General features: G+C 47.2%; 102 protein-coding genes, 2 tRNA genes and 1 other RNA gene (1 of these 105 running past the window's edge). 64 read left to right on the top strand and 41 right to left on the bottom strand.

Annotated features, from left to right (window positions below):
- A protein-coding gene (gene rraA / locus MHM93_RS06385) for a ribonuclease E activity regulator RraA (RefSeq protein ID WP_022946645.1) crosses the window boundary here: on the bottom strand, positions 1 to 410 show its 5' portion. Its footprint begins 112 nt before the window's first position; only the first 410 of its 522 coding nucleotides appear in the window; it begins with the start codon at positions 408 to 410; its stop codon lies beyond the left edge, outside the window.
- Between the two features lie 167 nt (positions 411 to 577).
- Here rraA and MHM93_RS06380 point away from each other — a divergent pair, with 167 nt between their 5' ends.
- From MHM93_RS06380 to MHM93_RS06370, 3 genes are all read left to right on the top strand, one after another.
- Positions 578 to 1102 (top strand): phosphatase PAP2 family protein, encoded by a 525-nt coding sequence (locus MHM93_RS06380; protein ID WP_022946646.1) that lies wholly within the window; start codon positions 578 to 580, stop codon positions 1100 to 1102.
- Positions 1099 to 2127, top strand: coding sequence for an MJ1255/VC2487 family glycosyltransferase (locus MHM93_RS06375; RefSeq protein WP_239448412.1), 1029 nt, complete (start codon positions 1099 to 1101; stop codon positions 2125 to 2127). Before MHM93_RS06380 ends, MHM93_RS06375 begins: the two co-directional genes overlap by 4 nt.
- A 139-nt stretch (positions 2128 to 2266) precedes the next feature.
- Positions 2267 to 4147, top strand: a complete 1881-nt coding sequence (locus MHM93_RS06370; protein ID WP_239448411.1) for a methyl-accepting chemotaxis protein — start codon at positions 2267 to 2269, stop codon at positions 4145 to 4147.
- A gap of 88 nt (positions 4148 to 4235) precedes the next feature.
- Here MHM93_RS06370 and MHM93_RS06365 read toward each other — a convergent pair whose 3' ends face one another.
- The 5 genes from MHM93_RS06365 to priA form a co-directional block, all read right to left on the bottom strand.
- The gene (locus MHM93_RS06365; protein WP_022946649.1) at positions 4236 to 4610 is read right to left on the bottom strand and encodes a DUF971 domain-containing protein; all 375 of its coding nucleotides are present in this window, start codon (positions 4608 to 4610) and stop codon (positions 4236 to 4238) included.
- Positions 4611 to 4661: 51 nt separating this feature from the next.
- The gene (hslU, locus tag MHM93_RS06360) at positions 4662 to 5990 is read right to left on the bottom strand and encodes an HslU--HslV peptidase ATPase subunit (protein WP_022946650.1); all 1329 of its coding nucleotides are present in this window, start codon (positions 5988 to 5990) and stop codon (positions 4662 to 4664) included.
- Between the two features lie 11 nt (positions 5991 to 6001).
- Entirely contained in the window at positions 6002 to 6520 is a 519-nt protein-coding gene (gene hslV, locus MHM93_RS06355) for an ATP-dependent protease subunit HslV (protein ID WP_022946651.1), read from the bottom strand.
- Between the two features lie 154 nt (positions 6521 to 6674).
- Positions 6675 to 7205: an SPOR domain-containing protein gene (locus MHM93_RS06350; protein ID WP_022946653.1), complete on the bottom strand. Its 531-nt coding sequence runs from the start codon at positions 7203 to 7205 to the stop codon at positions 6675 to 6677.
- A gap of 19 nt (positions 7206 to 7224) precedes the next feature.
- A complete protein-coding gene (gene priA / locus MHM93_RS06345) occupies positions 7225 to 9450 on the bottom strand; it encodes a primosomal protein N' (RefSeq protein ID WP_239448450.1) in 2226 nt (741 codons plus the stop codon).
- A gap of 224 nt (positions 9451 to 9674) precedes the next feature.
- Here priA and rpmE point away from each other — a divergent pair, with 224 nt between their 5' ends.
- Positions 9675 to 9890 carry a 50S ribosomal protein L31 gene (rpmE, locus tag MHM93_RS06340; RefSeq protein ID WP_081604468.1) on the top strand — a complete coding sequence of 72 codons (216 nt, stop codon included), beginning with the start codon at positions 9675 to 9677 and terminating at the stop codon, positions 9888 to 9890.
- A gap of 466 nt (positions 9891 to 10356) precedes the next feature.
- Positions 10357 to 11601 (top strand): malic enzyme-like NAD(P)-binding protein, encoded by a 1245-nt coding sequence (locus MHM93_RS06335; RefSeq protein ID WP_022946655.1) that lies wholly within the window; start codon positions 10357 to 10359, stop codon positions 11599 to 11601.
- A gap of 192 nt (positions 11602 to 11793) precedes the next feature.
- Here the strand turns inward: MHM93_RS06335 and metJ are convergent, their stop codons facing one another.
- Positions 11794 to 12114 carry a met regulon transcriptional regulator MetJ gene (metJ, locus tag MHM93_RS06330; protein ID WP_022946657.1) on the bottom strand — a complete coding sequence of 107 codons (321 nt, stop codon included), beginning with the start codon at positions 12112 to 12114 and terminating at the stop codon, positions 11794 to 11796.
- 179 nt (positions 12115 to 12293) lie between these two features.
- Here metJ and metB point away from each other — a divergent pair, with 179 nt between their 5' ends.
- Together metB and metL are read left to right on the top strand one after the other, a co-directional pair.
- Positions 12294 to 13454 (top strand): cystathionine gamma-synthase, encoded by a 1161-nt coding sequence (gene metB, locus MHM93_RS06325; protein WP_239448410.1) that lies wholly within the window; start codon positions 12294 to 12296, stop codon positions 13452 to 13454.
- Between the two features lie 9 nt (positions 13455 to 13463).
- The gene (gene metL / locus MHM93_RS06320; RefSeq protein WP_239448409.1) at positions 13464 to 15809 is read left to right on the top strand and encodes a bifunctional aspartate kinase/homoserine dehydrogenase II; all 2346 of its coding nucleotides are present in this window, start codon (positions 13464 to 13466) and stop codon (positions 15807 to 15809) included.
- Positions 15810 to 15861: 52 nt separating this feature from the next.
- Here metL and MHM93_RS06315 read toward each other — a convergent pair whose 3' ends face one another.
- Complete coding sequence (locus MHM93_RS06315) at positions 15862 to 18423, bottom strand: PBP1A family penicillin-binding protein (protein ID WP_239448408.1); 2562 nt, start codon at positions 18421 to 18423, stop codon at positions 15862 to 15864.
- 134 nt (positions 18424 to 18557) lie between these two features.
- Here MHM93_RS06315 and MHM93_RS06310 point away from each other — a divergent pair, with 134 nt between their 5' ends.
- The 5 genes from MHM93_RS06310 to MHM93_RS06290 are packed head-to-tail and all read left to right on the top strand — an operon-like array spanning position 18558 to position 23400.
- On the top strand, positions 18558 to 19637 hold the full coding sequence (locus tag MHM93_RS06310; RefSeq protein WP_022946666.1) for a pilus assembly protein PilM: 1080 nt from the start codon (positions 18558 to 18560) through the stop codon (positions 19635 to 19637).
- Positions 19625 to 20191: a PilN domain-containing protein gene (locus MHM93_RS06305; RefSeq protein ID WP_022946665.1), complete on the top strand. Its 567-nt coding sequence runs from the start codon at positions 19625 to 19627 to the stop codon at positions 20189 to 20191. Before MHM93_RS06310 ends, MHM93_RS06305 begins: the two co-directional genes overlap by 13 nt.
- Positions 20188 to 20787 carry a type 4a pilus biogenesis protein PilO gene (locus MHM93_RS06300; RefSeq protein WP_138549122.1) on the top strand — a complete coding sequence of 200 codons (600 nt, stop codon included), beginning with the start codon at positions 20188 to 20190 and terminating at the stop codon, positions 20785 to 20787. Before MHM93_RS06305 ends, MHM93_RS06300 begins: the two co-directional genes overlap by 4 nt.
- The gene (locus MHM93_RS06295) at positions 20787 to 21323 is read left to right on the top strand and encodes a pilus assembly protein PilP (RefSeq protein ID WP_022946663.1); all 537 of its coding nucleotides are present in this window, start codon (positions 20787 to 20789) and stop codon (positions 21321 to 21323) included. Before MHM93_RS06300 ends, MHM93_RS06295 begins: the two co-directional genes overlap by 1 nt.
- A complete protein-coding gene (locus MHM93_RS06290) occupies positions 21307 to 23400 on the top strand; it encodes a type IV pilus secretin PilQ family protein (protein ID WP_239448407.1) in 2094 nt (697 codons plus the stop codon). Before MHM93_RS06295 ends, MHM93_RS06290 begins: the two co-directional genes overlap by 17 nt.
- A 104-nt stretch (positions 23401 to 23504) precedes the next feature.
- Here the strand turns inward: MHM93_RS06290 and dolP are convergent, their stop codons facing one another.
- The 4 genes from dolP to MHM93_RS06270 are packed head-to-tail and all read right to left on the bottom strand — an operon-like array spanning position 23505 to position 26891.
- Positions 23505 to 24071, bottom strand: coding sequence for a division/outer membrane stress-associated lipid-binding lipoprotein (dolP, locus tag MHM93_RS06285; protein WP_045980429.1), 567 nt, complete (start codon positions 24069 to 24071; stop codon positions 23505 to 23507).
- Positions 24071 to 24661: an SIS domain-containing protein gene (locus tag MHM93_RS06280; protein WP_022946091.1), complete on the bottom strand. Its 591-nt coding sequence runs from the start codon at positions 24659 to 24661 to the stop codon at positions 24071 to 24073. Before MHM93_RS06280 ends, dolP begins: the two co-directional genes overlap by 1 nt.
- Positions 24662 to 25033 carry a YraN family protein gene (locus MHM93_RS06275; RefSeq protein WP_151173286.1) on the bottom strand — a complete coding sequence of 124 codons (372 nt, stop codon included), beginning with the start codon at positions 25031 to 25033 and terminating at the stop codon, positions 24662 to 24664.
- Entirely contained in the window at positions 25002 to 26891 is a 1890-nt protein-coding gene (locus MHM93_RS06270; protein ID WP_239448406.1) for a penicillin-binding protein activator, read from the bottom strand. The genes MHM93_RS06275 and MHM93_RS06270 overlap by 32 nt, the downstream gene beginning before the upstream one ends.
- A gap of 90 nt (positions 26892 to 26981) precedes the next feature.
- On the opposite strand from MHM93_RS06270, the gene rsmI reads away from it, so the two are divergent.
- Positions 26982 to 27848 carry a 16S rRNA (cytidine(1402)-2'-O)-methyltransferase gene (gene rsmI / locus MHM93_RS06265; protein WP_239448405.1) on the top strand — a complete coding sequence of 289 codons (867 nt, stop codon included), beginning with the start codon at positions 26982 to 26984 and terminating at the stop codon, positions 27846 to 27848.
- Between the two features lie 41 nt (positions 27849 to 27889).
- Positions 27890 to 28260: RNase P RNA component class A (gene rnpB / locus MHM93_RS06260), an RNA gene on the top strand.
- Positions 28261 to 28328: 68 nt separating this feature from the next.
- Here rnpB and MHM93_RS06255 read toward each other — a convergent pair.
- From MHM93_RS06255 to MHM93_RS06235, 5 genes are all read right to left on the bottom strand, one after another.
- Positions 28329 to 29309 carry a helix-turn-helix transcriptional regulator gene (locus MHM93_RS06255; RefSeq protein ID WP_239448404.1) on the bottom strand — a complete coding sequence of 327 codons (981 nt, stop codon included), beginning with the start codon at positions 29307 to 29309 and terminating at the stop codon, positions 28329 to 28331.
- A gap of 462 nt (positions 29310 to 29771) precedes the next feature.
- Positions 29772 to 31241 carry a DUF3526 domain-containing protein gene (locus MHM93_RS06250; protein WP_239448403.1) on the bottom strand — a complete coding sequence of 490 codons (1470 nt, stop codon included), beginning with the start codon at positions 31239 to 31241 and terminating at the stop codon, positions 29772 to 29774.
- Entirely contained in the window at positions 31238 to 32638 is a 1401-nt protein-coding gene (locus MHM93_RS06245) for a DUF3526 domain-containing protein (RefSeq protein WP_239448402.1), read from the bottom strand. Before MHM93_RS06245 ends, MHM93_RS06250 begins: the two co-directional genes overlap by 4 nt.
- Entirely contained in the window at positions 32638 to 33357 is a 720-nt protein-coding gene (locus MHM93_RS06240; RefSeq protein WP_239448401.1) for an ABC transporter ATP-binding protein, read from the bottom strand. Before MHM93_RS06240 ends, MHM93_RS06245 begins: the two co-directional genes overlap by 1 nt.
- A 9-nt stretch (positions 33358 to 33366) precedes the next feature.
- Positions 33367 to 35472 (bottom strand): TonB-dependent siderophore receptor, encoded by a 2106-nt coding sequence (locus tag MHM93_RS06235; protein WP_239448400.1) that lies wholly within the window; start codon positions 35470 to 35472, stop codon positions 33367 to 33369.
- Between the two features lie 423 nt (positions 35473 to 35895).
- On the opposite strand from MHM93_RS06235, the gene MHM93_RS06230 reads away from it, so the two are divergent.
- The gene (locus tag MHM93_RS06230) at positions 35896 to 36735 is read left to right on the top strand and encodes a pirin family protein (RefSeq protein WP_239448399.1); all 840 of its coding nucleotides are present in this window, start codon (positions 35896 to 35898) and stop codon (positions 36733 to 36735) included.
- Between the two features lie 12 nt (positions 36736 to 36747).
- The gene (locus tag MHM93_RS06225) at positions 36748 to 37728 is read left to right on the top strand and encodes a glutathione S-transferase family protein (RefSeq protein WP_239448398.1); all 981 of its coding nucleotides are present in this window, start codon (positions 36748 to 36750) and stop codon (positions 37726 to 37728) included.
- Here MHM93_RS06225 and MHM93_RS06220 read toward each other — a convergent pair.
- The 3 genes from MHM93_RS06220 to MHM93_RS06210 are packed head-to-tail and all read right to left on the bottom strand — an operon-like array spanning position 37725 to position 38717.
- A complete protein-coding gene (locus MHM93_RS06220) occupies positions 37725 to 37961 on the bottom strand; it encodes a hypothetical protein (protein ID WP_022946083.1) in 237 nt (78 codons plus the stop codon). The two genes, MHM93_RS06225 and MHM93_RS06220, sit on opposite strands and share 4 nt — an antisense overlap.
- Positions 37927 to 38388, bottom strand: coding sequence for a hypothetical protein (locus tag MHM93_RS06215; RefSeq protein WP_138508611.1), 462 nt, complete (start codon positions 38386 to 38388; stop codon positions 37927 to 37929). Before MHM93_RS06215 ends, MHM93_RS06220 begins: the two co-directional genes overlap by 35 nt.
- A gap of 2 nt (positions 38389 to 38390) precedes the next feature.
- Entirely contained in the window at positions 38391 to 38717 is a 327-nt protein-coding gene (locus MHM93_RS06210) for a hypothetical protein (protein ID WP_022946081.1), read from the bottom strand.
- A gap of 431 nt (positions 38718 to 39148) precedes the next feature.
- Between MHM93_RS06210 and mraZ the strand changes: the two genes are divergently transcribed.
- From mraZ to lpxC, 16 genes are all read left to right on the top strand, one after another.
- Complete coding sequence (mraZ, locus tag MHM93_RS06205; protein ID WP_045980475.1) at positions 39149 to 39607, top strand: division/cell wall cluster transcriptional repressor MraZ; 459 nt, start codon at positions 39149 to 39151, stop codon at positions 39605 to 39607.
- Positions 39608 to 39630: 23 nt separating this feature from the next.
- Positions 39631 to 40569 (top strand): 16S rRNA (cytosine(1402)-N(4))-methyltransferase RsmH, encoded by a 939-nt coding sequence (gene rsmH, locus MHM93_RS06200; protein WP_239448397.1) that lies wholly within the window; start codon positions 39631 to 39633, stop codon positions 40567 to 40569.
- The gene (gene ftsL / locus MHM93_RS06195) at positions 40566 to 40892 is read left to right on the top strand and encodes a cell division protein FtsL (protein WP_022946078.1); all 327 of its coding nucleotides are present in this window, start codon (positions 40566 to 40568) and stop codon (positions 40890 to 40892) included. Before rsmH ends, ftsL begins: the two co-directional genes overlap by 4 nt.
- Entirely contained in the window at positions 40889 to 42712 is a 1824-nt protein-coding gene (locus tag MHM93_RS06190) for a penicillin-binding transpeptidase domain-containing protein (RefSeq protein ID WP_239448396.1), read from the top strand. The genes ftsL and MHM93_RS06190 overlap by 4 nt, the downstream gene beginning before the upstream one ends.
- Positions 42705 to 44174 (top strand): UDP-N-acetylmuramoyl-L-alanyl-D-glutamate--2,6-diaminopimelate ligase, encoded by a 1470-nt coding sequence (gene murE, locus MHM93_RS06185; RefSeq protein ID WP_239448395.1) that lies wholly within the window; start codon positions 42705 to 42707, stop codon positions 44172 to 44174. Before MHM93_RS06190 ends, murE begins: the two co-directional genes overlap by 8 nt.
- Complete coding sequence (gene murF / locus MHM93_RS06180; RefSeq protein ID WP_239448394.1) at positions 44174 to 45559, top strand: UDP-N-acetylmuramoyl-tripeptide--D-alanyl-D-alanine ligase; 1386 nt, start codon at positions 44174 to 44176, stop codon at positions 45557 to 45559. Before murE ends, murF begins: the two co-directional genes overlap by 1 nt.
- Positions 45559 to 46641, top strand: coding sequence for a phospho-N-acetylmuramoyl-pentapeptide-transferase (gene mraY, locus MHM93_RS06175; protein ID WP_022946074.1), 1083 nt, complete (start codon positions 45559 to 45561; stop codon positions 46639 to 46641). Before murF ends, mraY begins: the two co-directional genes overlap by 1 nt.
- Positions 46641 to 47969: a UDP-N-acetylmuramoyl-L-alanine--D-glutamate ligase gene (gene murD, locus MHM93_RS06170; protein ID WP_239448393.1), complete on the top strand. Its 1329-nt coding sequence runs from the start codon at positions 46641 to 46643 to the stop codon at positions 47967 to 47969. Before mraY ends, murD begins: the two co-directional genes overlap by 1 nt.
- A complete protein-coding gene (gene ftsW / locus MHM93_RS06165) occupies positions 47963 to 49177 on the top strand; it encodes a cell division protein FtsW (protein ID WP_239448449.1) in 1215 nt (404 codons plus the stop codon). Before murD ends, ftsW begins: the two co-directional genes overlap by 7 nt.
- Complete coding sequence (gene murG, locus MHM93_RS06160) at positions 49174 to 50229, top strand: undecaprenyldiphospho-muramoylpentapeptide beta-N-acetylglucosaminyltransferase (protein ID WP_239448392.1); 1056 nt, start codon at positions 49174 to 49176, stop codon at positions 50227 to 50229. The genes ftsW and murG overlap by 4 nt, the downstream gene beginning before the upstream one ends.
- An 11-nt stretch (positions 50230 to 50240) precedes the next feature.
- Positions 50241 to 51704, top strand: a complete 1464-nt coding sequence (gene murC, locus MHM93_RS06155; RefSeq protein WP_040643288.1) for a UDP-N-acetylmuramate--L-alanine ligase — start codon at positions 50241 to 50243, stop codon at positions 51702 to 51704.
- Positions 51701 to 52612: a D-alanine--D-alanine ligase gene (locus MHM93_RS06150; protein WP_239448391.1), complete on the top strand. Its 912-nt coding sequence runs from the start codon at positions 51701 to 51703 to the stop codon at positions 52610 to 52612. Before murC ends, MHM93_RS06150 begins: the two co-directional genes overlap by 4 nt.
- Positions 52613 to 53392 carry a cell division protein FtsQ/DivIB gene (locus MHM93_RS06145; RefSeq protein WP_239448390.1) on the top strand — a complete coding sequence of 260 codons (780 nt, stop codon included), beginning with the start codon at positions 52613 to 52615 and terminating at the stop codon, positions 53390 to 53392.
- Positions 53389 to 54618, top strand: a complete 1230-nt coding sequence (ftsA, locus tag MHM93_RS06140; protein ID WP_022946067.1) for a cell division protein FtsA — start codon at positions 53389 to 53391, stop codon at positions 54616 to 54618. The genes MHM93_RS06145 and ftsA overlap by 4 nt, the downstream gene beginning before the upstream one ends.
- Before the next feature lie 21 nt (positions 54619 to 54639).
- Positions 54640 to 55911: a cell division protein FtsZ gene (ftsZ, locus tag MHM93_RS06135; RefSeq protein WP_022946066.1), complete on the top strand. Its 1272-nt coding sequence runs from the start codon at positions 54640 to 54642 to the stop codon at positions 55909 to 55911.
- A gap of 86 nt (positions 55912 to 55997) precedes the next feature.
- Complete coding sequence (gene lpxC, locus MHM93_RS06130; protein WP_239448389.1) at positions 55998 to 56909, top strand: UDP-3-O-acyl-N-acetylglucosamine deacetylase; 912 nt, start codon at positions 55998 to 56000, stop codon at positions 56907 to 56909.
- A 33-nt stretch (positions 56910 to 56942) separates the two neighbouring features.
- Here lpxC and MHM93_RS06125 read toward each other — a convergent pair whose 3' ends face one another.
- Positions 56943 to 57440, bottom strand: coding sequence for a DciA family protein (locus tag MHM93_RS06125; RefSeq protein ID WP_239448388.1), 498 nt, complete (start codon positions 57438 to 57440; stop codon positions 56943 to 56945).
- A 415-nt stretch (positions 57441 to 57855) separates the two neighbouring features.
- Here MHM93_RS06125 and secA point away from each other — a divergent pair, with 415 nt between their 5' ends.
- The 6 genes from secA (at position 57856) to MHM93_RS06095 (ending at position 69545) form a co-directional block, all read left to right on the top strand.
- On the top strand, positions 57856 to 60561 hold the full coding sequence (secA, locus tag MHM93_RS06120; RefSeq protein ID WP_239448387.1) for a preprotein translocase subunit SecA: 2706 nt from the start codon (positions 57856 to 57858) through the stop codon (positions 60559 to 60561).
- A gap of 66 nt (positions 60562 to 60627) precedes the next feature.
- Positions 60628 to 61017 (top strand): 8-oxo-dGTP diphosphatase MutT, encoded by a 390-nt coding sequence (gene mutT / locus MHM93_RS06115; RefSeq protein ID WP_239448386.1) that lies wholly within the window; start codon positions 60628 to 60630, stop codon positions 61015 to 61017.
- A gap of 92 nt (positions 61018 to 61109) precedes the next feature.
- Positions 61110 to 63200 (top strand): M13 family metallopeptidase, encoded by a 2091-nt coding sequence (locus MHM93_RS06110; RefSeq protein WP_239448385.1) that lies wholly within the window; start codon positions 61110 to 61112, stop codon positions 63198 to 63200.
- Positions 63201 to 63327: 127 nt separating this feature from the next.
- Positions 63328 to 65034 carry a gamma-glutamyltransferase gene (gene ggt, locus MHM93_RS06105; protein ID WP_138508604.1) on the top strand — a complete coding sequence of 569 codons (1707 nt, stop codon included), beginning with the start codon at positions 63328 to 63330 and terminating at the stop codon, positions 65032 to 65034.
- Positions 65035 to 65208: 174 nt separating this feature from the next.
- Positions 65209 to 67830, top strand: a complete 2622-nt coding sequence (locus MHM93_RS06100) for a family 20 glycosylhydrolase (protein WP_239448384.1) — start codon at positions 65209 to 65211, stop codon at positions 67828 to 67830.
- Between the two features lie 407 nt (positions 67831 to 68237).
- Complete coding sequence (locus tag MHM93_RS06095; protein WP_239448383.1) at positions 68238 to 69545, top strand: sugar MFS transporter; 1308 nt, start codon at positions 68238 to 68240, stop codon at positions 69543 to 69545.
- 81 nt (positions 69546 to 69626) lie between these two features.
- Here the strand turns inward: MHM93_RS06095 and yjjG are convergent, their stop codons facing one another.
- The 4 genes from yjjG to MHM93_RS06075 all read right to left on the bottom strand — a co-directional run bounded on the left by yjjG (position 69627) and on the right by MHM93_RS06075 (position 74152).
- Positions 69627 to 70298 (bottom strand): pyrimidine 5'-nucleotidase, encoded by a 672-nt coding sequence (gene yjjG / locus MHM93_RS06090; RefSeq protein WP_239448382.1) that lies wholly within the window; start codon positions 70296 to 70298, stop codon positions 69627 to 69629.
- 2 nt (positions 70299 to 70300) lie between these two features.
- The gene (yjjX, locus tag MHM93_RS06085) at positions 70301 to 70861 is read right to left on the bottom strand and encodes an inosine/xanthosine triphosphatase (RefSeq protein WP_239448381.1); all 561 of its coding nucleotides are present in this window, start codon (positions 70859 to 70861) and stop codon (positions 70301 to 70303) included.
- A gap of 41 nt (positions 70862 to 70902) precedes the next feature.
- Entirely contained in the window at positions 70903 to 71760 is an 858-nt protein-coding gene (locus tag MHM93_RS06080; protein ID WP_239448380.1) for an HDOD domain-containing protein, read from the bottom strand.
- 244 nt (positions 71761 to 72004) lie between these two features.
- A complete protein-coding gene (locus tag MHM93_RS06075; RefSeq protein WP_239448379.1) occupies positions 72005 to 74152 on the bottom strand; it encodes a TonB-dependent siderophore receptor in 2148 nt (715 codons plus the stop codon).
- A gap of 158 nt (positions 74153 to 74310) precedes the next feature.
- On the opposite strand from MHM93_RS06075, the gene MHM93_RS06070 reads away from it, so the two are divergent.
- The gene (locus MHM93_RS06070; protein WP_239448378.1) at positions 74311 to 74775 is read left to right on the top strand and encodes a thioredoxin domain-containing protein; all 465 of its coding nucleotides are present in this window, start codon (positions 74311 to 74313) and stop codon (positions 74773 to 74775) included.
- A 1-nt stretch (position 74776) separates the two neighbouring features.
- On the opposite strand, the gene MHM93_RS06065 is transcribed toward MHM93_RS06070, so the two are convergent.
- Entirely contained in the window at positions 74777 to 75433 is a 657-nt protein-coding gene (locus tag MHM93_RS06065; protein ID WP_239448377.1) for an NAD(P)H-dependent oxidoreductase, read from the bottom strand.
- Positions 75434 to 75587: 154 nt separating this feature from the next.
- Between MHM93_RS06065 and MHM93_RS06060 the strand changes: the two genes are divergently transcribed.
- Entirely contained in the window at positions 75588 to 76424 is an 837-nt protein-coding gene (locus tag MHM93_RS06060; RefSeq protein WP_239448376.1) for a LysR family transcriptional regulator, read from the top strand.
- 168 nt (positions 76425 to 76592) lie between these two features.
- Here the strand turns inward: MHM93_RS06060 and MHM93_RS06055 are convergent, their stop codons facing one another.
- The 4 genes from MHM93_RS06055 to MHM93_RS06040 all read right to left on the bottom strand — a co-directional run bounded on the left by MHM93_RS06055 (position 76593) and on the right by MHM93_RS06040 (position 78456).
- Positions 76593 to 77060 (bottom strand): DUF6795 domain-containing protein, encoded by a 468-nt coding sequence (locus tag MHM93_RS06055; protein ID WP_239448375.1) that lies wholly within the window; start codon positions 77058 to 77060, stop codon positions 76593 to 76595.
- Positions 77061 to 77096: 36 nt separating this feature from the next.
- A complete protein-coding gene (locus MHM93_RS06050) occupies positions 77097 to 77579 on the bottom strand; it encodes a DUF6795 domain-containing protein (RefSeq protein WP_239448374.1) in 483 nt (160 codons plus the stop codon).
- Between the two features lie 86 nt (positions 77580 to 77665).
- Positions 77666 to 78133 (bottom strand): DUF6795 domain-containing protein, encoded by a 468-nt coding sequence (locus MHM93_RS06045; protein WP_239448373.1) that lies wholly within the window; start codon positions 78131 to 78133, stop codon positions 77666 to 77668.
- Positions 78134 to 78379: 246 nt separating this feature from the next.
- A tRNA-Ile gene (locus MHM93_RS06040) sits at positions 78380 to 78456 on the bottom strand.
- A 391-nt stretch (positions 78457 to 78847) separates the two neighbouring features.
- Here MHM93_RS06040 and MHM93_RS06035 point away from each other — a divergent pair.
- The 5 genes from MHM93_RS06035 (at position 78848) to MHM93_RS06015 (ending at position 84622) form a co-directional block, all read left to right on the top strand.
- Entirely contained in the window at positions 78848 to 79516 is a 669-nt protein-coding gene (locus MHM93_RS06035) for a DUF1826 domain-containing protein (RefSeq protein WP_239448372.1), read from the top strand.
- Between the two features lie 9 nt (positions 79517 to 79525).
- Positions 79526 to 80857, top strand: a complete 1332-nt coding sequence (locus MHM93_RS06030; protein WP_239448371.1) for a dihydroorotase — start codon at positions 79526 to 79528, stop codon at positions 80855 to 80857.
- 16 nt (positions 80858 to 80873) lie between these two features.
- Complete coding sequence (folE2, locus tag MHM93_RS06025) at positions 80874 to 81776, top strand: GTP cyclohydrolase FolE2 (protein ID WP_239448370.1); 903 nt, start codon at positions 80874 to 80876, stop codon at positions 81774 to 81776.
- Between the two features lie 8 nt (positions 81777 to 81784).
- Entirely contained in the window at positions 81785 to 82345 is a 561-nt protein-coding gene (locus MHM93_RS06020; RefSeq protein WP_138508592.1) for a carbonate dehydratase, read from the top strand.
- A 99-nt stretch (positions 82346 to 82444) separates the two neighbouring features.
- Positions 82445 to 84622 (top strand): M3 family metallopeptidase, encoded by a 2178-nt coding sequence (locus MHM93_RS06015; protein ID WP_239448369.1) that lies wholly within the window; start codon positions 82445 to 82447, stop codon positions 84620 to 84622.
- Between the two features lie 106 nt (positions 84623 to 84728).
- On the opposite strand, the gene MHM93_RS06010 is transcribed toward MHM93_RS06015, so the two are convergent.
- The 6 genes from MHM93_RS06010 to cutA form a co-directional block, all read right to left on the bottom strand.
- The gene (locus MHM93_RS06010) at positions 84729 to 85304 is read right to left on the bottom strand and encodes a DUF3299 domain-containing protein (RefSeq protein WP_239448368.1); all 576 of its coding nucleotides are present in this window, start codon (positions 85302 to 85304) and stop codon (positions 84729 to 84731) included.
- A 160-nt stretch (positions 85305 to 85464) separates the two neighbouring features.
- Positions 85465 to 86805 carry an acetyl-CoA carboxylase biotin carboxylase subunit gene (gene accC, locus MHM93_RS06005; protein ID WP_022946050.1) on the bottom strand — a complete coding sequence of 447 codons (1341 nt, stop codon included), beginning with the start codon at positions 86803 to 86805 and terminating at the stop codon, positions 85465 to 85467.
- Positions 86806 to 86832: 27 nt separating this feature from the next.
- On the bottom strand, positions 86833 to 87297 hold the full coding sequence (gene accB / locus MHM93_RS06000) for an acetyl-CoA carboxylase biotin carboxyl carrier protein (protein WP_045980407.1): 465 nt from the start codon (positions 87295 to 87297) through the stop codon (positions 86833 to 86835).
- 25 nt (positions 87298 to 87322) lie between these two features.
- A complete protein-coding gene (gene aroQ, locus MHM93_RS05995) occupies positions 87323 to 87775 on the bottom strand; it encodes a type II 3-dehydroquinate dehydratase (protein WP_045980406.1) in 453 nt (150 codons plus the stop codon).
- A 250-nt stretch (positions 87776 to 88025) separates the two neighbouring features.
- Positions 88026 to 89810 (bottom strand): protein-disulfide reductase DsbD, encoded by a 1785-nt coding sequence (locus tag MHM93_RS05990; protein WP_239448367.1) that lies wholly within the window; start codon positions 89808 to 89810, stop codon positions 88026 to 88028.
- The gene (cutA, locus tag MHM93_RS05985; RefSeq protein WP_022945974.1) at positions 89810 to 90130 is read right to left on the bottom strand and encodes a divalent-cation tolerance protein CutA; all 321 of its coding nucleotides are present in this window, start codon (positions 90128 to 90130) and stop codon (positions 89810 to 89812) included. The genes MHM93_RS05990 and cutA overlap by 1 nt, the downstream gene beginning before the upstream one ends.
- Positions 90131 to 90270: 140 nt before the next feature.
- Between cutA and MHM93_RS05980 the strand changes: the two genes are divergently transcribed.
- The 12 genes from MHM93_RS05980 to MHM93_RS05925 all read left to right on the top strand — a co-directional run bounded on the left by MHM93_RS05980 (position 90271) and on the right by MHM93_RS05925 (position 103305).
- Positions 90271 to 90750, top strand: coding sequence for an FxsA family protein (locus MHM93_RS05980; protein ID WP_022945975.1), 480 nt, complete (start codon positions 90271 to 90273; stop codon positions 90748 to 90750).
- Between the two features lie 113 nt (positions 90751 to 90863).
- A complete protein-coding gene (locus MHM93_RS05975; RefSeq protein ID WP_022945976.1) occupies positions 90864 to 91151 on the top strand; it encodes a co-chaperone GroES in 288 nt (95 codons plus the stop codon).
- 55 nt (positions 91152 to 91206) lie between these two features.
- On the top strand, positions 91207 to 92856 hold the full coding sequence (gene groL / locus MHM93_RS05970) for a chaperonin GroEL (protein WP_239448366.1): 1650 nt from the start codon (positions 91207 to 91209) through the stop codon (positions 92854 to 92856).
- Between the two features lie 407 nt (positions 92857 to 93263).
- On the top strand, positions 93264 to 93776 hold the full coding sequence (locus tag MHM93_RS05965; protein ID WP_239448365.1) for a DUF3016 domain-containing protein: 513 nt from the start codon (positions 93264 to 93266) through the stop codon (positions 93774 to 93776).
- A 124-nt stretch (positions 93777 to 93900) separates the two neighbouring features.
- Positions 93901 to 94488 (top strand): TetR/AcrR family transcriptional regulator, encoded by a 588-nt coding sequence (locus tag MHM93_RS05960; RefSeq protein WP_022945979.1) that lies wholly within the window; start codon positions 93901 to 93903, stop codon positions 94486 to 94488.
- 90 nt (positions 94489 to 94578) lie between these two features.
- Complete coding sequence (locus MHM93_RS05955; RefSeq protein ID WP_026111263.1) at positions 94579 to 96948, top strand: MMPL family transporter; 2370 nt, start codon at positions 94579 to 94581, stop codon at positions 96946 to 96948.
- Positions 96929 to 97729, top strand: coding sequence for an outer membrane lipoprotein-sorting protein (locus tag MHM93_RS05950; protein ID WP_239385140.1), 801 nt, complete (start codon positions 96929 to 96931; stop codon positions 97727 to 97729). The genes MHM93_RS05955 and MHM93_RS05950 overlap by 20 nt, the downstream gene beginning before the upstream one ends.
- A 10-nt stretch (positions 97730 to 97739) precedes the next feature.
- Positions 97740 to 98915 (top strand): hypothetical protein, encoded by a 1176-nt coding sequence (locus tag MHM93_RS05945; protein WP_239448364.1) that lies wholly within the window; start codon positions 97740 to 97742, stop codon positions 98913 to 98915.
- A 9-nt stretch (positions 98916 to 98924) separates the two neighbouring features.
- Entirely contained in the window at positions 98925 to 100538 is a 1614-nt protein-coding gene (locus MHM93_RS05940) for an NAD(P)/FAD-dependent oxidoreductase (protein ID WP_239448363.1), read from the top strand.
- Between the two features lie 25 nt (positions 100539 to 100563).
- On the top strand, positions 100564 to 101547 hold the full coding sequence (locus tag MHM93_RS05935) for an isocyanide synthase family protein (protein ID WP_239448362.1): 984 nt from the start codon (positions 100564 to 100566) through the stop codon (positions 101545 to 101547).
- A complete protein-coding gene (locus MHM93_RS05930) occupies positions 101544 to 102335 on the top strand; it encodes a TauD/TfdA family dioxygenase (protein ID WP_022945983.1) in 792 nt (263 codons plus the stop codon). The genes MHM93_RS05935 and MHM93_RS05930 overlap by 4 nt, the downstream gene beginning before the upstream one ends.
- A 16-nt stretch (positions 102336 to 102351) precedes the next feature.
- Positions 102352 to 103305 carry a sulfite exporter TauE/SafE family protein gene (locus MHM93_RS05925; RefSeq protein ID WP_239448361.1) on the top strand — a complete coding sequence of 318 codons (954 nt, stop codon included), beginning with the start codon at positions 102352 to 102354 and terminating at the stop codon, positions 103303 to 103305.
- On the opposite strand, the gene MHM93_RS05920 is transcribed toward MHM93_RS05925, so the two are convergent.
- Positions 103302 to 103973 carry an HAD-IA family hydrolase gene (locus MHM93_RS05920; protein WP_239448360.1) on the bottom strand — a complete coding sequence of 224 codons (672 nt, stop codon included), beginning with the start codon at positions 103971 to 103973 and terminating at the stop codon, positions 103302 to 103304. The genes MHM93_RS05925 and MHM93_RS05920 overlap by 4 nt on opposite strands.
- Before the next feature lie 27 nt (positions 103974 to 104000).
- Complete coding sequence (locus tag MHM93_RS05915; RefSeq protein ID WP_045980396.1) at positions 104001 to 104300, bottom strand: hypothetical protein; 300 nt, start codon at positions 104298 to 104300, stop codon at positions 104001 to 104003.
- Between the two features lie 69 nt (positions 104301 to 104369).
- Between MHM93_RS05915 and MHM93_RS05910 the strand changes: the two genes are divergently transcribed.
- A complete protein-coding gene (locus MHM93_RS05910; protein WP_239448359.1) occupies positions 104370 to 104582 on the top strand; it encodes a hypothetical protein in 213 nt (70 codons plus the stop codon).
- Positions 104583 to 104640: 58 nt separating this feature from the next.
- Here MHM93_RS05910 and epmB read toward each other — a convergent pair whose 3' ends face one another.
- Complete coding sequence (gene epmB, locus MHM93_RS05905) at positions 104641 to 105657, bottom strand: EF-P beta-lysylation protein EpmB (protein ID WP_239448358.1); 1017 nt, start codon at positions 105655 to 105657, stop codon at positions 104641 to 104643.
- A gap of 41 nt (positions 105658 to 105698) precedes the next feature.
- Between epmB and efp the strand changes: the two genes are divergently transcribed.
- Together efp and epmA are read left to right on the top strand one after the other, a co-directional pair.
- Positions 105699 to 106265: an elongation factor P gene (efp, locus tag MHM93_RS05900; RefSeq protein ID WP_022945989.1), complete on the top strand. Its 567-nt coding sequence runs from the start codon at positions 105699 to 105701 to the stop codon at positions 106263 to 106265.
- Positions 106266 to 106331: 66 nt separating this feature from the next.
- On the top strand, positions 106332 to 107294 hold the full coding sequence (gene epmA / locus MHM93_RS05895; RefSeq protein ID WP_239448448.1) for an elongation factor P--(R)-beta-lysine ligase: 963 nt from the start codon (positions 106332 to 106334) through the stop codon (positions 107292 to 107294).
- A gap of 583 nt (positions 107295 to 107877) precedes the next feature.
- Here epmA and MHM93_RS05890 read toward each other — a convergent pair.
- Both MHM93_RS05890 and MHM93_RS05885 read right to left on the bottom strand, forming a co-directional pair.
- Positions 107878 to 108324: a transposase gene (locus MHM93_RS05890; protein ID WP_053910127.1), complete on the bottom strand. Its 447-nt coding sequence runs from the start codon at positions 108322 to 108324 to the stop codon at positions 107878 to 107880.
- Positions 108325 to 108999: 675 nt separating this feature from the next.
- A tRNA-His gene (locus MHM93_RS05885) sits at positions 109000 to 109075 on the bottom strand.
- 316 nt (positions 109076 to 109391) lie between these two features.
- Between MHM93_RS05885 and MHM93_RS05880 the strand changes: the two genes are divergently transcribed.
- The 4 genes from MHM93_RS05880 to MHM93_RS05865 form a co-directional block, all read left to right on the top strand.
- Positions 109392 to 110213 (top strand): mechanosensitive ion channel domain-containing protein, encoded by an 822-nt coding sequence (locus tag MHM93_RS05880; RefSeq protein WP_022945993.1) that lies wholly within the window; start codon positions 109392 to 109394, stop codon positions 110211 to 110213.
- A 20-nt stretch (positions 110214 to 110233) separates the two neighbouring features.
- Entirely contained in the window at positions 110234 to 111010 is a 777-nt protein-coding gene (locus tag MHM93_RS05875) for a DUF481 domain-containing protein (protein WP_239448357.1), read from the top strand.
- 117 nt (positions 111011 to 111127) lie between these two features.
- Positions 111128 to 113806, top strand: coding sequence for an SLBB domain-containing protein (locus tag MHM93_RS05870; protein WP_239448356.1), 2679 nt, complete (start codon positions 111128 to 111130; stop codon positions 113804 to 113806).
- A gap of 268 nt (positions 113807 to 114074) precedes the next feature.
- A partial coding sequence (locus MHM93_RS05865; RefSeq protein WP_239448355.1) for a hypothetical protein occupies positions 114075 to 115343 on the top strand: 1269 nt, incomplete at its 3' end.

The raw sequence follows: 115343 nt of genomic DNA, 5'->3' as shown, positions 1-115343 counted from the left end.
GAGACCCCGGCAAAGTTAACTGGAATTCCTTCCTCACCCGGAGCGAGGTTGTCTGCGCCCACAGGAATTGAGGCAATCGCTTGGATGCCTAGCTCCAGTTCTTCAAGCTCATCAACATGGCGTACCGCACCATATACGATGATTCCTTCCCAATTATTCTCGACGGCCAGTTCTGCAAGCTCGATGTCTACCAGCGCGCGGCGAGTCGACCCACCACCATCAACGAGCAGCACACAGTCAGTACCATCTTGTTGCAGTACCTCACGCAGCAGTTGGCTACTCTCAAAACATTTCACCGTTCTTATACGGCCGCAAAATGCACTTTGACCACCAAAATTAATAAACATGGGTTCAAGCACATCCACTACATCGGCAAAATGGTCGCAAAGTTCAGAAGTACTGTATTCCATTGGGCTCTCCTACGGGCACTTTTGCATCAAGTATACCTAGGTTATGGGGCTTAGCAAGCGAAGCGCAAGGTCATCGTGAGGCGACATATTAGTGTCTAAAAAACGTCATGTAATTGTTATTTTCGCTCACTATAGTCAAAGTAAGTCAGCTAGTTAGGTGAAAGCGAATGATCTTATCGCACATAGATCGCATAGACAGGGCACTGTTTAAGGTGATATTTCGCCCGCGTTACCGACGCTGGTTACATCACTGCATTCGCATGACTTCACGTTCAGGAGACGGCATTTTATATGGGGCCTTTGCTCTTTACCTAGTGGCATTTAGTACCGCGCAGCAACAGACGTTAGTGATGGTACTGTTGGTGGCTTACCTAATAGAGAGACCAGTGTACTACGCTACGAAAAACCTGTTTCAGCGTGTAAGGCCCTGTGATGGCGTGATAAGCCATGCGCATATTCGCCCAAGCGACAAATTTAGCTTGCCTTCAGGGCACAGCGCAGCGGCTTGGGTATTTGCGACTGTAGTCAGCCACTTCTATCCACCACTAGCTATATTTCTTTATGCGTGGGCAAGCTTGGTAGCGTTATCGCGGGTGTTGCTCGGGGTGCATTATCCCCTTGATGTAGTCATCGGCTCGTTGATGGGTTACGGCTGTGCACTTTTAGCACTTATTATTACAGGGACTTTATGAGAATTCTTTATGGCGTTCAGGGCACAGGGAATGGCCACACCACACGCGCTCGGGTTATGGCCAAGGCATTTGCCAAGGCGGGTATCGAAGTGGATTACTTATTTTCTGGGCGCAGCAAAGCTGATTATTTTGATATGCAGGAGTTTGCTGACTTTCAAACACGAACAGGGCTTACCTTTGTCACCGAGCGGGGGCGAGTCAATGGTTTTAAAACGATTAAACAAGCGAAAATACGAGAATTTATCAGTGATATTCGTGAACTCAACTTACGCCATTATGATTTAATCTTTAATGACTTTGAGCCTGTTACCGCGTGGGCTGGGCGTCGGCAAAAAATTCCTGTTATTGGCATGAGCCATCAAGCCGCATTTTTATCACCCCACGTACCAGTGACTGGCGATAACCTCTTTACCAAAGCGATGATCCGCAACTTCGCTCCAGCGGATGTTTATCTCGGAGTGCACTGGCAGCCTTTTGACGATTCTATTATTCCTCCGTTTATTGAGCATGGCACTGCGGTTGATAGTGAGTATGTTGATAACAAGGTATTGGTGTATCTGCCTTTTGAGGAGCTGGAGGAGGTCATACATTATCTCAAAGATTTTCCTGGCAAAGAGTTTTACTGTTATCACCCACACGCGCAAGACCAGTCACTTGCTCATATTCATTTGCGCCGCCCGTCTCGGGCAAACTTCCTGCGTGATTTGGCAAGTGCGAGCGGAGTTATAGCCAATGCCGGTTTTGAGCTCGCCAGTGAAGCGCTTACATTGGGTAAGAAGCTCTTGCTTAAACCTCTGAACGGTCAATTCGAGCAATACTCAAATGCGTTGACGTTGCAGCAAATGCAGCGGGCGCAAGTGATGCACTATCTTGACCAAGATGCGCTCGAAGATTGGGTCAATATTGCGACCCACTCTCGGATTAACTATCCTCAAGATCCTGCGCCTTTGGTCGATTGGTTAGTACAGGGGCAGTGGCATCAGCGTAAAGGCTTAAATGAGCAGTTGTGGCACAACGTGTTGTAATTTTTGTTGGTTCTGGTCGCTTGATTAAGATATAACTGCCTTGATTTTAAGAAAAATCGACAAATTTTTTGCGACATATCATATATGGCGGCTAAAATTTGAAGATAATGACGCTGCAGTTACTTGGAAGGTCAAAACCATGAACTTTATGAAAAAGCTCACGATTAAACGTCGTTTACAGTTAAATGGCGCAGTCGTAGCAACAGCTTTGCTGGTGTTATTCGCTGTAATTATCTATGAATCCCGCATAATGGGGTTACTTAACTCCACACTGGAAAATGCTGAAGAGCTCAATGTTCATGAGCTTACCTTACGTAAGCATGAGAAAAACTTTCTATTTTACAAGCAAGAACAATCATTGGATGAGTTCGCCAGTGAATATCAAGCGCTTGAAGCGCGGGTAGCGAAGCTGCGCGAGCAGTTTGTGACCCTCGATGGTGATACTCAGCTGATTGATAATTTCGCCTCACAGGCGCAGCAGTATCGTGATGACTTTAACAACGTCGAGGCTTTACAGCGCGAAATCGGCTTGCACCCAAAAGATGCCCTTTATGGCGCTCTACGCAGCGCCGTACATGAAGTCGAAACTCTTCTTAAAGAGCGACAAAACTTTGAAATGCTGGCGCTGATGTTACAACTTCGCCGGGCTGAGAAAGATTTTATGTTGCGCCTTGATGTGAAGTATCTAGGGAAGTTTGACACCCATTTCAGCGCATTGAAAAACAAAGTGCAAAGCGCGGGGTTTGATGCGCCATATCGCACTAAGTTAATCACCCTCCTTGATGACTATCGCAGTAAATTTAAAAGCTTGGTTGATGCCCAACAACGCTTGGGCGTTGATTTAGAGTCTGGCGCGCTGGGGCAATTGCGCCAGTCCGTTGAGCAAAGTGACAAGTATGCTCGCCAAGTGCTGGGCGCCACGAAAGAGATGATAGAGCAAGAGATGCGAGTGACTCAAATCACTGCTCTGACAATTTTAGTGATTGCTGCAATCTTGGTGGCGGCGCTGCTGACAATGACCAGTCGCGCGATTATTCAGCCAATTGATAGAGCGGTCAGTGCCATTACCCGTATTCGTGAGACCAATGATTTAAGTATTCAAATTGATACCCATGGCAATGACGAAATTGCGACGCTGACCAGTAATATCAATAACCTCACCGCCGGTTTTAGAGGGCTGATTTTTGATGTGAATAATGCCTTAGCGACACTGAACGCCGCAACAGAAGACTTAGCTAGCACCACCGCATCAACCAGTACTGGCGTACAAGAGCAGTTGCAAGAAGCTGATATGGTGGCCACAGCGGCCACCGAGATGCAGGCAACCATTCATGATATATCTGGCAACACAGAGGAAGCTGCGAAACGAGCGCAAACAACTAATGAAAGTGCTTCTCAAGGGCGTCAGGAAGTGGATGCCACCGTATCTCGTATTGCCCAGCTCTCTGACTCGCTTGGTAATGCCTCTGGGGTGGTTGGTGATTTAGAAAAAGATGCTGACACCATTGGCTCGGTACTGGATGTTATTCGCGGTATCGCTGAGCAAACCAACCTCTTAGCGTTGAACGCTGCCATAGAAGCTGCACGGGCAGGTGAGCAAGGGCGTGGCTTTGCGGTGGTTGCGGATGAAGTACGTTCATTGGCGCAACGCACACAAGACTCCACACAGGAGATAGAAAATATTATTTCCGGCCTGCAACAGCGGACCCAACAAGTTGTGAGTATTATGCAACAGTGTCGCGACCAAGGAGGTGAGAGTGCAGAGCAAGCTTCTCGTGCCGGCGACTTACTGAGCTCGATTACTCAAGAAATTGAAACCATAATGGAAATGAGTACGCAAATCGCGGTGGCCATTGAACAGCAATCACAGGTTGCCTCTGAAGTGAATCAAAACGTGGTGCGTATTCGTGATATTGCTGAGCAGGCCAGCGGCCATGCAAGTAATAATGCCCATACCAGTGAGGAAGTAGCAGAGCAGGCTCGGGTGTTGCACGATGCCGTGGCTAAATACAAGGTTTAGAAAAAGCCGAAGACAGTAACATAAGAAAAGGGGGCGAGAGCCCCCGTTTCTGTATTCACCCACCCTAGGTAGTGGCAATGCACTTAGCTTAAGGCGTCACCTTAATCGCAATACTTGCATCACGCTGGGCATTCGCTGCTTTAAGTCGCGCCAAATAACTCTGCCAGAGATTATCTTTGTTGCTGGTCAGTTCGGCTAAGTAGCGAAAGCTGTATAAGCCACTGAGATGGCCATCATCAAAAATTAAGCGCACGGCATAGTGGCCAACAGGTTCGATTTTGTTGATACCAACATCCCGTTTGTTGGTAACGAGGTTTGGCTCGCTTTGATGGTGGCCTTGTACTTCGGCAGAAGGGGAGTGTACACGCAGGAACTCAGCACTGAGCTCGGCGCTATCGCCATTGTCAAAGTGAATGTCTAAGGTTTTTGAACGCTGATGATAGTGTAAGGTTGTTATCAACATAAACCAGCCTCAATAAAAAGGGCTTGGGTGAAGTTGCCCAAGCCCATGCCGTTATAGAATAAAGCGGCTTAGGTCTTCGTCTTGCACTAAGTTACCCAAGTGCTGGTTGACGTATTCGCCGTCAATGGTAAGACGTGAGCCTGCCTTATCGGAAGCATCGAAGGATATTTCTTCCATCAATCGCTCCATGACTGTGTGCAGTCGACGAGCACCAATATTTTCTGTCTTTTCATTCACTTGCCATGCTGCTTGAGCAATGCTGTCAATGGCATCGTCGGTGAACTCAATAGTCACTTCTTCGGTATTCATAAGCGCGATTTGTTGCTCCGTTAACGAAGCATGCGGTTCAGTCAAAATACGCTTAAAGTCATCGGCGCTGAGGGCGTCCAACTCAACTCGGATCGGTAAACGACCTTGTAGTTCAGGGATTAAATCCGAGGGTTTGGCCATTTGGAACGCGCCAGAAGCAATAAATAGAATATGGTCAGTTTTCACCATACCGTGCTTGGTGCTCACACTTGAACCTTCAATAAGCGGCAGCAGGTCACGTTGTACCCCCTCACGGCTTACATCTGGGCCATTTGCTTCACCGCGCTTACAAATTTTGTCTACTTCATCTAAGAACACAATACCGTGTTGCTCAACAGCTTCAATAGCGAGCTCTTTAACATCTTCGGGGTTAACCAGTTTGGCGGCTTCTTCCTCAACAAGTAGTTTAAAGGCTTCTTTAATCTTCAACTTGCGCTTTTTGGTTTTGCCGCCGGACATGTTTTGGAACATGCTCTGTAGCTGGTTGGTCATTTCTTCCATGCCGGGCGGTGACATGATTTCAACATTAGGCGCTTGCTCAGCAACATCGATTTCAATTTCTTTATCATCGAGCTGACCTTCACGTAATTTCTTACGGAAACTTTGGCGGGTACTGCTATTTTCACTTGGTTGTGACTCGCCCCAGGTGTCTTTAGCTGGTGGCAGTAATGCGTCTAAAATACGTTCTTCTGCAGCTTCCTCAGCACGGAAGTGGTGTTTCTTCGCCTGCTGCTCACGAACCATCTTAATGGCAATGTCGACGAGATCGCGGATAATAGTTTCTACTTCTTTGCCAACATAGCCAACTTCAGTGAACTTAGTCGCTTCTACTTTCAAAAAAGGAGCATTAGCAAGTTTGGCTAATCGGCGTGCTATTTCAGTTTTACCCACACCGGTTGGGCCGATCATAAGGATATTTTTCGGTGTTACTTCCGGGCGCAGGCTCTCGTCGAGCTGCATACGGCGCCAACGGTTGCGCAGGGCGATAGCCACCGCTTTTTTAGCATTGCTCTGACCAATAATGTGTTGATCAAGCTCGTGAACGATTTCTCTGGGAGTCATAGCTGACATGGCAGCTCCTTTTACAATTCTTCGATAGTTTGGTGGTTGTTGGTAAATACGCAGATATCGCCAGCGATTTTTAAGCTGCGTTCAACGATTTCACGCGCACCAAGCTCGGTGTTTTCTAGTAATGCAATCGCGGCTGATTGGGCAAAGTTGCCGCCGCTACCAATCGCAATTAGGTCATGTTCAGGCTGTACCACATCGCCATTACCAGTAATAATTAGTGAGGTGGTTTCATCAGCAACAGCAAGAATGGCTTCGAGTCGCCTTAAGGCTCTGTCACTGCGCCAATCTTTGGCCATCTCTACAGCGGCTTTGGTTAAATGTCCTTGGTGCATCTCTAATTTACTTTCAAAACGCTCAAAAAGGGTAAACGCATCGGCTGTACCGCCTGCAAACCCGGCGATCACTTTACCGTTGAAAAGACGACGCACTTTACGCGCGTTGCCCTTCATTACCGTGTTGCCGAGCGAAACTTGGCCATCGCCGCCAATAACAACCTTGCCTTCACGGCGTACAGAAACGATTGTGGTCATGTGTGTCCTTATACCCAGTCTGGGTGTTTGTAACTGTCTAATAGCGAGGAAATATGGGCATTAAAAAGGGATTTCAAGGTAAACTTGCAATCCCTTTATGTGATTTGCTGTGCCTGCTAGGTTATTTACATGGCGATAACGGCTTTCGCTTTGCCTAATTCCACAACCAGATGCCACAGCCCATGATTTTTGCCTGACGCTTAAGCTTGTTCTTATCGCTCTCTGCGCCGCGCTTGGTCGGATAGGGGCCTAACCGTACTCGAAACCAGACGCCATTGCTGCCTTCAGTGCGCCTGATTTCTGATACTAGCCCGACAAAGGCTATTTTGGCCTTGAGCGTTTCCGCCTGCGCATAGGTTCTAAATGACCCGCATTGCATTTGATAAGGGCCTTTTTGCTCAATTTCTTTAACCTCAACCTCTATCTCGGCTTGCTTTATTTCGTTAATAAATTCGGGCGTTTGCGGTTTTTTAATTTCTGGCTTGGAGGCGCTTGGTTTCTGCTTAACTTGCTCAACAGCCTCAGGATCAGCATTGGTTTTTATATACCAGAGGCCGTAAGCGAAGCCGGCGAGTAACAAAATGGCCAAAGCAATAAGCACAAGCGGCAGAGGCTTTTTTGCTGGGGCTTTTTTGTTCTTACCACGCTGAGGTCGTTTGCGATTTATATAGTCGTGCTGCGCCATAATTGTTTTTGTGTTCTCTTTACATCATGTCTATGGGATCAACGTCCAAATTCCAGCGTACTTTTTGTGCCAGCTTATTACTACCGAGGTAGTTCATTAGTTGCGCCAAAAAGCCGTGTAGCGCGCCTCTATCTTGCCCTTGAATATGCAATTGATAACGGTATTTGCCAGCGACTCGTTCGAGCGGTGCGGGAATCGGACCCAGCAATTGTATCTTAGGCACGGGGGCTGCGGGAACTAAATCCGATAAAAAGCGCAACAGTAGTGATAAATCATGCGCTTCCGCCCTTAGCAGGGCTAAGTGCGAAAACGGTGGCATTTCTGTTTCATGGCGCTCTTGCAAAGCATAACGAGCAAAGTGTTGGTAACCATTGTTGACTAAATCTTGCAATAGTGGGTGCTCTGGGAAGTGAGTTTGCAGTAACACGGTGCCTGGTTCGCCACTGCGACCTGCGCGTCCTGCTACTTGAGTCACTAGTTGTGCTAAGTGTTCGGTGGCACGGAAATCACATGAGTATAACCCGGCGTCGACATCAAGAATAATGACTAGGCTGACATCAGCAAAGTGGTGGCCTTTGGCTAGCATTTGTGTGCCCACCAATAGGCGCGCGCCGCCGCGATTGATGGCAGCCAGTTCTTCCTCCAAACTGCCTTTACGTCGTGTTGAATCTCGGTCGATACGGCTGATGGGTGTGTCGGGAAATTGCTCGCTTAATGCTTCTTGCAATTGCTCGGTGCCCAGCCCCACCGGGTTTATTTGTGTGCTACCACAATCCGGGCATTGCATGGGCGGTGCACTTTGCTCGCCACAATGATGGCACACCAAACGACGCATGGCCTTGTGGTAGGTCGCGCTGGTGCTACAACGCGAGCAATCGCTGAGCCAGCCGCACTCATGGCAAATGAGCGAAGGGGAAAAGCCGCGACGATTCAAAAACACCATCACTTGCTTTTGTCTCGCCAGCTCACGCTTGATATAGGCAAGGGCGCTATGGCTGAGTCCAGCCTCAAGGTGCTGACCTTTAATGTCTATGAGTTCAAATTGATTGTCACTGCTGGTTTGTGCCCGTTGAGTGAGACTGAGCAATTGGTACTTATCGGACAATGCACGGTTGAGTGTTTCCAGGGCAGGGGTCGCGCTGCCTAGAACTAAGGGAATGTTTTGCTGTTGCGCACGGTAAGCGGCCAGATCACGGGCGTGATAGCGTAGGGTGTCTTGCTGTTTGAATGAGGCGTCATGCTCCTCATCGACAATAATCATGCCTAGGCGTAAAAACGGCATAAAAATCGCCGAACGTGTGCCGATCACTATAGCACAGCTACCTTTTTGGCAAAACCGCCAGGTTTGCAAACGTTCATTATCTGTCAACGCTGAGTGCCAGAGCATAATTGGCGTATTGGGGAAGCGGCGGCGAAAGCGGTTTACCGTCTGTGGTGTTAGGCCTATTTCAGGGACCAAGACTAAGGCTTGTTTGCCCTGTTGCAAAACCGCCTCTAAGCACTGCAGATACACCTCGGTTTTGCCGCTGCCTGTGATCCCCTCAAGTAAAAAAGCGGCAAAGCCTGGGGATTGGTTAATGGTTGTGCAGGCGATGGCTTGTTCGCTGTTTAACCTTGGTTTGTTGGCCACCTGTAATGGCTGCTCGCGCCATTGACTATCAAATTCAACTGCTTGAGTTATTAGTTTTTTATTGATGAGGGCATCAATGGTGGCTTTGGAGTAGCCCAGAGCTTTAATTTCCGTGGTGGGCGATTTCCCTGATTCAGCTAGCTGCTTAAGCAAGGCTTGTTGCTTTTTCGCCCGCAGTGTCGGTTGTTGTTGCCCTTGCTCGGTGAGTTGCAGGTAATTAATGCTGGTTTTATCAATATCCGCGCCTTCACGCAGCGCTTTTGGCAAAGCGGTAAAGACGGTTTCACCTAATGGATAATGATAATAGCGAGCAGTAAATTGCAATAACTGTAGGTGACTGTCATCAATAATGGCAGTGCTATCGAGCACGGCTTTAACGGCTTTGACTTTATCTTCCGGCATCTCTGTGCTGGCTTTTACCTTTAACACCATACCGGTCAGGACACGCGAACCAAAAGGAACACTGACCCTTACCCCTACAGTCACGGCGCGAGAGCGCAACTCGATGGGCAATAAATAGTCGAAGCTACGGTGTAAGGGCACCTTAAGTGCTACTTCAAGGTAGCACGGGGTCGCGTTGCTACTGTGGCTGTTGGAATCGCGAGATGATGGCAACAAAAATCAGGCCCCAAGAACTAGAATATAGCGCTAATGTACTAAATTCATGGCGCAGTGAATAGCCGCAATTAAAGCTTGAACATTAATCAGGAGTAAAATAAAATACGCGGCCTTAAGGGTGCTGAGCGGGTTATATCCATGCTTTGGCACATTGAAACTAACGCGTATGGTGCCAAACTTCGGGTTTGGAGAGCGATACGGCCTATTTAGAGGTAACCCCCATGAAAGAAGGTATCCACCCTAAGTACGAAGCAATCAACGCAACGTGCTCTTGTGGCAACAAATTCCAGACAAGCTCTACCCTGTGTAAAGACATTCACCTAGACGTATGTTCAGAGTGTCACCCTTTCTACACTGGTAAGCAAAAGATCCTTGATACAGGTGGTCGTGTAGATCGCTTCAATAAGCGCTTCGGTGCGCTTAGCAGCAAGAAGTAATCTTTGCTTGTCGAGAAAAGCACCTTCGGGTGCTTTTTTTGTGTCTATGATTTTTATCCATCCCCATTATTCATACTAGCCATTTCACCTTAAGCTCTAGCTCATTTAAAGTGACAAAAAAAGCACAATAATGACGCTAAAGTTCACTAAAATTCACTTACTTTGTTATTAGCGAACAATAAGATTCGTTATCCGAACGGTATTCTTTTTAGTTATATTAAGTTATTTGGATATAGCATTATGCATGGCTTTAGGTGGTTTTTTATGCATGCATAAGTCCCTATAGTGCATGGAATATCAAAATTTACACATAAAGCTTTAGATAATGTGCATGAATTTGGGCTTAAAACCCTTTAATTTCGTACAACAGGATAGACCTGATATTGCTTGAATATATTTAGAAAAGCGGTATGGTTTGCCTTAACTAGCTGAACTCTCACATACATTTCTAGCAGGATACTCGTTCATGTCTGACTTTCGTGAAAAAGCCCTCGATTACCACGCTAACCCCGTTCCAGGAAAAATTAGCATTGAACTCACCAAAAGCGCCGAGACCGTTAACGATCTCGCTTTAGCCTACAGCCCAGGTGTTGCAGAGCCGGTGCGTGAAATCGCTGCCGATGCTAACAATGCTTATAAATACACGGCCAAAGGCAACATGGTTGCTGTGATCTCTAATGGCAGTGCCATTTTAGGGTTGGGTAACTTAGGGCCGTTAGCGTCTAAGCCGGTCATGGAAGGCAAGGCGCTACTGTTCAAGCGTTTTGCTAATCTTGATTCCATCGATATCGAGGTGAAGCATCGCACCACGGAAGACTTTATTAACACTGTAGAAAATATTGCCGATACCTTTGGCGGTATTAACCTCGAAGATATTAAAGCCCCAGAGTGCTTCGAAATCGAGCAAGCGCTCATTGAACGCTGTAATGTGCCAGTATTTCATGATGATCAACACGGCACTGCTATTGTCACTGCCGCAGGCATGCTAAACGCCTTAGAAATTCAAGGTAAAGATATTCGTGATGCCTTGATCGTGTGTTTGGGAGCTGGCGCAGCGGCAGTTGCGTGTATGGAGCTGCTTATTAAGTGTGGCGCTCAGCGCGAGCATATTTACATGCTTGACCGTAAAGGGGTGATCCACACGCGTCGTGATGACTTAAATGAATACAAGCAATTATTTGCTAACAACACCGATAAGCGCACCTTGCAAGACGTTATTGCCGATGCCGATGTGTTCGTTGGTGTTTCTGGCCCAGATTTGCTCTCAGCTGAAGACCTTAAATTGATGGCCGACAAGCCGGTCATTTTTGCCTGTTCTAACCCAGACCCAGAAATTAAGCCGGATGTGGCACACAGTGCGCGCAAAGACTTAATTATGGCCACTGGGCGCTCTGACTACCCGAACCAGGTGAATAACGTACTGTGTTTCCCATTTATTTTCCGTGGTGCACTGGACGTGCGTGCCACCGCTATCAATGATGAGATGAAAATTGCCGCTGTAGAGGCTATTCGCAGCATCGCCAAGGAGCCAGTACCTGAGTCAGTGTTAACGGCATCTGGAGTGAGCGAATTAGAGTTTGGCGCGCAATACATTATTCCCAAGCCCATGGATCCACGATTATTGCCACGCGTAGCGAAAGCCGTGGCGCAGGCGGCTGTGGACTCAGGTGTTGCGCAAATTGATATGCCAGCGAATTATATGGCTGAGTAATCACTTTACTACTCAGCGCTAGAAAAAAGAAAACCCAAGCTTAGTGCTTGGGTTTTTTTATGGCTTGCAAAGAGCAATTGCTTCACTAACCGCTTTTCATACAGGCCGACTTGCGACATGTATGAACAACACTAAGCTAGCTCCTGCAATGAGGCCTAATGCTCAGGGGTTAGTTAAACTTGCTTGTCTTTGTTAGTCCTCTCCGATAACAGGCACTTCCACACCCATTTCTTCCATAATTTTTCTCACCTCTTCAGGTACCTTCTCCGGATTATCTTTTCGGAGATCTTCGTCATTTGGCAGCGGTTGACCAGTAAAGGCATGTAGAAATGCTTCACACAGCAACTCACTGTTGGTGGCGTGACGAAGATTATTCACCTGGCGGCGAGTACGTTCATCGGTTAATACTTTTAAAACATTGAGCGGGATGGAAACGGTAATTTTCTTTACCTGTTGGGCTTTTTTTCCATGCTCCGCATAAGGGTGAATGTATTCACCATTCCACTTGGCCATAATTTGCGTCTTATTTTTGGTCACTTAGGCATCAATAAGGGCGAAATTTTATCGCGTTGGTAAGGATAGTCAAATATTCATAAATTAGCTATTTAGACGTATAAATGTTTTGACTTCTAAATTGTGTTAATTTAACCTTTTAGACGTCTAAACATCTATTTTCTTGATTGGGGGCAAATATGTCACAACTAAAAAAAGACACCATCGCCGTGCGCCATGGTATTGATGCCGATAAGCACCACGGTGCGGTGGTGCCACCCATTCATTTATCGACCACCTATTCCTTTGCTGATTTTGATAGCAAACGCGAATATGATTATGGTCGTAGTGGTAATCCCAATCGGGATATTTTGGCGCAAACCTTAGCGCAACTAGAAGGGGGAGAGCACGGAATTATCACCGCGACAGGTATGGCCGCAGTGCATCTAGTGACGCAGCTACTGACACCCAATGACACGCTAGTGATCCCCCATGATTGTTATGGCGGCAGTTATCGCTTATTTACCTCTTTAGCCAAGCGAGGGTTGCTTAAGGTCGAGGTTATCGATTTCACTCAATCAAACTGTTACCAACGCTTAGTGGCCGCCAAACCCAAACTGGTGTGGATTGAAACGCCCAGTAATCCCATTTTGCGACTCACGGATATCCGCGCAGTGTGCGATGCCGCGCAGAGCATCGGCGCGCTGGTTGCAGCCGACAACACGTTTTTATCTCCCGCCTTACAAAACCCGTTGTTATTGGGTTGTGATGTGGTGGTGCATTCGACCACTAAATATATCAATGGTCACTCCGATGTGGTCGGTGGTGCGGTGATCACCAAAACCAAAGAGTTAGGTGAAGAGCTGGCATGGTGGGCTAATAATATTGGTATTACCGGCGCCGCTTTCGATAGCTATCTCACCCTGCGTGGTTTGCGTACTTTGAAAGTGCGCCTGAAGCAGCATGAAGAAAATGCCTTGGCGATTGCTCAATACCTTGAACAGCATCCTAGTGTGCAGTCAGTTTACTACCCAGGGTTGAGTTCGCACCCACAACACGACTTGGCAAAAGCGCAGCAACAGGGCTTTGGCGGTATGGTGAGCTTTGACATTAAAGGCCAGCTGCAAGACAGTGCAAAATTCCTCACCTCAGTACAGCAGTTTACCTTAGCGGAATCGTTGGGCGGGGTGGAAAGCCTTATTTGTCACCCCGCGACCATGACTCATGCGGGCATGGACAAGGCCGCTCGACTTGAGGCTGGGGTCGGCGACACGCTTATCCGGATTTCTGTAGGTATTGAAGATAAGCAAGATCTTATCGATGACTTAGATGCCGCTTTTAACGCGTTAGCAAGCAAATAAGAGGATACTATGACTCAGGTTGTACATAAGTTTGGTGGTTCGAGTCTCAGCAACGCGGCGCGTTACCATGCGGTCGCCAATATTGTTATCGGCAACAGCCAACTCGGTGACGTGGTGGTGGTCTCTGCGGCGGGCAAAACCACGGATACGCTAGTGAAGTTGTGGCAGGCCTATCAACAGCACGATAGCCATGGTTATCATGATGTCTTGCAGTTGCTACGCACCCATCAGCATGAGCTTATTGATGAGCTATTAGCAGCGCACCAAGCACACGCTCTGCAATCACAGCTTAATAGTGAGCTTCAGCGCATAGCTGAGCAATTGCAGACAAACACCTTAGATGAGGCGTCCTTATTAGCCCATGGTGAACTGTGGTCGGCCCGCTTGCTGGCGACCTATTTGCAGCAGTTAGGCTATGCTGCGCAAGATCTTGATGCGCGGCAGCTACTGTGTATGCACCAAGGGCAACTACTGCATTTGGACAATGAAAAGCTCTGCGAGCGCCATATTGCCAGGGATAAAATCAACGTCGTAACGGGGTTTATTGCCGCCGATAGCAACCAGCAAACAGTCACCTTGGGACGCAATGGCAGTGACTACAGCGCCACTTTATTGGCCCGTTATGTCAACGCCAAACAAGTTTGCATATGGACCGACACGCAGGGGGTTTTCAGCACCGACCCACGTAAAGTAGCCGATGCCTTAAAGTATCAAAAAATTTGTCGTGGCCAAGCCAACCGCCTTGCCCAGTTAGGTAATCCGGTATTGCATGCGAAAACGCTGTCGCCTTTGCAAGGTAGCGCGATTAAGCTATCGGTGCGTAGCTCCTATGACAGCGATGCCAGTGGCACTGAGATTGTCCGCGAAGGTTACTGTAAGCATAAACGTTTTTTGACCACCATAGAGGGCGTTGACCTATATCGTGTGTCGAGCCTTAAAGTGGATGAACTGGCAACGTTAAGCCAGCTTATACAGCACACCATAGGCCATTTTCAGCAGCAGGGTATAGACTTTTTGATTGTACCCAGCGCCCATAGCACTCTTATTTCCCGTGAGCTGGGAGAGCGTGGACAACTCGTTGAGTCAAATCTCAATGGGTGCGCCTTAGTCAGCCCAAACCAGTATACTCAGCAAGGCTACCAAGAAATGCTGGCATGCTTAGAGCAACTTAACTTAACTATCCGCTTTAGCCACTGCGATCAAGACTACGCCTTGGTACTGACCGATCAAATCATTGATGCCGATAGTTTAGGCAAGGTACATCGCACTTTAATTGGCGCACATCAGCAAATTGCCGTGATTGTCGCCGGCCTTGGAAATGTGGGCAGTGTGTTTTTACAACAGTTTACGCAGCAGCTAGCGCGTTTAGAGCAGCATTTTGAGGTAAAACTGGTTGGTCTACTGCGAAGTCGCAGCATGTTGTTTGACCCCTGTGGGTTAGACCCGCAGAATTGGCAAGGTCAATGGTTAGAACAAGCGGTTCCCTATCAAAGCGAGCAGTTGTGCGAACGCCTCAATGAGCTTGATTACGAACACAAGGTGGTCATTGATATAACCGCCAGTGAGTCATTCAGTGTCCTTTACCCTGACTTTGTGCGAGCTAACTGTCATTTGATCAGTGCCAACAAGTATGCCGGAACAGCGCCACATAGTTGGTATCAGTCGTTACGTAACGAGCTGGCAGAGCGCAATCTCAAATGGCGTTATAACACCAGTGTTGGCGCTGGGCTACCCATTAACTTTGCATTAGCTGATTTGCAGCGTAGTGGCGATGACATCACCCGTATTCAAGGTGTGTTTTCTGGGACGTTATCATGGCTATGCAGTCACTATGATGGCAGCCAAGCTTTTTCTGAGCTGCTTTTTGCGGCGCAAAAGCTAGGTTTTACCGAGCCCGATCCACGTGAAGATTTATCCGGCCGAGATGTACAACGTAAGCTGTTGATCCTCGCACGCGAGTTGGGTTTGCAGTTGGACATTGACGATATTGAGCTAAGCCCACTGATGCCAGAGTCTTTAGCAAAAGGGAGCTGGCAGGATTTTCTCGATAATATTGCCTTACTTGATGACTTTGTTAGCACCCACGCACAGCAGGCGCAAGCCGAGCAAAAGGTACTGAGGTACAACGCTGACTTACGCATTGTTGATGGCAAGGTAAAAGCCCAAGTGGGTCTTGTTGCAGTGGCACAATCCAACCCGTTAGCGGGATTAAGTCCGGGCGACAATATCTTTGTCATCAACAGTCGCTGGTATGCGCAGAATGCCTTGGTTATTCAAGGCCCAGGTGCAGGGAAAGAGGTCACCGCTGCAGGTGTCCACTCAGATCTCTACTGGCTTATTGAGAGTCTTAGTTAATGCGGTAACAGGGTAATAAAAAAGCCAAGCATTATTGCTTGGCTTTTTTTATTTAGAAGAGTTCGTCTTCAGTGGGCAGCTCAGGTTCATCATGCCCTTGAGTTTCGAAGATCACCGGCGGCGCTTTTTCCACATACTTAGTGGGGGCAGTCCCTTTTATAAAGTATTCAAAGCGGCTGGTGTGGTCGTTTTGATGACTTAATAATCCTGATTTTAGATCAATTCGTACTGATTCCAGTCCTTCGGGTGGCTCGATAGGGGCCGCAGGCTCATCTTCAAGGGCCACACGCATGTAATCAATCCAAGCCGGTTGCGCTGTTTTTGCACCAGATTCGGCACCAAAGGTTTGTCCTTTCCCTAAGTTGTTGTTGTAACTGGTACGTCCTAGCGGATTACCTGGGTTATCGAAGCCAACCCATACTGTGGTCATAACATTGGCGTTAAAGCCACTAAACCAGGTATCGACCGAGTTGTTGGTGGTGCCGGTTTTACCTGATAAATCACGGCGCTTTAACCGCGTCGCGCGCCAGCCAGTACCATTCCAGCCGGTGCCATGCTTCCAGCTGCCACCACCCCAAATTGCACTGGTCATCGCATCGGCAATTAAGAAGGCATTCTGTTTAGAAATAACCCGAGGTGCGCATTGCGGTAACTGGGTATCAGTAGCCTCAGCGCTGTCAGTGTTGTCGGGGTTACTCTCACTGGCGCCGCTGGGCTCAAGCATTGCCAGCTCTGCAAACATTTCATTGCTGCGCTTTTGCTCTTCAGAGCAGGCCTTATAGGGGCGAGCTTGCATTAGCACTTCGCCTTCGGCGCTTTGTATTTCGGTAATAAAGTAAGGCTCAACTAAATGCCCACCATTTGCGAAAGCACTCATACCGCGAGCTAATTCTAAAGGTGTTAATGACGCACTCCCCAGCGCCAGGGTTTCATTGCGCGGAATATCTTCATCATGAAAGCCAAACTTGAGTAAGTGTTCAGCGGCAGGGTCTACACCGACGCCGCGCAGCAACCTGACTGAAACCACGTTTTTTGACTGCGCTAAGGCACGTCTAACACGGATCGGGCCGACATATTTAGCTGGGCTATTCTTGGGTCGCCAAGCAACACCTTGGCTTTTATCCCAATGATTTATCGGCGCATCGTTAATAATGGTTGCTAAGGAGTAACCATGCTCTAACGCCGCTGAGTAAATGAAGGGCTTGATGTTAGAGCCAACTTGGCGCTTTGCCTGAACCGCTCGGTTGTACTGGCTTTGTTCAAAGCTGTAGCCACCGACAATCGCCTTTATGCGGCCATCTTTAGGGTCAATAGAGACCAGTGCACTGGATGCTTCGGGAACTTGCGCTAACAGCGGGCGGCCGTCATTGTCGAAACGATACCAAATCTGTGTACCTGCAGAGAGAATATCGGCTGCGCTCTTCGGAGCGTAACTTTGACGAGACTGGGTAATAAATTTGCGCGCCCATTTTAATCCGTTCCACTCTATGGTGAACCGTTCACCTAATTCATTAAGTACTTCAACGGATTGTTCGTCCACACTCATCACCACTGCACCATGTAAGTCGGCGAGTGGGTTAAGGCCCTGTAAGTGGGCAATTAACTGTGGTTCGTCAAGAGGAGCTTCGGTTTCGCTATCCCATAGCACGGCCTCGGGGCCGCGATAACCATGGCGCATATCATAAGCATATAGATTATCACGCAATGCTTGCTGAGCTGCTTGCTGCACTTTTGACTCTACCGAGGTGTAGACTCGCATACCTGAATTATAGGCTTGCTCCTCGCCATACTGAGCAACCAACTCGGCACGCACCATCTCAGAAATATAAGGCGCATAAAGCTCTATCTCGGCGCCGTGGAAACGGGCGGTAATCGGTTTGTTAGTTGCCTCATCAAACTCAGCCTGAGTGATGTAGCCCTCATCTAACATCCGGCCTAACACGACGTTACGACGATTTTTAGCACGCTCAGGGTTGCGGATAGGGTTAAGTGCAGAAGGCGCCTTGGGTAGGCCCGCAATCATAGCCATTTGCGCTAAATCAAGCTCTTGTAGAGGCTTTCCATAGTACACTTGTGCTGCAGCACCGATGCCAAAGGCACGATTACCAAGCTCAATTTTGTTGAGATAGAGCTCGAAGATTTCGTCTTTGGTCAATAATTGCTCAATATGCAATGCGATAAATATTTCTTTCACTTTTCGGATGTATGCTTTTTCCCGAGTAAGAAAGAAGTTTCGTGCCAGCTGCATGGTGATGGTACTTGCGCCTTGGCGCTTTTCACCAGTCGAGATAAGAACGATTGCACTTCGGACAATACCGATAGGGTCGATACCGTAGTGATCGTAGAAACGATTATCTTCAGTGGCCAGGAATGCATTCAGCATAGGCTGAGGTACTTCGCTGATTTTTACGGGAATTCGCCGTTTTTCACCAAACTGGTTGATAAGTTTTCCATCTCGGGTAAATACTTGCATTGGAGTCTGCAATTTTACGTCCTTTAGCACCGCCACACTGGGGATGTCAGATCTGACGTAAAGGTACAGCCCAGCTAGTACGATGCAGCCCAAGAGGACACATATGCAAAGGATTTGTAAAAATTTTTTGAATATTTTCACGGATATTTCCCTGTTTGGACTCCCAATTGAGCGAAGAGATTGGTAGTATATCTTGATTGAATAGTGAATAAAATTTTTTCATCGATAATTTATAAGTCTATTATAATTATAAAAAAAGGTTTCACGTTGCTCTTATGTTAAATCGACTTCTTAAAAAGTCTGTGCCTGCTATGGTCGGTATAGATATTGGCTCGCACTCTGTAAAAGCGGTGTTATTAACACAGCATGAGCAGGGTTATCGCCTTGATGCTGTTGCTATAGAGCCCATGCCTAAAGGGGCTATGGCCGAGCGTAACATTCAAGACATTGAGGCGATTGGACGAGTTATTGCAAAACTTAGACGGCGCATTCCAAAGTCTGTTAGCCATGCCATTGTTGCAGTTTCCGGTCAAACAGTGATCACTAAGATGATCTATATGGATGTGTCTCTGAGTGACTCTGAACTAGAGTCACAAATCGAAATTGAGGCTGACAGCTTAATTCCTTATCCACTTGATGAAGTCAGTATCGACTTTGAAAAGTTGGAAATAAATGAAGCTGATCCATCCAAGGTTAATGTTTTACTCTCTGCTGCGCGCACTGAGAGTGTTGAAGCTCGTTCCGGCGCCGTTGAGGCCGGTGGCTTTGATACTAAGGTGGTTGATGTTGAAACGTACGCATTATCACGTAGCTTGGATGTGAGCTATGCTGCACTGCCAGAAGATGCGAAAGACAAAGTTGTGGCGCTTGTGGATATCGGCGCGGTGATGACGCTAGTGAGTGTGGTGCAAAAGGGTGAAACTATCTACACCCGGGACCAAGTCTTCGGTGGCGAGCAGTACACTAATACTATTGTCTCCTACTACAATAAAAACTTTGACGAAGCTGAGCGCGCTAAGTGCACCAGCGATTTGCCGCCAAACTACACGTTTGAGGTACTTGCGCCGTTCCAGACCTCATTGCTACAGCAAGTGCGTCGAGCCGTGCAGATGTTTCTTACGACCAGCGGGAAAGACCAAGTGGATTACATTGTTCTCTCTGGTGGAACGGCAATGATCGAAGGATTAGATAGACTATTAATCGACGAGTTAGGGATCCACACTGTTGTCGTTGACCCATTTGCGAGCATGGAGATTGGTTCCAAAGTGGACCAAGAGCTAATGCAAAAGCATAAGGCACAGTTCGCTGTTGCTGCGGGTCTTGCATTGAGGAGTTTCTCAGCATGCCACATATAAATTTATTGCCCTGGCGTGAGGCCGCGCGTAAAGAAGCACAACAACGTTTTGTAACTATTCTAGTTGTTGTCTTAGTTGCCGCTTTTGCGTCAATGTTTGCTTTAAGTTCATTCTACAGCGCACTCAAAGATGGGCAGAACGTTCGTAACAACTTCCTGAGCCGGGAAATTCAGATCTTAGATAGGCGCATCGCAGAAATTCGTGAGCTAGATAAGAAGAAAGAAAGCTTGCAACAGCGCATGCGTCTAATTGAAGAGCTGCAAAGTAACCGAAATCTCGGTACCCAAATAATGGATGAAGTAGCGAAAATTGTACCTTCAGGTGTTTATTTCACGACCTTAGAGCGTCGCGGCGATGCGATTCAAGTAACGGGTAAAAGTGAGTCAAACAACCGTTTATCGACTATGATCCGTCAGGTAGAGAGTTCATACCTGCTTGAAAATGCCTCATTGCAAGGCATTGTAGCCGGTGAAGAGCAGTCACGATTACTTAGCGATTTCAATATGCAATTCAATGTGAAGTCTTTCGATGAAATTGGCGAGGCACAAGAATGAGTATAGATCTTAAATCCCTCAACGATATCGATTGGAATGAGCTGGAACTTGATAATATCGGGGATTGGCCGGTAGCCGTAAAAGCAATTGTTTGTGTGATTGCTGCAGCATTGGTGTTGTTTTTCAGCTATAAACTATTGGTTGCTGACGAGATAACTGCGTATGAGAGAGTGCAGAAAAAAGAGGCTGAGTTACGCAGCACTTATCGTACCAAGTACGCAGTGGCAAGTAGGTTAGAAATCTACAAGCAACAAATGCAGGAAATGGAAGAAAAGTTTTCGCAGTTGTTGAAGAAGCTGCCAACGTCGAATGAAACTCCAGGGTTACTTGATGACCTTTCTTATGTTGGGACAACAAGTGGCCTGACCTTCGTAAAAATAGGTTGGCTTCCCGAGATTAAGAAAGAGTTCTACACCGAGCTTCCGATCAAAATCGAAGTTGAGGGTAGCTATCACGAGTTTGGCGAGTTTGTTGGCAAAGTGGCTCAACTACCTCGTATTATCAGCTTACATGACTTTGAAATTGAAGCGACGGGTGATGACCAGCTGGTATTCAGTGTGGTTGCTAAAACCTATCGCTATGAGGGGGTCGAATAATGAAAAAACTCCTCACAATTACCACCGTGGCGGTGTTATTGAGCGGTTGTTTTGATGATACAACTGAACAGCGCGAATTTATTAATCGGGTAAAAGCCAGCACTCAACCTAATGTAGAGCCTATCCCCGAAGTCGCGCAGTTTGAACACTTTGCTTATGATGCCTCGAGCTTGCGTAGCCCATTTGTGGCACCCCGCCCGGAAGTTATTCAAGATAAATTGATACAAGTGCAAAACTGTTTGCACCCCGATCCACAGCGTAAAAAGGAACCGCTGGAGCGTTATCCGTTGGATAACTTATCAATGAAGGGAACTTTAGGCTCAGGTGAGCAAACGTGGGCGTTAGTGAAAGCGTCGGATGCAACATTGCACCGTGTATCACGCGGCAACTATGTTGGCTTGTATCACGGTAAAGTGACACAAGTACGCAGTAACTATATAGAATTATTAGAGTTAATCCCTGATGGAGCAGGATGTTGGAAAGAACGCCTGACCAAGCTAGAGATGTTGGAGGCAGGCGATGATTCCAGTTCATAAAAATCAAGGTAAAAGCACAATGCAAAAACACGGATTCAATATGAATCGTATTTACTCTTTGGTACTCGCTTTTGCGACCCTATTTATGTCGAGTTTTGCGACCGCAGTGCCGCTGTTGTACGACGTTCGCTATAACCCTTTGCTGGAAGGTGAAACTGAGATCGAGTTCGTTTTTGACGAAGAGATCTACATCGAACCGCAGATTCAGGTATTCAGTGAGCCAGCGCGAATTGAACTGTTTTTTGACGAAGCCGATTATGAACAAAGCCTTGAAGAGGTCTTAATCAATAAAGCAGGTGTTGAAAAAGTAACCAGTGAGTTCGTAAACGACGGCTTTAAAGTGACGGTGTATCTTGATCACTTAAAGATTTATCAAACCCGTATCGATAAAAACCTGTTCTACTTGCACGTTTCCGATAACCCTACGCAAGATGCTGCACAAACAATTGCAGAAGAAGATGAAGGCACAAGCTACATCAACCGTATCCAAGCGTTAGATTTTCGTCGTGGCGAGAAAGGCGAAGCTCGGGTGCTGGTATTCTTGCAAGAGAATATGGCGGCTATCGACGTAAGAGAGCAAGCGGGTAAGATTGTTGTTGAATTCCATAATACGGACATTATCGATGATCTGTTGTATCAACTCGATGTTATGGACTTTGGCACTGTAGTGAGCATGATTGAAACCTTCAAAGATGGTTCCAACAGTCGTATCGTTATCGATACCACAGATGCCTTTGATTACAACTATCAGCAGTTAGACAACATCTTTACTATCACTGTTGAAAAAGATGAGTCGAAGCGTAGCTTCTTGGGTAATGGTAAAGAATACCAAGGCCGCCCAATGTCTTTGAACTTCCAGGACATCTCAATTCGAGCTGTATTGCAAATCATCGCTGACTATAACGGCTTTAACCTCGTTGTTAGTGACTCAGTAGCAGGTAACATTACTCTTCGTTTAGATGGTGTACCTTGGGACCAAGCGTTAGACATTGTGCTGCGAGTTAAAGGCTTAGATAAGCGTATGGATGGTTCCATTTTAATGGTTGCACCGACCGAAGAGCTCGCTGCGCGAGAAGCAAAAGAGCTTAAGGCCAAACAGCAAGTTGAAGACTTGGAGCCGCTTTACAGTGAGTATATTCAGCTTAACTATGCTAAGGCGCAAACCTTTGCAGACCTACTGAAAACGGAAGTAAACAGTATTATTTCTCAGCGTGGCAGTGTGTCTGTTGATGAACGTACCAATACTTTGCTTATCAAAGATACGGCGAAGAGTATTGAAAACGTGCGTCGCATGATTGAAAACCTCGATGTGCCAGTTAAGCAGGTTGTGATTGAGTCGCGCATGGTCACCGTTCGTGACAATGTTCAAGAAGACTTAGGTATTCGTTGGGGTTTCAGTGACCAGCAAGACAGTGACGGTATTTCTGGTAATCTTGATGGTGCCAATGCTATTGCTAACGGTCAGCGCCCAAGTATTGGCGACCGTTTAAATGTTAACTTGCCTATCGCTAACCCTGCGGGAAGCATTGGTATGCATGTAGCGAAGTTAGCAGACGGTACCTTGATCGACCTCGAGCTCACAGCGCTAGAGCAAGAGAACAAAGGTGAAATCATTGCTAGCCCGCGAATCACAACGGCTAACCAGAAAAAGGCACGAATTGAACAAGGTACCGAAATTCCTTATGTTCAGGCCGCCTCAAGTGGTGCGACTACCGTAACCTTCAAAAAAGCGGTGTTGAGCTTAGAAGTGACGCCTCATATCACCCCAGATAACAAAGTGATTCTCGATCTTGCGATTACCCAGGATACCCGAGGCGACACCGTAGACACGCCAACTGGCCCTGCGACAGCGATCGATACACAACGTATCGAGACGCAGGTGTTAGTAGAAAATGGTCAAACAGTGGTGCTTGGTGGTATTTACCAGCAGCAAATTATTAACTCTGCTAGTAAAGTACCTTTGTTGGGTGACATTCCTTACCTAGGTTACTTATTCCGCTCAACCAGTGAGCGTAATGAGAAACGAGAGCTACTTATCTTTGTTACTCCGAAGATCATGGTAGAAGACTCGATTTAAGCACGAGTTAGATAGCAAAAAGCCACTTCAAACGAAGTGGCTTTTTTGTGTGCGTTGATAACGACAATGCGAGTTAATTAACCCGATAATAGGCGCTCACGTTTTTACATGTATTCGAATACCTTAACGACGCGCTCCACGCCTGAAATATTGCGAGCGATATTGACCGCTTTGTTTGCTTCCACGTCTGCTACCAGCCCCATTAAAAATACCTCACCGTTTTCCGTGACTACTTTAATATTGTTGCCACTGACATCCTCAGCTGCCAGCAACTGGGTTTTTACCTTAGATGTTAGCCAGGTATCGTGGCTTTGTGTGGTGATGCTGGTAGGAGAGCCAATACGTAATTGGTTATGAAGCTTTCGCGTGCCATCGATGCGCTCTGCTGCGCGTTGTACAGTGGTTTTATACTGTTCACTAGGCACTTGCCCTAGCAGTAATACAATACCGTTATAGCTGACGACAGACACGTTGGCATTGGCATTTTCGCCTAACGCCTCTTTAATCGCCATGGTGGTTTTTATTTCAATATTATTGTCATCTATCTGACTGCCTATAGTACGGCGGTCGTTGGCTGCTGTGACTGCGCCAGCGGTGCCGGCCACTACGGCTGCGGCGCAGCCTTGCAAGAGCACAGTACCAACCAAAATAGCTATAAGGTTCTTATTCATTAGCTTTCTTCCTGTGGGAATAAGGTCATATCAACAAGTTCTGTCAAACAGTGTATGTTGACTAAATGAGATTCCAAAATACGACTTGGACGCTTAGCTGGTACGCGAATCTCGACGTCACTTGCACTGAGCAGTCCCGCCAGCTCGCCGCCATCATCGCCGACTAACACGATAACGGTCATGTCTTTAGTCAAAGCGGCTTCTACGGCGCTGACGACATTCTTTTCATTGCCATTAATAGCAATGGCAAGTAATAAATCCCCTTGCTCGCCGAGCGCTTTAATCTGCCTAGCAAAGATATCGCGGCTGGGTTGTGATGAGCCAGCCGGGCTTAAATTTAGTGCATGCGATGACAGTGATACCGCAGGTAAACACGGGCGCTCGGTCTCAAAATGGTTCACCAACAGAGCGGCAAAATGGTCGCTGAGCATATGGCAACTAGCAGCGCCACAACATAATAATTTGCGGCCGTTAATCAATGTCTGTGCAATACTCAACGAAGCGGTTTCAAGCACGCTAGGTAAAACTTCCCCTGCGGCAATTTGCGCCTGAATGCTTTCGGTAAAAAGTGCTTTAACTTGTTCCTGCATTTATAATACGTTCTTTATCCAGTGAAACTCTGGCTCTTTCTCACCTTGTATTGCGACAAAATCAGCACGCAATACGCAGCCTGCTAAGCCCTTTTGTTGCACATAGTGTGCAATGGTTCTTTGTAGTCGCTGTTGCTTGGTGTGGCTAAGCGCATGCAGAGCCCCGCCATAACTACTGTGGCGACGAAACTTTACTTCAACAAATACCCACACCTGACCCTCTTTCATTATCAGGTCCAGTTCGCCATAGCGACAATGGTAATTGCGCGCCACTGGCGTCAGCCCTTGCTGAGTTAGGTATTTCTGTGCCTGCAACTCAAAGTGCTGGCCTTTTTCTCGGCTATTGCGCCACGCTTTCGGGAGCCATGACATTACTCGATTCCTCAAATTGCTTCTTCATGAAAAGCGGTGTGGGATCGAGGTGCTCAAGACTCACTTTGTTAATGCTTCTTGACTGATAGCGTGCCCACGCTAAATGGCGAACAATCTCGCCGTTACTTATTACACTTAGCTCTCCAGTAAGACCGGTTTGGCTTTTTCCTGGCAGCATACTGAGCTGTCGCAATTGCGGGATCAGTGAAATCGCATCATAGCCCATGGCAAATAGACGCTGCTCAATATCGGCAACGTCAGGCCAGAGGCTATCAAAGCGCTCTCTGAGCTGCCGAGTATTCAGGTTAGCTAACCCCTTTGTCGGTAGCATCCACGGTAACTCAGTGAAGTATAAGCCATTTAAATCACGTTTATCGGTGCTATCAATGCGCGTGCTGTGGCTTTTGGAACTTGCATACAGGGGAATGCGCTCAACAAAGGTGCTCACGTTAACATCAAGATAGGGCTTTAATAGCCGAGTTTGCGTGGCATTAGCGAGTAGATAAACCACATCTATGTCGCGACGAGAGCGGGTTTCACTCTTTACGTTGCGCTTAAAAATGCCCTCGATGGCGTCTATGCGTGCTTCACTATCGTCGACTTCAAGTAACTCAGTGATGACTTTTTCCATTTCTTTATTGTCATCGAATAACCCCACAAGTGGTGGCTGCTCATTATAACGTTGCCACTGACTGCTAAAGTGCTCACTCAATCTTTGTCCTGAGCGCTCATTTGGGGCCAAGATCAGCGGCTTTTCAAAGCCTTTAGCCATAAAGTGTGTTAAGGCCTGATCTAATTCGTGCTCCGGGGCTAGAGCAAAATAATAATGCTGTAAAGACTGGCGTTCGATATCGCTGCGGTTCAGGTATATGCTGGGTATTCCCTCTAGCAGGTTGTGCTGCTCAAAGCGGTTAATGTTGCTTTTCAGTAATGGCCCCACGGCGAAATCGATTTGCTTGTCATTGAGCTGCTGCGTTAGTTGCTGATTTTCTAAATTTGCATCAATGAAATAAATGTCTTCGAATTGATAGTTATCTAGGGCCGCCAATACACCTGACTTTACGGCTTCACCCAGGCCCTTATTAGCGCCACTTAAAGGTAAAATAACAGCTAATTTAGTGGCGTTATAGGGCTCAACTTTCATCAGCTCAGCCACTTTTTCGTCTAGGGCAAAGCTCGCCGGGTGTCCTGGATAGCGGCGTTGCCAGTTATTGGAAGCTTGGTGTAACTCAACTGGAGAGCCCAAATAAAGTTGTTTTATTTTAGCAAGTTGTACCCAGCCTTTAGCGATAGCTGAGCCGGAGTCATACTTTGTTAGCTGTTGCGGGCTCAAAGATTGTAAAGACCGCCACAAAATGGGGTTTAACTGTGATGCTTCTATTTGATAGCGGTTTGCGGTTTCTGAAGCACGTAATAAAAATGGTGCGCTTTGTTGTGGCATTTGCATTCGCATGTAGGTGGTGCCTTGCACTAACTGATGCCAGTAGAAATGCTCTGGCGTTTGCAATTGCGATTGCACTGAGCGTGAGGTTTGCAAAGCACGTTGTGGTTCGCCCATTTGCGCTTGCGCGTAAGACTTTAATAACACCGCTTGAATTTGTTGCTCAGGGTGGCTGCGTAACAGGGTGTCGCTGGCTTGCAATAGTAGCGACCAATTTTGCTCATTAATAGCCTGATTTTGAGTGCGGTTAAGTAACTGTACGCGAGTAGCGCCTTCACTATTTTGAGCTTGTTGGTATAACTGCTGTGCACTGAGTGTCTGAATCGGCTCAGGCTCACTCACGTTAGTTGTAAGATTTTCACTTTCTTGTGGCTTTTGTGTTGTGCTGCAGGCCGATAAGCCTGACAATAACAGCATAAAAGCAATCGATTTGAGTCGCACAGTCTTTGTATTCCAATTGGCCTTAGTGTGATTCGCTTATCTTACTGACTGATGCAGGAGAGCTCAATGTCCAATGCGGATATTTCAACCGACCCCCAAGACCAAGGTACCTTATTTATTGTTGCCACACCCATTGGTAACTTGGATGACATCAGCCAGCGTGCTATCAAAACCCTAAGTGACGTCGACTTAATCGCTGCTGAAGACACGCGCCACACTGCCAAGCTGCTGTCGCACCTAGGACTCAGTAAGCGTACCTTTGCCTTGCATGATCATAATGAAAAACAAAAGGCTCAGCAGGTACTCACTTGGCTACAACAAGGGCAAAACGTAGCGCTGGTGAGCGACGCTGGAACACCACTGATAAGCGATCCTGGTTATGTCTTAGTGAGTTTATGCCGTGAACAAGGGGCTCAAGTAACCCCAATTCCCGGCGCATGCGCAGCTATTGCGGCGTTGAGTTGCTCCGGATTACCCACCGATCAATTCCAATTTATTGGTTTTGCTCCAGCAAAATCCAAAGCCAGACAAAGCTTTTTCAGTGACGCGTATAACTCAGGCATGACCAGCATTATTTACGAAAGTACGCACCGTATTATGGCGAGTTTAGAGGATTTAAGTGCCGCGCTAGGAGAGCAAGCTCAAGTCGTGCTTGCTAAAGAGTTAACGAAAAGCTTCGAGACCTTCTTCAGTGGTACGGTCACTGAGTTACAACAGTTTTTACAGCAGGACCCAGCGCGACAAAAGGGTGAAATCGTGTTGATGCTGCCAGGGAAACCGAATAAGGCCAGCGCCGTAAGTGAAGAGGCACTGCGTTTGATTGCCTTACTGGAAGAGCACATGCCACTGAAGCAAGCTTGCGGTGTGGCTGCTGACTATCTCGGACAAAAGAAAAATGCACTGTATAAGGCCGTGATAGCGCAAAAGCAATAAAGTGCTGGGCAAATCACTTGGCATGCGTATAATGGCGCCCCTGAGTCAGCCGGATAATCGCTGCCTGTGACGAAAATGATCAGGGGGAGGAAAGTCCGGGCTCCACAGGGCAGGGTGCCAGCTAACGGCTGGGGGGCGTGAGCCTACGACAAGTGCAGCAGAGAGAAAACCGCCTAAGTCCTTCGGGACCGGTAAGGGTGAAAGGGTGCGGTAAGAGCGCACCGGGCCACTGGTAACAGTTGGTTGCAAGGTAAACTCCACCCGGAGCAAGACCAAATAGGGTTCCTTATGGTGTGGCCCACATCGGAACCGGGTAGGTTGCTTGAGCCATAGAGCAATTTATGGCCTAGACGAATGATTATCGATCTCCTTCGGGAGAGAACAGAACCCGGCTTACAGGCTGACTCAAACAATTCAAAAGAAGACCTGCTTAGCGATAAGCGGGTTTTTTATTTCCTTCACGCCTTACTTCCAGCAAGATTAACTCCTGTCTTTTTCAAGTAAGCCCATGAGCCCTACCATAGCGGCAAATAAAACGCTGGCCACTGGCCAAATGATCCAGGTTACTCCCCAATTCATGGTCCATAAGCTCCAGCCTAGATATATGGCAACAGTTAGTGGCCAGTAAAATGGCGCGAGTTTCAATGCATGTCGCTCACTTCTAGTCAGCTCGCGGCCTTTATCACCTTCATTCAATATGTGTTTATAGGCTTCATATTGGGCTGACGCCGGAATGATAATCCACAGCCCTGCCGTTACTATAAACAGTAGGGCGGCTAACATCAGCAACACTAAATCGACTCGACCAATAAATATATTAACCAATAACATCGGCACCGAGCTGGTAATAAACAAAGCAATTGCTAGGGATAACCTATTGTTATAGCTTGGAGTAAAGGCTTCCAACTTTTCACTGCAAGCACTGTGTACACCATAGGCTAGTTCAAAAGGCGTCTTTTCAAAAGGGACTAAGGCGCGGTTATATTGATTGGTTGAGATCACGAGTCTAATTCCGGCTGGGATCATTAGAAAAATAGACACTAAGCCCAAAGCAACCGCCATATTCACATCAAAATCTAGATTTTTCATATTCGACAACGCCAAGAAGAAAAACAAAGGAGCTGACGAGCAGACAAAAAATGCGACGCCCTTAGCAGTTAATTTGGCTTGTGCTTTTTTGTTGTCGATATAACTCAGCGCTTGTTCCAGGCTTACCTGAACGGTGTCGGCATCAGCGCTTTCATTCAAGTACTCAGTGGTGTCGATATCATCTTTCAGTAAAAAGTCGGTTGATACATTAAATAATCCGGCCAGCCTGATAATTTTATTAAGGTCTGGAATGCTATTGGTGCTTTCCCATTTGGATACGGACTGTCTGGAAACGTCCATCTTTTCCGCCAGCTCTTCCTGTGACCAGCCAAGCTGCTTTCTTAATTTTATAATTTTCTCTGATAGAATCATGCTTTGTTCTCAGTTATTAAAATCGCTCTCAGATTAGAAACTACGGCGGTTGCAAACCAGCAAGCCTGCTTGGTATTTTGTAAACTGATGGTTGCTATTCGTAATTTTATAGAGAAAAAGCTAAAGTAACAGCAGCTTTCTTAAAGTGTTTATACCCTAAGTAGCCAATGCTGTTTGACGGCGCAAAGTTAAAGAGGCTGACTCAAAGTATCCTCAAATCCCTCCAACGCGAGAGACTGTGTTGCCTTATAGGTGACTCAAACCTAAGTGCGTTATTTTTAATCACCCCTTTAAGAGCACATCTCTTACTCAGACCTCTTGTTAATTGAAAAGATATGCTTTTTCTTAATACTTTTAAGTGTAGTGAATTGTCTAAAGCCACAGTCTATTCTAGAAACTTGGCCTAGTTCTCCGTTAGCAGGCTCTGCGTTTGCGGATACAATTTTGCAGTGAAGGCGTCAATCATACGACTAACACCTCTTTGTTGTTTGCACTGTCTAGCTTGTTAACGCGGCGTTTTGCTATAAGGAGCAGGCCAACGGCTAGAAGCAGCAACCAGATTAAAGGCGTGTAATTGTTCACTGGTGTGGCAAAGTTACTACTAAATTGAGGAATATCCGCAATGTTCGTGAGCGTTGGCTTTGCGCTACAACCCTCACAAGGTGCAAAATCGCCTCTTTGATTGGCTTTGGCAATTTCGCTGGCAAAGAAGCGTTGTAGTGCTTGATGATGAGCTTCAACTTCTTCCATAAAGGCGTGATGACGTGCTAATCCATTGCCCGCTAAATCAACCAACAGTGTTTGTACGATGAGTGCGGGGGAGAGATATTGTAGCTTTTGCGCGTTATGTTGCTGTGCTTGTTGCGCCTTTAAAAATCGTACATCTTGGGCTGCCATTGCGCGTTCAACAGAATTAATCGTAGCAATTTTTTTTGTGGCGTAATCGCTGGCACCACTGCCATTTTTTGCAAGCTCTGGATGATCTTGAAAATACTGAGCCAAGGTCTTTTCACTCGCTTTTTGAGCATTGTCACTGGCGGCACGCAGGCTATCTATATAGTGAATTCGTGAAGGCGTTGGGTCGAGTAAGGCAATGCTGGTATTGACCAAGGCTGGAACCACAATCACCAAGGCGAGCCAACAGGTGACTAAGGTGGCTGCATTGTTTGCCGCACTTTTGGCTCTGCTATTTACCCAAGCGGTTAAGGCAATCCAAAAGCCACAATAACATAGTGCGATAAGGTTATAACTCAGCAGTTCAATCACCCCTAGCTGCTCTCGTATTGTTATTAAAAGCAGGCTACTAATACTTAAAAATGGCAGCACAATTAACGCGCTTCGTAGCAATAATTGATAAGTCAGAAGGCGGGTCGCACTGCCTCCTTGAAGTATTAGTAATCTTAGCTGCCCATCTTGGCGTTCACTTGCCAAGGCATTAAAGCAAATACCAATAATGAGCAGTGGCAATAAGTAGATAATCACAAAGCTTAAATCGAACTGGCCTAACAACAGTGATAGCGGGTGAACATAGTCATATTGATGAACAATATGCTGCTTCTCTTTGATTAGCATCTTAAAATAGTAAGGTAATACGTCTGCTTGCCCTGTTGCGATTGGCGACGTTGCAAGCGGGGTTTTGGTGGCGTAATTTTGCATCAAGTAATAAGCCTGCCCACGCAGGTCGTATGGGTCTTCCCACCACTTATAATCTGCTGTACTGGCGAGTCTTTCTGGTAATCCAGCTTTGGCATCTTGGATAGCCTGTTGCTGCATTTGCTGCGCGGCAAGCACCACACCATGCTGTTTTTTAGCAAAGTAATGGGCGTTAAAAAATGCCACTAGTGCAAGCACGCTGGTGGTCAAGAACAGCGCAAGTACGAGCTTTTCTCGCCAGAGATTTTTAAACTCAGTAGCTAACATTAAGCGTTTCATCTTTGCTCCTCCAAACGCAGTTTTTTAATCGCGAAGAAACTCAATAACACCAGAGTGATTAGCCAAAAGCTCAGGCTAAACAGGCTGATAACGTAGTGAGGCAGGTAACGAATAAAGTTGGGGTATTGGAATGCGAACTTTGGGATCTGCTGCCATAATTCCTCGCCTGCCGTGTAATGACCGTTGGCTTTGTGACCGTGATCTCTTTGATTAAAGTTCAGCACCTCTTGCATTAGGCGACGGTGCTGCTCTGCCGCATTCTCAAATGCTTGTTGGTGAGCAAAGTCGCTGGCGGCGGTGGCCATCGACAGCGTTTGTATCGCGATGAACGGCGTTAACATCCCTGCAAGTTGATAGCTTTGTGATTGCGCTTCTAGTTGAGCTAAACGCGCTGAAAATAAGCGGTCAAAGATTTTATCAGCGTATTGTTCACCAAATTGGAGTTGCGCTCCGGCATAGTCAAAGGGCAAGTCTTCTACATTGCTAACGCCATACTGAGTCAATATTTGCTGTTTGAACTTTGCGATTGCTTCAACTCGTGCTTCGGTATAAACCTCACTTTCAAGCTTAGCTTGAAACGCTTGACCTGAACCTTGTGGATGAATGGTGGTCGCGATATTCATCGCCAGTTTTGGCAGTAAAAGCGTGGTGAAGGCCCAAATGGTTAATAGCGTGATTAATGCGCGCCTTGCCGTTGGAAATAAACTTGAAAGCGTGGTGGTGAGTAACGACCAAAGTAATAAGTAAACTAAATAAAATAGTAAAAATAGTCCACTTCTAAGTGCATGAGGCTCCGTGCTTGTTACTTGGCTATAAAGTAAAAAAAGCGCGACAGGCAATAAAAATAAGCAAGAAATAGCAAAAAGCAGCGCACATTTGGCGATAAACAACTTAGCTGGGCTTGCGCCCGATGCGAGCAGTTGTTTTAAGGTGCCTTGCTCACGCTCTCGGGCAAGTAGTGGGTAGCCAATTAATATAATTAACAGCGGCAGTAACACTTGCAGCACAAAGGCGGGTGATAAGCTGCCAAAACGTGACATCGGCAAGTTATCTTGCGCACTTCGAAACATACTATCGTTGCGAATATGAGCCTCAAGCCTTAACACATTCCCTTGGTATGCTTGTAACCCTGCGTCAAGTGCAGCCAATGGGGTGGTGGGTTTGACCACATAAATACCGTAGTGGGCGGCGGAGTGAGGGCCTTTTTCACCTTGATTTAGCCAGCGTAATTGCTCTGATTGAGACATCTCAGTAACGGCTTGCTGATAGCTTTGGTGGCTTTTAAAACCAGTCAAGCAGGCAAGCAAGAGCAGTAATATTGCAATGCCCCCAAGCCAAAGCGCTTGTCCCTGCCGCTTGGTATCGAGCCATTCCTTTTTTAATGTCGTTTGAAACATCAGACACCCACCTTGATATGTTTGAGGTAAACGGATTCAAGTTGGACTTCTTGCAGTTGTTCATAGACTAAGGTGTCGACTAATTGCCCTTGATTAATAATTGCCACGCGATGAGCATCTTCTTGAGCGCGGTATAAGTCGTGGGTCGCCATTAAAGTCGCGACGCCTTGCTTTGCTAAAGACTGGATGAGCTGGCTAAATTCATGGCTGGCTGAAGGATCAAGACCTGATGTAGGCTCATCTAAGATCAATGCCTTGGCTTGTTTTGCGAGGGCAATGGCTATGCCCACTTTTTGTCGCATCCCTTTTGAATAGGTTGCAACGGGTTTGTCTACAGCGTGACTTGGCAGTTTTACTTCACTGAGCAGTGTGCGAAAGGCCTCGTCAGTCTTTTCTATGCTGGCCATTTTGCTGAAATACGCGAGATTCTCAAGTCCGCTAAGTCGCGGATAGAGCGCGACTTGTTCAGGAATATAAGCCAGCTGCTGCCTTGCCGTGACTACGTCATGCTGTGGATTAATTCCGGCGATGGTGATCTCCCCGGCATCCGGTTGTAAAAAGCCCAGTAAGCAATTAATCGTGGTGGTTTTGCCTGCCCCATTTGGGCCTAGCAGCGCTAGGATTTCACCTTGATGTACGCTCAAGCTTAGTCCCTGTAGCGCTTGGTATTCACCAAAGCGCTTTTGCAGGTTATTGATTTGAATAACAGGTGTAGTCATAACTTATCCTTAAAAGCTCACGCTTAATGAGGCGATAAAGGTACGCCCACGACCGGGAGCGACCCCCCAATCTATGCCTTTGGCACCGCCAGATAGCCAATATTCTTTGTCGAACAGGTTTTCGGCCTTGAGTCGCAGCGTGGTGTTAATATCAGTAAAGTGGTATTTCGCACCTAAATCGAAGCGCGTGTAGGCTGGTAGCTTTAGCGTGTTATTGACGTTTTGTTCGCGCTCACCAATATGGAAAATACCCGCATTGATGCTTAACGCCTCCCAAAATGGCAGCTGATAGTCGACGTAGAGATTTGCTTGAAATTCAGGCACATTGGCTGGGGTGTTGCCATTAAGCGCGGGCTCGCCGTCAAGTTTATCTAAGCTGGGGTTCATCAAGGTGATAGATGCTACGGTTGCAAGGCCCTGAGCCAATGAACCACTGGCATTGAGCTCAATACCTTTATGTGATTGGACCCCGTCTTGCACGAAATAGTTAGTAATGTGATTGTGATACTCCAACATCTTTTCTATTTCGAAGACGGCTATCGAGTAGTTCATGGTGTCCGTTTGGTATTTTATACCGGCTTCAATTTGTTCGCTTTCTTGTGGGCCGAGAGATTCGCCCTCGTTTATTGCACCGCTGCCGATGACAGCAACGCCGCCTTCCCCCGCGCCTTCTGAGTAACTGGCATAAAAAGCGAGCTGAACGCTTGGGTTGTAGTTAAGACCTATGATGGGAGTATTAAAAGTTCGGTCGTCTAGCATGGTTTTAGTTTGGCCAGGTAGAGTTTGCTCTTTTTTGTATTGAATATGACGCAGCCCTAAGGTGGCATAAAATACATCGTTAAAGTGCAAGGTATCTGTGATAAACAACGCGCTTTCAGAGGCTTCAGTTTTGGTTGGTTCTGGATAATCAGGGAATTGCGGTTTACTGCTGTGAATTGGATTGAAAATATTGCCAACGGGGTTGGTTAACTCAAACCAACGCCCATCCTTAGACTCATAATCACGAATACTAACGCCGATAACTAGTTCATGTTCAATTGCTGCAGTGGCAAGCTGACCACTAATAAAACTATGTGCCGAGAGTGTGTCATACGTTTCGTCTGGGGTAATGTGGATAGCTGCAGAGAGCACATTGCCTTGTGTGTCAACCGAGTAGATATCAGGAAAAACAGTAAACCTATCATTACCAGAAAGCGCAGCTTGATTTACCCATTGCCACGTGTCGTTCAACCAAAAATCAGCACGTGCGGCAAGGTTATATGACTCGGTTTGATACTTTGCCCACGGTTGTCCGAGCAATACATCACTGGTGTCGACATACGGCGGTAATATTTTACGCTCAGGATCATTGGGGTCGCTGGCAAGTCCTATCAAAGGCTGTGATACGGTGCTTTTGTCTTGGTAATCGCCGTCTAATCGGATAAATAGGCGGTCTGAGGCTTGCCAATCCAGTGCTGCACTAAAAAAATAGCGCTCTAAGTCATCACCACCGGTAAAGTCACCGTTTTTCTCTGCTGCGGCATTAATACGATAGCCGAGTGTTCGCTCGTCGGAAATTGGCCCGCCGAGGTCGATGTGAAAATACTTGCCTGCACGGCTACGTACTTCTGTCGTAACGTCCAAAAAAGCATCCATAGTTGGACGCTTTGTCACATAGTTGATTGTACCGCCGGGGTTGTTAAAGCCTGATACGAGACTTGACGGGCCTTTCACGATATCAATGCGCTGAATATTCTCTAGCGGTACATCTTGATAGGGGGCAAGCGCTAAACCGTCGCGTCTTAGACCATTGGTCCAATCTAGTTGAAAGCCACGCAGACTCACAAAGTCAAACACGGTACCAATTGAGGTATTTTGAACCGAAGCATCATTTGCAAGCACTTCGCCTAGCGTTCTTACTCTTTGATTGCTGATCAGCTCTTCAGAAAATGATTGGATGGAAATAGGAAGCAGTTGCGGGTCTTTGATGCCCAATGCTGACGCATTGACATCCCGGGTACTATACAAAGGCACGCGAGAACCTGAAACTTCAATTTTTTCAATTTCTTGACTTGCAAAAGTTGGGTAGGTGAGGGGGCCCAAAAAGGCCAATATAATAGTTAATATTCGAGTCATTTTAGTTCCAACTACAAAGGGGGAGACAAATAAGATTTCACTGTTTTAGGTATGTTATAATATATCTTTTTTGGAAGGTTAATAGTGCTTCAAATGAAGTCATGGGTATGTGTTCTATTGCTTGTTTTGTTTTTTGCAGCAATGGTTTCTGCGTTACTCCGAAATCCTTTTTAAAATAAGCCTCATTCGGAAAAGTGGGACTGACTATTTGTTGTTGTAATTGAATTAATTTTATTTGCAATTAAATGAAAGTAGTAACCATTTTCTTTCCCTTCTTATTTCTTACCGCTCTTTATTTTCAGTATGCTAAAAATTAGCATCCAGCACGCTAATATTTCCGGTTACTCTATCCATAAACGCACACTACACTGAACCTATGTCGTTTCATAACGCGAGTTATCAGCGTAAGTCTAAAGGTGCACCATGAATGTTATTAAAGTACTCAATGCCCAGCCTGCTGAAGATGGGGCGGGCGTTAAGATCCGCCGCGTACCAGGTTTCGACGGTCGTTATCTAGATCCCTTTTTAATGCTTGATGAGCTTAAATCAGACCATAGTGACGATTACATGGCAGGGTTTCCCGCGCATCCCCATCGCGGCATTGAAACGTTTACTTATCTTATTAAAGGTGGTTTTGAACATCGCGACCATCTTGGCAACCGTAAAGCTGTTCGCGCCGGTGATGTGCAATGGATGAGTACAGGTAAAGGAGTCATCCATAGTGAAATGCCCCTCGCTGATAGTGAAGGTCTGCACGGTTTTCAGATTTGGCTCAATATGGATGCCAAAGACAAAATGAATGCGCCACAATATCAGGACTCAGCGCAAAGTGGCTTGCCGCAAATAAGTAGCCAAGGAGTGCATTTAAAAGCCTTGGCAGGTGCTTGGACTCTTAACGCTGAACAAGTGCAGTCACCTCTGAGCAACCTAGCTTGTAACGGCGCGATTGCTGATATCAACATCGAATCAAAGGCGCAACTAGAGATGCCGGCGATAGGCTGTGAGCGGGTGCTAGCCTATATACACACTGGTTCAATTACTACTGCAGGACAAAGGTATCATGCGGGACAGTTGCTGGTGCTTAATGGCGACAGTGCCATCATTGCGACCACGGATCAACCCAGTGGGTTACTACTGCTGCGGGGCGAACCGTTGCGGCAACCGATCGCACACATGGGTCCATTCGTTATGAATACACAAGCCCAGTTACAGGATGCTATCCGCGATTATCAAAACGGGCAATTCGGACAATTATCACAATAGGAGGCTACCTTTATGGGTTTACTCGTGAATGGAAAGTGGCAAGACAAGTGGTACGACACTGATAGTAGCAAAGGTGAATTTCAGCGAGAAAGTGCGCAGTTACGTAACTGGGTCACCGCTGATGGCAGTGCTGGACCAAGTGGCCGGGAAGGGTTTAAAGCACAGAAAGGGCGTTATCATTTATACGTAAGCTTAGCCTGTCCATGGGCGCATCGAACGCTTATTTTCCGCACCTTAAAAGGCCTTGAAGACTATATTGATGTGTCGGTAGTGAGCCCAGATATGCTGTCGCAAGGGTGGACTTTCGATCAAGCTAAGGGTAGCTCGGGTGATTCATTATTCGGCTACCACTATATGCATCAGTTGTACACGCGCAATAATCCTACATACAGTGGTCGTGTCACTGTTCCTGTGCTGTGGGATAAGCAGCAAAACTGTATCGTGAGTAATGAATCTGCGGAAATTATCCGGATGTTCAATGAGGCCTTCAACCACCTGACAGGCAACACGCTGGACTTTTATCCTGAGCATTTACGTAAGGATATCGACGCGATTAACGAGCTGGTTTACCACGGTATCAATAACGGCGTATACCGAACGGGGTTTGCCACTACACAGCAAGCCTACGAACAAGCCTTTGATACGCTATTTAGCGCTCTGGAAAAAGTAGAAAGAAGACTGGCAGGTCAGCGTTACTTGGTGGGCAGCGAGCTCACTGAAGCAGATTGGCGGTTATTCACGACCTTGATACGGTTCGATGCCGTTTACTTTGGCCACTTTAAGTGTAATAAGCGCACCATAGAGAGCTATGATAATTTAGCGAATTATTTGCGTGACTTATACCAAGTTAAGGGCGTGGCTGAAACACTCAACATGGCGCACATTAAACGTCACTATTACTTTAGTCACACCATGATTAATCCGACTCAAGTAGTGTCTAAAGGGCCCGTTTTAGATTTTAGTCGCCCACACAACCGTCGCTTTATGGGCTAAATTAAAAGCTGAGCCAGTCGCAGCCATTTTAAAGAAGGGCGGCTGGTTAGCAGCTCTGTAAGACTGCCAGCAGAAAATGCCGTAGCCACACCTTTGGGGTGGCTCATCAACTTACCACCTTGGTAATGTAACTGCTGTTTGTCCAAAGCGATAAGCTGCTTACGAATCTGCCCTTGCTCGGCCAGTAAATCAGCATATTCAGTCTGTTTTTTCAGGATCAGACGGGTCAGCATCGGTTTGCTCCTGTGAAGATGAAGGTTTCTTGCTTACTGCGATGGTGCGTTCAAAACTCACTTGCGCCAAGGCAAGCTTCATTTGCCGGATTAGCCACCACAGCAGAAGTAGTTGCGCTGCTAATGAACCACAGATACTCAAAGCAATCGATTGAGTTAACCAGTACAGCACCGTGGCGGCGGCGCCTACAACGGTTAACCAAATTACCAATGCGGTCATAGCAATGGCGACAATCAAACCCAAAGTTAATAACAGCGCTTTGGCACTGATTTTAGCTTCAGTGGCAGCAAGCTCAAAGATGCACTGTATTTGTTCACCCCAGCGCTGCGCGTAATCTTGAAATAATTGAGCAACCCGCGTCAAAGACGCAGATTGCTCATCATGCTGCTCGTTCTCAGCAGCCGAGTCATGATGCTCTTCAGCCATGATTATTTACGGCGAATAAGAGCGGTAACGGCCATGCCTGCCGCGAATGCCAGTCCCGCACATAGCAATGGATTTTCTTGCGCAAAGCGGCGACTGCGACTCACAGAGCTTTTCAAACTCGCTTCTAGCGCTTCGCGTTTCTCGTGTAGAGTCTCGGCAGACTCACTGGCATGTTTGCGCACATAGTCTTCCGCCGTGGCCGCTTTCTGAGCCACTTGGTCTACCGCAGCGTGGGCGGCTTTAGAGGCGCTTTCAGTAGTTGGAGCTGTGGGTGTGTGAGCTGAATTGCTTTGCGTTTGTTCAGCAGTCTTAGTATTAGCATTTGCCATGGTGTATCTCCTTTGATCTGACAGTTCACTGTTTTTAACGCAACTCTCATTCCAAGTATTAGAAGTCAACAAAATCAGCAGCTTAATAACATACGCAGATAAAATTGAGAGGGTAAGACTAAATACTTACGCACTCAGGCAGTAAAATTTACAAAGCGAAGATCACGGTATCACATGGAATGAATAAAAAATGAACATTTATTCCCTAGGTAAAAGTATGATCCACATTTTCCCACCGAATTCATAGACTTCCTTAAAACCCGCATATTATCTAGCTTTGCAAGAGGTTGTTGGATTTTTCATTGCTTGACAAAAAGGCTTGTCAAGCCCTAGACTGTAGTTCAGTGGGAAAATGTGGGTTTTAGTGGATCAATGTGGATCTTCACTATTACCGAAAACCAAAACAGCAACACTTGGACGGCATTTTATTTATGTTTCGCGGCGCCAGCACACTCAGCCTTGATGACAAGGGCCGATTTGCGATACCAACAAAGTATCGAAATCAGCTGCTTGCGGATAATGGCGGCGAAATTATCTGTACTATCAATTTAAGTGATCCCTGTTTATTGCTGTATCCCCTGAGTGAATGGCAAGTCATCGAACAACGCTTAGCGAGTTTGTCGAACATTAAGCCCAGAGCGAAGCGTATGCAGCGCTTGCTGCTAGGGAACGCGATGGATTATCAAGTTGATAAAAATGGCCGTGTGCTATTAGCTCCTCATCTACGCGACTATGCGCAACTAGGTAAGAAAATCGTACTCGTGGGGCAACTGAATAAGTTTGAAATTTGGGATGAGGCGCGCTGGCAGCAGCAAATGCAAGATGACATTGCTATCGAACTAGGACAAGAATTTGAACAGGATGAAGATCTCGCTGATTTTTCATTCTAACTCTAAAAGGCGCGAACACACGCATGAGCGAAGACTTTCAACATATATCCGTGTTAATGACGGAGACAATAGAGGCTCTGGCCATTAAACCTGATGGTATTTATATCGACGGGACTTTTGGCCGTGGTGGGCACTCTGGCGAAATACTCGCTCGTCTTGGTGAGCAGGGGCGCTTGCAAGCCATCGATCAAGACCCGAGCGCTATCGCTGCGGCCCAACGCTTTGCTAATGACTCGCGTTTTAATATTGCCCACAGTCGTTTCTCTCGTCTTGATGAAGTCGCCGAAGCACAGGGACTTACCGGCAAGGTCGATGGTATTTTGCTCGATATTGGCGTGTCCTCACCTCAGCTAGATGATGCCGGACGTGGCTTTAGCTTTATGAAAGACGGCCCCTTAGATATGCGTATGGACCCCTCTCAAGGGCGAAGTGCTGCGCAGTGGCTGGCAGAAGCAGAGTTAGAGGACATGGTCTTCGTGTTTAAAAAGTACGGTGAGGAAAAGTTTGCTCGGCGTATCGCAACCAAAATAATCGAGACTCGCGCCCACACTGACATTAATTCAACCGCGCAATTAGCCAAGCTGATTGATGAGGCGGTGCCTGTTAAAGACAAACATAAGCACCCAGCAACGCGCACATTCCAAGCTATTCGCATTTATATCAATAGTGAGTTAGAGGAAATACAGACGGCATTACAAGCTGCTCTGAAAGTATTGAAACCGGGTGGGCGATTAGTGGTGATTTCTTTCCACTCCTTAGAGGATCGCATTGTAAAACAGTTTATTAAAAAGCAGAGCAAGGGAGAGGCAATGCCTAGAGGTCTGCCGTTAACCGATGAGCAATTAAAACAACAGTTAACGCTCAAGGCAGTAGGCAAAGCCATTAAGCCGAGCGAGGAAGAAATCGCTCGCAACAGCCGTGCGCGCAGCTCCGTCCTTCGTGTAGCTGAGAGATTGGGATGAGCCAACAACAACTAAATCGCCATCCAAATCTCTTGTTAGAGATCTTGCGGGGACTATTTGACAATAAGATCACATTGGGGCTGCTTTTTCTTATTCTTATCAGTGCCTTGGCTATAGTGCAAGTCACTCATTTGTCGCGAGCAAAATTGATCGCTCAAGACCGCTTATTACAAGAGCGGGACGAATTAGATTTGAACTGGCGTTACTTATTAGTTGAAGAAGAGTTTTATTCTCAACATGCCCGCATCGAGCAAATAGCGAAAGAGCAGTTGGATATGAAGCGCCCCACCAGTGAAGACGAGGAAGTGGTAATAGTCCCATGAGAGCTGCAAAGCGTAAAAACAATGGTAACAACCTTATCACCTGGCGGTTTATGCTGGTCTGCGGTGCTGTGCTTATGGTGTTTGTCACCTTAGTTGCACGTGCCGCTTATTTGCAAGTGATAGAGCCGGATAAAGCGCGTAGCGAGAACGCCAAACGCACCGTGCGAGTAGAGAAGCTTCAAGTGCAGCGCGGTATGATTTTTGACCGTCAAGGCAAAGAGTTGGCGGTCAGCGTACCTGTTGTGAGTGTTTACGCTGACCCTAAGGCGATTGATAAGTACCTGCGCAAGAAGGTAGTGAGTCATACCAAAAAGCAGGGCCAAGATCCGCAAGATGTCTTGGACAGACCCGTCCACTTAAAAGATTTAAAACAAGCCTTCTATAAACAAGATATGCGCTGGCGTGAACTGGCCGATGTATTGCGGTTAGGACGTGCCCATGTCGATAAGCGCCTTACCGGTGATAAAGACCGCCGCTTCGTCTATTTAAAACGCCAAGTAACCCCTGCGGTTGCCAATTATATTGATGAACTCAACCTGCCAGGCGTGCATCTGCTAGACGAGTCTAAACGTTATTATCCAGCGGGAGAAATCACCGCTCATGTATTGGGATTTACCAATATTGATGGTCATGGCATCGAGGGCATTGAGAAACTCTATGATGAAGCACTGACGGGCACTGAAGGACGACGCACTATTCGTAAGGATGCGCGTGGCCGCGAAGTGGCGGTGCTCGACGAGCGTCAGCGCGTGGAGCCAGAAAATATCGAGCTATCGATTGATCAACGTATTCAAGTTATCGCATATAAGGCGCTGAAATCAGCCGTGCTCACCTACAAAGCAACATCAGGTTCGGCCATGGTGGTGGATGTAAAAACCGGCGAAATTTTAGCCATGGTTAACAGTCCCTCGTTCAATCCCAATAATTTAGAAGGTGCAGCGCCACATAAGCGCCGTAACCGCGCTATTACCGATTTATTTGAGCCGGGTTCAACCATTAAACCTTTGTCAGTGTTAGCTGGTTTAGACTATGGAAACATCCAAGCGAACGACACCATAGACACTTACCCAGGGTGGATGCGTGTGGGTGGCAGTCTAGTGCAAGATACCCATAACCGGGGTGAGATGTCACTGCGAGAAATACTCAAAGTATCAAGCAATATGGGGGTGGCGAAGATCACCCAAGATCTCCCTAAAGACTATTTTGTCGGTTTATTTGAGCGTGTTGGTTTTGGCAGTGATACCGGCACTGGCATGGTGGGTGAAAGCAGCGGCTTATTCTACCCTAATCGCCGTTGGTCAGATTTCGAAATCGCGACCTTATCTTTTGGTTATGCCATTTCCGTTAGTACCGCGCAGCTCGCGCGCTTTTATGCCACCTTGGGTTCGGGCGGTATTTCTCGACCACTGACGATTTTAAAACAACCACAACCTTTGCAAGGTGAACGCGTCTTTAAAGAAAAAGACGTGAATGCGGTAGTTGAGATGATGGAAAGCGTCTTTGAAAAAGGCGGCACGGCCTCAAAAGTGAAAGTGGATGGTTATCGTGTAGCGGCTAAAACAGGAACTTCTAAAAAAGCGGTTGCGGGTGGCTATGGCGATGAATACGTGGGGTATTTTGCCGGCCTTGGTCCGGTCAGTGATCCGCGATTAGCGGTTGTGGTAATGGTTAACGAACCCGGCGGCGATGTTTATTATGGCGGTGCTACAGCCGGCCCTGTATTTGCTGAGATCATGTCCAATGCGCTGCGTATTTTGAACGTAGCACCTGATTTAGAGCCCGTCGCTAACCTTGCAGAAAAAGGAGGTGGAGATGCGTAATCTTCGCGAAGTACTCGCACCTTGGGGCATAGGTACCGACATTGAGTTGGTCAATGAATTACAGCTCGATAGCCGCCGCGTCAATCGCGGCGATGTCTTTGTAGCTATTAAAGGCCATCAACTGGATGGCGGACAATTTGCTAAACAAGCCATTGCCGCAGGAGCTAATGCGGTTATTGCCGACAGCCGTTGTCAACTTAACAGTGATGATGAGCGCATTATTGTCGTGGATGAGCTTAGCCTGCGTCTTTCGCAGTTGGCGGCACAATTTTACGGCGAGCCAAGTAATGCCTTTGATCTGGTTGGCGTAACTGGCACCAATGGGAAATCGTCTACCACCTCATTTATTGCTACTTTAGCGCAGTACTGTGAGCTTAGCAGTGCCATAATCGGCACGTTGGGTTGGGGCGATGCCCAGCAGATGAATGCGCTGAGCAATACCACGCCGAGCAGTGTTGAGCTGCAACAGATTTTTGCCAAGTTAAAACAACAACAAAAACAGTTAGTGGCAATGGAAGTCTCCTCACATGGTCTTATCCAAGGCCGTGTTTCTAATAGCCATTTTCGTGCCGCTGTATTTACCAACTTGTCTCGCGATCACTTAGATTACCATGGCGATATGCAGAGTTACGCTGATGCCAAGCTGATCCTCATGCGTGATTGTAATGCGAAAATGGTGGTGCTTAACCAAGACGATGCGGTTGCCCAGGGGTGGCTAGAAAAATATCCATTTGATGACTTGGTTGTATACGGCCGTAAAACCTTGCCCCCTGAGCTCGGTCGGTATGTGTATTTTAGCGATATTCAGTTTTTACCTAGCGGTTTACGCGCGCAGATCAGCAGCAGTTGGGGAGAAGGGCAAATAGAGCTGCCACTGTTCGGGGAGTTTAACCTTTATAATGTGTGCGCCGCATTGGCAACATTGCTTGGCCTTGGTTATCCGCTGCCTGAGTTACTAGCTGGCTGTAAAACTTTGATGCCTATCGCTGGGCGTATGCAAGCGTATAGTGCACCACAGCAGCCCACCTGTGTGGTGGATTATGCCCATACCCCAGATGCTTTAGAGCTCGCATTACAAGCCTTGCGTCAACATGCACCTGGTAAAGTGACCTGTGTGTTTGGGTGTGGCGGTGACCGCGATAAAGGTAAGCGACCATTAATGGCCAAGGCGGCACAAAAGTACGCTGACCGTGTTGTGGTGACCAGCGATAATCCACGCAGCGAAGACCCACACACCATACTCGATGATATTAAAAGCGGTTTCAGTGCCAATATTGAAGCTCATTATGAAGTGGATAGAGCAAAGGCAATCGCCTTGGCGATTACACAAGCGGGCAGTGAGGACATTGTGCTCATCGCCGGCAAAGGCCACGAAGACTATCAAATCATTGGCGAGCAGACACTCGCGTTTTGCGACCGCACTGTGGTGCAGCAGTTATTGCATCAACAAGGAGGTAAATAATGATTGCCATGGATTTAAACTGGCTTAGCGACACCTTAGGGTGTGCCTACCAGGGCGAGAATTGTGCTGTCGAAAATATTAATACCGATACGCGTAGCTTATGTGCAGGGGAAGTGTTTTTAGCACTTAAAGGGCCGAATTTTGACGGCCATCAGTTTATTGATGTGGCTGAGCAACAAGGGGCCGTTGCGCTCATTGTTGAACACCCAGTAGATAGTACCTTGCCGCAACTGATTGTGGCTGATACACGATTAGCTTTAGGGCAAATCGGTGCTGCGGTAAAAGCCCAAGTCGCCCCTAAAACTATCGCTATCACAGGGAGCGTGGGTAAAACCACAGTGAAAGAAATGTGTGCGGCAATATTGGCACAAAAAGGTGAAGTGCTGGCGACAAAAGGCAACTTTAACAACGATATTGGTGTGCCATTAACCTTAATGCGTCTAGCGCCAAAACATCAGTACGCCGTTATTGAGTTGGGCGCGAACCATCTCGGCGAAATTGCCTACACCACATCATTAACTAAACCCGATGTGGCTGTAGTGTGTAATGTCGCTGAGGCACACCTTGAGGGCTTTGGCTCGTTAAAAGGAGTGGCTACCGCGAAAGGCGAAATTTTTTCTGGTCTCGGCGAGCATGGTTTAGCAGTCATTAATGCTGATAGCGAATTTAAACAGCAGTGGCTAGACGATTTGGGCTCACGTAAAGTGAAGCAGTTTTCCATGAGTCAGCAACTGGATGTATGGGCAGAAGATATTCATCTTGATGCTTTAGCCCGGGCGTCGTTTACGCTGTGTAACAGCAAAGAAAAAGTCGCTGTTGAGCTTGCTATTCCCGGTAAACATAATGTCACTAATGTCTTGATTGCTGCAGCATTAACGACCAGTGTCGGCTGCTCCTTACAAGAGGTTGCCAGCGGTCTTAAGACCATGCATCAAGCCCATGGCCGCGTTAACCTGATTGAGGTATCAAGTCAGCTCACAGTCATTGATGATAGTTACAATGCCAACGTCAAATCGGTGCAAGCCGCTATTGACCTACTCGCTGACGTTCAAGGCCACCGTGTACTGGCTTTGGGTGATATGAATGAGCTCGGTGAAGATGCCCGTGATTATCATCAACAAGTGGGTGAGTATGCAAAACAACGCGGTATTGAAGCCGTTTATTCTCTGGGCGTATTGAGCCGTTACGCCAGTGATGTCTATGAACAAGCCGAACGCCACTTTTCTGGGCGTGATCAACTCCTTGAGCAAATGCTTAAAGACTTACGACAGACACAACAAAAAACAACGGTAGTCGTGAAAGGATCGCGCAGTTCACGCATGGAGCTTTTAGTGGAAGATTTAGTGGCGCATGGCAAGCAGTTAGCCAGCGAGGGAGAGAAGTAATGTTAGTGTGGCTGGCTGAATACCTGACCCAATTTTATAGTGGATTTAATGTCTTTTCATATTTGACGTTGCGAGCCATTTTAGGAATTTTAACGGCGTTGTTGATGTCGTTGTACTTTGGGCCGAAATTGATCGTGGCGCTCCAGCGTATGCAAATCGGTCAAACCGTGCGTGATGACGGTCCACAATCTCATCTAAGTAAATCCGGCACACCCACCATGGGTGGACTGCTTATTCTGGGCGCTATTTTTACCAGCACTTTGCTGTGGGCCGACTTAAGCAATAAATACGTGTGGGCAACGTTGTTTGTAATTGGCTCGTTGGGGATCGTTGGGTTTATTGATGATTACCGTAAAGTGATTCGCAAAGACCCTAAAGGGTTAATCGCTAAGTGGAAGTATTTTTGGCAATCAGTCATTGCCTTAGTCGTCGCGTTTGCGCTTTATGCCAGCTCACAGCAAGCGGCGGAAACGGCGCTGATAGTGCCGTTTTTCAAAGAAGTGATGCCTCAGCTAGGACTGTTCTACATTGTCATGACCTACTTCGTTTTAGTTGGCACATCTAATGCGGTCAACCTCACCGACGGCCTTGATGGGTTAGCTATCGTACCGACTATTTTGGTAGCCTCAGCGTTGGCAATCATCGCTTATGTTACCGGTCATGCGAACTTTTCCAGCTACCTGCATATCCCTCATTTACCGCTGACCAGTGAGCTGGTGGTGGTGTGCACCGCCATTGTTGGCGCTGGGTTAGGCTTTTTATGGTTCAACACCTATCCAGCTCAAGTCTTTATGGGCGATGTAGGTTCCTTGGCGTTAGGCGGAGCACTGGGCATTATTGCCGTGTTGGTACGCCAAGAGTTGGTATTGGTGATTATGGGCGGGGTCTTTGTGATGGAGGCGTTGTCAGTGATCTTACAGGTGGGGTCCTACAAGCTGCGCGGTGAGCGTATTTTCCGTATGGCCCCCATTCATCATCATTATGAATTAAAAGGTTGGCCAGAACCGCGCGTCATCGTGCGCTTTTGGATAATTTCCATTGTATTAGTTTTAGCCGGTTTGGCGACATTGAAGATTAGGTAATGAGCTATTTAGACACGCTTAAAAATAAACGTATCGCGGTGCTTGGACTGGGTATATCTGGTCTGGGCACGGTGCGTTTTCTGCATGCTCATAATCTTCACCCAGTGCTTATTGATTCCCGTCAACAGGTACCAACACAATTGTGGCTCGACTCTCACGTGCCGCACTTAGAACGTCGCTTTGGCGATTTTGACAAAGCCGAACTGACGCAGTTTGATGTCATTATTATCGCCCCAGGCATAGCACTTAGCACACCACAAGTGCGCCAAGCAATTGCCGAAGGTGTTGAAGTGATCGGCGATGTCGAGCTATTTGCTCGTCTTAATAACAAACCTGTGCTTGCAGTGACAGGTTCAAATGGTAAGTCCACGGTGGTTTCACTGTTAGCTAAAGTACTGGAGTGCGGCGGCTTACAGGTGGGCTTAGGTGGCAACATTGGCACCGCAGTACTTGATTTGCTAGCGCAAGATATGGATGCGTATGTGTTAGAGCTGTCGAGCTTTCAGTTAGAGACAACAACCAGCTTAGCCGCGAAGTCAGCGTGCATCTTAAACCTGTGTGAAGATCATCTTGACCGCTACACAGGCATGGCTGATTACATCTGCGCCAAGCAGCGTATTTATCAAGATTGTCAGCTAGCTGTGTACAATCGTGGTGACGCAGATACCTACCCAGAGCATGCATCACAACAGCTGAGCTTTGCGTTGCATGATGCCGACTACCATATCATGCAACATCAGGGCGAGCGCTATTTCGCATACCGTAACTCGCCTTTATTGCCTTGTAGTAAAACGGTGTTACCGGGCAGCCATAACCAACTCAATGTGCTTGCAGTGATGGCGTTGTGTCATGATTTTCACTTTGATATTGGTGTGTTTGAGCGTGCATTGTCAGAATTCAAAGGCTTAGACCATCGCTGTCAGTACGTTACTACCTTAAATGATGTGCGCTATTTCAACGACTCAAAAGCCACCAATGTCGGAGCTACATTGGCAGCAATTAAGGGATTAGCCGCTGAACCCGGGCGATTGATTTTACTTGCTGGTGGTGATGCCAAAGGCGCGGATCTGATGCCACTGAAAGAAATCTTGGCCGAACAAGTCGCTGAACTCATCTGTTTCGGGAAAGACGGTGACGCCATTGCCGCGCTTAAACCAGGCAGTCATCGCGTTAGTGGCATGAGTGAAGCGGTGCAAAAGGCAAAAGCCTGCGCGCAGGCTGGCGATATTGTGCTGCTTGCACCGGCTTGCGCCAGTTTAGATATGTACAGCAATTACATGGCCCGGGGTAATGACTTTATTCAGCAGGTGTTGGAGGGGTCATCATGAGCTGGGAAAAGATCAAAGACTTATTCCATCTAAAACCTTCAGGGCAACTTTATGATGTGCCACTTATCTACGCGTTGCTGTGTCTTATTGGCGTAGGCTTTGTAATGGTGACCAGCGCCTCGATGCCGGAAGCGGAGCGCCTGTACGAAAACCCTTACCATATCATGATCCGCCAAGCTGTGTTTGTGGCCTTAGGCTTTGTGCTATTTATTGTCGCCATCAGCGTAAAAATGCAATGGTGGAAAGTAGCCAACCCTTATTTGCTGCTATTAGGTTTAGGTTTATTAGTACTGGTATTAATTGTCGGCAATGAAATCAATGGCTCGAAGCGATGGATCCCCATGGGGCCGATTAATATCCAAGCTTCTGAAGTCGCGAAGCTATTCTTTTTTAGCTACTTAGCTGGCTACCTCGTGCGTAAACGCGATGAAGTACAGGAAAATTTAAAAGGCTTTGTTAAACCCATTAGTGTGTTCATTGTCTACGCCGGATTGATTTTGTTGCAACCGGATTTAGGCACCGTGGTGGTGATGTTTGTCACCACGGTCGGGTTACTTTTCCTTGCCGGCGCGAAACTATGGCAGTTTTTCGCGCTTATGCTCTCTGGCATAGGTTTAGTCATCGCTCTTATTGTTTTTGAGCCATACCGCTGGGCTCGTGTGGTGGGTTTCTTGGAGCCGTGGGAAGATCCCTTTGGCAAAGGTTATCAGCTGGTTCAGTCGTTGATGGCCTATGGGCAAGGTGGATGGCTAGGCCAAGGGCTCGGCAACAGCGTGCAAAAACTGCAATACATGCCACACGCTCACAATGATTTTATATTCGCCGTGGTCGCGGAAGAATTAGGCTTTATAGGTGTATTAACCATTCTCGTACTGCTGGGAACCTTGGTATTTCGAGCGCTGCTTATCGGCCAGCGCGCCCTCAAAGCGAATAAGGAATATGAGGGTTATTTAGCTTTAGGAATTGGTATTTGGTTTGCTTTTCAAAGCATGGTGAACGTCGGTGCCAGCGCCGGAATTTTGCCAACCAAAGGCCTTACCTTACCCTTTATCTCGTACGGGGGGTCTAGTTTTTTAGTGATGGCCATTGCGGCGGGCGTGTTATTGCGAGTGGATTTTGAAACGAAAATGGCCACTAAGCAAGCAACACCGCGTGGTAATCGCCGAAGTGTCAGTGGCTCAACTTCAGCAGTTCAGGGGGCAGCATGAGTAAACGTATGGTAGTGGCTGCAGGTGGAACTGGTGGACATATCTTTCCGGGCATTGCCGTAGCCCAATACTTAACAGCGCGCGATTGGCAGGTATCTTGGGTCGGAACCGATGACCGTATGGAAGCCGAAGTAGTCCCTAAACACGACATCGAGATTGATTTTATCGATGTTCAAGGCGTGCGCGGGAACGGCTTAATGCGACTGTTCAAAGCGCCACTGATGATTCTGAAAGCGTTTTTTAAAGCGCGTCATATTCTCAAGCAGCGTCGTCCTAATGTGGTGCTGACTATGGGCGGCTATGTAACTGGCCCCGTTGGTTTGGCGGCAAAAAGTTTAGGCATCCCTTTAATTATCCACGAGCAAAATGCGGTCGCTGGCATGAGCAATAAACTGCTCGCTAAAATTGCCACGCAAACGCTTGGGGCCTTCCCTGGGGCTTTAGCCAATGATGATTTTAAAGTGCTGGGTAATCCGGTGCGCCAATCATTGATGCATATTGAACCTAAGCAGGTTGGCTCACCGGTTAACATGTTAGTTGTAGGTGGCTCTTTGGGAGCGAAAGTGTTGAATGAGGTGTTGCCTGGCGCTTTTGCTGAGCTTACCCAGAGTCATCCTCTTGCCGTGTGGCACCAAACCGGTAAGGCGCGCTCAGCGCATGTACAGCAGCAATATGATGAGCTAGGACTTGGAGCGAAAGTAACTGAATTTATTGATGATATGGACGCAGCACTGGCGTGGGCTGATGTCATTGTTTGTCGCGCTGGAGCGCTGACAGTCAGTGAAGTTGCAGCCGCTGGGCGGATGGCGCTATTTGTGCCGTTTCCACATGCTGTGGATGACCATCAAACCGCCAATGCAGAGTATTTGGTGCAAGGTGAAGCGGCATTATGTATGCAACAGAGCGACTTTAATCACAGCTCTGTGCAACAGCTGTTGATGCCATTTTTGCAGCAACCAGAATTAATGACCGAGATGGGTAAGCGCGCGAAAGCGCTCGCCAAGCTCGATGCAACCGCACAGGTTGCCAAACAATGTGAGCAGTATAGTTAATGACACAGGCAATGAGCACAGCCCCGAAATTGGGCAAGCAACAAGATAACGGCCAACGACCAGCGATGCGCCGCGTTGAGACAATTCACTTTATTGGCATCGGCGGTGCTGGTATGGGCGGCATCGCTGAAGTGCTGGCTTACGAAGGATATCGTATTACCGGCTCAGATATAGCCCAAAGTGCAATGACTGAGCGGCTGATTAAAGTCGGCGCAGAAGTGTTTATTGGGCACGACCAAAACAATGTTAAAGATGCGTCGGTAGTGGTGGTTTCCAGTGCTATTGACGAGCAAAACCCTGAAATTATTGCTGCTCGAAGTGCCCGTATTCCTATTGTGCGTCGCGCTGAGATGCTCGCTGAGTTGATGCGTTTTCGCCATGGTATTGCCATTGCTGGTACTCATGGCAAAACTACCACTACGAGCTTAGTAGCCAGTATTTTTGCTGAGGCCAAGCTCGATCCCACCTTTATAATCGGCGGCTTACTCAATAGTGCCGGCAGTAACGCGAAGGTTGGTGACAGTCGTTATTTAATTGCCGAAGCCGATGAAAGTGATGCTTCATTTTTGCATTTGCAGCCGATGGTATCGGTGATCACCAATGTTGAAGAAGATCACATGGATACCTATGATGGCAGCCTCGAAAAAATGAAAGACACCTATGTGGATTTCATACACAACTTGCCATTTTATGGTCTTGCCGTGGTGTGTATTGATTCTGAAGTCGCTAAAGAACTGATTCCCCGCTTCTCTCGTCAGGTGACAACCTATGGCGAACACTGTGATGCTGACTATCGGCTCACTGACTTTAGCCAGAATGCCAGCACCTGCTCGTTCACGGTACTGTCAAAACAGGGTGAGCGTCTCGACGTGACCTTAAATATGCCCGGCAAACACAATGCCTTAAACGCCACCGCAGCGATTGCTGTAGCAAAGGATGAAGGCATTAGTGATAGCGCTATTCTCAGTGCTTTGCAGAAGTTTGAGGGCATCGGTCGTCGTTTCCAGCATTATGGTGAGTTCACCAACGAGCGTGGCAAAGTCATGCTTATTGACGATTATGGCCATCACCCGAGTGAAGTCGCAGCCACTATTAAAGCAGCGCGTGACGGCTGGTCGCAAAAACGCTTGGTGATGATTTACCAACCACACCGTTATAGCCGTACCCGCGATTTGTACGAAGATTTTGTTAAGGTATTGAGTGATGTTGATCAGCTGATTTTGCTTGATGTTTATGCCGCCGGTGAAGAGCCTATTGTGGGTGCTGATTCTAAGAGTTTGTGTCGCAGTTTGCGCCAGCGTGGTAAAGAGCCATTGCATGTGGCTGATCACAACGAGTTGGCCCGTGTTCTGGCGACCACCTTGGCTGATGATGACTTAGTGATCACCCAAGGAGCAGGCAATATTGGTCAGCTAGTGAAGAAGCTGGCGGCTACTGAGCTACAAATAAACCAACTTGAGCAGGTGTCGTCATGAGTCGAGATTTCGGTAAGGTAGCCGTTCTACTTGGGGGCTCGTCGGCTGAGCGCGAAGTATCGCTAAAATCAGGTAATGCAGTGCACAACGCGCTTGTTCAAGCGGGTGTTGATGCTCACCAGTTTGACCCCGCACATCAACCTCTACACGAACTCATGCAAGGCCAATTCGCACGGGTGTTTATTGCCCTGCATGGTCGCGGCGGAGAAGATGGCACCTTACAAGGCGCTCTGGAATTCATGGGCTTGCCTTACACCGGGTCGGGAGTATTGGGCTCTGCGTTGGCTATGGATAAGGTGCGCTGTAAACACTTATTCCAGGTAGCGGGACTGCGTACCTCTCCTTATGTTGTGGTCGATAAAAACAGTGCCTACGACAGCCAGGCGATAATGGCAAAACTGGGTCACGTGATGGTTAAGCCCTCTCATGAAGGATCCAGTATTGGTATGGCTGAAGCTCATACTGCACAACAGCTAAAGCAAGCATTGCAAGACGCTTTTCAGTTTGATGATCAAGTGCTGGTGGAGCAATGGTTAAGTGGCCGCGAATTTACTGTGTCGATTTTGGCTGATAAGGCCTTACCTGTGATTGAAATGCGCACTCCCAGTGGCTTTTACGACTACCAAGCCAAATATCAATCCAGCACCACTGAATACTTTTGCCCTGCTGATATCAGTGCTGAGCAAACAGCACAGTTACAAGAGATGGCGCTTCATGCATTTAATCTTGTTGGTGCCAAAGGATGGGGACGGGTTGATGCAATGCAAGGTGATGACGGCGAGTTTTATTTGCTAGAAGTGAATACCGTGCCAGGGATGACAGAGAAATCCCTAGTACCCATGGCCGCCAAAGCGCAAGGTATTGAATTTTCAGAGTTAGTACAACGCATTTTGGAGCAGACCCTGTAAATGAGTGAACTGAGAGAGAAGCTTACCAACTTAAAAGAGCGTACCAACTGGTCGCTACTCTTTGGTGTGAGTTTCTTTCTGTTGGTGCTATTCGTGGTGATTAAACTGACCTTTAATTTCTCCGATTGGTTGGTCCAAGATAAAGACGCGCGACTTAAGCAACTGCAGGTACTGGGTGAGCCACACTACACCGAAGAGCGAGATATTATTACCGCCATTAAGCAAGCCGATCTGGATAGCTTTTTTGAGCTTGATGTAAAGCATGTTCAGCAATTAGTGACTGAACTGCCATGGGTAGCCAGCGCCTCGGTGCGCAAGCAATGGCCAGACACTTTGCAGGTGTATGTGGTTGAACACCATCCCGTTGCTTATTGGAACGATGACATGCTGCTCAATACGAAAGGGCAGGTTTTTTCTGCCCCCACCAACAAGGTGAATACCCAACTGCCGAGCCTATTTGGCCCAGAGGGCAGCGAAGGAGAGGCGTGGCAAACGTTTGTGCGCTTTAAAGAGTTGTTTGCTGTCAATGGCCTTAACCTTACGAGCTTGGCGCTTTCGGAGCGCTTTGCTTGGCAATTATGGTTAGATAACGGCATTCGCTTGAACTTAGGGCGTGAAGAGAAAGCTAAGCGGGTGCAGCGATTTATTGATGTCTATCCACACTTGAAAAAACGTCAAGATGTGCGAGTAGATGTTGTCGATTTACGATATGATACCGGCCTTGCGGTGCAGTTTAAGCCGCTGGATATAACGGAAGAAGAACAAAAGAGTAAGGCATGACCAAGTCAGTAGAACGTAACCTTGTGATCGGTTTAGATGTGGGCACTGCAAAAGTAGTTGCCACCGTCGGTGAGATCACCGATGACAATAAGCTCAGCATAGTCGGCGTCGGCCGCCAGGTTTCGCATGGCATGGATAAAGGGGGGGTGAACGATCTCAACCTTGTTTCCGAGTCTATTCGTCGTGCCATCGATGAAGCTGAGCTCATGGCTGATTGCCGTATCAGCTCAGTGTATTTAGGTATTTCTGGTAAGCATATTCAATGTCAGAATGAAACCGGTGTTGTGGCGATTAATAACACCGAGGTCACCGACGAGGACATCGATAACGTCATTCATATTGCACGTTCAGTGCCTATTTCTGCGGAGCGCAAAATGTTGCATGCATTGCCGCAGGAATACAGCATTGATATGCAAGAAGGCATTAAAAACCCGTTGGGCATGAGCGGTGTGCGCATGGAAGCTAAGGCGCATATTATTACTTGCTCAAATGACATGGCCAAAAACATTGAGAAATGTGTTGAGCGCTGTGGCTTACAAGTCGATCAGCTTATCTTTAATGCCCTTGCATCATGCTACTCAGTACTCACTGATGATGAGAAAGAACTGGGTGTTGCGGTGTTAGATATCGGTGGTGGCACCATGGATATCACTATCTACATTAATGGCGCGCTACGCCACTCCGCAGTGATCCCTGTCGCTGGAAACCAGGTGACTGGTGATATCGCGAAAATTTTCCGTACGCCAATTTCGCACGCGGAAGCGATTAAAGTGCAACACGCCTGCGCGAGCAGCCAAATGGCCAGCAACGAAGAGCAAATCGAGGTACCTAGCGTAGGCGGCCGCCCAGCACGCATTATGTCGCGCCACACCTTATCAGAGGTAGTGGAGCCGCGTTTTAGAGAATTATTTGAACTGGCGCTCGAAGAAATTCGGCGCTCAGGCTTAGAAGATCAAATTGCCGCAGGATTGGTTATTACCGGCGGTAGTTCGAAGATGGCCGGTGCCCTGGAAGTGGCTGAAGACATTTTCCAGATGCCGGTACGTATCGGCAGTCCGATAGGGATAAGCGGATTGACCGACTATGTAAATGATCCCTCATTTGCAACCGCTGTAGGTTTGTTACAATATGGTCGGACCATGCAGTCGATCAACGCAACAAAAGCGAAAGCAGACGAGGGTAACTGGTGGAACCGAATCACGAAGTGGTTCCAAGGCGAGTTTTAGTGCTCAAGTCGGAGAGTTAACATGTTTGATATGATGGAAGAACACAGCGAAGAAGCTGTTATCAAAGTAATAGGTGTCGGTGGCGGCGGTGGTAACGCCGTTGAACACATGGTGCAACAGCACATCGAAGGGGTAAAATTTATTACCGCGAACACCGATGCGCAAGCACTGCGTAAATCATCAGCTGACGTTACGGTTCAGCTAGGTACGCAGATCACCTCAGGTTTAGGTGCAGGTGCCAATCCAGATATTGGTAAGAAAAGCGCCGAAGAAGATGCAGAAACCATAAAAAGCGCATTAGAAGGCGCTGATATGGTATTTATCGCAGCCGGTATGGGCGGCGGTACGGGCACGGGTGCAGCCCCAGTGGTGGCACGTTTAGCTAAAGAGCTCGGTATTCTAACTGTAGCTGTGGTTACCCGCCCGTTTGATTTTGAAGGCAAGAAGCGTGCAGCAGCAGCGGAACATGGCATTGGTGAATTGGCGGAAATTGTTGATTCATTGATCACTATTCCGAATAACAAACTGCTCAAAGTACTCGGTAAAGGCACAACCTTATTGGACGCTTTCGCTAAGGCGAATGACGTACTTTATGGTGCGGTACAAGGTATTGCCGAGCTGATCACCCGCGCAGGATTGATCAACGTCGACTTTGCTGACGTACGTACGGTAATGTCAGCCATGGGGACGGCGATGATGGGCTCAGCCTCAGCATCAGGTCCTGACCGAGCACAAGAAGCTGCCGAAGCGGCGATTTCAAGCCCGCTCCTTGAAGACGTGGATCTAACCGGTGCAAAAGGCATCTTGGTCAATATTACTGCCGGTATGGACTTATCAATCGAAGAATTCGAAATCGTTGGTAATCACGTTAAAGCCTTGGCATCTGAAAATGCCACCGTGGTGGTCGGTACCGCAATTGATATGGAAATGAGCGATGAACTGCGCGTAACCGTTGTTGCAACGGGTCTCGGTGGTGATCGTCGTCCACAGTTCGGTGTTGTCGACAATGGCTTCAAGCGAGCTTCAGGCTCAGATGTAACTTCTAGCACGAGCAACAACCAGAGCACGTCTATGTTTGTGCCAAGTTTTGCTTCGCAGGGAACTCAAAGCGCTAGCGAAGAGTCCAAGCCGGTAGAAGAGCAGCCTAAAGTCGATAATAGCAGTGCAAGCCCAGCGGCAACGCCGAGCCAAGAAAGCCACAAAGGCAGCGGCAATAGCGCTGGCAGCAAGAAGCAAGAAGACGGTGGCGATTACTTCGACATCCCAGCGTTCTTGCGTAAGCAGGCTGATTAGTACAGAAAATAAACTGATTTGTTAACAGCAGCGATGTGTGGTAGAATCCGCCGTCTGACTTTAGTTTAAAGAGTGAGCGAAAGCCTATGATTAAACAGCGTACGATTGCAGAAGTAGTCAAAGCCACGGGTGTTGGGCTTCACAAAGGTGAGAAGGTTTCCTTAACTCTCCGACCTGCGAGCGCAAATACTGGGATAGTATTTCGTCGCGTGGACCTTGATCCGGTTGTGGATTTCGAGACAACCCCGGAAGCGGTGGGTGATACGCAATTGTGTACCTGTTTAACAAACAAAGACGGCGTTCGTTTATCGACTACTGAGCACCTTATCGCTGCGGCTGCGGCGTTAGGTATCGACAACTTAATTGTTGAGTTAGATAGTGCAGAAGTACCTATTATGGACGGCAGTGCGTTGCCGTTCATCTATCTACTACAAAAAGGTGGGTTAGCCGAGCAAAATGTTGCTAAGCGCTTTATTCGCGTGAAAGAAAAGGTACGCGTTGAAGAGGGCGACAAATGGGCCGAGATTGAGCCTTATGATGGTTTCCATATCGACTTTGAAATTGCTTTCGACCACCCAGCTATCAATGAAAGCCGTCAGCGTATCGGTCTTGATATTACCGCGCAAAACTTCATTGAGCAAATCAGCCGCGCGCGTACTTTCGGATTTATGAAAGACATTGAATACATGCATGCCAACAACCTAGCCCTTGGCGGTAGTATGGATAATGCAGTGGTATTGGATGATTTTAAAGTATTGAATCCGAATGGCTTGCGTTATGACGATGAGTTCGTAAAACATAAGATCCTCGATTGTGTGGGTGATATGTTTATGACCGGCCACAACATTCTCGGTAAGCTGACAGCTTATAAATCAGGGCATGACCTGAATAATAAGCTACTGCGTAAGATTATGGCTACTGAGTCTGCATGGGAATGGGCAACATTCGAAGACACCGTATCGATGCCTGCTCCGGCACTCGAGCTGCAAACAGCTTAAAAAATACTGATAAAAAAATGACGCCGTTGAGCGTCATTTTTTTTGTCTGCCGTGTAGCGCCAAGCGCCGTAATTTCTGCTGTAGCGAGGGAGGCGCATTCTCGGCCACATGTTCCAAATACTCGGCGCTTTGCTCGCTCATGGCCCGCTTCTTCGGCGCGGTTGTTTTGTTGCTGCCGGTCTGCGACTGAGGAGTTAAACGTCTCGCGGCATCGGGAGAGGTTTGAATTTTTACTTGGCAAAGTTGCGCTAAGCCTTGTTGGCGAAAGGCGGAAAGGATATCCATCTTTACGTAATTGAGTTTTAACGCAATGGTGGCACTTTGTGCTTCAATGATGAGCGCATCATCACGAATATTAGCAACACGACATTTCTTCGCTAGATTCTCACCGATCACTTCACGCAGCACGGTCTGTTGCTGGCTGAGCTGTTGGCTTTTAGCGCTATAGCCGGCAATACGTGACCCCATACGCGGGCTCAACTGGCCCAAAACTTCGTCAAGTTGTTTGGGTGCATACCTATCTTTCGCCATAAATCTAAGGTGCCTCTTGAATTCGCCTAAATCGTCACCACCTCTAGAGAATGCTTGAGCCCTGAGAATCACTTCTTTATTGCAAGCGGTGGGCAGCCAGTCATTCGGATGATTGCAAAGATCTCTATGAACGCTATGATAGGCCAGCGATAATACCAATGCCATTAATTTCTAATGCTGTAAACTACTGCGGCCAACAGGATAAATGGAATTGGTATTATTAGGTGCTGCAATTCATTGAGTTTGTTATGATGTCGCTCAAAAGTACACCGCTCAAGCAGTCACATTTTAGTTTGTCCACGCCAAGTGCTTCTAATGTCACGCTGGTGCTGTATAAATGGATGATATTAAGTAAGCAAGTGACTCGGGGTTGACCCAGAGCGCTTAATGCAGATGAGAATGTAACGGTTAAATCATGATCACTAAATTATTTACCAAGGTTTTTGGTAGCCGCAATGACCGCACAATAAAAAACCTACGCAAAACGGTCGCTTTAATAAATGCGTTAGAGAGCCAACTAGAGTCGCTCAGTGATGACGAGTTAAAGGCGAAAACCGCCGAGTTTCGCGAACGTTACGATAATGGCACCAGTCTAGATGACCTTCTTCCAGAAGCCTTTGCTGTTGTGCGCGAGGCTTCTAAGCGTGTTTATGGCATGCGCCACTTCGACGTGCAGCTAATTGGCGGCATGGTATTACACCAGGGCCGTATCGCAGAAATGCGTACCGGTGAAGGTAAAACCCTGACGGCAACGTTGCCAGCCTACCTAAATGGCTTGACCGGCAAAGGTGTGCACGTTATTACCGTGAATGATTACCTTGCCAAGCGAGACGCGGAAACCAACCGCCCGCTGTTCGAGTTCTTAGGTTTATCGGTTGGCTGTAACGTGCCTGGCATGATGCCGATGCAGAAAAAAGAAGCCTACAGTGCAGATATTACCTACGGTACTAACAATGAGTTTGGTTTCGACTATTTGCGCGACAATATGGCTTTCGGCATTGATGAGCGTGTGCAACGACCGCTCAACTTCGCTGTTGTCGATGAAGTGGATTCAATCCTTATTGACGAAGCGCGTACCCCGCTGATTATTTCTGGCCCGGCAGAGGATAGCTCAGAGCTATATACGCAAATCAATAAGATTGTGCCTGAGCTCGAACTGCAAGAAAAAGAAGACGAAGAGGGTGTTGAAGGCGATGGTGATTTCACTATCGACGAAAAAGGCAAGCAAGTTCACCTGACCGAGCGCGGCCAAGTTAAAGTTGAAGAACTGTTAACGCAACGCGGTCTAATCGAAGAAGGTGACTCGTTGTACTCAGCGGGTAGCATCACCCTACTGAGCCATGTTTATGCGGCTCTTAGAGCTCATAAGCTGTATCAGAAAGATGTTGATTACGTGGTCAAAGACAATGAGGTTATTATTGTTGATGAGCACACCGGTCGTACTATGGAAGGGCGTCGCTGGTCTGAGGGCTTACACCAAGCGGTTGAGGCCAAAGAAGGGGTGAAAATCCAAAACGAGAACCAGACGCTGGCATCGATCACCTTCCAGAACTACTTCCGCATTTATGAAACCTTGGCCGGTATGACGGGTACCGCTGATACCGAAGCATTCGAATTCCAACAAATTTACGGCCTAGATACGGTTGTTATCCCTACTAATAAACCGATGATCCGCGACGATCGTGCTGATTTGGTTTACCTGACTCAAGACGAAAAGTACGAAGCTATCTTAGCAGATATTAAAGACTGCCAAGAACGCGGCCAACCGGTACTCGTGGGGACAATTTCAATTGAGAGTTCTGAGTATCTGTCGCAATATTTGCGTAAAGAGAAAATTCAGCACAACGTATTGAACGCCAAATTCCACGCCCAAGAAGCCGATATCGTTGCTGATGCAGGTCTGCCTGGCACAGTAACAATTGCGACTAACATGGCCGGTCGTGGTACCGATATCGTGCTCGGTGGTAACTGGCAAAGTGATATCGATAAGCTTGATAACCCAAGTGAAGAGCAAATCGCCGACATCAAGGCTAAGTGGCAAGAGCGCCATGATGCCGTTATCGCAGCCGGTGGTTTGCATATTATTGGTACTGAGCGCCATGAATCTCGCCGTATTGACAACCAGTTACGTGGTCGTTCTGGTCGTCAGGGGGATGCGGGTTCAAGCCGTTTCTACCTATCAATGGAAGATGCACTGATGCGTATCTTTGCCGGCGAACGCATGACTAACATGATGCGCAAGCTGGGTATGCAGCGTGGCGAAGCTATCGAGCACCCATGGGTTAACCGTGCTATTGAAAATGCCCAGCGTAAAGTTGAGGCCCGTAACTTTGATATTCGTAAGCAACTACTTGAGTACGATGATGTGGCTAATGACCAACGTCGCGTCGTTTACGCTCAGCGTAACGAGTTGCTTGAAGAAGGGGATATCTCTGAGACTATTACCGCCATCCGCCATGACGTGGTTAATGGTGTGATTGATCAATACATTCCGCCGCAATCATTGGCAGAAATGTGGGATGTGCCTGGTCTGGAAGAGCGTCTAAAAGCCGACTTCCTGCTCGAGTTACCTATTCAGCAGTGGCTGGCCGACGATAACAAGCTGTTTGAAGAAAAGCTGCGTGATCGTATTGTTGATGAGGCGGCCAACGCTTATAAAGCGAAAGAAGAAATGGTCGGCGCACAAGTGCTTCGCCAATTTGAAAAAGCGGTCATGCTGCAAAGCCTAGATCAGCATTGGAAAGATCATCTTGCCGCGATGGACCACTTACGCCAAGGCATTCATTTACGTGGCTACGCGCAAAAGAATCCGAAGCAAGAATACAAGCGTGAATCGTTTGAGTTGTTCTCTGCGATGTTAGAGAACCTCAAGATTGATGTAGTTAATATTCTAAGCAAGGTACAAGTGCGTGCCGAAGAAGACGTAGAGAAAGTCGAAGAGCAGCACCGTAAATCGGAAGAGGTTCCTCGTCAGTATCAACATGCTGATGCTGAGCAAGTCGGTGGCGATGCGCCGCAGGCAGCTGTGGCTTCTCGTAGTGAGCCAAAGGTGGGTCGTAACTCTCCCTGTCCTTGTGGTTCAGGTAAAAAGTATAAGCAGTGCTGTGGCAAGTTAAGCTAATAGCACAGTTAAAATAATGGTTTTAAAAAGCGGCATATTGCCGCTTTTTGTTTATGGAGTTGTACTATGAAGCAGGTTGACGTTGCCGTAGGTATTATTAAACGCGAATCGCAAACCTATATTTGTAAGCGCCCAGAAGATAAGCACCAGGGCGGGCTGTGGGAGTTTCCTGGGGGCAAAATTGAAGCGGGTGAATCAGTTGCCCAAGCGCTGAGCCGGGAACTACACGAGGAAGTGGCAATCCGTGTGCATAGCACCGAAGAGTTTATGCGCATCGAGCATGATTACGGCGATAAGCATGTGTGTCTGCATATTCACATCGTCGCCGATTTCAGTGGCGAACCACATGGTGCCGAAGGGCAGCAAGGGGCTTGGGTGGAGATCGCAGCCTTAAACGACTATGCCTTTCCTGAGGCGAATGTAGCGATTATCAACAAGCTACTGGAACAGTCATAAATTGTTACAAACTGCGCCTGTGTTTAGCAAATGTTCAGGTTAATATGGCGTAGTCGGAATAATAACTCTATTAATCTAATCGGGACAACAACATGTATAAAGTAACCTTAGTTGCTGCGGCTACGGCCTTAGCATTAGGTTTGACTGGTTGCAGTGAGCAGCCAACACAGTCAAGCAGTAACAATCAACAAGCAGAAACAGTTGCAAAACAAGAAACAAAAAAATCGCAGCAGCTGGGTTCAGGTATTGAGCTTGAAAATATCGATAGTAACGTGCGTGCACAAGATGACTTCTACTATCACGTTAACGGCAAGTGGCTTGAGCGCACCGAGATTCCCGGTGATAAATCTAACTACGGCTCATTCACCGCTTTATATGATCAGTCGCAAGCAGCGCTTAAAGAAGTGATTGAAGCAGCAGCTAAAAATAGCGACGCAAAAGCGGGCAGTGATGAGCAAAAGCTAGGCGCATTTTATACCAGCTACATGAATACTGATGCGCTTGAAGAAAAAGGCATTACGCCATTAAAGCCGTACTTAGAGAACATTGCCGCCGCTGCCGATAAATCAGAGTTAGTATCGCTGATGGCTGACATTCGCATTCAAGGTGGTACCACGCCATTTGCTTGGTATGTTAACAATGATGCCAAAAACTCTAGCCAATATGCGCTTTATGTATCGCAATCAGGTCTGGGCCTGCCAGATCGTGATTATTACCTAAAAGATGAAGAAAAGTTCGCCACTATTCGTGATGAATATATTACTTACATCACTGATATGCTAACCAAAGCGGGTGTTGAAGATGCTCAGCAAGCGGCGCAGGACATCGTTGCATTAGAGAGTAAGCTTGCCAAAGCCCAGTGGAGCCGAGTGCAAAGCCGTGATGCGACCAAGTCATACAACAAGATGACCGTGGCCGAGGCAAACGAGTTGACTGGTGAATTCGATTTTGCGCAGTTCTTAGCGCAATCGGACATCGACAGCAAAGAAGTGATCATTCGTCAACCGTCTTACTTTGAAGACTTTGGCAACATCTTCGCAGAAACTGAGCTGGATACTTGGCAGGATTACCTGACTTTCCACTTTGTGAGCAACTATGCCGATGAGCTAAGTAAAGACTTTGTCGATCGTAAATTCGCTTTCTACAGCACCACATTACGTGGCGTAGAAGAGCAAAAGCCGCGTTGGAAAAAGGCGGTGGACTCTGCCAATGCTGTGTTAGGCGAAATGCTCGGTAAGGTCTACGTCAAAGACAACTTCCCGCCAGAAGCGAAAGCGCGTATGGAAGAGTTGGTAGAGAACCTGATCAAAGGCTTTGACCAAGCGATTGACGGCCTAGAGTGGATGAGCGCTGAAACCAAAGTAGCCGCCAAAGAAAAACTTAATAAATTCACTCCGAAAATCGGTTACCCAGATAAGTGGAAAGATTACTCGGCACTGGAAATTAAAGCAGATGACCTAGCGGGTAACTTTATTCGCTACAGCGAGTGGGCGTATAACGAAATGCGCGAGAAACTAGGTAAGCCGGTTGATCGTTCTGAGTGGCACATGACGCCACAGACCGTTAATGCCTATTACAACCCGGTGAATAACGAAATTGTGTTCCCAGCAGCTATTTTACAACCGCCATTTTTCAACCTAGAAGCGGATGACGCCGTCAACTATGGTGCAATTGGTGCGGTGATCGGTCACGAATTAGGCCATGGCTTTGATGACCAAGGCGCTAAGTATGATGGTGACGGAAACCTACGTAACTGGTGGAGTGAGCAGGATTTAGCGCAGTTTGAACAGCGCGGTAAGAAATTAGTGGAGCAGTTCAATGGCTTCGCTCCGTTTGAAGATGCTAGCGTCAACGGCGAGCTAACACTGGGCGAAAACATTGGTGACTTAGGCGGCCTAACCGTGGCCTACAAGGCTTATCAGCTGTCATTAAATGGCCAACCAGCGCCAGAGCTGGATGGTTTCACGGGTGAGCAGCGTTTCTTCATGGGCTGGGCACAAATTTGGCGCCGTAAGTATCGTGATGAAGAGCTCCGCAACCGTTTGATGACTGACCCTCACGCCCCAAGTCACTACCGTGTGATTGGTGTATTGCCAAACATGCCTGAATTCTACGAGGCCTTTGACGTCAAAGAAGGGGATGAGATGTACATCAAACCCGAAGATCGCGTTAAGATTTGGTAATTTCCATTAATCGCTACAAGGCCCAGCAATTGCTGGGCTTTTTTATGTTGGCGACCGCAAAGACATTGCTTCACTGTCGATTTATCACTAAGTTAATTAGGCGACTAAAAAAACAACAGAGTAGAGTATGAAGCGAATAACATTAGGACTATGCGCAGCAGGGATTTCGCTCAGTGTATTATCTGGGGTGGCTCAGGCTTATGATCGTATTACCGGCCATAGCTTTGCCAGCCGTTCGGAAGTGATTGCAACGCAAGGAATGGCAGCAACTTCCCAACCGCTGGCCACACAGGTGGCCTTAGATATTCTCAAACAAGGCGGGAATGCCATTGATGCTGCGATTGCTGCCAATGCCACGCTTGGCCTGGTCGAGCCCACAGGGTGCGGAGTTGGCGGCGACTTATTTGCCATTGTGTACTCAGCTGAGGATGACAAACTTTATGGTTTGAATGCCTCAGGGCGCTCACCCCAAGGCTTGAGTTTCGATGAACTAAAGAAACTCACCGCTGAAGAAGGTAAAATCCCCAGCTATGGGCCTTTACCGGTTTCTGTCCCCGGCGCTGTCGATGGCTGGTTTGAGCTGCATAAAAAGTTTGGCTCGTTGAGCATGGCAAAAATTCTAAAGCCGAGCATTGAGTATGCAGAAAACGGCTTTCCGGTCAGTGAATTGATTGCCTATTACATGCAGCGCAGTGTGTCAGCGCGGGCTCAATACCCGGGTTTCCAAGAAGTCTTTATGGCGGATGGTGAAATGCCAAAAAAAGGCGAGATATTTAAAAACCCGGCATTGGCTAATACCTATAAACAGCTAGCCATGGGCGGTCGTGATGCATTTTATAAAGGCAAAATCGCCAAAGAAATAGACCGTTATATGCAAGCCCACGGTGGCTATCTGCGCTATGAAGATTTAGCGAACCATACTAGCGAATGGGTCGAGCCGGTGGCCAGCACCTATCGTGGTCATACGTTATGGGAGTTGCCGCCGAATGGTCAGGGGATCGCGGCACAGCAAATCCTTAATATTCTTGAAGACTATGATATCGCCGCCATGGGTTTTGATAGTGCGCAGTATATTCATACTTTTGTCGAGGCGAAGAAGTTAGCCTTTGCTGATCGCGCTAAATATTATGCCGACCCTGCGTTTAATGACATTCCTGTGCAACGGCTGATCTCTAAAGACTATGCCGACGAGCGACGTAAGTTGATTGACCCCAATAAAGCGGCGAAGCGCGATCAAGCCGGACCGGTAGAGGGGGATACCATTTATCTCACGACTGCAGACAAAGACGGTAACATGGTGTCGCTCATTCAAAGTAATTATCGCGGTATGGGCTCAGGCATGACCCCCGAAAAGCTGGGCTTTGTACTGCAAAACCGAGGAGAGTTATTCTCGTTACAGCCCGGGCATTTTAATCAATACCAACCCGGCAAGCGTCCGTTCCACACCATTATTCCTGCCTTTGTGACCAAAGATGGTGAGCCGTACATGAGTTATGGGGTGATGGGAGGCGCAACACAGCCACAAATGCACGCGCAAATCCTCATCAATATGATTGATTTTGGTATGAACTTGCAAGAAGCGGGCGATGCCCCTCGGATCTTACATACGGGCTCCAGCCAGCCTACTGATGAAGTGATGACCGATGGCGGCTATGTATCACTGGAAACTGGCTTTAGTATGGAAACGCAGCGTCAGCTAATGAAAAAAGGTCATACCTTGCAAGGCGCAGTGGGGCCATTCGGGGGGTATCAAGCGATTATGCGTGACCCGGAAAACGGTGTTTATTACGGCGCCTCTGAGACCAGAAAAGACGGCCATGCGGCGGGGTATTGATATACCCTAGCAGGCAGATAGTGTTAATTGATAAAGGCGGCTTCGGCCGTCTTTATGTTTTATCAGCGGATGTAAATAATCGAGAAATGATAGCGCTGTCATTATGAATTTTATATGATGGTCGATAATCAGCCAAAAAAACAATAACACCAACAAGGGAAGGAATGAGTCACTATGTTTAGAAAACGCCTTATCGCCGCCTTAATGCTCCCCATTGCGGCTCAGGCTCAGCTGAGCCAAGAGCAAGTTAACCAATTTGCAGCGAATACCGAGTTTATGTTCGCGGTAGAAGACAACTTCCATAACAAAGACAGCAGCTTTCTTGGCAGCATTACCCTGACTAACCGCTCCGATGTGGCGCTGCCGGCAGGCCAGGGAGATTGGCAAATCTACTTGCATAACGTGCGCAAAATGAAGGAGCAAAGCGTTAAAGGGCTGCGTATTGAACACGTTAATGGCGACTTACACCGATTAATTCCTACTAGTGACTTTGCTGGTTTAGCCAGTGGTGAAACCCTAGTGATCCCATTTGAAGCCAGTGTATGGATAGTCGCTTACAGTGACTTTATGCCCCGTGCCTTTGTTGTCGCTAAGGATACCAAGCCTGCCATTTTTGCTAATACCGACAGCGAGGACTTTAGTGACTTCGTAACCCCTTTTAGTGAGCCCAAGCAGCTTCGCCGGTATAACGACCCCGAAGATAAAACCATTTTGGTTGATGCAAAGGTGCGTTTTGAGCGTAACCAAGGTTTGACCAAGGTTGATGCTGAACAAGCAGTTAAACGGATTATTCCTAGGCCACAAGAGGTGGATTACCATCGTGGCAGTGCGGTGTTAGACGAGAGCTGGAGTATCAGCTTTGCCGGGCAGTTAAGCTCAGAAGTTTCGCTCTTCACTGCGGATCTTAAAGCCAAATATGGCTTGAACCTCCGCGCTCAGGCTGACCACCTTAATGCTGGCGAAGATAAAGTTATTAAGCTCAGCGTGGATGCTCAAGTAGGTGAGCCTGAAGGGTATTACTTGGAAATTGATGACGACATTATCCGCATCGTCGGCCACGATAATGCCGGTGCTTTTTATGGCATGCAGAGTTTGTTGGCACTGTTACCAGCGACTGGTGCGGCAACACTACCTAACCTTGAGGTGCGCGATAACCCCCGTTATGGCTGGCGTGGCATGCACTACGACAATGGCCGTAATTACCATGGTAAGGCAGCGGTGTTCAAGCTTGTAGAGCAAATGGCGCGCTATAAAATGAACCGCTTACATTGGCATTTTTCCGAAGATGAGGGGTGGCGCTTAGAAATTCCCGGTTTACCCGAGCTTACCGAAATTGGTGCGTATCGTTGTTTCGACCTACAAGAAAATCGCTGTTTGCTTACGCAGTTGGGCACGGGGCCATTTAAGTCAGGTTCTGGCAATGGCTACTTAAGTCGCGCCGACTTTATTGAGCTATTGCAGTTTGCCAAAGCCCGCCATATTGAGATCATCCCAGAAATTGAGGGGCCCGGCCATGCTCGTGCCTCTATTAAAGCGATGGAAGCTCGTTATCGTCGCCTTAAGCAGCAGGCAGAGCAATATGCTCAAGGCTCTTTAACTAACCCACAACCCGATACTCAAGAATTTAGTCAGGTTGATTTAAGTGCCGCCACTCGCTATCTGCTCAGTGACCCAAAAGACACGTCCAGCTATATCACGGTGCAAAATTACACCGATAACTCAATGAATGTGTGCTTGGACTCAACCTATGCGTTTATGGATAAAGTCACTTATGAGTTACAGCAAATGTACCGTGAAGCGGGGACTAAACTTCGCTACTTGCACATCGGCGGTGATGAAGTTGGAGCTGGCTCTTGGATTGGCTCTCCCGCATGCCAAGCGCTATTTGCCGAAGCCAACAATGGGGTGGCCGGAGTGGCCGATTTAAAACCCTACTTTACTCAGCGGGTGGCGCAGCTGCTGCACAAGCGTGGCATTGCCCCTGGGGTGTGGGAAGACGGCATTATGTACGACAAGGTCAACCCGTTTAACCGCGATGAATACCCCAATGAGGTGTTCTTTACCAACGCCTGGGACAATATTTGGGAATGGGGCGTCGCCGATCGTGCCTATCGCTTAGCTAACGCCGGTTATCAAGTGATCCTCTCTCATGGCACACATTTATATTTTGACCATCCTTATGAAGCGCACCCACAAGAGCGCGGATATTACTGGGCAACGCGCTACACCGATACCGAGAAAGTGTTTGGTTATATGCCTGACGACCTTTATGCCAATGCCGATTACACCCGCGCCCGCGATAAAATAGATAACCTCGAGGCCTTGGTGGGTCGACCAATGCCAGCCTTGGAAAAGCCTGAAAATGTGTTGGGAATGCAAGGGCAAGTATGGTCTGAAACGATTCGTACCGAAGAACAAGTCTTAGCCATGGTTTTCCCCCGTATGCTTGCGGTCGCTGAGCGTGCATGGCACAAAGCGAAGTGGGAAGGAGAGCAACCCGATTCTCGCGCACGCCAGCAGGATTGGCAGCGCTTTGCCAGTGCCTTAGCAATAAAGGAGCTGTACAAACTCGATCGTGATGGCATTACCTTGCACTTACCGGTGCCTGGCGGTGTGATTGAGCAGGGTAAGTTGGTGGCTAATAGCGCCTATCCTGGGCTAAGTATCGAATACAGCCTAGATAATGGCAGCACTTGGCAGCCTTATAAGCAGTCGGTCACTGTCGGTGCGAACGCTGAGGTGTTACTGCGCTCACGAGTGAATAATCAAATCAGTCGCACCACTCGCGTGCGTTAATCACCGCATACATAAAAAGGCATGGCTATGAGGCGATGCCTTTTTTGTATCCCTCCACTCATTGCATATAGACAGCGCAAAGCGCCGGTTCACAACCTTTGTAACCCGGCATAATTAAGCCAACTCTTTGTTATATGGCCCTTTATCAGGCTGATAAAATTCTTGCTGGTAAAATAAACTCTTTTGACGTACAGTTTATGGCAGCGCTGTCATTTTTGTGAACTAGGTGTTAGTTTTATCCTAACGTACTGTGAAAAAAGCGCGGCTATAACAATAATATTTATATTCGGTGAGCTTGTGCGCTTACTTATATGCTGGCTTTGAAGTCAGCTTCCATCGAAACGGTAGAGATAACTATATGATCTGCTTAGTTTTGATGTTATCTATATCGACAACGAGAAGAGTTTATGGAAGCAACAGTGTCAACAACTAAAAAGCAAAGCAACTTTGTGCCTATGGCCATTGTCGCGACCCTGTTTTTTATTCTAGGGTTCGCAACATGGCTCAATGGCTCATTGATGCCTTACCTCCAACAAATTTTGAAGCTGACGCCGTTTCAGGCCTCGCTTATTCTATTTTCTTTCTATATCGCGGTTACTTTTACGGCTGTGCCCTCAGCTCTGGTGATCAAGAAAATCGGCTATAAAAATGGCATGGCACTGGGTATGGCAACCATGATGGTCGCGGGTTTCTTATACATTCCGGCCGCCAAAACCCAAGTGTTTGCATTGTTCTTATTTGCCCAATTGGTGATGGGGATAGGGCAAACCTTGCTGCAAACAGCCGTTAACCCTTATGTCGTGCGCATTGGCCCTGAAGAATCAGCGGCAGCACGTGTCAGTATTATGGGCATTTTAAATAAAGGTGCAGGGGTATTTGCGCCTATGGTGTTTACCGCATTGATTATTAGCAACTTCACCGGTTTAGTGGGCAAAGAGCTCAGCCAAGATGATATTGATGCCATGGCTAACAGCTTAGTATGGCCTTATATTGGCATGGCACTGTTTATCGGTGCGTTGGCGTTAGCTGTTAAATATTCTCCGCTGCCTGAGTTGGTCGATGATGAAGAGCAAGCAGGTGGTAAAGGTCAGGTTAAAGCCGCATTAGCGCACCCGAACTTGGCTCTGGGCGTGATGGCTCTGTTCTTGTACGTCGCAGTTGAGGTGATCGCCGGTGATACTATTGGCTCTTATGCACTTGCTCTCGGCGTGGAAAACTACGGGGTCATGACCTCTTACACTATGGTGTGCATGGTGGCGGGTTATCTTCTCGGGATTATTCTCATTCCGCGCGTTATTTCCCAGCAAGCCGCACTCAGTGGCTCAGCAATTCTCGGCTTTGCCTTGGTGATTGGTATTACCACAGTGAGTCGCGACTCTACAGTGTTAGCGCAAGCATTGCTAGTGCCTTTTGGTGGGCCTGCACTACCAGACACGGTACTGATGCTCGCTTTGTGTGGTCTAGCTAATGCTGTGGTATGGCCAGCAATTTGGCCACTGGCATTATCGGGCTTAGGCAAACTGACTAGCGTCGGCTCAGGCCTATTAGTGATGGGGATTGCTGGAGGGGCGTTCGGCCCAGTGTTTTTGAGTTTAGCGACCGGTTCAACGATTTCCGCAGAAGGACAGCAAAATGCGTATTGGGTGATGTTACCTAGCTATGTATTCTTCCTGTTCTATGCCCTCAAAGGTCACAAGATGACCTCTTGGAAGTAACTAATTTCTATTCCATTAGAAATATTCCCGTGTGTGAATGCCAGCCATGTGCTGGCATTTTTTATATTGGTAGGCTCGGCGTTACAGTAGCAACGTTCTTAGCTGGCACAGCGACTTTACCTCATAGGTTGGGGTCATATGCTCAGGGGCCTGTTTTTCATGGCGATTTAGCCAGCAAGTATCAATGCCCGCATTGATGCCGCCAACAATGTCCGATTCCAGCGTATCGCCAACCATCAGTATCTGCTCTTTTGGTGGGTGGCCCATTAGCGCGAAGGCATGGTCAAATACCGCCATATGAGGTTTGGCATAGCCGACTTGCTCAGAAATAACCAGCCACTCAAAAGCGCCTTTTAAGCCGGTTTTTTCTAATCGTGCGCTTTGTAGTTCAGTAAAACCGTTGGTGATAATGCCCAGCTTCGCTTTACCTTGTAGCGCGTTAAGCAGCTCGATTGCACCGGGCAGGGGTTGGCAAATTTCTGCCATCGCTTCCATAAATCGTAAGTTTAGCTCTCGAGCACTCACGCCTAGGCGCTCGGACCATTGCTCGAAACGGCGTTCCTGTAACTGCTGCGCGGTGATGGTGTTGCCCTGATATGCCACCCATAATGGCCGATTTACGGCTTCGAAGGTGCGGTAATCAGCGTCGGCAAAGTCCACTTCATAGCGGGCAAACATGTGTGTTAAGCCCGCTTTAGCATCAAAGTGGAACAGGGTTTCATCGGCATCAAAAAGAATCCAAGGGTAGCGCATAATTAACGTGTACTCGCAAATAACTCACTGTGATTAAAAGGCGCCATTGCCAGTAACAAGGCCTGTTGATAACTGCTTTGACGGGTGGCGTGGCCTTGCGTTAACAAGCCAATAGCACCGCCTTGCTGTTTAATATTCTTAGTTGCAAAAGCCTCATCCATCACATTGCCAAGCTCTTGGCCTTGCTCTAGTTTTTGGTATAAGTGCTTTGGCAGGGGCAAATTGCAGCTACGTCCGACACTGTGCTCGTCGCCATGAGCGATAACCACAAAGGCAAAAGTGGCCGCCCCGTAGTCAAACTGCGCGGCGCCGCCTTCCATAGCCATGTAATAATCACCTTGATAATGCGCTTGGCAATAACGAATGCGGTTATGCGCACCAAGCAGGGTTTGCGCCTCACCTAAAGGTTGATCGGCAACGCCTGAGGGAGCCTCCACACCTTGGCAAATAATGTCTCTATCCGGGAAGTAGGTGGCAAGGGCGGCTTTGGCGGCATTGATCTTTACTGGGTTTTTAGAGCCCACAATCAGCGTAATGGGTTTGTCGCTGTGGCATTCAAGCATGTGTCGTCCTTATTGTGCTGTTTGCCCAAAGTGTAGCATGCTCAATTGGCATTAAATATCAGTAGTGACTCTCCAGCTTCCAAACGGGCTTGATATTCATTTTGTTGCCACCCCAGAGTGGCTAATACTTGGCTTTCAATGGTGGACCAATTATTAATGCTACGAAAGCGTTTGTGGGTATGAGCAATGTTTTCTGCCACCTTTAAAATCGCGTAGTACAAGCGCTCTTCTTCACTGCTTTGGTGTTCATCTAAAAAGTCTAAATCATGATGGCGAAGCACGGTATTGCACAACACTTTCGGTAAATGCCAAGAATGGGCCATGTAAAAACCAAGGATGGCGTGATTACAGGGGTAGCGTTTATCTTCAAGCTGAGTCAATGATGCATGGACGTTGTCGTTGGCTTCGTTTAGTACGTTCACGTAATCAGGGTAATTCATCGCCATCACCGGAATACCGATATCATGAAATAACCCCAACGTTTGTAAATTATCAGCAGGCAAGCTTCGCGTTAAGCTTTGGCCTATGTAAACGCATAAGCGTGAGATCTCGGTTGAGGTATCCCAAAACCGCGCCAGGGAAATACAGCACCCTTGTTGCCGAAATACTTGTTTGAGCAAATAGCGGGAGACAATATGGCTAATAGTATTGAGGCCTAAGAGAATCACCGCGTAGTTAATATCAGTGATTTCCTTTTCTTTACCAAAATTGGGTGAATTTACCACGCGAAGCACGGTGGCTGACATCGCCACGTCGGTGGCAATAAGCTCACTAACAACATCAATACTGGGATCGTTGCGGTTTAACTCCGCTTGCAGCTGCTCTAATGCGGCGGGCTTAACAGGCAGCTTAAATCCAGCTTCTAGCTGTGACAGTAATGTTTCGTCAATACCTTGCATTGCCTCTCCCAAAGTTAGTTGGCGCGCATCAAAAAAGGATGCACCCGTGCTGAGCCTCTAGGGTTTAGTTGTGATACACCAAGTACAGCCACCATCACGCCTAAGTTTAGCGTAAATTCACGGTCGTGACCCGAAAAGTCGTGCACTTGCAACGTGTTATCACCACAGTGGTGTAGGGAGTAGGGCAGTGAGCAAAGGAAGTGGTGCACTGCAGGACAGCGCACCAAGAACATTCGATGAGGGTTTAGAACTGATAGCGCACTGAGGCTTTAAAGTTGCGTGGCGCGCCGTAGCGGTATTGATCGTAGAAACCTATTTGATTGTAGTAGCGTTTATCAAAGAGATTATCGAGGTTAATGCTGAACGTAAGGTGCTCAGAAACAGCATAACGAGCCATGATATTGGCGATACCGTAGCCACCTTGACCTACTTCTACTGGGCCGGTCATTGGATTGGAAACTTCATCAAAGGTTTCGCTTTGCCAGTTAATGCCACCACCGAGGGTTAAGCCAGCTAGGGCGCCGGAAAAATCATAGGTAGAAAAGACTTTAATCTGATCTTCTGGGTTGGTTGAGTTTAATATCTCGCCTTCTGGTGTTTCGCCCTCGGCATGAGTATAACCCAGATACACTTGCCAATTTTCGGTGATAGCACCGTTAAGTTCGAGCTCTACGCCTTGAGTGCGGGTGCCATCAATGCCTTTATAAATACGCTGCGTGGTGCCTGGAATGGTCTCGCCAGTGTATTCACCAACATTATCTTGGTCGATTTGAAAGGCTGAAAAAGCAACATCGAGCTTGTCGTTGAACAAGGTGGCTTTAATACCCAACTCGAGGTTTTCTCCTTGCACCGGGTCGAGATATTGGCCTTGTTCGCCAATTAAGCTTTGTGGTGAGAAAATATCAGCGCTATTGGCATAAATAACCCAGTTATCGGTGAGCGCGTAAGACAATCCTAAATAGTAAGTGAATTCGTCGTTTAGTGAGTAATCATGCGTCCGGCCGAAATTATCGGTATCGGTTTGCCATTGGTTTAAGCGCACACCACTAATTACCGATAATGATGCCGTTGGTTTCAACTGTGCAGCCACATAGGCTGACTGTTGCTCGGTCTCACCATACGAGCCGTAAGCGGCGGTGTCAGCCCACTGCGGCGCAGGGAATGCATAATCATCTTGGCGAAAATCACCGACCTGGGTTGGAGCGTTGATTGCCGGGTAGTAAGGCGTGGCAAATTCTTGCTTTTGCTGATTCCAACCCACAAGCAGCTGATGCGATTGGCCTAGCCATTCGAATTGACCCAGTAGCTCGATGTCGCCTGTGTGCTGCGTTCGTTCGGCGTCAATAAAGTTGACTGAGCCGGGGACCATGCCCTCATTGCTTTCCCGGTCGGGGTTTCCGCGTACCCACCACACATCGTACTCTAAGTCGTTATCGCCATATATATAGCTGGCTGAGAGTTGCCAATGTGAATTGAAGTGATGCTCAAACGTCACCACCGAATTAAGCGCTTGGGTTTTTGATGATGACCAAGGTTGTGCCGTTGAGGTGCCACGGTCGTATTGCGTGCGACTGCCATCACTATAAAATATCGGCATCCCTCCAGACATGGTTCCTTCTGGGTCGGTGTATTGATAGTCCGCACTTACTCGTAATAAGCTAGCGCGACCAATATCGGTTTCAACTGCGCCGTATAAAGTGGTTTGGCTCTGTGCAAAGCGCGATTGGAAAGATTCACGGTCGCTGTAGGCAGCAACAACTCGACCACGAACTCGCCCTTGTTGGCTTAGTGCTCCAGAGGCATCAAGGGTTGCTCGTTGGTAGTCCCATGAGCCCAGTGAAGCAGAGACATTAACCTGAGCGACCTCGGTTGGGCGTTTGCGGATTAGGTTGATAGCCGCAGAAGGGTTACCGGCTCCTAACATTAATCCGGTGGCACCGCGTACCACATCAACGCGTTCATAAATTGCTGTATCGGTTAAGTTATCTCCGTAGTTGAAGCGGGTGTCGTAGGTGGTCGCAATACCATCGTATAAAATACTGTTGACGCCAATACCGCGCGCTCGAATGGAAAACTTGCCATTATCCGCCTCGCGAATACTGATCCCGGTGACAGCACCAATCGCCTCAACTGGACTGGTTAACTGTTGGTCTTGCATACGCTGCTGGTTAATAGCAATGGCAGATTGTGGGGTATCAAGGTGGTTCAAATCCAGCCCGGTGGCGGAATTTAAAGACTCAACGCGATAGTCTCTGTTATTGAGCTTTTGTCCGGTTACCGTGAGGACTTCGATATGACGGGTATCGTCTTTAGCGCTGGCTAAGGCGCAATTGATGGAGCTGAAAGAAAGTAAAAGACTTAAAAAAGGTAGGGAAAATCTAAAAGAGCACATAAAATAAATCCGTTATTTTGATGAATAAAGAAGCGCTTACAGGGTTATGAAACTGCTAGACGCTTTGGAACTGAATTAGATACGCGAGCCATTATAAAGAAAGGTAAATAAATGTAAATCATTATCATTTAATGTTTTACTATGACGCCGGAGGATAAATGAAAGTATTTCTAAGTGTTAGTTGCGCCCTGCTGTGTGCTTTGTTGATGGTCACACCCCTGCAAGCCCAGCAGATACAGCAAGGGGCGGTGAGTGGCGAGCAGTTACTAAGTGACTATCCCGCTTTTCAACAGCATTACCAAGACTACCAACCCACAGAGCAAGACTTGCAAGCAATGGCTAAGTTAGCTGGTAAGGAGTTAGTGGTGTTGTTAGGCACCTGGTGTCACGACAGTGAGCGGGAAGTCCCTAAACTGCTTAAATTGCTAAAGCACAGCGAAGTTGAGCTCGCCCAGGTGTCGTTCGTTGCCGTGGACTACCAAAAGCAGGATAAGGCGGGTGTAGCACAACGTTTTAATCTTAAGTACACACCCACGTTTATTGTTCTAGATAAGGGGCAAGAAATTCACCGTGTGGTAGAAAAGCCCAAAAAATCGCTAGCAGCCGACCTTACGCGGTTTTAAGTCATTGTGCAGTGAGCTGCTGAGCAAGCTCACTAAGGCGCGAAAATGCCTGCTCTCGAGATTGCTGGTGGCGCTCATCAGCAAATTCTTGTCCTTGTATTTGTACATCAATAAAGCGCTCTACACCTAGATAATGCGCCACCGTTTTCAGATGCGGCACTAAGTGATTCATGGCGGCTTTATGCTCGCCAGGCGCAAGGCCATACTCGCCACATGACCAACACAAAATAAGCGTTTTCCCTTGTAACAGTGGACGCAGAGGCGAATCACCCCGCGTGGCATCAAAATCGAAGGTTTTATTAATTCGGATCACCTGATCAACCCAGGCTTTTAATGCGCTGGGCATCCCATAGTTATACATTGGAGTAGCCAAGACAATAACCGAGCTTGCCGCTAATTCGGCGATTAAGGTGTCCGATTCAAGCAGTGCCTGTTGATGAGAATAACTTCTTTGCTCGGCAGCGATGAAACAGGCCTCAATCCAAAATTCGCTAATGGCACGGGGAGGGTGTTTGCCCACGTCTCTGCGGATAATATGCACCGCCTGCTGTGGTAACTGACTAATGAAATGGTCGGCCATTTGTCGAGATATCGAGCGGTAACTAGGGTTTTTCTGATCGGCGGCGCGAGCGCTGGCATCAATTCGTAGTAGCTTCATAATTAACTCCGGTTGTTGGGGGAGTGATTACTATGGGCTTTTGAAGCACTGTGGCGCAAACGGATAAAACTCAGCTATGGATGAGATAAACTCATCTACTTGTGGTGCTCTATTCGCGTATACTCAATGCTTATTTACTCTTGGAGATAGCGTGATGCTGCCTTCTTTAAATGCGGTTAAAACCTTTGCCATCGCGGCGCGTAAAAAAAGCTTTAAGCTCGCCGCCGCAGAGCTCAATGTCAGTGCCACCGCTGTCTCACACCAAGTACGTAATTTAGAGCAGTGGCTAGGCAGTAAGCTATTCATTCGCACTGCGCAGCAGGTTCAGTTAAGCGCCGCCGGTGAGCAGTTATACCGCCATATTCATGGCGCTATGGATGATATTGAACAAGGCCTCATGCAGCTTAAACGCCAGCAAAGTCGCCTGCTTATTCATACAACCAGCGCCATAGCCACGTGGTTGATGCCGCGCATAGAGCACTACCGCGCACAGCAGGGCGAGTTGGCCTATCAGCTCATCACTTCAGAGCAGATAGCCGTTACCGGGCAGGAGCTAAGTAATGAGATAAGCCTGCGCTTTGGTGACACCAGCACTGTGCCGGCATCGCAACGTGTGAGCCAAGCGAGTTATGGGCTCTACCAAGCGCCGCATAAAGCGGATGAGTCTCAGGTGTTTATTCCCACATGGAAACAAAAAGGCTTAACCGAGCCACCTTGGCAACAATTTATTGCCAGTAATAATTTGAATGAGCAGGATTTTGACCGCCAATACTACGATCTCGAGTTTCTTATTTTGCAGCAGGCGATAGCCGGGCGTGGTTACGCGTTCTTACCGCAGACCTTTGCCCAAGACGCAGTGCAGCAGGGGCTGTTAGTACAAAGCCGGTGGCAGCCAGTGCCCAGCGAGCAGGGAGTATATTTTTATCAGGGAAGTACAGATAAAACAGCGGCGGCACAGCATTTTATGCAGTGGCTACAGGAACGTGGATAGGTATAAAGTGAAGTTATCTGTTTCTTAACAGGGACCCTCGCCAAGGTCATTCTGATTAGTTATCTAAGCTGACAGGCAAATGTATGGAAGAAGTGAATGAGCATACCCTAGGGGTCGGCGCACAATATCTCTAAGCTATTGCTGATAGGTGGCTACTTGATGCCTTAGTTAATCCTGAAATACCTCAAGTACTTTGAAATCAGCGTCCCAGCGACACCTACTATTAGCGAAGTACTTCACCTGAGATACACCACTATCAAACTCAAATTGTACTTCTGGATCCGTTAGATCGCCGATAATATTACCCAGCTTTTTAGCAAAAGAATCTAGTTCGTCTTTGCCCCGGTGTTTGGCAAACCATATTAGCGATTTGTTCCCATCAAACTCAGCATAAATATACTGGTGGGTAAAACTATCGAAAAACGGCTTGTTGGGCTTGTGAGATAGAATGCTGTACTTTGCAAGCGAGAAACAACCCTGGGAATCAGTGACCGTGCTATCTGAAAACTCTTGTTCACCTGAATAAGTGAGGATGCGGTGAACACGAACCCTTTTGGCGGGGTGACCGCTGATAAATAATTGCCCCTGTACTTTGGAGCAAAGATCGACTTGTTGTTTTTTGAATATACTAAACATAATTAGGGCGCGACCTATTCACATCTCAACCAGCAATTATTTATCATTTGATGACTCAGAAAAAGTATCAATAATTTCAAAATCACTTTGCCATCTGCATTTTCCTGAGGCTGACGTTTTTACATTGTAGAAACCACTATCAAATTCAAATTGGGCGACTGGGTCGGTTAAGTCACACCTCATATTCCCAAGCTTTTTCTCGAATGCTACCAGATCATCTTTTCCCGGTTTTGTGGCGAACCAGAGTTTCATATTTTCTGAATTATGCTCGGCATAAATATATTGATGCACAAAGCTCTCAAAAAACGGCTTGTTGGGCTTGCGAGATAGAATGCTGTACTTTGGAAGCGAGAAACAACCCTGGGAATCAGTGACCGTGCTATCTGAAAACTCTTGTTCACCAGAATAAGTGAGAACGCGGCGCACACGAACCTTATTTGCAGGCAGGCCATTAATAAGTAGTTGCCCAGAGACCCTAGAGCAAAGAACTATTTTATGTTTTCTAAAGATGCTAATCATATCCACTGTGAGGTTAGAAGGTTACTATAATAATTTGATTGCCCTAGGACAGGTTTTATAGCCACCCATGTTCTTTTTAAACTAAGTTAAGACCCTACTACTTTTATGATCTTAAAATCTTTATTCCAACGGCCACGGCTATTGGCACAGAAAAGAGTCTTTGGCATTCCACTATTAAATTGAAACTGCACTTCATCGTCATTTAAGTCGCAATTAATAGTCGATAACTTTTTAGCGAAAGATGCCTGTTCAATTCTACCGCCTTGCTCTGCAAACCAAATTAAAAGTTCTTGTCCTTTATATTCAGCATAAATATATTGGTGAACAAAACTCTCAAAAAACAGCTTGTTGGGCTTGCGAGATAGAATGCTGTATTTTGGAAGCGAGAAACAACCTTCGGAATCAGTGACCGTGCTATCTGAAAACTCTTGTTCACCTGAATAAGTGAGGATGCGGTGAACATGAATCCCCTTCGCGGGGTGGCCGCTGATAAATAATTGTCCCTGTACTCTGGAGCATAGATCGACTTGTTGTTTTTTGAATATGCCAAACATAGGGGATTCCTTTTCTATCTATCACTGAGAGTGGCAGCGCAAGCGAAAGAGTGTCAGGGGACATGAGCCATCCATAACTCAGCGGTATTTCCGTATTTAGGAAATGTAAACTTTCTAGATCACTAGGTCAAAACTTCCGGCTAAAAGGTGTAGAAAGGGAAGTATAAATTCAGTCTCCAGTCGCTTTGGAGTAAGAATAGACTTTAAGTAGCTAAAGGTGTTTTCTATAAGAAAGAGTAGTAAAAATGGTGGCCCCACCTGGACTCGAACCAGGGACCTAACGATTATGAGTCGTGCGCTCTAACCAACTGAGCTATAGGGCCATTTTGTGTTTTATAGTGAAGTCAGAGTAAACACATCCATGATGATAGTCACTCGGCTCGGTCATCCACGACCTCGCGTTTTTCACTTTCGAAGTGATGTTAAATCACTTCTCAAAGCCTTTGGCTTACGTTCATCACCTAAGCTATAGGGCGATTAAAATATTCCTGCGCAGTATAAGTTTTCTCATCAGGGTTGTCATCACTAAATTGAGTTACAAGGTGTTGATTGCACGTAATTTGAACACGCTTCGTGCTCTGTGCTGTAAACACAGCACAGATTATATGGTCAAAGTAAAAGTAATATGAAATGTTATAATGTTTCATTTTGAAGTTGGGTACGTTATATTTATGCACGCGAAAACACTCCTAAATGACAACGAGGTGCATAATTATGGTGGCTTCAACTCAGGCTTTGTCGGTTCAACTTCCGAAAACCCGTGTTCACACTCAAGGTAATAACCCAACGGTGTTAACCGATATTTTCAAAGATCACGTGAATATGGTGGTTTGGCGACGTGAGCTCTCGGCTGATTTACTCACAGCAATTGACCGGTACATTAGTGAAAACTCGGGCCTCAATATTACCAAGTCAGTAGAAGCGCAGTCGATTGAGACAGAGCTTGAAGATGTACTCAGCGATGCACCTTTTAAAGCGCAACTTGATGAAATGATCGCAGAGCAAGTGGCTATGTTCGCTTGTTTGTTTGAACTTAAGTATATAGGCCTGCGCCTTAAAGTACTTGAGCACGCTATGTGCCCACGTTTTCATGTTGATAAAGTGCCGTGTCGTTTAATTACTACCTTCAGTGGTCCGGGTACGCAATGGCTAGCGCATGACGCGGTACAACGAGAAAAGCTCGGTGGGGTGTCCAAACACCTCAGTGATGAAGAGTCAGGTTTGTATACTGACGCATCACATATTAAGCAGCTAAATACAGGGGACGTGGCGCTATTAAAAGGAGAGCTATGGGAAGGCAATGAAGGAGCAGGTTTAGTGCATCGCTCACCTGCATTAGCGCAGAACCAACGCAGATTAATTTTAACGCTAGACTTTGGATAATGCCTTTAGATGAAGCAGCTAATTAAAAATGCGCTTGTAGTGAATGAAGGGCGCTCAATGGCCGCTGATGTATTGATAAAAGGGCAGCGTATCGAGAAAGTCGCCTCTAACATCAGTGCAGATGCTGACACTCAAGTGCTTGATGCGCAAGGAGCATGGTTACTCCCTGGTATGATTGATGACCAAGTACACTTTCGCGAGCCAGGCCTGACGCATAAAGGCACCATTGCCAGTGAGTCACGGGCTGCGGTGCGTGGCGGTATTACTAGCTTTATGGAAATGCCAAACGTTAAACCCTCTACTACCACCATTGAAGCGCTTGAATATAAGTTTGCGCTGGGTGCGCAACACTCAGCTGCGAACTATTCTTTTTACCTTGGTGCAACAGAAGACAACCTTGAACAAATTAAGCGTTTAGATCCAACGCGCCATTGTGGTGTAAAAGTCTTTATGGGCGCTTCAACAGGTGATTTATTAGTAGAGCACCCGCAAGCGCTCGATGCTATTTTTGAGCATAGCCCAACCTTGATTGTGACACATTGCGAAGATGGTCGTGTGCTTGCTAAAAATGCAGCAAAATATGAAGCTCAGGGCCGAGTTCCTCAAATAGAAGATCATCCGATTATCCGTGATGCCGAGACGTGTTATTCGTCATCGTCTTATGCGGTATCTCTGGCTAAAAAGTTCAAAAGCCAATTACATGTATTACACATCACCACCGAAAAAGAGCTCAGCTTATTCAGTGCAGGCAATATTCAAGATAAAGCAATTACCGCAGAAGCGTGTGTGCATCACTTGTGGTTCAGTGAAAACGATTATCCGCGCATGGGTAATTTGATTAAGTGTAACCCAGCCATAAAAGCACAAACGGATCGCGATGCTTTACTCAATGCTGTGCGTAATGATGTCATTGATATTATTGCTACCGATCACGCTCCACATACATGGCAGGAAAAAAATGTGCCTTACACCGAGGCTCCCGCCGGCTTACCTTTGGTTGAACACGCATTACTGACTCTGTTGGATCATGTGCAGGCATCACGTTTGAGCATCGAGCAAGTCGTGCAAAAAGTAGCGCACAATCCCGCCTTGCGTTACCACATCAAAGAGCGTGGCTTTATTCGTGAAGGCTACTTCGCCGACTTGGTACTTGTTGATCCTAACGCCACCACAGCGATTACCGCTGATAATGCGCACTACTTATGTGGCTGGAACGTGTTTGCGGGCCACACCTTTAACACCAAAATACGCGGTACCTGGGTTAATGGTGAGCATTTGTTCGACGGCGAACAGCTGCACCAAGCACAGAGTAATGCAATGGCATTAGCCTTTAACCGATAATTTACTGGAATCACACATGAATTTGACACTTCCAGACGTTGCGTCTGGTAATAAAGCCCATACTTGCGCGCCTTTAAAATGGGTTGGTATGGAAAAAATTGCCACTCCAATCAATGTACCTATGTCTGCTGAGCAAAGTGTTCGCGTTAATGCAATGAGCGACGTGTTTGTTAGCTTAGACAAGGCAGATGCCAAAGGAATTCACATGTCGCGTCTTTATATTCGCATACGCGACCAGTTAAGCAAGGCACAACTTAGTGGCGAGACCTTAAAAACATTATTATTGGATTTAGCCGAATCGCAACAAGGGCTTAGCCAGTCTGCGCGGGTACGTTTAGAATTCGACTTAATGCTCAACAAAAGTGCCTTACTGAGCGACCAATTTGGTTATCAAAGTTACCCTGTTGTGCTTGATGCCCAATTAGTTGATAACACCGTGCACACCACACTGGAACTCGTGATTCCGTATTCGAGCACATGCCCTTGCTCAGCGGCACTTTCTCGCCAAGCCTTAAGTGACAAAATTGCACAGCAGTTCGATGGACAAAGCATTGATAAAGCCAGTTTGCTTGATTGGATTGAATCTGAAAGCGGTAGCGTAGCAACACCACACAGCCAACGTTCATACGCGACACTAAAGCTGACATTAGGCAATGAAGAGTTACCTAACTTGGCCGATTTGATCGTGCATTTTGAAAAGGTCATCGGCACAGCAGTCCAAACTGCTGTTAAGCGCCAAGATGAGCAAGCCTTTGCGCAATTGAATGCACAGAACCTGATGTTCTGTGAGGATGCGGCGAGACGCCTAAAAGAAGCATTAGAGCAAATGACGTGGGTAAGCGACTATTGGTTCAAAGTCGATCACCAAGAAAGCTTACATGCTCACAATGCAGTGGCCATTGATCAAAAATATAACTAGGAAGCACCATGCTAAGAAAAAACCCCAATGGGGATATACCGCAAGTCGCGCAAGGTGCATTTATCGATCCAACCGCCATTATATGCGGCAAAGTGATTGTTGAAGAAAATGTATTTATTGGCCCTTATGCTGTGATTCGCGCCGATGAAATAGACGAAGATGCTGATATGCAGCCGATTGTTATCAAGCGCGATTCAAACATTCAAGATGGTGTGGTTATCCACTCTAAATCAGGTGCTGCCGTTACCATTGGTGAACGCACCTCAATTGCACACCGCTCAATAATTCATGGGCCCTGTGAAGTTCAAGACGATGTGTTTATCGGTTTCAACTCAGTCATCTTTCGCACGAACGTAGGTAAAGGTTGTGTGGTGCGACACAATTGTGTGATTGACGGCTTAGATCTCCCCGATTACTTTCATGTGCCACCTATGACGAACATAGGTCCAGGTTTCGATCTTGAAAGCATAGAAAAAGTTCCCCCAGAGTATGCCAGCTTTTCAGAATCAGTCGTATCGGCAAACCATTACTTGGTAAAAGGTTACAAAAAACTGTCGAATGAACTGTAAAGCTCAGTAATTTACCTCGAGTCAATTGAGGTCTTAACGATAATTAGTAATCACTTTTAGTGATGATATAACAGCATGAAAAGTGCGAAGGAAACAAGAATGAAATTAACATTAAGTGCAGCAGCGGTTTTTAGCGCGCTAATGCTTTCAGGGTGTGAACAAAATAACACCGCAAATGCGACGCCAGAGGCAAGCGCTAAGCAACGACAATTCCAAAATGCTGGGCGGGGTGAAAGCCGATCTCAAGCAAACCCTCTTTTCAGTGCGAGTACGCTGACTTATGGAGCGCCAGCCTTTGATAAAATTACCGATGCGCATTTCCAGCTTGCATTTGAAAAAGGGATGAAAGAGCAAGCACTAGAAATTGAAGCAATTGCAAAAAATTCCCAAGACCCAACGTTCGAAAATACCATTATCGCTATGGAGAAAAGTGGTGTATTACTTACTCGTACAAGCCGTATTTTCTTTAACTTAGTCGGGACAGATAGCAACCCTGAGCGTCGTAAGCTACAACAAGCGCTTGCACCTAGGCTCGCAGCCCATAACGATAATATTAAGTTAAATGGGCAATTGTTTGAGCGTATTGAAACGCTTTATAACCAACGAGACGGGTTAGATCTTGATGCACAGTCAAAGCGTTTGGTTGAAGTTTACTACCGTGACTTTGTACGTGCAGGTGCCAAGCTAAACAAAGAGCAAAAGACAAAAGTACGCCAAATTAACGAAGAACACTCATCGTTAACCACACAGTTCGCTCAAAACTTACTTGCAGAAAGCAGCAATATCGCAGTAGTTGTTGATGATGTAGCTCAGCTTAAAGGTTTGTCAGAAGCGCAACTCAAAGCAGCCTCTGCAGCGGCCGAAGCAGCAGACCACAAAGGTAAGTACTTAATTAGCATCACCAACACTACACGCCAGCCAATTCTTGCCTCGCTAGACAACCGTGAACTTCGTCAACGTGTGTGGGAAGCATCAGCTTACCGTGCGCAAGAGGGTGAAAACGATAATCGCACCATCGTTTTACGTTTAGTTGAACTGCGTGCACAAAAAGCACAGCTTCTTGGCTACGACAACTGGGCAAGCTACAGCCTAGAAAAACAAATGGCTGGTACACCGAAAGCAGTTTACGACATGTTTGGTTCAATGGTGCCAGCAGTTGTTGAGAACACGAAGAAAGAAGCAGCTGACATTCAAGCTCTTATGAGTGAAGAGTTAGAAGGTGCAGAAGTTCAGCCTTGGGATTGGGCATACTACGCAGAAAAAGTGCGTCAGCAGCGCTATGATCTTGACGCCAACGAAGTTAAAAAGTACTTCGAGTTTAACCGTGTTTTGGAAGACGGTGTATTTTTCACCATGAACCGCCAATACGGTGTGACCTTCAAGCCACGTACTGATCTACCAGTTTACCACCCAGACGTAAAAGCATACGAAGTATTTGACGAGGATGGCACTAGCTTAGCGATTTTCTACGCTGACTACTTTGCTCGTGAAGGCAAACGTGGTGGTGCTTGGATGAGCTCATTTGTAGGCCAGTCTAAGTTACTTAACCAAAAGCCTGTGGTTGTAAATGTGATGAACATTGAGAAAGCACCAGAAGGCGAGCGTACGCTAATAAGCTATGACAACGTAACAACCATGTTCCATGAGATGGGCCATGGTTTACACGGCATGCTGTCTGATGTGAAGTACCCGAAACTGGCTGGTACTGCGGTATCGCGTGACTTCGTTGAGTTCCCCTCAACATACGAAGAAGACTGGGCTGCATATCCTGAAGTAATCAAAAACTATGCTAAGCACTTCCAAACGGGGGAACCGATTCCAGCTGAGTTATTAGAGAAAGTGATCAAATCACGCACATTCAACATGGGTTATGACACGCTTGAATACATGTCAGCAGCTTTGCTTGATATGGAATGGCACAGCATCTCAGTTGATAATGTACCCACTAATGCAAACGAGTTTGAGCAAGCCGCACTTGAAAAGCATGGTGTTGACTTAGACTTTGTTCCACCTCGTTATAAATCAACCTTCTTCGCACACTCAATGGGCGGCGGCTATTCAGCTGGTTACTACGCTTACATGTGGAGTGAAATTCTAGCTGCTGACGCATTTTCATACGTGCAAGAGCAAGGTGGTTTGAAACGAGAGTTAGGTATGAAATACCGTAAAGAAATTCTATCAGTGGGTAACTCACGTCCACCAATGGAGTCTTACAAAGCGTTCCGTGGTCAAGCGCCAACGACTGATGGTTTGTTAAAGCGCCGCAATCTGAAATAATAATACCTGACTAAAGGCCAGCTTTACTTATCCGTAAGGCTGTTATCAAAAAGGCTTAGAGCATACACTAAGCCTTTTTTCATCCCCAGAATCCATTTGAATGGAACTAATTCTCGTACGACGTCATATTTGCCAACTCAAGCGTGTAGGCTGCTGTACCTAGCTCATTCTTCATTGTTTTTATACGCACAGTGCCTTCAAACCAAAATGCATCGTACAGGCTTTCCAGCTCTATGCCTTCTGCAGAGCGGACGAATATCATCTGATTAGGAGGCGGTGGCGGCATATGCAGGCAGGCACCGAAGTAAGGCACAATAAAAAACTCTGTGATCTTTTGCTCTTCATTGTTTTCCAAAGGCACTACAAAGCCTGGCAAGCGAATATTCTCCCCATCGAAACTTTCTATGACTGCCTTGGACTCTAACGCACTTTGATAACGTTTAGCCTGTTTGTCTGTGGCCTCAATGTTACCCAATGCATCGAGGGTGTCTTGTTCTGAGCCATCAGTGATCTCGTTTAAATACTCAGGTGGATTGAGTAGGGCATCTAAATCGTCTTTCGGCATTAGCTCAATCCACTCAACTTCTTTATAAGTTTGTGCGAGAGCATGAGGGCTAGATGTCAGCAGCGATAATGAAACCATTAAAGCTGAAAGTGAGTTTTTGAGAAAGTTGCGGTTCATTATAAGACCTTTGAAAATAGACGCTTGGAATTGTGATAATGTAACACTTTCTCGAGGGTGATAGCAGCTCTATATGAAAATACACCGACTATCGCTATAAAAGCTCTAAAAACAAAAAAAGCCGACGTAGGTCGGCTTTGGCTTTGCTTAACATTTAGCTCTATAGGCCAAGTTTCTTCTCTAAATAGTGGATATTAGTGCCACCATTTTTGAAGTTCTCGTCCGATAAAATCAGTTTATGAAGCTCGGTATTGGTTTTAATGCCGTCGATAACCAACTCGTTGAGCGCGTTGCGCGAGCGAGCAATGGCAACGTCACGGTTCTCACCGTAACAAATAAGCTTACCAATCATTGAGTCATAATGTGGCGGTACAGTGTAGTCCGCATAAATGTGGCTATCCCAGCGAATTCCCAAACCACCGGCTGGGTGGAAGCGGGTGATCTTACCTGGTGATGGGATAAAGGTTTTTGGGTCTTCCGCATTAATACGGCACTCAATTGCGTGACCACGGATTTGCACATCTTCCTGAGTGATTGATAATGGCTGACCAGCTGCAATTTTTAACTGCTCTTTGATGAGGTCAATACCTGTTACCATTTCTGTTACAGGGTGCTCTACCTGAATACGGGTATTCATCTCGATAAAGTAGAACTCGCCGTTTTCATATAGGAACTCGAAGGTGCCCGCGCCGCGATAACCAATTTCGATACACGCGCGAGTACAGCGATCGCCAATGTACTTACGCATTTCTGCGGTGATACCCGGTGCAGGTGCTTCTTCAACTACTTTTTGGTGGCGGCGTTGCATCGAGCAATCACGCTCACCTAAGTGAATTGCGTTGCCTTGGCCGTCTGCCAATACTTGCACTTCGATATGGCGCGGGTTTTCTAGGAATTTTTCCATATAAACCATGCCGTTACCAAAGAACTGTTTGGCTTCTTGCTGAGTAAGGGCGATGGAGTCGACCAGCTCTTTCTCGCTGCGTACTACGCGCATACCACGGCCACCGCCGCCGCCAGCGGCTTTGATGATCACTGGGTAACCGATGCGCTTAGCAATTTGCATATTACGTTCGGTGTCGTTAGTGAGCGGACCATCAGAACCGGGTACGCAAGGAACGCCGGCTTTACGCATCGCTTCAATGGCCGATACTTTGTCACCCATAAGACGAATGGTGTCGCCTTTAGGACCAATAAATACAAAGCCACTTTGCTCAACTTGGTCGGCAAAATCAGCGTTTTCCGATAGGAAACCATAACCTGGGTGAATAGCGACTGCATCGGTGACTTCCGCCGCAGCAATAATGCGGGGGATATCTAAGTAGCTTTCGGTAGCAGGTGGCTTACCAATACAAATAGTTTCATCTGCAAGGAGCACGTGTTTCAGGTCACGGTCGGCGGTAGAATGCACGGCAACCGTTTTTATACCTAGCTCTTTACAGGCGCGCAGAACACGAAGTGCAATTTCACCTCGGTTTGCGATAACAACTTTATCTAACATAGTTAGTGCCTTGTTTGAGTTGCGCGATTATTCGATGATGAAAAGAGGTTGGTCGAACTCAACAGGCTCGCCATTCTCAACCAAGATTGCTTTAACCGTACCGGCTTTATCAGCTTCAATCTGGTTCATCATCTTCATCGCTTCAACGATGCACAAAGTGTCGCCTACGTTAACCTTACTACCTACTTCAACATAAGCAGCGGCTTCTGGTGAAGAGGCCGCGTAGAATGTACCAACCATAGGTGAAGTTACTTCATGGCCGCTAGGGCGAGCAGGTGCATCGCTTGCTGCTGGTGCGTCACTTGCTGGAGCAGCCGCTGGGGCTGCAGGAGCAGGAGCCGCTTGTGGCGCCAAGGCGTAATGCTGTGGCATCGCAGGAGCTTGGCTATGACGGTTAATACGTACCGACTCTTCACCTTCGGTGATCTCAAGCTCAGCAATGCCAGACTCTTCAACTAGTTCAATTAATTTCTTTATTTTGCGAATGTCCATGAAAAACCCGCCTGTTAGTTAGTTTTTAATTCGAATTCTGCAACCGGTTTACCGCTGCTTGAAGCGCGAAGTGGTAACCCATTGCACCAAAACCGCAGATAACCCCTTGTGCCACGTCAGAAAAGTAAGAGTGGTGACGGAAGGGTTCGCGTTGATGAATGTTGCTGAGGTGAACTTCAAAGAAGGGAATATCAACACTGAGTAGAGCATCACGCAGGGCCACACTGGTGTGGGTGAATGCGGCAGGGTTTATAATAATGCTATCAAATTGCTGCCACGCGTCGTGAATGTGCTCTATTAATGCTGCTTCGCTGTTACTTTGAAAGTGCGCCAGCTCAACATTTAAGGCCGCTGCTGCATCATTTAGTTCACCGGTGATCTGCGCCAGTGTTTTTACGCCATATTTATCCGGCTCACGCTTACCTAACATGTTTAGGTTAGGACCGTTAATAACTAAAATCTTAAACTTTGCAGCCATAATGCGACTAAAATCCTTTATCTTGTGAGTTTTAAGTGATTGTACAAATAATAGTATTTAACTTAAGGGCAAAAGTAGCAAATAGCAAACTTTTCTCACGTTTGCCGACTATTATAGAGAGTTCGACGTAAATAGCAGCAAAATACTGGTCTAATGACCTTGTTAACCAGGTTTGGCTAGGTGGGGTTTACTAGTGTGGGGAAAATGAGCAGGGTGATGAGGCTCACCCTGCATTAATCAGTAAAAAGGATTACTGTGCTGCGTCACGTACTGCTTGTAGGTGGGAAGCAAATTCATCTGCCCCCATAAAACCGGTGACTCTCAGCTCAGGTAATTCTTCGTTGCTGTTATCAAAAAACAAAATACTTGGTAGACCAAAAACGGTGTAGTGCTCCATTAATTCAATGGTGGTGTCATTACTTTCGGTGAGGTCGACCTGTACTAAGGTGAAATGCTCAAACTGCTGTTGCACGTTGTCTTTCGGGAATGTGTACTTCTCAAACTCTTTACATGCCACACACCACTCGGCATAGAGATCAACCATCACCAAGCCATCGGTTTGAGCAATCAAGGTTTCCAGTTCTGCTAAATTAGCTACATGTACAAATTCACCATGCTTTTCGTTAGAGGAAACTGTCGCAGCCGTGCTGTTACTCTGTGGCTTAGGCCAAATGTAGTTTTGTACCAGCATTAAGCCACCAACAAACAGCAGCATGGCAAAACTCCATAGAGTCGTTTTTCCTTTCCCTTGGTTTTGCCCGCTTTGCCAATAATGTAAGTAGATAGCGGTAGCAATGGCCAACAAGCCGGCCATTAGCAGGATCACCTCGAAAGGTAAAATACGCTCTAATAAGATAAGTGGCACAAACAACATTAAGAAGCCAAATAAGGTTTTTACTTGCTCCATCCAGCCACCGGCTTTGGGGAGTAATTTCCCGCCCGAGGTGCCTAATAGCAGCAGTGGTAGGCCCATACCTAGGCTTAAGGCATACAAGGTCAAGCCACCAACCACAAAATCGCCGCTTTGAGCCACATAAAGTAGCGCTGCAGAAAGTGGTGCAGTGGTGCACGGCGAGGCAATCAGACCGCTGAGCACGCCCATCAAGAATACGCCGGTGTAGTTTCCGCCTTTTTGCTTATTACTGACTTCTGTTAGGCGGTTCATCAAACTTTGGGGTAAACGAATTTCGTAAAGCCCAAACATCGATAGCGCCAGCAATACAAACAGCAAACTAAAGCTGATTAATACATAGGGGTGCTGTAAATAGCCTTGAATATGCCCGCCGAAATAGGCAACCACTAAACCTAGTAGCGCGTAGGTCACGGCCATGCCCTGCACATAAACAAACGACAGGCTAAAGGCTTTTTTCGTAGAGAGGTTTTTCTGCCCAGCGATTAAGCTAGAAAGAATCGGAAACATGGGGAACACACAAGGTGTAAACGCCAGGCCGATACCGACAACAAAAAAGAATACTAAATTAGTGACTAAGCTTTGGCTGGCTAAACGCTCAGTGAGTGATTGTTCACCCTCATCACTGGTGGCCTTGTTAGCCGGGACCTCGGTGGTTGGCGTTTCGGCAGTCGCCGTGCTGGCAGCAAGGGCCGTAAGCGGAATTTCCACCACTTCAGGGGGGTAGCAAAGGCCTGCTTCGGCGCAGCCCTGATAACGTACTTTGACACTGGCATTATCACCAACATCGCTGAGTTTGGAGATAATACTCACACTATCAAAATAGACCTCAGTGCGACCGAAAAACTCGTCTTCAATCATGTCCCCTTGGGGAAGGTCACTGGGTGGAGTGATGGTGGCGCCCTTACCGACGAACTCTAACTTGTGTTTGTAGAGATAATAACCTGGCTCAATATCCCACCCTACAAATAAAGTGTCGCCTTGTTGGTCAAAGTCGAGCTTAAATGCCTGCTCGACGGGGAGAAAAGTGCTTTTAGAGGGCTCTAATAAGCTATTTAAAACGGAGTTGTTCGCCCAACTTAGCGAGCTAAACGCTAAGGTGAGCAAAAACAGCACATAACGCATTAATTTAATACCTCATCCATCCAATTAAAATACGCCAGGTTTCCGGTGGCCACATCAACAACCTGAATTTCAGGCACTTCATAACTATGTAGCTGTTTAATGGTTTGGATCACCTGGTTCATTTTCTCAGACTTGGTTTTAATTAGCAGTTTGGTCTCGTTTTCGCTGGCCACTTCTCCTTGCCACATGTAGATTGACTCTACTTCGGGAAGAATGTTGACACAGGCGGCGAGTTTTAACTGCACCAATTGTTCTGCCATCGCGCGTGCTTCTTGTTTATTTGCACAAGTTGTAAAGATAAGCCGGTAGTGAGTAGTCATACTGAACCTTTTTGTGAGTCCCGTTTCTAACCCCCATACTAGCTGATAGCAAGGGCAAAGCCCATAGAGCGACAACAGATGACTTGAAATCTGACCTTATCAACCTCAATTCTATTTCATCGACTTTTATGAGAGCCGTTATGTTCAGAGCACTTTTTTTACTATTTATCATTGTTCCAATCATCGAAATCGCGCTATTAATTCAATTAAGCGAGGTGATTGGCGGTGTTGCCACCATTGCCTTAATTATCGTTACCGCGATTTTGGGCGCTAAGCTGGTGAAGCAACAAGGCGTTGGCGCAATGCGTGAGGCGCAGGTGCAAATGGCACAAGGGCAAATGCCGGCAAAACAAATGTTTACTGGTATCTGTGTCATCATTGCTGGCGTTCTGTTGTTGACGCCCGGTATAGTGACCGACGTATTCGGCTTCTTATTACTGACGCCAGCAGTGCGCAATAAAATGGCCGCAACCTTTGCTTCTCAGGCGCAAGTGCGCATGAGCCAAGGTATGGGGCAAAGCACCTTCAGTGCTGAATTTCACAGCCATCAACAGCATCAACACAGTGAGCGTCGCGAAGAGCACACCACTATCGAAGGTGAATATGAACGAAAAGAGTAAAAAATTTTAATTTTTACTCTTGGGTTTTAAAACCTCGACCCCCATTAGATATGGCAACTAAATTTTAATGACTTTTCTGTAGTTGTTCAGAAACTGTTAGGAGAAACAAACAAATGAACATTCGTCCTTTACATGATCGCGTGATCGTTAAGCGTCTAGAAGAAGAAACCAAGTCTGCTGGCGGTATCGTGCTGACTGGTTCTGCGGCTGAAAAATCATCGCGAGGTGAAGTAGTGGCAGTAGGTAACGGCCGAGTATTGGATAGCGGCGAAGTACGCGCATTGGAAGTAAAAGCGGGCGACACTGTGTTGTTCGGCTCTTACGTTGAGAAGACTGAAAAAATCGACGGTCAAGAGTACCTAATTATGCGTGAAGACAACATCCTAGGTATCGTGAGCTAACTCACCCCTTGATGTTGACACACTTGGTTTAAACAGAATTTAGAGGAAAGAAACAATGGCAGCAAAAGAAGTACGTTTTGCAAATGACGCCCGCACTAAAATGCTTAAAGGCGTAAATGTATTAGCAGATGCAGTAAAAGTAACTTTAGGTCCTAAAGGCCGTAACGTTGTTCTAGATAAGTCTTTTGGCTCACCCACAATCACTAAAGATGGTGTTTCTGTAGCGAAAGAAATTGAGCTTGAAGACAAGTTCGAGAACATGGGCGCGCAGATGGTTAAAGAAGTAGCCTCAAAAGCGAATGACGCCGCCGGTGACGGTACCACTACTGCAACCGTACTAGCACAGTCAATTGTTAACGAAGGCCTTAAAGCTGTTGCTGCGGGTATGAACCCAATGGACCTTAAGCGCGGTATCGACAAAGCTGTTATCGCCGCAGTCGAAGAGCTGAAAAACCTTTCTGTGCCTTGTGCAGATAACAAAGCCATTGCTCAGGTGGGTACTATCTCAGCCAACTCTGACAAAGAAATTGGTGAAATCATTGCTGAAGCAATGGAAAAAGTAGGCCGTGAGTCTGGTGTTATCACTGTTGAAGAAGGTCAATCACTACAGAACGAACTGGATGTTGTTGAAGGTATGCAGTTCGACCGTGGTTATCTTTCTCCTTACTTCATCAACAACTCAGAAAAAGGTGTTGTTGAACTAGATAACCCACACATCCTATTGGTCGACAAAAAAGTATCAAACATCCGTGAGCTTCTACCTACGCTAGAAGCGGTAGCGAAAACTAGCAAGCCATTGCTGATTGTTGCTGAAGACCTAGAAGGTGAGGCACTGGCAACACTGGTTGTTAACAACATGCGTGGCATCGTTAAAGTCGCTGCGGTTAAAGCGCCTGGTTTTGGTGACCGTCGTAAAGCCATGCTACAAGACATCGCCATCCTAACCGGTGGTACAGTGATTTCTGAAGAAATCGGTCTTGAGCTTGAAAAAGCGACACTAGAAGACTTAGGTACAGCGAAGCGCGTAGTAATCACTAAAGATGACACCACCATTATTGATGGTGCTGGTGAGCAAGAAGCGATTGATGGCCGTGTGGGTCAAATCAAAGCGCAAATCGAAGAAGCGACGTCTGACTACGATAAAGAGAAACTACAAGAGCGCATGGCGAAACTAGCTGGCGGTGTTGCGGTAATCAAAGTCGGCGCTGCGACCGAAGTTGAAATGAAAGAGAAGAAAGACCGCGTAGAAGATGCGTTACACGCAACGCGTGCTGCGGTTGAAGAGGGTGTTGTACCTGGTGGTGGTGTAGCGCTGGTTCGTGTGGCAACTAAGATTGCTTCACTTACCGCTGACAACGAAGACCAAAATCATGGTATCAATGTAGCCCTACGCGCTATGGAAGCGCCACTTCGCCAAATCGTTTCTAACGCTGGTGATGAAGCATCAGTGGTTGTGAACGCAGTCAAAGGCGGCGAAGGTAACTATGGTTACAACGCGGCAACAGGCGAGTACAGCGACATGCTAGAGATGGGTATCCTTGACCCAACGAAAGTAACACGCTCTGCATTGCAGTTCGCAGCTTCGGTAGCCGGTCTAATGATCACCACAGAAGCGATGGTTGCTGAACTACCTAAAGAAGACGCACCAGCTGCACCAGATATGGGTGGCATGGGCGGAATGGGTGGCATGGGCGGCATGATGTAATCATCCCTCAAGCTATCTCGCTTTATAAAACCCAGCTTCGGCTGGGTTTTTTTATGGCTGCTGAATTTCATCCCAAACTAGGCCCTGACAGCAATATTCTTCTGACGTACTGAGAGAAAGCTGAAGGCGGCAACGATTATTGGCTTAGTAACCTTTATTGTTGGGCGCTCAAGGAGTAGCGAACGTTAGACTCAAGCAATAAACAGTCGCTGCTGCTAAATGAGAGATTCGACGAGGCAAACTGTTAAACTCAGAGGGGTGAGTTGCTGGGCGTTGACTCGCTTGGGTACACAGGCTACAAATAGTTATTAATGATTACTAATTGTTACGAACTTGGCGGTGTTTTAGTAATCAAACAACACAACAAGCGGTCTATAGTAGATAGACGTACGCAATTGGAGAGTATGATGAAATCACTGAGCTACAGTTTGGCAATCGCGGCATTAGTTACATCCCTTAGTAGCTATGCTGGCGAAGCAAAAATCAAATGGCATGACTTAGACGACTACACCGATGCGCGTCCAGCGAATGAAGTAAAAAGACCGTTTCACAAGCGACTGGTTAAAAACTTTAATAAGCACTTTAGTAGAGAAGCAGAAAACCTGCCTGAAGGGTATGTGTTTAACGCTGAGATCACCAACCTCGATTTGGCCGGCGATGTGCGCTTTGGGATGAATGAGATCCGCGTGATTAAACCTATCTACATGCCTAAAATTAACTTTACTTACTCGGTCACCGATGCCGAGGGTAACGTGGTCAGTGAAGGGGAAGCGGACTTAAAAGACATGCAGTTTATGGATCGCATTCGCTCACCTCGAGCCAACGAAGCCAACTATTATGATTTTCGCTTGATAAGCTCGTGGTTTGAGAAAACCTTGTTGCCTGAGCTGGGTATCGAGCCGAAGAAAGCCTATCGCTAGCGACTAGCACTATTTAATTAAGGCAAAGTTAGGCGCCCAATGGGCGCTTTTTCTTTTTGATCTTAACTTGATCTTTTCTATTTCAGAATGTACATTCTTAAAAACGCTAAGCAGAGAACAACCTATGGCACGAACCAGAGAATTTGATGTAAGTGAAGCCCTGCGCAAGGCAACTATTATGTTTTGGCGCCAAGGTTACCGCGATACATCAATGGAGCAGTTGGTTAAAGCAACAGGTGTGAGTAGGTATGGTTTTTACCAAGAGTTTGGTAACAAGAAAGAACTGTTCAAACGGTGTTTGCAAGAGTATTCCCTCAGCAAAATTAGCCCAGGGCTGAAGCGTATAGCGCAAAGTGATGGTGAGCTTGAAGACCTACGCTGTTTTTTCTCCATGTACAGCGAGAACATCGCTGAGCATGGCGCTAATGGCTGTCTTATTTGCAATACAGCTACCGAGATTGGTGAAACAGATATGGATGTGAACAGCATTGTGCGTGATATTTATGCCAAGCTGACCGCACAGTTTCAGCATTTTATTGAGCGAGCTCAAGCACGTAGCGAGGTACGCCAGGAGCTCAGTGCATTTGATTTAAGCGTGTGCTTACTCGGTGTGTTGCAAGGCGTAGCAGTGATGGCTCGCAGTGATTTTCATCGTGACACATTACGGCAATATTTGACGACTATATTCGACATGATGGCTGAACCTGAATAAGGTACTGTGCTATTATGAAAATAAAGAGCCTCACTTGAGGCGTTATTTTTTAACATTATCAGAATGTGCGTTCTGTTATAAGGAGTGATAATGAACCACTTTATTAGCAACTTAGCCCTGCGGTGGGGGCAGTGCGTGACACGCTACCCTTGGCTATTGCTTATTGTCAGTGTGCTGATTTGCATCGCACTGGCAATAGGGGCTAAAGGGCTCACTTTTTCGAACGACTACCGGGCATTTTTCAGCCCTGAGAACCCAGAGCTCGTTGCCTTTGAGAACTTCCAAGACAAATATAGTAAAAATGACAACATTCTGATCGTCGTGCACGACGAGCAAAGCCAAGGGTTAACGCCTAATCATGCGAAGGTGGTGGAGCAGCTCACCGAACAGGCGTGGAAAACCCCTTTTGCGAGTCGTGTCGACTCTATCACTAATTTCCAACATACCTATGCTGAGCAAGACGACCTTATCGTCGCCGATCTGATCAAAAATGCCGAGCAATTATCTTGGCCAGCATTGCAAGAAAAAGCACGCATAGCCCTTGATGAACCGCTACTGGCCAACCGGTTGATTGCCAACAATGGCCGCACCTCGGGTATTAATATTACCGTGCAATATCCAGGGGAGTCTTTGGCGGAAGTGCCAAAAGCGGTGAATTATGTGCGCGATTTAGTGGCGCAAATGAAGCAGCAGCACCCTGAGCTTACCTTTGCTATTAGTGGCATCTCTATGCTCAACAACGCCTTTAGTGAGGCTGGGCAAACCGATGCGCAAACCCTCACGCCGATTATGTACCTAGTGCTTATAGTGGTGATGTATATGAGCCTGCGCAGTATTCCCGGTACCATTGCTGCGGTGGGCGTAGTGATCCTTGCCAGCGCTGCGGCCATGGGCCTAACTGGCTATATCGGCATAGAACTTACGCCTATCTCCATCACCGCACCGACCATTATTCTCACTTTGGCCATTGCCGATAGCATCCATGTGCTGTTGTCTTACGCTAGCGCGCGAAGAGAGGGCATGGACAAGCTAGCTGCAATTAAAGAGAGCTTACGGGTCAATTTTGTTGCCGTGTCCATTACCAGTATCACCACCATCGTTGGTTTTTTAACCTTAAATATGTCTGATGCGCCGCCATTTGCTGATTTAGGGAACATCACCGCTATGGGTATCGCCGCAGCTTGGTTGCTGTCACTGGTATTTTTGCCTTGTTTACTGGCTATTTTGCCGGATAAAAAAACCTATAAGAAAAAACGCAACGGCCTGAATGTGTGGTTAGGGCGCTTTGGTAATCAGGTTGCGAAAAAGTATCGAATGATTATTGCTGCGACAGTGCTACTGAGCATTGGCTGTGGCTTGGCTATTCCGCAAATTGAGCTCAATGACGAGTTCGTAAACTACTTTGATCAGCGCGTTGAGTTTCGTCGCGATACCGACTTCACCATGGAGCACTTAACAGGCATTTATGTAGTGGAGTTTGACATTCAAAGTGGTGAAAGTGGCGGCGTCAGTAAACCCGAGTATCAGCAGGGACTGGCAGATTTCACCACATGGTTACGTCAACAGCCAGAAGTAGTTCATGTGTATAGCTACACCGACATTATTAAACGCTTAAATAAGAATATGCATCAGGATAACGAGGCGCTATATCGCTTGCCTGATAATCGCCAGTTGGCGGCGCAGTATCTGTTGCTGTACGAGATGTCACTGCCCTTTGGCCTCGATTTAACTGACCGCGTCAGTATGGATAAATCGGCTTCACGGTTAAGCCTGACGTTAGATAACCTGTCTACTGCAGAAATTCAGGCCTTTATTGAGCGCGCTGAAGGCTGGCTGCAAAGCAACACGCCAGCGGCGATGCATGCCAAAGCCACTGGCGCTACGGTGATGTTCTCACATATTTTCCAACGTAACGCACAAAGCATGCTCAGTGGTAATGCCATTGCCATCATCGCGATTTGCCTGATTATGATCCTTACCTTACGTAGCCTGAAGTACGGCTTCTTAAGCTTGATCCCCAATACCATCCCGATGTTGTTCACCTTTGGCGTATGGGCACTGTTAGTGGGGCAAGTGGGGGTTGCGGCGGCCACAGTGACCTCAACTTCGTTAGGGATCATTGTCGATAACACCGTGCACTTCCTCAGCAAGTACCTAAGAGCTCGCCGAGAGCGCGGCCTCACGCCGCAAGCGGCCATTGAATATGCGTTTACCACTGTCGGAGAGGCCATCTTCGTGACCACCTTAATTTTAGCGGGCGGCTTTATGGTGCTGGCTTACTCCACCTTTATGATCAACGCGCAAATGGGCATGTTAACGGCGCTGGCCATTGTTATGGCGCTGATCATTGATTTCTTATTACTCCCGGCGCTGCTCATGCTTGTTGCACGCCCGTCTACCTCATCTCAACCGAGTCTTTCAGCTATTAAGGAGAACCCGCATGAAGCCATTAATTCCTAGTGCTTTTGCCGTGCTATCGGCAGTTACATTTATCACCCCAGTTTGGGCTGCAACTGCTTCCAGTGATGCGCAACAACGAGGCTATGAAATCGCGGCACAAAGTGACCGCTCCGATCGCGGCTTTGGCGTCAGTCGTGTCGATGTCATGATGCACCTTGAAGATGCCAGCGGGCGTAAATCGAGCCGCAGCTTAAGCATGCTCACCAAAGAAGTGGCCGACGAAGATAAAGGCGATAAAAGCCTGATTGTCTTTAACTCCCCGGCCGATGTACAAGACACCAAGCTGTTATCGCATGCGCAAATACTGGAGCCAGACGATCAATGGCTTTATCTTCCAGCGCTAAAACGCGTAAAGCGCATTTCTTCGGCGAATAAATCGGGCCCCTTTGTGGGCAGTGAGTTTGCTTTTGAGGATTTTACCGCCCAAGAGCTCAATAAGTACGAATATCGCTATATTGATGAGCAGCAATGCGGTGAGTTCACCTGTGCGGTGGTCGACCGTATTCCCAAGTATGAAAATTCTGGCTATACCCGCCAGCGCGCCTTAATCGATTTAAGTCATTACCAGGTGCGCAAAATCGACTTTTATGACCGTAAAGAAGCCCATCTTAAAACCCTGACCTTGTCTGATTATCAGCACTATCAAGACAAATTCTGGCGACCACAAACTATGCATATGGAAAACCATCAAAGCGGTAAAAAAACCACCTTGGTGTTCTCTGATTACGATTTCTCTGTGCGCTTAAGTAATCGCGATTTTGTTAAATCGTCATTGAAGTAAGGATTTAGTGATGTTCAGGAAGTGGTGGCTATTGCTCTGTGTGTTTGCGCCTTGCGTGTATGGTCAATGGCAAATAACGCCTGCGGTAGAGCTCGGCGCCCGGCAATACAATGGCGATAGCGCTCGGGCTCAGCAAACGCATAACTTTGCTTGGGACCCAAGGCTATGGCTTGAGTTTGATTACCGCTCCCGCGCCTCGGGTATACAAGCGCATATAAAGCCGGTGGTGACTGTGGCCGCGACCAATAGCGCCCTGCCTGAATGGGATTTACAAGAGGCTTACCTACAGAAAACCTTCTATAACTGGCAGCTAAGCGCCGGTATGAACACGGTGTTTTGGGGCGTCGCCGAGTCTCGTCATTTGGTGGATATTGTTAATCAACGTATTCCTGCGCGTAACTTTGAAGGTGAAGAGAAGCTTGGCGAACTACTGGTGCAGGTTGATTACTTCACCGAAAACGGCACCTTATCGCTGCTATCTATGCCTTGGTTTCGCTCCCGCGATTACAGCCAACCCGATGAGCGCTTTTCATTGCCAGTGGCCATTAGCCAAGAGCGCTTTGTCGGTTTATCTGAGAACACTCGGGGATCACTGGCGCTACGTTATGCCACGGTGCTCGATGATTGGGATGTCGGTGCTTATTTATTCCACGGTTTAGATAAAACCCCAGCCTTTGAAGTCACCGAGCAAGGCCAAGGACAAGCCATTTACAGCGCCTTGCAGCAATGGGGCCTTGATGCGCAATACACCAGTGAGCGCTGGCTCGGTAAGCTCGAAGCGGTGCACCGCGACCATGATTACGGTGGTAATAGCTGGGCTTACACCCTAGGGGGGGAATATTACTTTTATGGAGTGGCGGGCAGCAGTAAAGATCTCAGTCTGTTGTTGGAGCTGCACCGCGACACCGACGCCGAGGCTCGGGAAAATCAAATATATCGTAATAGCAGCTTTGTTGGCTCTCGCCTCGCTTGGAACGACACCGATGCCACCACCTTGTTATTGGGAGCCCTTATCGATAATGGCGGCGATTCCATCGCTATTAAGGGCGAGTTCGAAACCCGTATTCATAGTCAGTTGAGTCTTGATGTTGAGGCCCGGATGTTTGTTGATCAACAACCACAGCAGCCGCTTTACCTCTACCGAGATGATGACTTTATAGAAGTAAGATTGACCTATTACCTGTAAGGAGCATGTATGGTAAGTCAGTATAGTGATGTTGTGATCATCGGTGGTTCAATGGCTGGTGGTTGCTTAGCACGACAATTAAAACTAAAACACCCCGAGCTATCGGTCACCGTGTTAGAGCGCAAAAAGTCATTTAATTCTTGGGTCGGGGAATCAACCTTAGAATCGTTTTGGGATTATGCCGCCAGTGATCTGCAACTGGGCTTTTACCTAGACACCAACCATTTGTACAAACATGGTTTGCGATTTTTCTTCGACAGCGTCGACCGTGATCTCAATGTTGAGGAAATGAGTGAGCTTGGGCGCACCTGGTATCACGGTATTCCGGCGCACCAAATTGATCGCGCTAAATTTGATAACGACCTAGTGCGCTTTAACCGAGATATTGGTGTGGACGTTTTACTGGGCGAGACGGTCAGCGATATCGAACTTGATGGCGATCATGGTCACAGCGTGAAAACCGCAGACAAATCCTTTCGCTGTCGTTATTTAGTCGATGCCGCCGGGTTTGCTGCGCCGCTGGGTAAAAAGCTCGATTTAATCGAGTCGCAAGATCATCGCCATTCTGTGAGCTCAGCTTGGGCGCGCTTTAAGTTTACCACGCCACTCGATAGCCTGGGCAGTGAGCTGTGGCGTGCACGTACCAACTTTACCACCCGCGCATTAGCGACCAACCACTTTATGTATAAAGGGTATTGGTTATGGCTCATTCCATTGGATGAGCACACTGTCAGTATCGGTGTAACCGCTAAAAATACCGATGTCAGCTTAAATGTGAGAACCAGTGACGACTTCGTGGAATTTTTACGCTCGCATAAATGTATGCAGGAAATTCTCGGTAGCCACTTCGAATTGCAGGATTACAAAGCCATGAAGCGGCTATCACGGCGGGCCAAGCAGTCGTTCTCAACCGATCGTTGGTTCCTCACCGGCATGTCATCGGCCTTTTTAGACCCCTTATTGTCGCCGGGCTCGGCCTATCTAACCGATGCTAATCGCATGATCGGTGAACTTATAGAGGCGGATTTAGCCGGTAACGAGGCCATGTTTGCAGGCAAAACCAAGGCCTTCAATGCCTACCTCTTAGGCTGGTTTGAGAGCTTTATGCTGCATATTACCGGGAACTACCACGGCAGCTACGAGGTGCACCGCACGCATTTTGAAGCCTTATTAATGCATTGGTTCGGCTTTATTTTACCTTCATCCATGGCGCGCCATTTTGGTTATTGCCCGAGCATGAGTGAAATGAGCCAAGAGCAGCTGAATGAAAAAGCGCTGGCCATGGTGCAAGGGGCGGCGATTTCCCGCATTCATGAACTTAAAGATGAGTTTATCCAGCTGATCCAAGGTCAAGAGTATCGCCTTAATCGCGGTCACTTCTTTGATATAGAGCTCACCAAGTGCCGCATGAAACACGCCCATAGCCGAGGCGTCATGTTAGACGAGATGGCCATAGCCGAACTTGATAAGGCCTTATTGGAAGTCACTTATTTAGGGTTCTTACGCAGTCTGTGTGAAATTCAGCGTATGGACTTTGATGAAGAAAAAATGCCGCTAGTGGTCGAGGCAGCAATTAATGACAAGCTATCGCTTACCCACGCGATGGAATTATTTAAACACTGATACTGACAGAACAAAGAGCACAAAAATGGAAAATTTAGCAAACAACAACAGGGTTAATGCACATACGGCGGATGCCACTGCGCGGGCTATTTTAGAACTCATTTTTGCCCAGCGGCGGCTGCTACCGATTGAGCAAGAAGTGGCGTTTGACGAGCAAATAGCCGGTCATTATGAAAAGGTGTTGGACTTTGTTCATCGCCAGCAGCCCATCAATATGGTGCTGCCAGCCTTTCCGGCAAAATCACCCAATCGCAACAAAACCTTGGGCTATCTGCCAGATAAAGGAGAGTTTTTTGCATTTGAGCGGCTGGTGCAATTATGTCAGCAAATTGAAGAGGTTTATGAGCCAGGTGCAAAAGTAACGATCTGCTCAGATGGGCGCGTTTTCGCTGATATTATCCATGTCAGCGACGCCCATGTCAGTGAGTATGTAAACGGTCTGCGTCGTTTTGCCAATCAACATTATCCGGATTATTTCGACTTCTTTAACCTCGAAGATGTATATGACAAGGTCAATGACTTCGCGGTATTGCGTGAGGAGCTGATGATTGAATACGGTGAAACACTCAAATCTTTGCGTCAGCGCATTAAAACAGAGAAAGAAGCCAGCACCATGTACAAGGGCATTACCCGTTTCATGTTAGAAGATTTCTCGGGTATCGAAAAGTTTTCTCAACATAGCCGCACAGCGCTGCAAAAGGTTGCTAAAACCGCCGCTTACCGTGTTATTCAGCGCAGTAATGCATGGGGACGGCTACTGAAACAGGAGTTGCCTCAGGCGCTGCGATTATCGATTCACCCGCAGTATCTGGTTTCTGAGAAAATCGGTATCTCACTGGTATCGCAAAACGACGTGTGGACCACGCCTTGGCACTCGGTACTCGTTAAAGACGGCGACGAGCACAGTTTGATGCCTCGGGAGCAAGCCGAGCAGCTGGGCTGTGTCTTAGTGTTCATTAATGGTCAAGCCAGCCACTATGAGCGTATGCACAGAGAGTCACAGTTATGATCAGCGAACAGGTCTCACCGGCGTGCTTTACGATTGACGCACGAGAAAGCGGTGCTAAGAAACTAGCACATTTAAACATTGCCGAACTTGAGCAAGTGATCTTGAACCAAGGTATGGTGCTGCTGCGTGGCTTTGACCCCAGCAGCGATGAGCAAATGGTGGCCTTTGCGAAAAAGCTGGGGCCGCTGCTGGCGTGGGATTTTGGCTATGTGCTGGATTTAAAAATAAACCAACAGCCGCAAAATCATATTTTTAGTCAAGGAAAGGTTGAGCTGCATTGGGATGGGGCCTTTGCAGGGGCTACGCCGCGATTTAACTTCTTTCAGTGTCTACAAAGTAGTGCCATGAGTGGTGGCGGTGAAACCACCTTTGTGAATACCTGTCGGCTGCTTGAGAGCTGTTCATCCCAGCAGTTGCAGCAGTATCAAGATAAGGTGATCCGCTATTTTGCTGAGAAAAAGGCGCATTATGGTGGGGCTATTGAGGAGCCACTGATTAGCCCGCATCCAGCGACTAAACGTCAGCGAATGCGCTTTATTGAACCCTTCAATGAGGATAATATGGCCGTTAATCCAGTGGAGACCCAGGTGCAGGGCATGTCCTCGTCGCAAGGTGACGCTTTTTTGCGTGAGCTGATAGCTCACCTGTATGACAGCGATAGCTTCTACGCCCATCAGTGGACACAAGGTGATTACTTGCTGGTGGATAATCATGCCATGTTGCATGGTCGCCACCGCTTTCAAGGTGAAGGGCTAACGCGACACCTTAAGCGTGTTCATATTTTGTAACGAGCAACCAATAACGATGAAAAGAGCTTATCTTTACCCCACTTTACTGACGCTATTTTTTATAGCGTGGAGTTCAGCATTTGCGACGCAGTTTAGTGTCACTGATGCTGTGCATAACTGGGGAACATCGTTGACTATGGTATTAGGATCCTTTGTCGCAGGTGCGACGCCCTTAGGTGGCGGAGCTGTTGCTTTTCCGGTCTTCACTAAGTTATTCGGGTTTGAAGCACACAGCGCAAAGGTCTTCTCATTGGCGATTCAGTCTGTGGGAATGACCTTTGCCACCATTTTTTTTGTTTCTCGCGGGGTCCGTATATATTGGTCACTGCTGGCGCGATTAATGCCCTTTGCGTTATTTGGTTTAGCGTGTGGGTTTTCATTATCGGTTGACGGTGAACCACTTAAGATCACCTTTAGTTTCTTGCTATTGGCTTGTAGTTACTTATTGATGCAGCGCTGTGATACCCGGTTGCTGCAGTGGCGAAACAGCTGGTCGCTGTATCTTATCGCCACACTGGGCGGGTTACTCTCGGCATATATTGGCGCCGGAGCTGATACCTTGCTGTTTTTCTACCTGGTATTGCGGCAAAAGTTCGATGCCAAAGCACTGATCCCAACCACAGTGTGTTTTATGGCGATACTTTCTGTGACTGGCAGTGTACTGCTCATTTTACAAGGGCAGCTAAGCGGTGCTCATGTGGCCTTTGAACCGTGGTTTTTCGCCGCTCCCGTGGTCGCCATAGGCGCACCGCTAGGAGGATATGTGATGAGTAAAATCAACGAAAAGTACGTATTACGCTTTATTTATGCGTTGATATTCATTGAAGTGTGCTCAACGGTGGTGATATTACAATTTTCGCTGGCATTGAAGGTGCTATTGGTGGCGGCAACGCTCGCGGTGGTTGTACTTGCATTGCGCCAACGCGGGGGCATACTCCCTGAGCGGTGGGTGAAGGCAAAAGGCGCTTAACGCGCCGCGAGCAATGTTTCGACCTCTCCAAGGCAGGTGATGATTTTATCCGGATTAGCATCGGCAATATCCAACCCGTGGTTGTAGCCATAATTAACGCAGATCACCGGGCAGCCGGCGTTTCTGGCGGTTGCCACATCATTTTTTGAATCTCCCACATATATGCCTTCGCTAATATCAAGACTGAGATTATTTAAGGCACTAAACAGCATGGCTGGGTCTGGCTTGCGCTGGGGCAGAGTGTCACCACAAACAATGGCATCAAAGTAATCGGCAACGCCCAGCGCATTTACCAGAGCATGAGTGTGGCTTTCATTTTTATTAGTGACAAGTAATAACTTTAACCCTAGCTGCTGCAGTGCTTGCAGGGTCGCTTTGGCATCAACATATAAAGTCGAGGAATCGGTCACACAGTGGTTGTAAGCAGCACTGACTTTCGCCGCCGCCGCGCTAACATCAATATGCGTGGCGCCCACTTTTGCTAAGGCGCGCTCGGTGGCTTTATCAATGCCGTTGCCTATCCAAGTTTGCACGTCTTCCACGGCGACTTGACCGACATGGTAGTGCTCCAGCGTGGTATTAATGGCGGCGCAGATATCGGCAGCGGTATTGACTAAGGTGCCGTCTAAATCAAAGCCAACCCAAGTCAGCGAGTGAGGTAATTGCATTTTAACATCCTTGTTTTAAACAGGACTTTACTGGTCTTTAAAAGTCGCCAGCAAAGTGAGTATATGTTGCAGTTTAACCACGGTTTGTTTCAACTTTTGTTCATCAAGTTGCTCGGCTTGGGAAAGAGCCTCGACATCGGCGGCCACGTCTAATACATAGGGTTTAAAGCGCTTTGCTTCAAAGTCGAACCCCGCGTCGCGATTGAACAAGGCTTGAAACTTACCATGGCCTTCTTTTTGTAGCTGATCCAGTTTTTGATCGGCGTCTAAGGCCTGACGATAGGCGAGTTTAAGGTTTTCGTTTAACTTTTCGATAATTGCGTGCATTTTTTTCTAAAGCTTTAGAGCAGATGGCCGATATGGTACGTGGATTCATTTAAAATGTCAGGTAGCGTTATGAATATATCAGGAAGTTCACTTCCCACCATGAGCGGGGCCGATCAAGGCGCCGAGGTTTATAGCGCGGCCCTTGCTAAAAAACGACAGCAAGCCGATGGCCAGGCTGCATTGGCGTTGATTGAGTCAGCAGGTAATGTGACCAAAGCAGCGCAGAGCCCAGCGGCCTCGACTACGGCAACCTTGGGTAATAACATTAATATCCACGTGTAATAGCAAGGCAGCGCGTCGTAAATGAACCCCAAGCAACCCGCGTTAAGCGGGTTTTTTTTTATGGCTCTAAATGCAGATCAATGGGGGTTTTACTGCGCTCGCCACCGACCTCACGCACCAACTTTGGCACTAAAAAGCCAGGCAGTTCGCTAAGTACCTCTGCCATGATAGCGCGGGCTTCATCATCGCTTACCTCAAAATGTGCGGCGCCTTGCACTTTATCTAATTGATGCAGGTAGTAGGGGAGTATCCCGGCGGCAAATAAGCGCTCACTTAAGGTGATTTGCGCAGCCGCATTGGCATTGACCTCTTTCAATAACACCGCTTGATTCAACTGCGTTACTCCTGCTTGGGTCAGCTTTTTACAGGCGCGGCTAAAAACCTCATCGACCTCGTTGGCATGATTAATATGGTGCACAAAGACTATTTGTAAGGGCGATTGGGCAAAACGCTGACATAACTGCTCGGTAATGCGCGCCGGGATGGTCACCGGCAAGCGCGAGTGAATGCGTAAACGCTTAATGTTGGGGAGTTGCTCTAGCTTATCTAAAAACCATGCCAGTGCTTCGTCTTTTGCCATGAGCGGATCGCCACCGCTGAGGATCACTTCATTGATCTCTGGATGATGACCAATGTAGGTTAGTTTATCGGCCAAAGCGGCTTTATTGAGTTGGTTATCTTGGTATGGGAAATGACGACGAAAACAATATCGGCAGTTAATTGCGCACGCGGTTTTAAACATCAACAAGACACGAGAGCGGTATTTGTGTAATAAGCCCGGTTCGTTGTTATCTTGTTCTTGCAACGGGTCGACACTGTATTGCGAGTGTTGCTGAAATTCTTGTCGTCGTGGCAGCACCTGTAATAACAAGGGATCGCGGGGGTCACCCTTGGCCATTTTGGCGATAAAGGGGCGCGGTACTCGTAGATTAAATAAGCTTTTGGCCTCACTATCCGGTTGATACGCATCGGGGGGTAAATCCAACATACTCAGCAGCTCTTCGGGGCGAGTGACTACATCGGCTAATTCTTTTTGCCAGTTTTTATGCAAATTTACTTCGATTCTTTGTATCATTGACGGATTAATTACTCGAAAAACGGTTATTAGAGGACAAGATGGCGAATTATAGCACCAACGAATTCAAGGGTGGCCTAAAATTTATGTTGGATGGCGAGCCTTGCAGCATCCTAGAAAACGAAGTGGTTAAGCCGGGTAAAGGCCAGGCATTTAACCGCGTTCGTATCCGCAAACTGATCTCAGGTAAGGTACTAGAGAAAACCTTTAAGTCAGGCGAAAGTGTGGAAGCGGCTGATGTAATGGATACCGACCTAGCTTATCTATACACAGATGGCGAATTCTGGCACTTCATGAACAACGAGACCTTTGAGCAAATCGCTGCTGATGAAAAAGCGGTAGGCGACAACGTAAAATGGCTTGTAGAAAACGATGTGTGCACCATTACTTTATGGGACGGCAACCCGATTGCAGTAACGCCACCCAACTTCGTTGAACTTGAAGTAACTGAAACTGATCCAGGCCTAAAAGGCGACACGGCTGGTACCGGTGGCAAGCCTGCTACTTTAAGTACCGGTGCCGTGGTACGTGTTCCTTTATTCATCCAAATTGGTGAAGTGATCAAGGTTGATACCCGCTCAGCTGAGTACGTGGGTCGCGTAAAATAAGCACCTTATACGTGTATATCCCAGCCCGGGCAGCCGCGCTGGGATTTTTTATGGGAGATTTTTGTGATGTGGCAGCCCAGTGCCGATATTCATACTTTGCAGCAGCGCGCTAAGCTCATTCAGCAGATTAGGCAGTTCTTTTATCAACGTGATGTGATGGAGGTGGATACTCCGTCACTAAGCAAGGCGTCAGTGACTGATGAACACTTACATAGCTTTGCCACGCGGTTTGTGGGCCAAGGCTATGCCGAGGGCTTGCCACTGTATTTACAAACCTCTCCCGAATATGCGATGAAGCGCCTTCTTGCAGCAGGCAGTGGGGCTATTTTCCAAATCTGTAAAGCCTTTCGTAACGAGGAAAATGGCCGTCATCACAACCCTGAGTTCACTATGCTTGAGTGGTATCGTCCGGGCTTTGATGAGTTTGACCTTATGGCTGAAATCGACGAATTGATGCAACAGCTACTGGATTGTGAAAAAGCCCAATATATAAGCTATCAGCAGGTGTTTATGCAGGTACTGGGTGTGGATCCGCTAACGGCAAGTTTGCGTGAATTAAAGCAGCTTGCAAGCACTCATGGCTTTGCTGATATCGCCGCAAATGAAGAAGAGGCTGACACCTTGTTACAGCTGCTATTTTGCATGGTGATAGAGCCGACGATTGGCCAGCAACAGCCGTGTTTTGTGTATCACTTTCCGGCCTCGCAAGCGGCACTAGCGCGTCTTCATGAGCAAGACCCACGCGTTGCCGGGCGTTTTGAGCTGTATTACCAAGGGCAAGAGCTCGCTAATGGCTTTAATGAGCTGACCGACGCCAATGAACAGCGCCAGCGCTTTGCCAATGACAACAACAAACGTATTGCTAAAGGTCTTGATCCCGTAGCCTTGGATGAAAACTTGTTAGCAGCATTGGATGCCGGCCTACCACAGTGTGCCGGAGTCGCCCTCGGAGTGGATCGTCTCGTGATGATTGCCTGCGGCAAAAAGCATATTCGCGAAGTGCTTAGTTTCGACATCGAACGCGCCTAACCTCAAATTGTTGTAGGCAAGGCTCAGCCTTACAAAACAAGTTTCTCGTAGGCAAGGCTTTAGCCTTGCACAGCACGGGACTGGGCCAAGCCCAACCCACAGGTTCCGCCAGGTGTATTGTAGGCAAGGCTTCAGCCTTGCAAAGCACGGGATTGGGCTAAAGCCGAACCCACAGGTTTAGGCAGGTGTGTTGTTGGCAAGGCTTCAGCCTTGCAAAGCACGAGATTGGGCTGAAGCCCAACCCACAGGTTCAGGGCCGGTGTATTGTAGACAAGGCTTCAGCTTTGCAAAGCACGAGATTGGGCTAAAGCCCAACCCACAGGTGTAGGTAGGTGTGTTGTAGGCAAGGCCTCAGCCTTGCAAAGCGCGTAATTGGGCTAAAGCCCAGCCTACAGGTTCAGGTAGGTGTGTTGTAGGCAAGGCTTCAGCCTTGCAAAGCGCGTAATTGGGCTAAAGCCCAACCCACAGGTTCCGCTAGATGTGTTGTAGGCAAGGCTTCAGCCTTGCAAAGCACGAGATTGGGCTGAAGCCCAACCTACAGATTCAGACAGGTTTGTTGTAGGCGAGGCTTTAGCCTTGCCACCTATAAATAAACCGAATTCCAGTACGGATATAATCGCACACTAGAGACAATCCCTTTTCGCAATGGGTTGGCAACGATGTACCTGGCTATATGAATGCGCTGCTCATCCTCACGCAAAGCGTGATCATAAAATCCGCTTTGCCAAACTTTACCGCGACGCTGTAATTGACGATTAACCATGGCTGCGGTGCAACCTTTTAGGTGCCGTATACAAGCGCTAAGATCGCTATGGTGCAGTAACACAAGCCCATGAAAGTGGTCTGGCATTAAGACCCAGGTTAACCATTGGCAGCCGCAAGCCTGCTCATTCGTTGTAATCGTGGTGCAAAATAGCTGTGCTAGTTTCGCAGAGGCAAAAAATGGTATGCGTTTGTAACAACAAAAAGTAATAAAATACTCGCGGTGAATTTGCGAATAACGTCCTTTTAATAAATCACTATAAGGCATATTCAGCTCCTTTGAATATGGTGGACATTCAATTATAGCTCGAGAGTTACAAGGTTGCCTGTGTTGGGGTGAAGGTGCTATTGGGCTAAAGCCCAACCCACAGGTTCAGGGTAGGTGTATTGTAGGCAAGGCTTTAGCCTTGCACAGCACGGGATTGGGCTAAAGCCCAACCTACAGGTGCAGGTAGGTGTGTTGTAGGCAAGGTTTTAACCTTGCAAAGCACGGGATTGGGCTAAAGCCCAACCTACAGGTTCAGGTAGGTGTGTTGTAGGCAAGGCTTCAGCCTTGCAAAACACGCTATTGGGCTAAAGCCCAACCTACAGATTCAGGGTAGGTGTATTGTAGGCAAGGCTTCAGCCTTGCAAAGCACGTAATTGGGCTAAAGCCCAACCTACAGTTCAGGTTGGTTTGTTGTAGGCAAAGTTTCGGCCTTGCAAAGCACGCGATTGGGCTAAAGCCCAACCTACAGGTTCAGGTAGGTGTATTGTAGGCAAGGCTTCAGCCTTGCAAAGCACGTAATTGGGCTAAAGCCCAACCTACAGGTCCAGGGTCGGTGTGTTGTAGGCAAGGCTTCAGCCTTGCAAGCTATTAGGCACAATATCGGCGTAATACGGAATAAAAACGGGCTGATAGCTGTTTGATTTAGATAAGGAATAAAAATAAGAAAGAAAAGAATGGGGCGACTGATGGGACTTGAACCCACGACAACCGGAATCACAATCCAGGGCTCTACCAACTGAGCTACAGCCGCCACAAAGGGGATACATCACCTCGTGATGTGTGGCGCGCATAATACATAGTTTCCGCCACCTTGTGAAGTGTAAATTTAAGATAATTATTCGTTCGCTGCAAATTTGTTCAGTGAACACAATGAAAGCCGCTTAACCACGGAGTATTACAGCATGAAAAGCATATGCTAGGCTTATTGTTGCTTGAGTTGCACTAATGTTCAGTTGGCGTTTAGGTTCGGCTTGAGAAAATAATAGATTAGGTACTTTACGGCGCATAGGTACAAAGCATAAAGTTGTAAGGTGTCATGGGCTATCAGCATATAATTAGGAGCGCTAATGGAAGCAATAACAAACTGGCTGTCGGAAAACTCCGGACTGCTCACTCACTACGCCATTCAATTTGTTTTGGCACTGATTGTCTTTTTGGTCGGTATGCGCCTTGCTAAGTGGTGTAGCAAGCTGACTGAAAAAGGTTTTGCCAAGCGTAAAGTAGACAAAGCGGTTGGCTCATTCTGTGGCAACATTATTTATGCCTTGGTGTTCATCGCCACTATTTTAATGGCGCTATCACAAGTAGGTGTTGAGACCACTTCCTTTATTGCTATTCTAGGTGCGGCGGGCTTGGCCGTAGGTCTGGCATTGCAAGGGTCGCTTTCTAATTTTGCCTCAGGTGTGCTGATCATTATTTTGCGTCCATTTAAATCAGGTGACTACATCGAAGCAGGCGGTAAAGCAGGAAGCGTTCGTAAAATTGAAATCTTCTCTACTGAGCTCAACACACCAGATAATAAAATTATCGTCATGCCTAATTCATCGATTATGTCTGGCGCCATAGTAAACTACTCACGTGAGAAAACGCGTCGTATCGACTTGGTTATTGGCGTGAGCTACGATGCCGACCTTAAAAAGACCAAAGAAGTTTTAAAATCAGTGCTTGATGCTGAATCAAGGCTGTTAAAAGAGCCTGCGTATACGGTGGCCGTGAACGAACTGGCTGATTCAAGTGTGAACTTTGTGGTTCGCCCTTGGGTAAACACCGTTGACTATTGGCCAACGTATTTTGATTTGATGGAAAACATCAAAATTGCATTGGATGACAACGACATCGGTATTCCATATCCACAAATGGATGTGCATTTACATAAAACCAGCGAATAAACTAGGGGAACCGCGCTGACATGAAATTGAAGTATTTATCTGTTCTCGTTGCTGCAGGCGTAGCAACGAGCGCTGTGGCTAGCGAAAAAAAGACTTGGGAAGCCAACGCTGAGCTAGGTGCCATTATCACCAGTGGTAATACCGAAACAACTACATTCAAGGGCGCTTTAAACGTAAAGCACAACCTTGAAAACTGGAATAACGAGTACAAGCTCGACGGCATCTATAAAGAAGACGAAGTCGAGAAAGACAACGGTACTAAAGTAACTGAGCGCACTAACGAAAAGTATTTTGCATCGGCGCAAGGTAACTACAAGCTCAACGAGGAAAACGCGCACTTATTCGTGTACGGCTCCTATTTAAGTGACTACTTTGGCGCTTACCGCCAAGAAGCGGTGATCTCTGGCGGTTACGGTTTGCGTTTGCTCGATACCGACACCATGGTGCTCAATGCGGAAATTGGTCCGGGTTACAAGTATTTCCAATACCCAGACGATAGCACCGAAGTAGGGGATGACGGTGAGTTACTGGCTGACGAGTGGGAAGGTGAAGTGATCGCCCTAGCAAAGGCTGATTACACTTGGCAAATCTCCGAGGGTGCCAAATTTACTCAGCTAGTTGCGATGGAATACGGTAGTACCAACACTAAGACCCGTTCTGAAACAGCGCTATTAACTAAAATTAATGGCTCTTTGCAAATGAAAGTGGGCTTTAACGTCACTCATAACTCCGATGTTGCGGATGACAAAGAAAACACTGACACCGAAACCGCGTTAACCTTGGTGTATAACTTTTAACAAATCAAGTAACGCGAGATAACAACGGAAGACCACCATCTTCCGTTTTTTTTCGCTCAAAATTCCGGTAATATGCCGCGGTTGTCTTCTATTTTTCTATTCTCGGGAAGGGATGTTGTGAAGTTCTTAAAACTTTTACTAGTAACGCTACTGTTGGTAACAGTTCAGTCAGTGTCGGCAAATTCGCAAATGCCAACACCAACACCAGAGCAAATCGAACAATTTAAAAAGCTACCTCGTGCCCAGCAAGAAGCTATAGCACAACAATATGGTATTAGTATTGATGAGCTCACTAGCCAAGGCACACAACAAAAACAGAGCAAAAACGAACAAAACCCTTTCGAGAGCTTGCCCATGAAGCCCAAAGAAGAGGAAGACGAAGAAGATAAATATAAGCCAGAGATTGAAGAGCTCAAGCCGTTTGGTTACGAGCTGTTTGCCCCGCCAGAAGACCAATTTGATACCCGCCAGCCACTGCTTATGGCAAACCAAAATGTGCCGGTGCCAGACGATTACTCGCTTAACATTGGTGATTCACTGGTTGTCACTTTTTACGGTAAAGAAAACTTTTCTCAAGAAGTAGTCATTGACCGCGATGGTCGTCTTGCTTTACCAGGGTTATCGCCTGTTCAAGTTGTTGGTCTTACTTTCAACGAGGCAAAAAAGCTACTCAAGAATAAAATAGAGCGAGAAGTGATCGGTGGTGAGGCATTTGTCTCTATTGGCGAGCTTGAAGATATTCGTGTCATGGTGCTAGGGGAAGTGAAAAAGCCGGGGGCGTTTTCTTTACCTGCTATGTCTACCATTTTCAATGGCCTTATCGCTGCAGAAGGGATCACTGAAATAGGCTCGTTGCGTCACATCTCCCTCAAGCGTAAGGGTAAAACAGTCACCCAACTAGACTTATATGACTTACTGCTCAGTGGTGACAGCTCTGATGACTATACCCTTAAATCCGGTGACGTTATTTTCGTTCCTGCATCGAATAAGCGTGTGACCTTACGCGGTGAAGTTCATCGCCCGGCAATTTATGAGCTCTCTGAAGGAGAGTCTTTTCAAGATCTTATGCGTATGAGTGGCGGTTTGAAGGCCGATGCAGCGAAGAACAAACTCACCATTAAACGTTATGGCAATAATGGTGAACGTCGCGTTATTTCTGTTGTTAACGCTCAGCAACGGGCGCAAACCGAATTGCAAAATGGTGACGAAGTGCGTGTGCCACAAGCGTCCCAGTCGCTGTCCAACTCCATCACCTTAATTGGTGCGGTGACACACCCCGGCCATTACCAATGGCAAAAAGGCGCGCATGTCGGCGACTTTATTCAGTCTCTTAATAATGACTTACTGCCAATTGCCGACCGTGAATATGCCCTTATTGTTCGTGAAAGCCAGCTTTCAGGGCGTATCAGTATTTTGCAGTTTTCGCCGCTGGCCTTGCTTGCTGGCGAGCAGCAAGATGTGGCTCTGCAACCAAGAGACAAAGTATTATTCTTCAGCCGCTATGAATCTCGAGAAGATGAAATCGACGCGCTGGAGCAGTTGGCCTACACCAAAGAACAAATCATTGAAAATGAGCGCTTAGCGCTGTGGGATAAGTATCAGTCGCGGCAGTTCTTCGAGTTTATCGATGAAAAAAGTGACTACTTGTCATTTGAAAAAGAAGAAAAGGAAACATTATCGGTACGCGACCTTCTTAAAGGCAAAGCGCATGAGCTTGAAGATGGTGAATATTCAGTCTTTAGTCGTAAGCGCATGTTGGGGCCATTACTGTCACAGCTAAACCGTCAAGGCTCACCCCGTAATGGCGCACCTTTGATCAATGTCAATGGTGAGGTTCGTTACCCCGGTGTGTATCCTATGCCGGAACAAGCCAGTGTAGAGAAGGCGATAGCCGCTGCTGGCGGGCTAAAAGAGTCGGCATTTGTCGGTAAAGTTGAGGTAACACGTGCCGATAATGATAATTCAGGTAATATTAAACACTTGTCATTAAGCCTTGCCGATGATAAGAATAGTATAGCGTTACAAAGCAAGGATACCGTTACGGTATTCTCGAAACCGAACTGGCAAGAGAACGTAACCGTTCGTTTGTTAGGAGAGGTTAAGTTTCCGGGGGCTTATGCTATTCGCCCCGGCGAAACGCTTGCAGAAGTACTTGAGCGAGCGGGCGGCTTAACACAGTACGCCTTTGCCCAAGGTGCAATATTCACCCGCGAGTACCTCCGTGAGCAAGAACAGGATATGCTACAGAAGTTAGCTGAAGACCTACGTAGGGATTTGGCTTCAAGTAGCTTCCAAAATTCGATAAGTAGCGCCAAACTCACCTATGACGATATGGATAATCTGCTTAAAGATCTATCCATGACTGATGCCCTTGGGCGAATGGTCATTGATATGGACCAGGTGGTTGCAGGTGGTGAAAATATCGAGTTGCGCAATGCAGATACGCTGTTTATTCCAAAGCGTATGGAAACTGTAACAGTGATCGGGGAAGTGCATGTATCAACATCAACCATGTTTAACGCAGGCTTTTCTATCGATGACTATATTCGTAATAGCGGTGGTCTAAAACAAAAGGCAGACGAAGACGGTATTTACATTATTCGCGCCAACGGTTCGGTGCAAAAACCCGATACTGGCTCATGGTTTGCGTCTAATCGCGATACTGGCATTAAGCCTGGCGACACAATCGTGGTACCACTGGATTACGAACATATGGACAATTTAACATTGTGGAGCAAAGCAACCCAAATTGTGTATCAAATGGGTGTTGCTGTTGCTGCATTGAGTTCGCTATAAGTTCATGATTGTCTATAATATGTTCAGTTTTGCATAGGCAACAACTAAAGTTATGGGTGTGTTAATAAATCCGTAACTTTATTTTGTGATTGGGACTTGAATTACGCTTGAGTTCTTATCATAATGTTCGAGCCTGGATTTGATACTGCAGTAACTGGAGTGTCGGTCGGGCTCTTTAAATTATCTAACTTTTGCTACGCTCTGCGCACAGAGCATGTGAATAAAATCTGAAATCATAAAGTGTCCACCGGATACATGGAGAAATATAATGAAGCGTTTTAATAAAGTCGCTTTACTTCCAGCTGCAGTTGCAGCTGTACTAGCTGGCAACGCGTATGCTGGTACAGAAGCGTGTTTTGAAGTTTACAAGGGTGCTGACGGCCTAGCTGTTGCAGGTTTTGCTGATATCTACGGCGGCGCTGCTTGTGTTGCTGAAGCTGACCGTGCTGCAGCTACCACTGCTGACCTTGAGCCAACTGCTGAAGGTAAGATCGCTTACGAACTTACTGGTGAGCTTGGTGTAGACTTCGATGCACTAGACGGTGTAGATACAGACCTTCACATCGTTTACATCCCTACTACTGATATCCCAGGTGGTACTAAAATCACTATGGAACTATCAGGTGCTAACTTCGATGGCAACGCGAACCAAATCCACCTAGTTAAATATGACGACGTAGCTGCTGATGGTTCATTCGACGCAGTTGCTTCTTCAGATGGTACAGTTGATGGTACTAACACTATCACTTTCATCACTAAAGCTGGTATCACTATCGGTGCTGGTACTCGTCTAGCATTCTCTCGCGTATCAACTGGTGCAGCAGCAGCTGACCTTGACCCAGTAGGTATCAAGATTGAGAACAACACTTGTACAACTGCTAACGCTAGCAAAGTTGTAAACATCCGCGCTACTGAAGCGGTAACTGACGGTGGTACTGGTTACAGCATCATCGGTGGTGTATCTGCAGCTCAAAAAGTTGTTGATATCTCTCCACAGTTCTACACTTTCTACGGCAGCACTACTGCTGAAGCAGAAGTTAACGCTGAAAGCTCAGACTCAGCTGGTAACGCTATCGTTGCGCGTACTGAGTTTGTTTACAATGCAGGCGACGCTACTGACCAGCTAGTTGCTAAGCAACACGAAGTTGTTTACAAAACTGCATTCTATAACCGTGGCGGCGCTGGCGGTGACCTAGACCAAGCTATCACGCTTGACGCTGATGACCACCTAGAGACTGCTTTCATTGCATCTGCTGATCCAGGCGCAACTGTAAAAATGGCAATCTGGAACGGTCGCACTGCTGCAACTGGTGTTCTTGATACTCAAGAAGAAGTTGAAACTGGTACTCTACTAGGTGAGTTCGGTCTTACTGAAGCAACTGCTACAGTATATGACACTGAAGCCGTAGACGTATTCACTCCAGCTACAGCTGGTGATGCAGAAGCTGCTCCAGCGGGTATCCCTGCTAACCTAGTAGGCGCTGACTACAACGAGCTATTCTACACAGTTACCAACACTATCCCTGCTGGTGCAACT

Origin of the sequence: Pseudoalteromonas sp. MM17-2, from assembly GCF_022347945.1 — a bacterium.
Classification (GTDB): domain Bacteria; phylum Pseudomonadota; class Gammaproteobacteria; order Enterobacterales; family Alteromonadaceae; genus Pseudoalteromonas; species Pseudoalteromonas ruthenica.
Note: the sequence above shows the minus strand (reverse complement) of the source record. Positions and strands in the feature narration are given on the sequence as shown.

What these genes read in the sequence shown, in the direction of transcription:
- cutA (WP_022945974.1), bottom strand. Translation starts at nt 90,130, where the DNA reads ATGACTACTCACTACCGGCTTATCTTTACAACTTGTGCAAATAAACAA.
- MHM93_RS06075 (WP_239448379.1), bottom strand. Translation starts at nt 74,152, where the DNA reads ATGTGCTCTTTTAGATTTTCCCTACCTTTTTTAAGTCTTTTACTTTCT.
- MHM93_RS06295 (WP_022946663.1), top strand. Translation starts at nt 20,787, where the DNA reads ATGAAAAAACTCCTCACAATTACCACCGTGGCGGTGTTATTGAGCGGT.
- MHM93_RS06125 (WP_239448388.1), bottom strand. Translation starts at nt 57,440, where the DNA reads ATGGCGAAAGATAGGTATGCACCCAAACAACTTGACGAAGTTTTGGGC.
- MHM93_RS05880 (WP_022945993.1), top strand. Translation starts at nt 109,392, where the DNA reads ATGGAAGCAATAACAAACTGGCTGTCGGAAAACTCCGGACTGCTCACT.
- epmB (WP_239448358.1), bottom strand. Translation starts at nt 105,657, where the DNA reads ATGATACAAAGAATCGAAGTAAATTTGCATAAAAACTGGCAAAAAGAA.
- MHM93_RS06280 (WP_022946091.1), bottom strand. Translation starts at nt 24,661, where the DNA reads ATGCAGGAACAAGTTAAAGCACTTTTTACCGAAAGCATTCAGGCGCAA.
- MHM93_RS05950 (WP_239385140.1), top strand. Translation starts at nt 96,929, where the DNA reads ATGAAGCCATTAATTCCTAGTGCTTTTGCCGTGCTATCGGCAGTTACA.
- ggt (WP_138508604.1), top strand. Translation starts at nt 63,328, where the DNA reads ATGAAGCGAATAACATTAGGACTATGCGCAGCAGGGATTTCGCTCAGT.
- murC (WP_040643288.1), top strand. Translation starts at nt 50,241, where the DNA reads ATGAGCACAGCCCCGAAATTGGGCAAGCAACAAGATAACGGCCAACGA.
- MHM93_RS06305 (WP_022946665.1), top strand. Translation starts at nt 19,625, where the DNA reads ATGCCACATATAAATTTATTGCCCTGGCGTGAGGCCGCGCGTAAAGAA.
- yjjX (WP_239448381.1), bottom strand. Translation starts at nt 70,861, where the DNA reads ATGCTTGAATGCCACAGCGACAAACCCATTACGCTGATTGTGGGCTCT.
- groL (WP_239448366.1), top strand. Translation starts at nt 91,207, where the DNA reads ATGGCAGCAAAAGAAGTACGTTTTGCAAATGACGCCCGCACTAAAATG.
- efp (WP_022945989.1), top strand. Translation starts at nt 105,699, where the DNA reads ATGGCGAATTATAGCACCAACGAATTCAAGGGTGGCCTAAAATTTATG.
- MHM93_RS05990 (WP_239448367.1), bottom strand. Translation starts at nt 89,810, where the DNA reads ATGCGTTATGTGCTGTTTTTGCTCACCTTAGCGTTTAGCTCGCTAAGT.
- MHM93_RS06190 (WP_239448396.1), top strand. Translation starts at nt 40,889, where the DNA reads ATGAGAGCTGCAAAGCGTAAAAACAATGGTAACAACCTTATCACCTGG.
- folE2 (WP_239448370.1), top strand. Translation starts at nt 80,874, where the DNA reads ATGAATTTGACACTTCCAGACGTTGCGTCTGGTAATAAAGCCCATACT.
- MHM93_RS06010 (WP_239448368.1), bottom strand. Translation starts at nt 85,304, where the DNA reads ATGAACCGCAACTTTCTCAAAAACTCACTTTCAGCTTTAATGGTTTCA.
- MHM93_RS06270 (WP_239448406.1), bottom strand. Translation starts at nt 26,891, where the DNA reads ATGCTGTTATTGTCAGGCTTATCGGCCTGCAGCACAACACAAAAGCCA.
- metB (WP_239448410.1), top strand. Translation starts at nt 12,294, where the DNA reads ATGTCACAACTAAAAAAAGACACCATCGCCGTGCGCCATGGTATTGAT.
- MHM93_RS05975 (WP_022945976.1), top strand. Translation starts at nt 90,864, where the DNA reads ATGAACATTCGTCCTTTACATGATCGCGTGATCGTTAAGCGTCTAGAA.
- MHM93_RS05875 (WP_239448357.1), top strand. Translation starts at nt 110,234, where the DNA reads ATGAAATTGAAGTATTTATCTGTTCTCGTTGCTGCAGGCGTAGCAACG.
- murG (WP_239448392.1), top strand. Translation starts at nt 49,174, where the DNA reads ATGAGTAAACGTATGGTAGTGGCTGCAGGTGGAACTGGTGGACATATC.
- MHM93_RS05940 (WP_239448363.1), top strand. Translation starts at nt 98,925, where the DNA reads ATGGTAAGTCAGTATAGTGATGTTGTGATCATCGGTGGTTCAATGGCT.
- mraY (WP_022946074.1), top strand. Translation starts at nt 45,559, where the DNA reads ATGTTAGTGTGGCTGGCTGAATACCTGACCCAATTTTATAGTGGATTT.
- MHM93_RS06095 (WP_239448383.1), top strand. Translation starts at nt 68,238, where the DNA reads ATGGAAGCAACAGTGTCAACAACTAAAAAGCAAAGCAACTTTGTGCCT.
- MHM93_RS06235 (WP_239448400.1), bottom strand. Translation starts at nt 35,472, where the DNA reads ATGACTCGAATATTAACTATTATATTGGCCTTTTTGGGCCCCCTCACC.
- rpmE (WP_081604468.1), top strand. Translation starts at nt 9,675, where the DNA reads ATGAAAGAAGGTATCCACCCTAAGTACGAAGCAATCAACGCAACGTGC.
- MHM93_RS06300 (WP_138549122.1), top strand. Translation starts at nt 20,188, where the DNA reads ATGAGTATAGATCTTAAATCCCTCAACGATATCGATTGGAATGAGCTG.
- MHM93_RS06055 (WP_239448375.1), bottom strand. Translation starts at nt 77,060, where the DNA reads ATGTTTAGTATATTCAAAAAACAACAAGTCGATCTTTGCTCCAAAGTA.
- MHM93_RS05920 (WP_239448360.1), bottom strand. Translation starts at nt 103,973, where the DNA reads ATGCAATTACCTCACTCGCTGACTTGGGTTGGCTTTGATTTAGACGGC.
- ftsA (WP_022946067.1), top strand. Translation starts at nt 53,389, where the DNA reads ATGACCAAGTCAGTAGAACGTAACCTTGTGATCGGTTTAGATGTGGGC.
- MHM93_RS06145 (WP_239448390.1), top strand. Translation starts at nt 52,613, where the DNA reads ATGAGTGAACTGAGAGAGAAGCTTACCAACTTAAAAGAGCGTACCAAC.
- hslU (WP_022946650.1), bottom strand. Translation starts at nt 5,990, where the DNA reads ATGTCAGCTATGACTCCCAGAGAAATCGTTCACGAGCTTGATCAACAC.
- MHM93_RS06045 (WP_239448373.1), bottom strand. Translation starts at nt 78,133, where the DNA reads ATGTTTGGCATATTCAAAAAACAACAAGTCGATCTATGCTCCAGAGTA.
- murE (WP_239448395.1), top strand. Translation starts at nt 42,705, where the DNA reads ATGCGTAATCTTCGCGAAGTACTCGCACCTTGGGGCATAGGTACCGAC.
- metL (WP_239448409.1), top strand. Translation starts at nt 13,464, where the DNA reads ATGACTCAGGTTGTACATAAGTTTGGTGGTTCGAGTCTCAGCAACGCG.
- murF (WP_239448394.1), top strand. Translation starts at nt 44,174, where the DNA reads ATGATTGCCATGGATTTAAACTGGCTTAGCGACACCTTAGGGTGTGCC.
- MHM93_RS06255 (WP_239448404.1), bottom strand. Translation starts at nt 29,309, where the DNA reads ATGATTCTATCAGAGAAAATTATAAAATTAAGAAAGCAGCTTGGCTGG.
- MHM93_RS06225 (WP_239448398.1), top strand. Translation starts at nt 36,748, where the DNA reads ATGGGTTTACTCGTGAATGGAAAGTGGCAAGACAAGTGGTACGACACT.
- lpxC (WP_239448389.1), top strand. Translation starts at nt 55,998, where the DNA reads ATGATTAAACAGCGTACGATTGCAGAAGTAGTCAAAGCCACGGGTGTT.
- MHM93_RS06020 (WP_138508592.1), top strand. Translation starts at nt 81,785, where the DNA reads ATGCTAAGAAAAAACCCCAATGGGGATATACCGCAAGTCGCGCAAGGT.
- MHM93_RS06150 (WP_239448391.1), top strand. Translation starts at nt 51,701, where the DNA reads ATGAGTCGAGATTTCGGTAAGGTAGCCGTTCTACTTGGGGGCTCGTCG.
- MHM93_RS06275 (WP_151173286.1), bottom strand. Translation starts at nt 25,033, where the DNA reads ATGTCATGGCTCCCGAAAGCGTGGCGCAATAGCCGAGAAAAAGGCCAG.
- MHM93_RS06290 (WP_239448407.1), top strand. Translation starts at nt 21,307, where the DNA reads ATGATTCCAGTTCATAAAAATCAAGGTAAAAGCACAATGCAAAAACAC.
- accB (WP_045980407.1), bottom strand. Translation starts at nt 87,297, where the DNA reads ATGGACATTCGCAAAATAAAGAAATTAATTGAACTAGTTGAAGAGTCT.
- MHM93_RS06050 (WP_239448374.1), bottom strand. Translation starts at nt 77,579, where the DNA reads ATGATTAGCATCTTTAGAAAACATAAAATAGTTCTTTGCTCTAGGGTC.
- epmA (WP_239448448.1), top strand. Translation starts at nt 106,332, where the DNA reads ATGTGGCAGCCCAGTGCCGATATTCATACTTTGCAGCAGCGCGCTAAG.
- MHM93_RS06350 (WP_022946653.1), bottom strand. Translation starts at nt 7,205, where the DNA reads ATGGCGCAGCACGACTATATAAATCGCAAACGACCTCAGCGTGGTAAG.
- mutT (WP_239448386.1), top strand. Translation starts at nt 60,628, where the DNA reads ATGAAGCAGGTTGACGTTGCCGTAGGTATTATTAAACGCGAATCGCAA.
- MHM93_RS05955 (WP_026111263.1), top strand. Translation starts at nt 94,579, where the DNA reads ATGAACCACTTTATTAGCAACTTAGCCCTGCGGTGGGGGCAGTGCGTG.
- MHM93_RS05930 (WP_022945983.1), top strand. Translation starts at nt 101,544, where the DNA reads ATGATCAGCGAACAGGTCTCACCGGCGTGCTTTACGATTGACGCACGA.
- MHM93_RS05960 (WP_022945979.1), top strand. Translation starts at nt 93,901, where the DNA reads ATGGCACGAACCAGAGAATTTGATGTAAGTGAAGCCCTGCGCAAGGCA.
- rsmI (WP_239448405.1), top strand. Translation starts at nt 26,982, where the DNA reads ATGTCCAATGCGGATATTTCAACCGACCCCCAAGACCAAGGTACCTTA.
- ftsZ (WP_022946066.1), top strand. Translation starts at nt 54,640, where the DNA reads ATGTTTGATATGATGGAAGAACACAGCGAAGAAGCTGTTATCAAAGTA.
- MHM93_RS06060 (WP_239448376.1), top strand. Translation starts at nt 75,588, where the DNA reads ATGCTGCCTTCTTTAAATGCGGTTAAAACCTTTGCCATCGCGGCGCGT.
- MHM93_RS06375 (WP_239448412.1), top strand. Translation starts at nt 1,099, where the DNA reads ATGAGAATTCTTTATGGCGTTCAGGGCACAGGGAATGGCCACACCACA.
- MHM93_RS06365 (WP_022946649.1), bottom strand. Translation starts at nt 4,610, where the DNA reads ATGTTGATAACAACCTTACACTATCATCAGCGTTCAAAAACCTTAGAC.
- MHM93_RS06210 (WP_022946081.1), bottom strand. Translation starts at nt 38,717, where the DNA reads ATGGCAAATGCTAATACTAAGACTGCTGAACAAACGCAAAGCAATTCA.
- MHM93_RS06230 (WP_239448399.1), top strand. Translation starts at nt 35,896, where the DNA reads ATGAATGTTATTAAAGTACTCAATGCCCAGCCTGCTGAAGATGGGGCG.
- MHM93_RS06100 (WP_239448384.1), top strand. Translation starts at nt 65,209, where the DNA reads ATGTTTAGAAAACGCCTTATCGCCGCCTTAATGCTCCCCATTGCGGCT.
- MHM93_RS05890 (WP_053910127.1), bottom strand. Translation starts at nt 108,324, where the DNA reads ATGCCTTATAGTGATTTATTAAAAGGACGTTATTCGCAAATTCACCGC.
- MHM93_RS05945 (WP_239448364.1), top strand. Translation starts at nt 97,740, where the DNA reads ATGTTCAGGAAGTGGTGGCTATTGCTCTGTGTGTTTGCGCCTTGCGTG.
- MHM93_RS06110 (WP_239448385.1), top strand. Translation starts at nt 61,110, where the DNA reads ATGTATAAAGTAACCTTAGTTGCTGCGGCTACGGCCTTAGCATTAGGT.
- MHM93_RS06310 (WP_022946666.1), top strand. Translation starts at nt 18,558, where the DNA reads ATGTTAAATCGACTTCTTAAAAAGTCTGTGCCTGCTATGGTCGGTATA.
- mraZ (WP_045980475.1), top strand. Translation starts at nt 39,149, where the DNA reads ATGTTTCGCGGCGCCAGCACACTCAGCCTTGATGACAAGGGCCGATTT.
- dolP (WP_045980429.1), bottom strand. Translation starts at nt 24,071, where the DNA reads ATGAATAAGAACCTTATAGCTATTTTGGTTGGTACTGTGCTCTTGCAA.
- metJ (WP_022946657.1), bottom strand. Translation starts at nt 12,114, where the DNA reads ATGGCCAAGTGGAATGGTGAATACATTCACCCTTATGCGGAGCATGGA.
- hslV (WP_022946651.1), bottom strand. Translation starts at nt 6,520, where the DNA reads ATGACCACAATCGTTTCTGTACGCCGTGAAGGCAAGGTTGTTATTGGC.
- rsmH (WP_239448397.1), top strand. Translation starts at nt 39,631, where the DNA reads ATGAGCGAAGACTTTCAACATATATCCGTGTTAATGACGGAGACAATA.
- MHM93_RS05935 (WP_239448362.1), top strand. Translation starts at nt 100,564, where the DNA reads ATGGAAAATTTAGCAAACAACAACAGGGTTAATGCACATACGGCGGAT.
- MHM93_RS06030 (WP_239448371.1), top strand. Translation starts at nt 79,526, where the DNA reads ATGAAGCAGCTAATTAAAAATGCGCTTGTAGTGAATGAAGGGCGCTCA.
- MHM93_RS05915 (WP_045980396.1), bottom strand. Translation starts at nt 104,300, where the DNA reads ATGCACGCAATTATCGAAAAGTTAAACGAAAACCTTAAACTCGCCTAT.
- MHM93_RS06250 (WP_239448403.1), bottom strand. Translation starts at nt 31,241, where the DNA reads ATGAAACGCTTAATGTTAGCTACTGAGTTTAAAAATCTCTGGCGAGAA.
- aroQ (WP_045980406.1), bottom strand. Translation starts at nt 87,775, where the DNA reads ATGGCTGCAAAGTTTAAGATTTTAGTTATTAACGGTCCTAACCTAAAC.
- MHM93_RS06370 (WP_239448411.1), top strand. Translation starts at nt 2,267, where the DNA reads ATGAACTTTATGAAAAAGCTCACGATTAAACGTCGTTTACAGTTAAAT.
- MHM93_RS06035 (WP_239448372.1), top strand. Translation starts at nt 78,848, where the DNA reads ATGGTGGCTTCAACTCAGGCTTTGTCGGTTCAACTTCCGAAAACCCGT.
- MHM93_RS05965 (WP_239448365.1), top strand. Translation starts at nt 93,264, where the DNA reads ATGAAATCACTGAGCTACAGTTTGGCAATCGCGGCATTAGTTACATCC.
- MHM93_RS06065 (WP_239448377.1), bottom strand. Translation starts at nt 75,433, where the DNA reads ATGAAGCTACTACGAATTGATGCCAGCGCTCGCGCCGCCGATCAGAAA.
- MHM93_RS05910 (WP_239448359.1), top strand. Translation starts at nt 104,370, where the DNA reads ATGAATATATCAGGAAGTTCACTTCCCACCATGAGCGGGGCCGATCAA.
- MHM93_RS06335 (WP_022946655.1), top strand. Translation starts at nt 10,357, where the DNA reads ATGTCTGACTTTCGTGAAAAAGCCCTCGATTACCACGCTAACCCCGTT.
- accC (WP_022946050.1), bottom strand. Translation starts at nt 86,805, where the DNA reads ATGTTAGATAAAGTTGTTATCGCAAACCGAGGTGAAATTGCACTTCGT.
- MHM93_RS06245 (WP_239448402.1), bottom strand. Translation starts at nt 32,638, where the DNA reads ATGTTTCAAACGACATTAAAAAAGGAATGGCTCGATACCAAGCGGCAG.
- MHM93_RS05980 (WP_022945975.1), top strand. Translation starts at nt 90,271, where the DNA reads ATGTTCAGAGCACTTTTTTTACTATTTATCATTGTTCCAATCATCGAA.
- MHM93_RS06215 (WP_138508611.1), bottom strand. Translation starts at nt 38,388, where the DNA reads ATGGCTGAAGAGCATCATGACTCGGCTGCTGAGAACGAGCAGCATGAT.
- murD (WP_239448393.1), top strand. Translation starts at nt 46,641, where the DNA reads ATGAGCTATTTAGACACGCTTAAAAATAAACGTATCGCGGTGCTTGGA.
- MHM93_RS06080 (WP_239448380.1), bottom strand. Translation starts at nt 71,760, where the DNA reads ATGCAAGGTATTGACGAAACATTACTGTCACAGCTAGAAGCTGGATTT.
- MHM93_RS05925 (WP_239448361.1), top strand. Translation starts at nt 102,352, where the DNA reads ATGAAAAGAGCTTATCTTTACCCCACTTTACTGACGCTATTTTTTATA.
- secA (WP_239448387.1), top strand. Translation starts at nt 57,856, where the DNA reads ATGATCACTAAATTATTTACCAAGGTTTTTGGTAGCCGCAATGACCGC.
- ftsL (WP_022946078.1), top strand. Translation starts at nt 40,566, where the DNA reads ATGAGCCAACAACAACTAAATCGCCATCCAAATCTCTTGTTAGAGATC.
- MHM93_RS06220 (WP_022946083.1), bottom strand. Translation starts at nt 37,961, where the DNA reads ATGCTGACCCGTCTGATCCTGAAAAAACAGACTGAATATGCTGATTTA.
- MHM93_RS06380 (WP_022946646.1), top strand. Translation starts at nt 578, where the DNA reads ATGATCTTATCGCACATAGATCGCATAGACAGGGCACTGTTTAAGGTG.
- yjjG (WP_239448382.1), bottom strand. Translation starts at nt 70,298, where the DNA reads ATGCGCTACCCTTGGATTCTTTTTGATGCCGATGAAACCCTGTTCCAC.
- MHM93_RS06240 (WP_239448401.1), bottom strand. Translation starts at nt 33,357, where the DNA reads ATGACTACACCTGTTATTCAAATCAATAACCTGCAAAAGCGCTTTGGT.
- MHM93_RS06070 (WP_239448378.1), top strand. Translation starts at nt 74,311, where the DNA reads ATGAAAGTATTTCTAAGTGTTAGTTGCGCCCTGCTGTGTGCTTTGTTG.
- MHM93_RS06015 (WP_239448369.1), top strand. Translation starts at nt 82,445, where the DNA reads ATGAAATTAACATTAAGTGCAGCAGCGGTTTTTAGCGCGCTAATGCTT.